Annotated in this window: 110 protein-coding genes, 2 other RNA genes, 8 pseudogenes and 2 riboswitches (2 of these 122 only partly in view); of the genes and pseudogenes, 51 read left to right on the forward strand and 69 right to left on the reverse strand. The window is 62.7% G+C overall.

Annotated elements, in window-relative coordinates:
- The 4 genes and pseudogenes from BDD18_RS01065 to BDD18_RS01080 form a co-directional block, all read right to left on the reverse strand.
- On the reverse strand, positions 1-559 hold the 5' portion of the coding sequence (locus tag BDD18_RS01065) for a lysozyme inhibitor LprI family protein (protein WP_170207361.1). Its footprint begins 206 nt before the window's first position; only the first 559 of its 765 coding nucleotides appear in the window; its start codon is at positions 557-559; the stop codon falls past the left edge of the window.
- 25 nt (positions 560-584) lie between these two features.
- Complete coding sequence (locus BDD18_RS01070) at positions 585-1,775, reverse strand: aminotransferase-like domain-containing protein (RefSeq protein WP_142080907.1); 1,191 nt, start codon at positions 1,773-1,775, stop codon at positions 585-587.
- 218 nt (positions 1,776-1,993) lie between these two features.
- Positions 1,994-2,383 (reverse strand): annotated as a pseudogene (locus BDD18_RS01075) (Bug family tripartite tricarboxylate transporter substrate binding protein); the annotation flags it as partial.
- 106 nt (positions 2,384-2,489) lie between these two features.
- Positions 2,490-3,167, reverse strand: a pseudogene (locus BDD18_RS01080) (amidase family protein); the annotation flags it as partial.
- Here BDD18_RS01080 and BDD18_RS01085 point away from each other — a divergent pair.
- Together BDD18_RS01085 and nth are read left to right on the forward strand one after the other, a co-directional pair.
- Positions 3,156-3,470 (forward strand): annotated as a pseudogene (locus BDD18_RS01085) (LysR substrate-binding domain-containing protein); the annotation flags it as partial. The pseudogenes BDD18_RS01080 and BDD18_RS01085 overlap by 12 nt on opposite strands.
- A gap of 144 nt (positions 3,471-3,614) precedes the next feature.
- Complete coding sequence (gene nth / locus BDD18_RS01090) at positions 3,615-4,253, forward strand: endonuclease III (RefSeq protein WP_044396274.1); 639 nt, start codon at positions 3,615-3,617, stop codon at positions 4,251-4,253.
- 18 nt (positions 4,254-4,271) lie between these two features.
- Here nth and cynR read toward each other — a convergent pair whose 3' ends face one another.
- Entirely contained in the window at positions 4,272-5,138 is an 867-nt protein-coding gene (gene cynR / locus BDD18_RS01095; RefSeq protein WP_142080911.1) for a transcriptional regulator CynR, read from the reverse strand.
- A 301-nt stretch (positions 5,139-5,439) separates the two neighbouring features.
- Between cynR and BDD18_RS01100 the strand changes: the two genes are divergently transcribed.
- The 4 genes from BDD18_RS01100 to BDD18_RS01115 all read left to right on the forward strand — a co-directional run bounded on the left by BDD18_RS01100 (position 5,440) and on the right by BDD18_RS01115 (position 9,236).
- Positions 5,440-6,663, forward strand: coding sequence for a muconate cycloisomerase family protein (locus BDD18_RS01100; RefSeq protein WP_142080914.1), 1,224 nt, complete (start codon positions 5,440-5,442; stop codon positions 6,661-6,663).
- A gap of 44 nt (positions 6,664-6,707) precedes the next feature.
- Entirely contained in the window at positions 6,708-6,983 is a 276-nt protein-coding gene (gene catC / locus BDD18_RS01105; RefSeq protein ID WP_044396268.1) for a muconolactone Delta-isomerase, read from the forward strand.
- Positions 6,984-7,130: 147 nt separating this feature from the next.
- Entirely contained in the window at positions 7,131-8,120 is a 990-nt protein-coding gene (locus BDD18_RS01110; RefSeq protein WP_420837295.1) for a tripartite tricarboxylate transporter substrate binding protein, read from the forward strand.
- Between the two features lie 129 nt (positions 8,121-8,249).
- Complete coding sequence (locus tag BDD18_RS01115; RefSeq protein WP_142080916.1) at positions 8,250-9,236, forward strand: Bug family tripartite tricarboxylate transporter substrate binding protein; 987 nt, start codon at positions 8,250-8,252, stop codon at positions 9,234-9,236.
- 137 nt (positions 9,237-9,373) lie between these two features.
- Here BDD18_RS01115 and BDD18_RS01120 read toward each other — a convergent pair.
- Positions 9,374-9,578, reverse strand: a pseudogene (locus BDD18_RS01120) (IS1595-like element ISAte2 family transposase); the annotation flags it as partial.
- Between BDD18_RS01120 and BDD18_RS01125 the strand changes: the two are divergent.
- A complete protein-coding gene (locus tag BDD18_RS01125) occupies positions 9,567-10,073 on the forward strand; it encodes a cupin domain-containing protein (protein ID WP_142080918.1) in 507 nt (168 codons plus the stop codon). The pseudogene BDD18_RS01120 and the gene BDD18_RS01125 sit on opposite strands and share 12 nt — an antisense overlap.
- A 455-nt stretch (positions 10,074-10,528) precedes the next feature.
- Here BDD18_RS01125 and cobT read toward each other — a convergent pair whose 3' ends face one another.
- From cobT to BDD18_RS01185, 12 genes are all read right to left on the reverse strand, one after another.
- Entirely contained in the window at positions 10,529-11,593 is a 1,065-nt protein-coding gene (cobT, locus tag BDD18_RS01130; protein ID WP_142080920.1) for a nicotinate-nucleotide--dimethylbenzimidazole phosphoribosyltransferase, read from the reverse strand.
- Between the two features lie 94 nt (positions 11,594-11,687).
- Positions 11,688-12,449, reverse strand: coding sequence for a 5,6-dimethylbenzimidazole synthase (bluB, locus tag BDD18_RS01135; protein WP_142080921.1), 762 nt, complete (start codon positions 12,447-12,449; stop codon positions 11,688-11,690).
- 46 nt (positions 12,450-12,495) lie between these two features.
- Positions 12,496-12,686: riboswitch (cobalamin riboswitch) on the reverse strand.
- A gap of 22 nt (positions 12,687-12,708) precedes the next feature.
- Positions 12,709-14,328, reverse strand: a complete 1,620-nt coding sequence (locus BDD18_RS01140) for a cobyric acid synthase (protein WP_142082463.1) — start codon at positions 14,326-14,328, stop codon at positions 12,709-12,711.
- An 83-nt stretch (positions 14,329-14,411) separates the two neighbouring features.
- A complete protein-coding gene (locus BDD18_RS01145) occupies positions 14,412-15,491 on the reverse strand; it encodes an aminotransferase class I/II-fold pyridoxal phosphate-dependent enzyme (protein WP_142080924.1) in 1,080 nt (359 codons plus the stop codon).
- Positions 15,492-15,494: 3 nt separating this feature from the next.
- Positions 15,495-16,499: an adenosylcobinamide-phosphate synthase CbiB gene (gene cbiB / locus BDD18_RS01150; protein ID WP_142080926.1), complete on the reverse strand. Its 1,005-nt coding sequence runs from the start codon at positions 16,497-16,499 to the stop codon at positions 15,495-15,497.
- Complete coding sequence (locus tag BDD18_RS01155) at positions 16,489-17,673, reverse strand: MFS transporter (protein WP_142080928.1); 1,185 nt, start codon at positions 17,671-17,673, stop codon at positions 16,489-16,491. Before BDD18_RS01155 ends, cbiB begins: the two co-directional genes overlap by 11 nt.
- The gene (locus BDD18_RS01160; RefSeq protein WP_142080929.1) at positions 17,670-19,520 is read right to left on the reverse strand and encodes a DNA recombination protein RmuC; all 1,851 of its coding nucleotides are present in this window, start codon (positions 19,518-19,520) and stop codon (positions 17,670-17,672) included. Before BDD18_RS01160 ends, BDD18_RS01155 begins: the two co-directional genes overlap by 4 nt.
- A 76-nt stretch (positions 19,521-19,596) precedes the next feature.
- On the reverse strand, positions 19,597-20,586 hold the full coding sequence (locus BDD18_RS01165) for a 2-hydroxyacid dehydrogenase (protein WP_142080931.1): 990 nt from the start codon (positions 20,584-20,586) through the stop codon (positions 19,597-19,599).
- Positions 20,587-20,590: 4 nt separating this feature from the next.
- Positions 20,591-22,009, reverse strand: a complete 1,419-nt coding sequence (locus tag BDD18_RS01170) for a sodium:proton antiporter (protein WP_211360633.1) — start codon at positions 22,007-22,009, stop codon at positions 20,591-20,593.
- 79 nt (positions 22,010-22,088) lie between these two features.
- Positions 22,089-23,309, reverse strand: a complete 1,221-nt coding sequence (gene pncB / locus BDD18_RS01175; protein ID WP_142080932.1) for a nicotinate phosphoribosyltransferase — start codon at positions 23,307-23,309, stop codon at positions 22,089-22,091.
- A gap of 215 nt (positions 23,310-23,524) precedes the next feature.
- A complete protein-coding gene (locus BDD18_RS01180) occupies positions 23,525-24,010 on the reverse strand; it encodes an acyl-CoA thioesterase (protein ID WP_066695747.1) in 486 nt (161 codons plus the stop codon).
- The gene (locus BDD18_RS01185; protein WP_142080934.1) at positions 24,007-24,945 is read right to left on the reverse strand and encodes a histone deacetylase family protein; all 939 of its coding nucleotides are present in this window, start codon (positions 24,943-24,945) and stop codon (positions 24,007-24,009) included. The genes BDD18_RS01180 and BDD18_RS01185 overlap by 4 nt, the downstream gene beginning before the upstream one ends.
- A 203-nt stretch (positions 24,946-25,148) precedes the next feature.
- On the opposite strand from BDD18_RS01185, the gene BDD18_RS01190 reads away from it, so the two are divergent.
- Positions 25,149-25,697 carry a phasin family protein gene (locus BDD18_RS01190; RefSeq protein WP_066695745.1) on the forward strand — a complete coding sequence of 183 codons (549 nt, stop codon included), beginning with the start codon at positions 25,149-25,151 and terminating at the stop codon, positions 25,695-25,697.
- A 616-nt stretch (positions 25,698-26,313) separates the two neighbouring features.
- Here BDD18_RS01190 and BDD18_RS01195 read toward each other — a convergent pair.
- The 7 genes from BDD18_RS01195 to BDD18_RS01225 all read right to left on the reverse strand — a co-directional run bounded on the left by BDD18_RS01195 (position 26,314) and on the right by BDD18_RS01225 (position 36,030).
- Positions 26,314-29,607, reverse strand: a complete 3,294-nt coding sequence (locus tag BDD18_RS01195; protein WP_142080936.1) for a type I restriction endonuclease subunit R — start codon at positions 29,605-29,607, stop codon at positions 26,314-26,316.
- An 18-nt stretch (positions 29,608-29,625) separates the two neighbouring features.
- A complete protein-coding gene (locus tag BDD18_RS01200) occupies positions 29,626-30,537 on the reverse strand; it encodes an Abi family protein (RefSeq protein WP_142080938.1) in 912 nt (303 codons plus the stop codon).
- A gap of 202 nt (positions 30,538-30,739) precedes the next feature.
- Positions 30,740-31,237 carry a DUF4411 family protein gene (locus tag BDD18_RS01205; RefSeq protein WP_142080940.1) on the reverse strand — a complete coding sequence of 166 codons (498 nt, stop codon included), beginning with the start codon at positions 31,235-31,237 and terminating at the stop codon, positions 30,740-30,742.
- Positions 31,234-32,385 carry an ImmA/IrrE family metallo-endopeptidase gene (locus tag BDD18_RS01210; RefSeq protein WP_142080942.1) on the reverse strand — a complete coding sequence of 384 codons (1,152 nt, stop codon included), beginning with the start codon at positions 32,383-32,385 and terminating at the stop codon, positions 31,234-31,236. The genes BDD18_RS01205 and BDD18_RS01210 overlap by 4 nt, the downstream gene beginning before the upstream one ends.
- Positions 32,382-33,638 (reverse strand): restriction endonuclease subunit S, encoded by a 1,257-nt coding sequence (locus BDD18_RS01215; RefSeq protein WP_142080945.1) that lies wholly within the window; start codon positions 33,636-33,638, stop codon positions 32,382-32,384. The genes BDD18_RS01210 and BDD18_RS01215 overlap by 4 nt, the downstream gene beginning before the upstream one ends.
- Positions 33,635-35,812: an N-6 DNA methylase gene (locus BDD18_RS01220; RefSeq protein WP_142080947.1), complete on the reverse strand. Its 2,178-nt coding sequence runs from the start codon at positions 35,810-35,812 to the stop codon at positions 33,635-33,637. The genes BDD18_RS01215 and BDD18_RS01220 overlap by 4 nt, the downstream gene beginning before the upstream one ends.
- Positions 35,809-36,030: a helix-turn-helix domain-containing protein gene (locus BDD18_RS01225; RefSeq protein ID WP_142080949.1), complete on the reverse strand. Its 222-nt coding sequence runs from the start codon at positions 36,028-36,030 to the stop codon at positions 35,809-35,811. The genes BDD18_RS01220 and BDD18_RS01225 overlap by 4 nt, the downstream gene beginning before the upstream one ends.
- Before the next feature lie 222 nt (positions 36,031-36,252).
- Here BDD18_RS01225 and BDD18_RS01230 point away from each other — a divergent pair, with 222 nt between their 5' ends.
- Together BDD18_RS01230 and BDD18_RS01235 are read left to right on the forward strand one after the other, a co-directional pair.
- The gene (locus BDD18_RS01230; RefSeq protein WP_142080951.1) at positions 36,253-36,456 is read left to right on the forward strand and encodes a hypothetical protein; all 204 of its coding nucleotides are present in this window, start codon (positions 36,253-36,255) and stop codon (positions 36,454-36,456) included.
- Between the two features lie 8 nt (positions 36,457-36,464).
- On the forward strand, positions 36,465-36,953 hold the full coding sequence (locus BDD18_RS01235; protein ID WP_142080953.1) for a DUF3489 domain-containing protein: 489 nt from the start codon (positions 36,465-36,467) through the stop codon (positions 36,951-36,953).
- A gap of 623 nt (positions 36,954-37,576) precedes the next feature.
- Here BDD18_RS01235 and BDD18_RS01240 read toward each other — a convergent pair.
- A complete protein-coding gene (locus BDD18_RS01240) occupies positions 37,577-37,906 on the reverse strand; it encodes a type II toxin-antitoxin system RelE/ParE family toxin (protein ID WP_066695733.1) in 330 nt (109 codons plus the stop codon).
- The gene (locus BDD18_RS01245; RefSeq protein WP_066695732.1) at positions 37,903-38,154 is read right to left on the reverse strand and encodes a type II toxin-antitoxin system ParD family antitoxin; all 252 of its coding nucleotides are present in this window, start codon (positions 38,152-38,154) and stop codon (positions 37,903-37,905) included. The genes BDD18_RS01240 and BDD18_RS01245 overlap by 4 nt, the downstream gene beginning before the upstream one ends.
- 69 nt (positions 38,155-38,223) lie before the next feature.
- Between BDD18_RS01245 and BDD18_RS01250 the strand changes: the two genes are divergently transcribed.
- From BDD18_RS01250 to BDD18_RS01290, 11 genes are all read left to right on the forward strand, one after another.
- Entirely contained in the window at positions 38,224-38,835 is a 612-nt protein-coding gene (locus BDD18_RS01250; protein ID WP_066782981.1) for a hypothetical protein, read from the forward strand.
- A 104-nt stretch (positions 38,836-38,939) separates the two neighbouring features.
- On the forward strand, positions 38,940-39,071 hold the full coding sequence (locus BDD18_RS22695; protein WP_276490453.1) for a hypothetical protein: 132 nt from the start codon (positions 38,940-38,942) through the stop codon (positions 39,069-39,071).
- 146 nt (positions 39,072-39,217) lie between these two features.
- The gene (locus tag BDD18_RS22350) at positions 39,218-39,640 is read left to right on the forward strand and encodes a hypothetical protein (protein WP_244938955.1); all 423 of its coding nucleotides are present in this window, start codon (positions 39,218-39,220) and stop codon (positions 39,638-39,640) included.
- Entirely contained in the window at positions 39,598-41,043 is a 1,446-nt protein-coding gene (locus tag BDD18_RS01255; protein ID WP_244938956.1) for a hypothetical protein, read from the forward strand. Before BDD18_RS22350 ends, BDD18_RS01255 begins: the two co-directional genes overlap by 43 nt.
- Complete coding sequence (locus tag BDD18_RS01260; RefSeq protein WP_142080955.1) at positions 41,036-41,311, forward strand: hypothetical protein; 276 nt, start codon at positions 41,036-41,038, stop codon at positions 41,309-41,311. Before BDD18_RS01255 ends, BDD18_RS01260 begins: the two co-directional genes overlap by 8 nt.
- A gap of 21 nt (positions 41,312-41,332) precedes the next feature.
- Positions 41,333-42,178 carry a hypothetical protein gene (locus BDD18_RS01265; RefSeq protein WP_066690604.1) on the forward strand — a complete coding sequence of 282 codons (846 nt, stop codon included), beginning with the start codon at positions 41,333-41,335 and terminating at the stop codon, positions 42,176-42,178.
- Between the two features lie 169 nt (positions 42,179-42,347).
- Positions 42,348-42,776 (forward strand): hypothetical protein, encoded by a 429-nt coding sequence (locus BDD18_RS01270; RefSeq protein ID WP_066690602.1) that lies wholly within the window; start codon positions 42,348-42,350, stop codon positions 42,774-42,776.
- A 61-nt stretch (positions 42,777-42,837) separates the two neighbouring features.
- Positions 42,838-43,086: a hypothetical protein gene (locus BDD18_RS01275; protein ID WP_142080957.1), complete on the forward strand. Its 249-nt coding sequence runs from the start codon at positions 42,838-42,840 to the stop codon at positions 43,084-43,086.
- A gap of 2 nt (positions 43,087-43,088) precedes the next feature.
- Positions 43,089-43,550, forward strand: coding sequence for a DUF2924 domain-containing protein (locus tag BDD18_RS01280; protein ID WP_066690598.1), 462 nt, complete (start codon positions 43,089-43,091; stop codon positions 43,548-43,550).
- Positions 43,547-44,896 (forward strand): recombinase family protein, encoded by a 1,350-nt coding sequence (locus BDD18_RS01285; RefSeq protein WP_066690595.1) that lies wholly within the window; start codon positions 43,547-43,549, stop codon positions 44,894-44,896. Before BDD18_RS01280 ends, BDD18_RS01285 begins: the two co-directional genes overlap by 4 nt.
- The gene (locus tag BDD18_RS01290) at positions 44,893-45,345 is read left to right on the forward strand and encodes a hypothetical protein (RefSeq protein ID WP_066690592.1); all 453 of its coding nucleotides are present in this window, start codon (positions 44,893-44,895) and stop codon (positions 45,343-45,345) included. Before BDD18_RS01285 ends, BDD18_RS01290 begins: the two co-directional genes overlap by 4 nt.
- A 26-nt stretch (positions 45,346-45,371) precedes the next feature.
- Here BDD18_RS01290 and BDD18_RS01295 read toward each other — a convergent pair whose 3' ends face one another.
- Positions 45,372-45,737 carry a hypothetical protein gene (locus BDD18_RS01295; RefSeq protein WP_066690589.1) on the reverse strand — a complete coding sequence of 122 codons (366 nt, stop codon included), beginning with the start codon at positions 45,735-45,737 and terminating at the stop codon, positions 45,372-45,374.
- Between the two features lie 492 nt (positions 45,738-46,229).
- On the opposite strand from BDD18_RS01295, the gene BDD18_RS01300 reads away from it, so the two are divergent.
- The 3 genes from BDD18_RS01300 to BDD18_RS22240 all read left to right on the forward strand — a co-directional run bounded on the left by BDD18_RS01300 (position 46,230) and on the right by BDD18_RS22240 (position 47,556).
- On the forward strand, positions 46,230-46,532 hold the full coding sequence (locus BDD18_RS01300; RefSeq protein ID WP_066690586.1) for a type II toxin-antitoxin system HigB family toxin: 303 nt from the start codon (positions 46,230-46,232) through the stop codon (positions 46,530-46,532).
- Positions 46,533-46,550: 18 nt separating this feature from the next.
- The gene (locus BDD18_RS01305; RefSeq protein WP_066690583.1) at positions 46,551-46,922 is read left to right on the forward strand and encodes a helix-turn-helix domain-containing protein; all 372 of its coding nucleotides are present in this window, start codon (positions 46,551-46,553) and stop codon (positions 46,920-46,922) included.
- Positions 46,923-46,992: 70 nt separating this feature from the next.
- Positions 46,993-47,556 (forward strand): MerR family transcriptional regulator, encoded by a 564-nt coding sequence (locus tag BDD18_RS22240; RefSeq protein ID WP_211360634.1) that lies wholly within the window; start codon positions 46,993-46,995, stop codon positions 47,554-47,556.
- Positions 47,557-47,707: 151 nt separating this feature from the next.
- Here the strand turns inward: BDD18_RS22240 and BDD18_RS01315 are convergent, their stop codons facing one another.
- Positions 47,708-48,823, reverse strand: a complete 1,116-nt coding sequence (locus tag BDD18_RS01315) for a Fic family protein (RefSeq protein WP_066690574.1) — start codon at positions 48,821-48,823, stop codon at positions 47,708-47,710.
- Positions 48,824-49,400: 577 nt separating this feature from the next.
- Between BDD18_RS01315 and BDD18_RS01320 the strand changes: the two are divergent.
- The 3 genes and pseudogenes from BDD18_RS01320 to BDD18_RS01330 form a co-directional block, all read left to right on the forward strand.
- Positions 49,401-49,838: pseudogene (locus BDD18_RS01320) on the forward strand (recombinase family protein); the annotation flags it as partial.
- Positions 49,838-50,209 (forward strand): hypothetical protein, encoded by a 372-nt coding sequence (locus BDD18_RS01325; protein ID WP_045785217.1) that lies wholly within the window; start codon positions 49,838-49,840, stop codon positions 50,207-50,209. The pseudogene BDD18_RS01320 and the gene BDD18_RS01325, both read left to right, overlap by 1 nt.
- Complete coding sequence (locus tag BDD18_RS01330; protein WP_045785218.1) at positions 50,206-50,682, forward strand: hypothetical protein; 477 nt, start codon at positions 50,206-50,208, stop codon at positions 50,680-50,682. The genes BDD18_RS01325 and BDD18_RS01330 overlap by 4 nt, the downstream gene beginning before the upstream one ends.
- On the opposite strand, the gene BDD18_RS22355 is transcribed toward BDD18_RS01330, so the two are convergent.
- From BDD18_RS22355 to merT, 3 genes are read right to left on the reverse strand one after another with little or no spacing between them, the layout of a single operon-like run.
- Positions 50,683-50,904, reverse strand: coding sequence for a GDCCVxC domain-containing (seleno)protein (locus BDD18_RS22355; protein ID WP_045785219.1), 222 nt, complete (start codon positions 50,902-50,904; stop codon positions 50,683-50,685). It abuts the gene before it with no gap.
- Complete coding sequence (gene merP / locus BDD18_RS01340) at positions 50,901-51,185, reverse strand: mercury resistance system periplasmic binding protein MerP (RefSeq protein WP_045785220.1); 285 nt, start codon at positions 51,183-51,185, stop codon at positions 50,901-50,903. The genes BDD18_RS22355 and merP overlap by 4 nt, the downstream gene beginning before the upstream one ends.
- A gap of 12 nt (positions 51,186-51,197) precedes the next feature.
- The gene (gene merT / locus BDD18_RS01345) at positions 51,198-51,569 is read right to left on the reverse strand and encodes a mercuric ion transporter MerT (protein ID WP_045785221.1); all 372 of its coding nucleotides are present in this window, start codon (positions 51,567-51,569) and stop codon (positions 51,198-51,200) included.
- A 42-nt stretch (positions 51,570-51,611) separates the two neighbouring features.
- Here merT and merR point away from each other — a divergent pair, with 42 nt between their 5' ends.
- Positions 51,612-52,019 (forward strand): Hg(II)-responsive transcriptional regulator, encoded by a 408-nt coding sequence (gene merR, locus BDD18_RS01350; RefSeq protein WP_045785222.1) that lies wholly within the window; start codon positions 51,612-51,614, stop codon positions 52,017-52,019.
- A gap of 750 nt (positions 52,020-52,769) precedes the next feature.
- On the opposite strand, the gene BDD18_RS01355 is transcribed toward merR, so the two are convergent.
- The 14 genes from BDD18_RS01355 to ompA all read right to left on the reverse strand — a co-directional run bounded on the left by BDD18_RS01355 (position 52,770) and on the right by ompA (position 65,236).
- Positions 52,770-54,101 carry an IS1380 family transposase gene (locus BDD18_RS01355; protein WP_103737289.1) on the reverse strand — a complete coding sequence of 444 codons (1,332 nt, stop codon included), beginning with the start codon at positions 54,099-54,101 and terminating at the stop codon, positions 52,770-52,772.
- Between the two features lie 299 nt (positions 54,102-54,400).
- Positions 54,401-55,732, reverse strand: coding sequence for an IS1380 family transposase (locus tag BDD18_RS01360; protein WP_103737289.1), 1,332 nt, complete (start codon positions 55,730-55,732; stop codon positions 54,401-54,403).
- 217 nt (positions 55,733-55,949) lie between these two features.
- Positions 55,950-56,588, reverse strand: coding sequence for a hypothetical protein (locus tag BDD18_RS01370; RefSeq protein WP_142080961.1), 639 nt, complete (start codon positions 56,586-56,588; stop codon positions 55,950-55,952).
- A gap of 3 nt (positions 56,589-56,591) precedes the next feature.
- The gene (locus tag BDD18_RS01375; RefSeq protein ID WP_142080963.1) at positions 56,592-57,170 is read right to left on the reverse strand and encodes a hypothetical protein; all 579 of its coding nucleotides are present in this window, start codon (positions 57,168-57,170) and stop codon (positions 56,592-56,594) included.
- Positions 57,171-57,304: 134 nt separating this feature from the next.
- Positions 57,305-59,770, reverse strand: a complete 2,466-nt coding sequence (locus tag BDD18_RS01380; protein ID WP_244938957.1) for a DUF3987 domain-containing protein — start codon at positions 59,768-59,770, stop codon at positions 57,305-57,307.
- Positions 59,767-60,018 carry a hypothetical protein gene (locus BDD18_RS22360; RefSeq protein ID WP_244938958.1) on the reverse strand — a complete coding sequence of 84 codons (252 nt, stop codon included), beginning with the start codon at positions 60,016-60,018 and terminating at the stop codon, positions 59,767-59,769. Before BDD18_RS22360 ends, BDD18_RS01380 begins: the two co-directional genes overlap by 4 nt.
- A complete protein-coding gene (locus BDD18_RS01385) occupies positions 60,015-60,302 on the reverse strand; it encodes a hypothetical protein (protein ID WP_142080966.1) in 288 nt (95 codons plus the stop codon). The genes BDD18_RS22360 and BDD18_RS01385 overlap by 4 nt, the downstream gene beginning before the upstream one ends.
- Positions 60,303-60,312: 10 nt before the next feature.
- The gene (locus tag BDD18_RS01390) at positions 60,313-60,561 is read right to left on the reverse strand and encodes a helix-turn-helix transcriptional regulator (RefSeq protein WP_142080968.1); all 249 of its coding nucleotides are present in this window, start codon (positions 60,559-60,561) and stop codon (positions 60,313-60,315) included.
- A 137-nt stretch (positions 60,562-60,698) separates the two neighbouring features.
- Entirely contained in the window at positions 60,699-61,154 is a 456-nt protein-coding gene (locus BDD18_RS01395) for a hypothetical protein (RefSeq protein ID WP_142080970.1), read from the reverse strand.
- Positions 61,155-61,255: 101 nt separating this feature from the next.
- Positions 61,256-62,494 carry a tyrosine-type recombinase/integrase gene (locus BDD18_RS01400; RefSeq protein WP_142080972.1) on the reverse strand — a complete coding sequence of 413 codons (1,239 nt, stop codon included), beginning with the start codon at positions 62,492-62,494 and terminating at the stop codon, positions 61,256-61,258.
- 208 nt (positions 62,495-62,702) lie between these two features.
- Positions 62,703-63,089, reverse strand: a transfer-messenger RNA (tmRNA) gene (ssrA, locus tag BDD18_RS01405).
- A gap of 12 nt (positions 63,090-63,101) precedes the next feature.
- Positions 63,102-63,767, reverse strand: coding sequence for a phosphoglycolate phosphatase (gene gph / locus BDD18_RS01410; protein ID WP_066690569.1), 666 nt, complete (start codon positions 63,765-63,767; stop codon positions 63,102-63,104).
- A 10-nt stretch (positions 63,768-63,777) separates the two neighbouring features.
- Positions 63,778-64,488 (reverse strand): bifunctional 2-polyprenyl-6-hydroxyphenol methylase/3-demethylubiquinol 3-O-methyltransferase UbiG, encoded by a 711-nt coding sequence (ubiG, locus tag BDD18_RS01415; protein ID WP_142080973.1) that lies wholly within the window; start codon positions 64,486-64,488, stop codon positions 63,778-63,780.
- A gap of 103 nt (positions 64,489-64,591) precedes the next feature.
- A complete protein-coding gene (gene ompA / locus BDD18_RS01420; RefSeq protein WP_142080975.1) occupies positions 64,592-65,236 on the reverse strand; it encodes an outer membrane protein OmpA in 645 nt (214 codons plus the stop codon).
- A 223-nt stretch (positions 65,237-65,459) separates the two neighbouring features.
- Between ompA and gyrA the strand changes: the two genes are divergently transcribed.
- The 18 genes and pseudogenes from gyrA (at position 65,460) to BDD18_RS01510 (ending at position 86,013) form a co-directional block, all read left to right on the forward strand.
- On the forward strand, positions 65,460-68,126 hold the full coding sequence (gene gyrA, locus BDD18_RS01425) for a DNA gyrase subunit A (protein ID WP_142080977.1): 2,667 nt from the start codon (positions 65,460-65,462) through the stop codon (positions 68,124-68,126).
- Positions 68,127-68,347: 221 nt separating this feature from the next.
- Positions 68,348-69,457: a 3-phosphoserine/phosphohydroxythreonine transaminase gene (gene serC, locus BDD18_RS01430; protein WP_142080979.1), complete on the forward strand. Its 1,110-nt coding sequence runs from the start codon at positions 68,348-68,350 to the stop codon at positions 69,455-69,457.
- A 24-nt stretch (positions 69,458-69,481) separates the two neighbouring features.
- Positions 69,482-70,579 carry a prephenate dehydratase gene (gene pheA, locus BDD18_RS01435; RefSeq protein ID WP_066783848.1) on the forward strand — a complete coding sequence of 366 codons (1,098 nt, stop codon included), beginning with the start codon at positions 69,482-69,484 and terminating at the stop codon, positions 70,577-70,579.
- A gap of 13 nt (positions 70,580-70,592) precedes the next feature.
- Entirely contained in the window at positions 70,593-71,477 is an 885-nt protein-coding gene (locus BDD18_RS01440; RefSeq protein ID WP_066783850.1) for a prephenate dehydrogenase, read from the forward strand.
- Positions 71,478-73,508, forward strand: coding sequence for a bifunctional 3-phosphoshikimate 1-carboxyvinyltransferase/cytidylate kinase (locus BDD18_RS01445; protein ID WP_142080981.1), 2,031 nt, complete (start codon positions 71,478-71,480; stop codon positions 73,506-73,508).
- A gap of 172 nt (positions 73,509-73,680) precedes the next feature.
- A complete protein-coding gene (gene rpsA, locus BDD18_RS01450) occupies positions 73,681-75,366 on the forward strand; it encodes a 30S ribosomal protein S1 (protein ID WP_142080983.1) in 1,686 nt (561 codons plus the stop codon).
- 140 nt (positions 75,367-75,506) lie between these two features.
- A complete protein-coding gene (locus BDD18_RS01455; protein ID WP_453935099.1) occupies positions 75,507-75,812 on the forward strand; it encodes an integration host factor subunit beta in 306 nt (101 codons plus the stop codon).
- 290 nt (positions 75,813-76,102) lie between these two features.
- On the forward strand, positions 76,103-76,423 hold the full coding sequence (locus tag BDD18_RS01460; RefSeq protein WP_066696217.1) for a LapA family protein: 321 nt from the start codon (positions 76,103-76,105) through the stop codon (positions 76,421-76,423).
- Positions 76,413-77,570 carry a lipopolysaccharide assembly protein LapB gene (gene lapB, locus BDD18_RS01465; protein WP_142080985.1) on the forward strand — a complete coding sequence of 386 codons (1,158 nt, stop codon included), beginning with the start codon at positions 76,413-76,415 and terminating at the stop codon, positions 77,568-77,570. Before BDD18_RS01460 ends, lapB begins: the two co-directional genes overlap by 11 nt.
- Before the next feature lie 52 nt (positions 77,571-77,622).
- Positions 77,623-78,030 carry a ComEA family DNA-binding protein gene (locus BDD18_RS01470; protein WP_142080987.1) on the forward strand — a complete coding sequence of 136 codons (408 nt, stop codon included), beginning with the start codon at positions 77,623-77,625 and terminating at the stop codon, positions 78,028-78,030.
- A 190-nt stretch (positions 78,031-78,220) separates the two neighbouring features.
- Complete coding sequence (locus tag BDD18_RS01475) at positions 78,221-81,241, forward strand: monovalent cation/H+ antiporter subunit A (RefSeq protein ID WP_142080989.1); 3,021 nt, start codon at positions 78,221-78,223, stop codon at positions 81,239-81,241.
- A pseudogene (locus BDD18_RS01480) lies at positions 81,241-81,588 on the forward strand (Na+/H+ antiporter subunit C); the annotation flags it as partial. The gene BDD18_RS01475 and the pseudogene BDD18_RS01480, both read left to right, overlap by 1 nt.
- A 131-nt stretch (positions 81,589-81,719) precedes the next feature.
- Positions 81,720-83,438, forward strand: a complete 1,719-nt coding sequence (locus tag BDD18_RS01485; protein WP_244938959.1) for a monovalent cation/H+ antiporter subunit D — start codon at positions 81,720-81,722, stop codon at positions 83,436-83,438.
- A 5-nt stretch (positions 83,439-83,443) separates the two neighbouring features.
- Positions 83,444-83,935, forward strand: a complete 492-nt coding sequence (locus BDD18_RS01490) for a Na+/H+ antiporter subunit E (RefSeq protein ID WP_044398692.1) — start codon at positions 83,444-83,446, stop codon at positions 83,933-83,935.
- Positions 83,932-84,210, forward strand: a complete 279-nt coding sequence (locus BDD18_RS01495) for a K+/H+ antiporter subunit F (protein WP_044398599.1) — start codon at positions 83,932-83,934, stop codon at positions 84,208-84,210. The genes BDD18_RS01490 and BDD18_RS01495 overlap by 4 nt, the downstream gene beginning before the upstream one ends.
- Positions 84,207-84,587, forward strand: a complete 381-nt coding sequence (mnhG, locus tag BDD18_RS01500; protein WP_142080991.1) for a monovalent cation/H(+) antiporter subunit G — start codon at positions 84,207-84,209, stop codon at positions 84,585-84,587. The genes BDD18_RS01495 and mnhG overlap by 4 nt, the downstream gene beginning before the upstream one ends.
- Positions 84,588-84,672: 85 nt before the next feature.
- Positions 84,673-85,056 (forward strand): fluoride efflux transporter CrcB, encoded by a 384-nt coding sequence (crcB, locus tag BDD18_RS01505; protein WP_142080994.1) that lies wholly within the window; start codon positions 84,673-84,675, stop codon positions 85,054-85,056.
- A gap of 93 nt (positions 85,057-85,149) precedes the next feature.
- A complete protein-coding gene (locus BDD18_RS01510) occupies positions 85,150-86,013 on the forward strand; it encodes an LOG family protein (protein ID WP_142080996.1) in 864 nt (287 codons plus the stop codon).
- 71 nt (positions 86,014-86,084) lie between these two features.
- Here the strand turns inward: BDD18_RS01510 and cobO are convergent, their stop codons facing one another.
- The 10 genes and pseudogenes from cobO to BDD18_RS01560 form a co-directional block, all read right to left on the reverse strand.
- Positions 86,085-86,654: a cob(I)yrinic acid a,c-diamide adenosyltransferase gene (gene cobO / locus BDD18_RS01515; protein WP_142080998.1), complete on the reverse strand. Its 570-nt coding sequence runs from the start codon at positions 86,652-86,654 to the stop codon at positions 86,085-86,087.
- Entirely contained in the window at positions 86,644-87,438 is a 795-nt protein-coding gene (locus BDD18_RS01520) for an ABC transporter ATP-binding protein (RefSeq protein WP_142082470.1), read from the reverse strand. The genes cobO and BDD18_RS01520 overlap by 11 nt, the downstream gene beginning before the upstream one ends.
- A gap of 44 nt (positions 87,439-87,482) precedes the next feature.
- Positions 87,483-88,541, reverse strand: coding sequence for a FecCD family ABC transporter permease (locus BDD18_RS01525; protein ID WP_420837296.1), 1,059 nt, complete (start codon positions 88,539-88,541; stop codon positions 87,483-87,485).
- Positions 88,538-89,497, reverse strand: a complete 960-nt coding sequence (locus BDD18_RS01530) for an ABC transporter substrate-binding protein (protein WP_142081000.1) — start codon at positions 89,495-89,497, stop codon at positions 88,538-88,540. Before BDD18_RS01530 ends, BDD18_RS01525 begins: the two co-directional genes overlap by 4 nt.
- Entirely contained in the window at positions 89,494-90,087 is a 594-nt protein-coding gene (cobU, locus tag BDD18_RS01535; RefSeq protein WP_142081002.1) for a bifunctional adenosylcobinamide kinase/adenosylcobinamide-phosphate guanylyltransferase, read from the reverse strand. Before cobU ends, BDD18_RS01530 begins: the two co-directional genes overlap by 4 nt.
- Positions 90,088-90,095: 8 nt before the next feature.
- The gene (locus BDD18_RS01540) at positions 90,096-91,466 is read right to left on the reverse strand and encodes a cobyrinic acid a,c-diamide synthase CobB (RefSeq protein ID WP_142081004.1); all 1,371 of its coding nucleotides are present in this window, start codon (positions 91,464-91,466) and stop codon (positions 90,096-90,098) included.
- Between the two features lie 23 nt (positions 91,467-91,489).
- Positions 91,490-92,128: pseudogene (locus BDD18_RS01545) on the reverse strand (TonB-dependent receptor domain-containing protein); the annotation flags it as partial.
- Positions 92,079-92,399: pseudogene (locus BDD18_RS22365) on the reverse strand (ABC transporter substrate-binding protein); the annotation flags it as partial. The pseudogenes BDD18_RS01545 and BDD18_RS22365, both read right to left, overlap by 50 nt.
- Entirely contained in the window at positions 92,399-93,016 is a 618-nt protein-coding gene (locus BDD18_RS01555) for a bifunctional adenosylcobinamide kinase/adenosylcobinamide-phosphate guanylyltransferase (RefSeq protein WP_066782404.1), read from the reverse strand. The pseudogene BDD18_RS22365 and the gene BDD18_RS01555, both read right to left, overlap by 1 nt.
- A gap of 2 nt (positions 93,017-93,018) precedes the next feature.
- A complete protein-coding gene (locus BDD18_RS01560; protein ID WP_066782410.1) occupies positions 93,019-94,965 on the reverse strand; it encodes a TonB-dependent receptor in 1,947 nt (648 codons plus the stop codon).
- A gap of 81 nt (positions 94,966-95,046) precedes the next feature.
- Positions 95,047-95,285, reverse strand: a riboswitch (cobalamin riboswitch).
- A 48-nt stretch (positions 95,286-95,333) separates the two neighbouring features.
- On the opposite strand from BDD18_RS01560, the gene BDD18_RS01565 reads away from it, so the two are divergent.
- From BDD18_RS01565 to BDD18_RS01575, 4 genes are all read left to right on the forward strand, one after another.
- Entirely contained in the window at positions 95,334-95,567 is a 234-nt protein-coding gene (locus BDD18_RS01565; RefSeq protein ID WP_066782403.1) for a hypothetical protein, read from the forward strand.
- Positions 95,564-95,911: a cell division protein ZapA gene (locus tag BDD18_RS01570; protein ID WP_142081006.1), complete on the forward strand. Its 348-nt coding sequence runs from the start codon at positions 95,564-95,566 to the stop codon at positions 95,909-95,911. The genes BDD18_RS01565 and BDD18_RS01570 overlap by 4 nt, the downstream gene beginning before the upstream one ends.
- Positions 95,912-96,081: 170 nt before the next feature.
- Positions 96,082-96,261: non-coding RNA, 6S RNA (gene ssrS, locus BDD18_RS23035), on the forward strand.
- A gap of 77 nt (positions 96,262-96,338) precedes the next feature.
- Positions 96,339-97,154, forward strand: coding sequence for a sulfite exporter TauE/SafE family protein (locus BDD18_RS01575; RefSeq protein WP_142081008.1), 816 nt, complete (start codon positions 96,339-96,341; stop codon positions 97,152-97,154).
- Between the two features lie 85 nt (positions 97,155-97,239).
- On the opposite strand, the gene BDD18_RS01580 is transcribed toward BDD18_RS01575, so the two are convergent.
- From BDD18_RS01580 to hemN, 4 genes are all read right to left on the reverse strand, one after another.
- Positions 97,240-99,630 (reverse strand): sensor domain-containing protein, encoded by a 2,391-nt coding sequence (locus BDD18_RS01580; RefSeq protein ID WP_142082475.1) that lies wholly within the window; start codon positions 99,628-99,630, stop codon positions 97,240-97,242.
- A gap of 32 nt (positions 99,631-99,662) precedes the next feature.
- Positions 99,663-100,940 (reverse strand): cyclic di-GMP phosphodiesterase, encoded by a 1,278-nt coding sequence (locus BDD18_RS01585; protein WP_420837304.1) that lies wholly within the window; start codon positions 100,938-100,940, stop codon positions 99,663-99,665.
- Positions 100,941-101,300: 360 nt separating this feature from the next.
- A complete protein-coding gene (locus BDD18_RS01590) occupies positions 101,301-102,038 on the reverse strand; it encodes a sulfite exporter TauE/SafE family protein (protein WP_142081012.1) in 738 nt (245 codons plus the stop codon).
- Between the two features lie 17 nt (positions 102,039-102,055).
- On the reverse strand, positions 102,056-103,438 hold the full coding sequence (gene hemN, locus BDD18_RS01595; protein WP_142081014.1) for an oxygen-independent coproporphyrinogen III oxidase: 1,383 nt from the start codon (positions 103,436-103,438) through the stop codon (positions 102,056-102,058).
- A 188-nt stretch (positions 103,439-103,626) separates the two neighbouring features.
- Here hemN and fnr point away from each other — a divergent pair, with 188 nt between their 5' ends.
- Positions 103,627-104,349 (forward strand): fumarate/nitrate reduction transcriptional regulator Fnr, encoded by a 723-nt coding sequence (gene fnr, locus BDD18_RS01600; RefSeq protein ID WP_066693621.1) that lies wholly within the window; start codon positions 103,627-103,629, stop codon positions 104,347-104,349.
- A 90-nt stretch (positions 104,350-104,439) separates the two neighbouring features.
- Here the strand turns inward: fnr and BDD18_RS01605 are convergent, their stop codons facing one another.
- The 9 genes from BDD18_RS01605 to BDD18_RS01645 all read right to left on the reverse strand — a co-directional run.
- Positions 104,440-104,733, reverse strand: a complete 294-nt coding sequence (locus BDD18_RS01605; RefSeq protein WP_066782455.1) for a hypothetical protein — start codon at positions 104,731-104,733, stop codon at positions 104,440-104,442.
- A gap of 67 nt (positions 104,734-104,800) precedes the next feature.
- A complete protein-coding gene (locus BDD18_RS01610; protein WP_044398696.1) occupies positions 104,801-105,076 on the reverse strand; it encodes a FixH family protein in 276 nt (91 codons plus the stop codon).
- Between the two features lie 45 nt (positions 105,077-105,121).
- Entirely contained in the window at positions 105,122-106,579 is a 1,458-nt protein-coding gene (ccoG, locus tag BDD18_RS01615; protein ID WP_142081016.1) for a cytochrome c oxidase accessory protein CcoG, read from the reverse strand.
- Between the two features lie 77 nt (positions 106,580-106,656).
- Entirely contained in the window at positions 106,657-107,565 is a 909-nt protein-coding gene (gene ccoP, locus BDD18_RS01620; protein ID WP_044398636.1) for a cytochrome-c oxidase, cbb3-type subunit III, read from the reverse strand.
- A gap of 24 nt (positions 107,566-107,589) precedes the next feature.
- Positions 107,590-107,727 (reverse strand): cbb3-type cytochrome oxidase subunit 3, encoded by a 138-nt coding sequence (locus BDD18_RS01625; protein WP_044398638.1) that lies wholly within the window; start codon positions 107,725-107,727, stop codon positions 107,590-107,592.
- A gap of 14 nt (positions 107,728-107,741) precedes the next feature.
- Positions 107,742-108,374, reverse strand: coding sequence for a cytochrome-c oxidase, cbb3-type subunit II (gene ccoO, locus BDD18_RS01630; protein WP_066693629.1), 633 nt, complete (start codon positions 108,372-108,374; stop codon positions 107,742-107,744).
- An 18-nt stretch (positions 108,375-108,392) separates the two neighbouring features.
- Positions 108,393-109,832: a cytochrome-c oxidase, cbb3-type subunit I gene (gene ccoN, locus BDD18_RS01635; RefSeq protein WP_066782460.1), complete on the reverse strand. Its 1,440-nt coding sequence runs from the start codon at positions 109,830-109,832 to the stop codon at positions 108,393-108,395.
- Positions 109,833-109,896: 64 nt separating this feature from the next.
- Positions 109,897-110,034 (reverse strand): cbb3-type cytochrome oxidase assembly protein CcoS, encoded by a 138-nt coding sequence (gene ccoS / locus BDD18_RS01640; protein ID WP_044398643.1) that lies wholly within the window; start codon positions 110,032-110,034, stop codon positions 109,897-109,899.
- On the reverse strand, positions 110,034-111,084 hold the 3' portion of the coding sequence (locus tag BDD18_RS01645; protein ID WP_244938960.1) for a heavy metal translocating P-type ATPase. Its footprint extends 1,463 nt past the window's final position; the window shows 1,051 of its 2,514 coding nt (coding positions 1,464-2,514); its start codon lies beyond the right edge, outside the window; it ends in the stop codon at positions 110,034-110,036. Before BDD18_RS01645 ends, ccoS begins: the two co-directional genes overlap by 1 nt.

A 111,084-nucleotide genomic window follows, 5' to 3' on the forward strand; every position in this document is an offset into this window, starting at 1 on the left:
AGCCTTCGCGACGGTCAGGCGGCCAGCACATCATGCGCACGCCGGGGCCTCCAGATGTCCAAGGGCGCGCATCGGCGTGATGGACATACAGCTCGACCTGGAACGCCGCAGGCTGTGCACGCCGCAGCGCAATGTTCAACACCCCTACCGTGTCATTGATGTGCGGCAGCGTGCGTGTAAACACCGGGGCGATGCCCTTCGCATCCAGCACCCGCACACGCCGGTTGGAAGCCTGCAAATCTTCTGTGCGTTGCTGGTACGCAGCCGCCACACACGCCACGTCTTCACAGCGGTTGCGCTGGCGCAGCCACCGCAGTTGCGCCGCACGCAGGGCCGCGATTGCGGCATCGCCGTCGGGCTTGGCCTGCGCGGTGCGGTAGGCATGGGTCAGGCGCTCATCGGCCTGCATGAGTTCGGGGCTGGCGCAGATCCAGTGCTCTACCGTCTTCTCCGCCGCACCGCAGTCAAAGCCTGGGGTGGGCGCCGAGGGCTCCAGCCCCTGCGCACTGGCCCATGCACAAAAGCCCAGCAGAACGAGGCTGGACAGCCAGGCCTTCACAGCGCTTGCCCCTGAACGCGGCGAATCAGATCGCCTGGCCCAGGCGTGCCACGCCTTCGCGGATCTTGTCCACATCGGCCGTGGCAAACGACAGGCGGAAGGTGGCGTGGTCGGGGTTGGCGCAGAAGAACGGCGTACCGGGCACAAAGGCCACGCCCTTTTCAATGGCGCGCTTGGCCAGCACGTTGCCGTCGGCCACCTTGCCACCCGCGCCCGTGAGGAGCGCCCACACAAACAGCCCGCCCTGGGGCTGCACAAATTCGATGGCGTCGCCCAGTTCCTTGCGCAGCGCATCGCCCATGGCCTGGGCCCGCTCGGCATACACCTTGCGCACATGGGCCAGCGTGCCAGGCATGCGGCCGGCCTTGAGGTACTGCGCGGCCGTGGCCTGGGCAAAGGTGCTGGTGTGCGCATCGCTGAACTGCTTGCACATGGTGGCCTTGCCCAGCAGCTCGGCCGGGGCAATCATCCAGCCCACACGCAGGCCGGGCGAGAGCACCTTGCTCAAGGACCCGCAGTGCACCAGCAGATCGCGGCTGCCGGGCACGGTGGCTGACAGGTTCAGCAGGCTGGGGGGAGGTGCATCGCCAAAGTACAGGTCGCCGTAGGGGTCGTCCTCCACGATCAGGGTGTTGTGCTTCACGGCCATCTCCAGCACGGCCTTGCGGCGCTCCAGGCTCAGCATGGCACCACTGGGGTTGCCGAAGGTGGGAATCAGGTAGACGAACTTGGGCTTGTGCTCGGCAATCAGCTTTTCCAGCTCGTCGGTTTTCACGCCGTTGCCGTCAATGGGTGCGCTGATGAGTTCGGCGCCATAAAGGCGAAAGCACTGGATGGTGGCCAGGAAGGTCGGGCCTTCCACGATCACCTTGTCGCCTGGGTTGATGAGCGTCTTGCCCAGCAGGTCCAGCGCCTGCTGGCTGCCGGTGGTGACGATGAGGTTGTCGGCCGCGACATCCGTGGCGCCCTTGGCTGTCATGAAGGTGGCGAGTTGTTCGCGCAGCGGGTTATAGCCTTCGGTGGCGCCGTATTGCAGCGCAGCGCCGGGTTCTTCCGCCAAGGCGGCATTGCTGGCAGCGCGGATGCCTTCCACGTCAAACATCGCGCTGTCTGGGAAGCCGCCCGCAAAGCTGATGATGCCGGGCTTGCCCAGCAGCTTGAAGAGTTCGCGGATGGCAGAGGTTTCGACGTTGTTGAGGCGATCAGCAAATTGCATGGGACGGCATTCCTGTGGGCAATGAATCCGCCATTGTCGCCAATTGCGGCGCAGTTTTCTTGCGGGCGCGGGCTATTTACCGCCCCCGGAAACGCTCCCTTCGCGCCGCCCCCGCCTCAATCCACCCGGATGTCCGCACGCGCAGCCACGGCGCGCATGAGCGGCAGCTCACGCTCTACCCGGCTGCGCAAGGCTTCGCCGTTGCCCCAGGCGGGCGTCAGCCCCATGTCTGCCACCAGGCCCAGCGGTGTGAAGCTGTTGACCGGGTCGTAGGGCAGGTTGTTGCGAATGGCCGGGTTCAGCGTGAGCGTGGTGCTGGCCCCGGCCAGCAGTGTGTAGCCATCCGGCGCCGCCTTGGCCACCTGCCCGGCTGCCAGCACGGTGCCTGCGCCAGGCCGGTTTTCCACCACCACGGGCTGGCCCAGCTTTTCGCTCAAGCCCGAGGCGAGCAAGCGGCCCAGGATGTCGGTGGCGCCGCCTGCGGCATAGGGAATGACGAACTTGATCGGGCGCTCAGGGTACCCCTGCGCCAGCGCCAGCCCGTGCAAGCCCAGCGCCAGGGCACCAGCGCCCAGGCAGGAAAGAAAGCGAAAACGTGTCATGGCCATGGCGCAAACTCCTCAAAGCAGGAAAAGAAACACGAAACAACAGCGGCTGTGCATCACTCAGTCACGCTCATCAACGGCGCTCTGCAGCCAACAGGGGGCTGCGCACCATGGCCGACAGGGCCAGCCCGCACTCGATCTTCCATAGCGCTTCGGGTTTGAGCAAGGCGCGGCGGGCGGGGCTGCGGTACAGCGCCGCGTTGGCGCCCGCCACCATGAAGCTGCGCAGGTCAATCCAGGCGCGCCACACCTGTTCAAAGTCAAACGCGGGGGTCACCTCCTCCACCGCGCAGCCAATGGTTTTGAAATGGCCCAGCGCCGCGCGGCAGGTGTCCAGCAACCCTGGCTCCGTCGGCAGGTGACCGCCCAGATCACCCAACCAGCCAATGCGTGTGCCGCGAAAGTCCCGCTCCAGCGCCCAGCTCCAGTCTTGGGGCCCCTCGCTGCGGCGGGTCAGCGGCAGGCGAGCATCAAACCCCGCCTGCACCGACAGCAGCATCGCCAGATCAGGAATGTTGCGCGCCATGGGGCCCGCCACGCTGAACTGCTGGAAGAACACCTCGTCGGTGGGCCCATGCGGCACGCAGCCCATGGAGGTGCGCAGGCCATACACGTTGTTGAACGCCGAGGGGGTGCGCAGCGACCCCATCATGTCCGAGCCGTCGGCCACCGGCAGCATGCGCAAAGCCACGACCACCCCTGCGCCACCGCTGCTGCCGCCAGCCGAGCGCTGTGGGTCAAAGGCGTTGCGCGTGGTGCCGTACACGGGGTTGAAGGTGTGGCCGCCAGACCTGCCGGGGAGCTGCTGGCCACCCACGCGCTGCGCAATGCACTGGAGGCCGACCGTGTGGTGGCCGACATCGAAGCGCTAAAGGGCCTGCGGCGCGGGTTGATCCGGGTGTGCTGCTCGGCAGGCTTTGCGATTGAGTTTCTGCCCAAGGCCATGGCCCAGTTCCGCGAGCAGCACCCCGGCATGCAGTTCCACCTGCGCGTGGCAGCCCCCGCCGCTGTGACGCAGGCGGTGCTCAACACCGAAGCCGGCATTGGACTCACCTACAGCCGCACGGCCGAACGTGACATTGAGCTGCAGACCCTGGCCGGTCGCACCCTGCCCGAAGGCGTGCGCGCCTTCATTGCCCACCTGCGCCAGCAACTGCCCCCCACCTGACCGACAATGCGGCGCTATGGATCCACCGGCCTGCCGCCAGGCAGAGCCCCACACCGTGCTGACCCGATGAAAACCGCCCACATCGAACCCTTTTTTGCCACCCTGCGGGCCGCCAACCCGCTGCCCAATACCGAGCTGGAATACACCACCGTGTTCGAGTTGCTGGCCGCCGTGCTGCTGTCAGCCCAGGCCACCGATGTGGGGGTGAACAAGGCCACGCGCAAACTGTTCCCGGTGGCGGGCACGCCGCAGGCCATTCTGGATTTGGGGCTGGAAGGGCTGGAGGGCTACATCAAGACGATTGGTCTCTACAAAAGCAAGGCCCGTCACCTGATGGAGACTTGTCGCATTCTGGTGGAGCGGCACGGCGGCGTGGTGCCCCGCACGCGTGAAGAACTGGAACAACTGCCCGGCGTGGGCCGCAAAACCGCCAACGTGGTGCTGAACGTGGCCTTCGGCCAGCCCACCATGGCGGTGGACACGCACATCTTTCGCGTGAGCAACCGCACAGGCCTGGCGCCGGGCAAAAACCCGCTGGCTGTGGAGCTGCAGCTGATGAAGCGCGTGCCCAAGGAATACGCCGTGGATTCGCACCACTGGCTCATCCTGCACGGCCGCTATGTGTGCCAGGCACGCAAGCCTCGCTGCTGGGAATGCGCGGTGAGCAGCTATTGCGACTACCAGCCCAAGACCACAGCCGCCTGACCAGACATCACGCGCGCCTTACTGTTTGAGCAAGGCCGCAAACTCCAGCGCTGCGCGGCTGCGCGAAGCGCCCTTGCGCCACAGAATGCCCGCGTGCCGCACCATGGTGGGTGAGCGCAGTTCAATGGTGTGCAGATCACTCGCCTGCCGGGCCGCACGCTCGGGCGCAATGCAGGCCAGGTCACCCCAGCGGCACACATCCAGCAGCCCTTCTACCGATTCCATTTCCACCCGCACCTGGGGCAACACCCCGGCGGCGCGCAGGCTGTCATCCACCAGCCGCCGGGTAGCGAAGGCACGCGGCAACATGGCCAGCGGCACCTGGGCGAGGTCTTTCACCGCCAGGCTCTTGCGCCGCGCCAGGGGGTGGGCGGGGTTCACCACCAGCTGCATGCGCTCTTCAAACAAGGGCTCGGTGTCGATGTCCTCGCGTTCGGTGGGGTAGAAGGCAATGCCCACATCCAGCAAGCCCTCCACCAGTTGTTCTTCGATGGGCCCAGCGCGCAGGTCCCGCACCACCACGCTTACCCCCGGATAGGCCCGGCTGAAGGCCGCCACCGCCGCAGGCACCAGTGTGTGCAAGAAGGTGGGGATGACCCCCACGGTCAGCGAGCCGGATCGCAGCGCCCCCAGATCGGCCAGCGCCATACGGCCTGCCTCAATCTCATGCAGCGCCCGCGCCGCATACACCCGAAACGCCAGCCCGGCCTGCGAAAGCCGCAGCCGCCGTCCCACGCGGTCAAACAGATCCACGCCCAGCTCCTGCTCCAGTTGCCGCAGTCCGTGCGACAAGGTGGACTGCGTGACGAACAGGTTGTGGGCCGACTGGGTCAGGTGCTCGGTGCGAGCGATGTCGAGAAAGTAGCGAAGCTGGCGGATTTCCATGGCAAGTGGGCGTGAAGGGCAAGGCAGACCGGCAGAGCAAGGCTTCAGGGGCGGCCATGTGGCCTACACACGGGCGCCTCGAATCATCGATGTTATCGAACGAACAGTTCCAAAGGAATCATTGGATTAGTTTCATTGCAAAAACTATCCTCGCGCGAACAAGCTGTCAAAGCACGTTGAAAAACGCAGCGCGACAGCCCCACCCATACCCCGCACTGGCTGCGAGCAACGCTTCATCCAGCAGAAGTCAGCCCCAGCCCTTGCCCCGCCCCTGGGCGGCCCGTTGAGAACCTATACACGCATGACTCTTTTGTCCTCCGCTCCAGATACACCCGCACACGATCTGACGGGCTTTGCCATTGAACGCATCGAAGCGCGCATTCTGGACATTCCCACCATTCGCCCGCACAAGCTGTCGTTCGGCTCCATCAGCCGGCAAAGCCCCGTCATCGTTCAGCTCTGGCTGAAGAACGGTGCCTGCGGTTTTGGCGAGGCGGCCACGATCGGCGGCCCTTCGTGGAACGAAGAATCGCCTGAGAGCATCCTCCACGCCATTACGCAGTACCTGGCACCCGCACTGCTCGGCGAGTTTGGCGGCGGCTTTGAAAGTGCCCTGGCACGCATGGACCGTGCCTGCAAGGGCAACGCCTTCGCCAAAAGCGCGGTGGAAATGGCGCTGGTGGACGCCCTAGCCCGCACCCTGAACATGCCTGCCTGGCAACTGCTGGGCGGCAAAGTGCACCAGAGCCTGCCCCTGGCCTGGACGCTGGCCAGTGGCGACGTGGCGCGCGACCTGCAAGAGGCGCACCTGCGGCTGGAGCAAAAACGCCACCACATCTTCAAGATGAAAATTGGCGCCCGCGCACCCGAGGACGACGTGGCGCACGTAGCACAAATCGCCCGCGGCCTGCAAGGCAAGGCCACGCTCACGGTGGATGTGAACCAGGCGTGGGACGGCAACACCGCCCGCCGCTATCTGCCCCCACTGGTGGAAGCCGGCGTGACGCTGATCGAACAGCCCGTGGCGCGCTGGAATGTGGAGGCGCTGCGCAGCCTCACCGCCACGCTGGACGGCGCACTCATCATGGCCGACGAAACCGTGTGCACGCCGCAAGACGCGTTCATGCTGGCCAGCCTCAAGGCCAGCCATGTCTTCTCGCTCAAGGTGGCCAAGCATGGCGGCCTGGTGCGCACCCGCAAGATTGCTGCGGTGGCTGAAGCGGCCGACATCGGCTGGTATGGCGGCACCATGCTGGAGACATCGCTCGGCAGCGCCGCATCGGCCCATGTGTTCTCTACCCTGGGCGCACAACACCACGGCTGCGAGCTGTTTGGCCCGCAACTGCTGGTGGACGACATCGTGGAGCAGCAAATGCCCATCACCAACTTTGCACTGCAACTGCCCGACGGCCCGGGCTTTGGTGTCGAGGTGTCGCTTGCGCAGCTCAACCGCTTTGACCGCGCACGCCAGGGCCAGGCGCCAGTGCATGTCGATATGGCACCCACCACCCCAACCGTTGCCTGATGGGCAACGCGCCCCATTTTTCTGACCCCTTCAAGGAGCAAACCATGCTGTTTCTGGTTCGTATGGATGTGAACATCCCCCGAGACCTTCCCGAAGCCCAGGCCAACGAGATCAAGGCCCGCGAAAAGGCCTATTCGCAAGACCTGCAGCGCGATGGCCGCTGGAAGAGCATCTGGCGCGTGGTGGGCGAATACGCCAACTACAGCATCTTCGACGTGTCTTCCAACGACGAGCTGCACCAGCTGCTGCAGGGCCTGCCCCTGTTCCCGTTCATGAAGATCCACGTGACCCCCCTGGCCACGCACCCCTCGGCCATCTGATACGGCTTTGCCTTCAAACGCATAACGTCGTTGGTTCGCCCTGCCGTGCTACAGCACTGTCTGCGGCTTCCCGCCTGGTTATCCGATTGAATGCAAAACCGCATGAGCCCTGCCACACCCGCCACAACACCAACACGAGACAAAACCATGATGACGAAACGACAGACGCTGGCGCTGCTGGCCTGCGCCCTGGCCTCGGCCACCCTGCCTGCAGCCCGCGCCCAGGCACCTGCTGCCTCCTGGCCCAGCAAGCCCATCCGCTGGGTGGTGCCCTTCCCTCCGGGCGGCGCCATGGACGCCATTGCGCGCACGCTGGGCGAGAAGGCTGGCAAGACGCTGGGCCAGCCCTTCGTCATCGAGAACAAGCCCGGCGCGGGCGGCAACATTGGTGCCGACTTCGTGGCCAAGCAGCCGGGCGATGGCTACACGCTGATGATCACCTCCATCGGCATGGCCACCAACAAGCCGTTGTACGGCAAGCTGAGTTACGACCCCATCAAGGACTTTGCCCCGGTGAGCCTGCTGGCCGTGGTGCCCAACGTGCTGGTGACCAACGCCACCCAGCCCGATGTGAAGACCGCCAAGGATGTGATTGCCGCCGCGCGCAAGGCGCCCGGTAAGCTCACCTACGCCTCGGCTGGCAACGGCACCTCCATCCACCTGGCGGGCGAAGTGTTCACCTCGCTGGCGCAGGTGGATATGCTGCATGTGCCCTACAAGGGAAGCGGCCCGGCCGTGTCCGACCTGCTGGGCGGTCAGGTCAACTACATGTTCGACAGCATCACCTCGGCCCGTCCGCACATCGAATCGGGCAAGCTGCGCGCTTTGGGCGTGACGACTGCCAAGCGCTCCAAGACCTTGCCCAACGTGCCCACGCTGGCCGAAGCGGGTCTGCCCGGCTACGAGGTCTCGCCCTGGTTTGCCGTATTCATGCCCGCCGCCACGCCCAAGGACATCGTGGCCAAGGTCAACTCCGCCTTGCTCGAAGCCATGAAAGACCCCGACGTGGTCAAGCGCTTTGAAACCATCGGCGCCGAACCCGTGGGCTCCACGCCCGAAGAAATGGCACAGCACCTGGCGCGCGAAAGCGAACGCTGGACCAAGCTGATCCAGGAACGCGGCATCAAGCTCGACTGATTCGCCCTCCCCGCTGCTGGCAGGGCCGCCTGCGCCACGCCCCCCACAGCGGGGTGCTGGTGCGATGCGCCTGCGTGCCTGTGCACCAGCCGCAGCCTTCGACTTCCTTTTCTGCTCTCTCCTCTCACCATGAAAAAACGCACCCTTGCCCACCTGGCCCTGTCGCTGGCCGCCACCCTCGCGCTGCCCTTGGCTCACGCACAAGCCCCTGCCTTCCCCTCAAAGCCTGTGAGCATCGTTGTGCCTTACGCCCCTGGCGGCCCGGTGGACAACCTCGCTCGCGTGCTGGCCACCCGCCTGGGCAAGGAATGGGGCCAGTCCGTGCTGGTGGTCAACAAAACCGGCGCCAACGAAATCATCGGCGCGGAATTTGTGGCCAAGAGCCCCGCTGACGGCTACACACTGTTCGCCGCCACCGAGGCCGCGCTCACCATGAACCCGCACCTGTACAAGAAGCTGCCGTACAACCCCGAGAAGGACTTCACCCCCATCTCGCGCCTCATCAGCGTGCCCATGGTGTTCTTCGTGCCCAAGGCCTCCAAGGCCAACACCTTGAAGGAGTTCATCGAGCTGGCCAAAAACGCCAAGGGCACGCCACTGACTTATGGCTCCTCCGGCGCGGGCGGCATCGTCCACCTGCCCTTGGCGATGTTCGCCAAGCAAGAAGGCCTGGAAATGGTGCACGTGCCCTACAAGGGCGCCGCACCGCTGATTCCGGAAGTCATCTCCGGCCAGATCGACTCTGCCGTGCTGGGCGTGTCGGTGATCGAGCAGCACGTGAAGTCAGGCAAGCTCAAGGCCCTGGCCGTTTCATCAGAAGCACGCAGCCTGGCGCTGCCTGACGTACCTACGTTCAAGGAAGCTGGCGTGAAGGACATTGACGCCGTGTTCAACATCGGCCTCGTCGCCCCTGCTGGTACGCCCGCCGCCATCGTGGAAAAAATCGCCGCTGACGTGCGCCGCATCCTGATGGACCCCGAGTTCCGCAAGACCAACGTGGACGCCTACTCCTACGTGGCCGTGGCTTCCACCCCCGCCGAATACAAGGCCTTCCTGGCCCGCGACCTCAAGGTGCAGGGCGAACGCGTGAAGACCTCTGGCGCAACGCTGGACTGACCGATCGGCACCGCTGCCCCTGCGGCAGCAGCCCCGCAAGCCGCCTCACCAAGGCGGTTTTTTTTTGCCTTAAATGCTACTAATTTCATAGCGGCCTGCGCTTTAACGACGAGAGCTAGAAGGCTAAAGAGGCTCTTCTAGCGAATGCTACTGACACTTTGATTTCCCATGGCCGCCTCCAGCACCAGTGCGGGCTGCAGCCCCCCTGGGGTCTGATCGGTCCAACAACCTGAACCAACCCAGAGACGAATCAAGGTATTTCGTCGCAACACCCTTGAATCGTTGCATCCACCCTCGCAGCCGGCTGACATAGGCATTAACCTTCTGCCCATGCACAGCACCACCGCAAAGACGCTCATCGAACAACTGGCACTGGCCCGCCATCCCGAAGGAGGCTGGTTCAAGGAAACCTACCGCGCCAGCGACAAGCTTGCCGCACAAGCCCTGCCCGCGCGGTTTGGCGGAGACCGGTCTGCTTCCACCGCCATCTACTTCTTGCTGGAGGCGGGCGACATCTCGGCGCTGCACCGCATTCAGTCTGACGAGGTGTGGCACTTTTATGCAGGCTCCACACTGCGCGTGCACGGCATCTTTCCAGATGGCACGTACCAGGAGTGGAAACTCGGCGCCAACCTGGCTGCGGGCGAACACTTCCAGGCCGTGGTGCCTGCGGGCTGCTGGTTTGGCGCAGAGTTGGCCGAAGGCGACTTTGCCCTGGTGGGCTGCACGGTGGCACCCGGTTTTGACTTTGCTGACTTTGAATTGGCGCAAGCGAAGCAGCTTCTTGCCTGCTACCCACAACACGCTGAACTGATCCATCGGCTGACCAGAGCGTGACAACGCTGCTTGGTGCTGGTGCTGGGTAGCAGCGCCTGCCAGGGGAACCCGGCCACTGAAGCCCTCTGCGCCTGAGCGACTGCAGAGCAGCAGACGCCGCAGGGCATCAAAACCGACTGGCCGCCGTCAGGATGACTGTAGCAGCAGCCACCGCAATGGCCTGCAAGCCCACAACCCAGAACCAGATCGGCATGATGCTTCCTCCTGTTGAAAACCGTGAGGATAGGTATCAATCCTCAAGGCATCAGCGGGACGAGTTCCTACGCTGGTGTCAGTCCTGTCTGACAGCGGCGGGCTGCCCCATCACGCGATGGGAGTGGCCCCTGAGCGGGGCTGCTCAAAACTCAAACCAAATAGCTCTGCAGCGCTTATCTGATAAGCGCTAGCAGCTATCACTTTAATAGCATTCAGCACACTTTGCGGCTGCTCAGTAGTGGCAACGCAAAGGCAGATTCTTATGCTGCCGCAGTCTGCTCCGACACCCCTGCCGCTTCGAAGCTCGCCATCTCGCGCAGGATGGCGCAGGCCGAGGGCAGCAGGGGCCAGGCCAGCGCCGCGCCGGAGCCTTCGCCCAGGCGCAAGCCCAGGTCGAGCAACGGCTCGGCCTGCATCTGCGCCAGCATGAGTTGGTGGCCGCGTTCGCCCGAGCGGTGGGCAAACACACAGCGTTGCAGCACATGGGGCTGCAGGCGGCTGGCAACCAGCACGGCGGCGCTGGTGATGAAGCCGTCCACCAGGATCACACGGCGCTCAGCTGCGGCCTGCAGCACGGCACCCACCATGGTGGCGACTTCGTAGCCGCCGAGCGCTGCCAGCGCGTCGAGCGGCGTGGTGGCGGCGGCATTCACGTCCAGCGCCTGTTGCAGCACGGCGCGTTTGCGTTCAATGCCTGCGGCGTCCAGCCCGGTGCCCGCGCCGGTGCATTCGGCCAGTGAGAGGCCGCACAGGCGCGCCAGCAGCAGCGAGGCCACCGAGGTGTTGCCAATGCCCATTTCACCCAGCAGCAGCGCATTGCCCGGCAGGTCGCGCACCAGTTCCATTCCGTTGGTCAGCGCCTGCACGCATTGGTCGGTGCTCATGGCTGGGCCTTGGCTTGCGTCATTCGTGCCGGGGGCCACCTTGCGCAGCAGCAGGCTCGGCTGGCCGGGGGCGGCTTCGCGCGGAGCAATGTCGCGCGCCACGCCGCAGTCCACCACCGTGAGGGCCAGGCCATGCTGGCGCGCCAGCACGCTGACGGCGGCGCCACCGGCGAGGAAGTTCTCCACCATCTGCCAGGTCACGTCGCTCGGAAAGGCCGAGACGCCGCGCGCGGCCAGGCCGTGGTCGCCTGCGAAAACGACCATTTGCGGCTGCTCCAGCCGGGGGGATGCGGTGCCCTGGATCTGGCCCAGGCGCAGCGCAAGCTGCTCCAGGCGGCCCAGCGAACCGAGGGGTTTGGTCTTGTGGTCCAGCTTGTGTTGCAGGGCCTGGGTGAGTTGCGGGTCGGCGATGTCGGCAATCAGGGGCAGGTGGGCATTCATGGCTTTTCAACTTTCAACAGGGAAGCGCGGCCCGCACTCGCAGGCCCGCGCAAATCAACGGCGTTGCGCGTCAAGCAAGGGCGCGGCGGCAAGGTCAGGCGATGGTTTCCCGCCCGCGCTGGGCGGCGGCCTGGTCACGCTGCAAGTGCGCAATGAGCGGCTGTTGGTCGTCGCGCTGGCCCCATTGGTCGAAGTACACCAGGTCTTCGATGGGCAGGCGCGGCAGCCAGCCAGCGGTTTCCAGCTCGGGCTTGGCGTGGAAGTGGCTCACGTAGCCCACGCACAGGTAGGCAATGGGGGTGATGCCCTTGGGAATACCCAGCGCCTCTTGCAGGTCGGCCTGGTGGAAGATGCTGACCCAGCCCACACCCAACCCTTCGGCGCGCGCGGCCAGCCACAGGTTCTGCACGGCGCAGACACTGCTGTACAGGTCCATGGTCTTCATGTGGGTGCGGCCCACCACCACGGGGCCGGTGCGCTCACGGTCGCAGGTGATGCAGATGCCGACGGGCGACTCGATGATGCCTTCGAGCTTGAGCTTTTGGTACGTGGAACGTTTGTCGCCCTCGAACATGCCGGCGGCCTCGGCGTGGGCCTTGGCAAAGGCACCCTGCACGCGGCGCTTGGTGTCTGGCGAACGCACCACGAGAAAGTTCCAGGGCTGCATGAAGCCCACCGAGGGCGCGTGGTGCGCGGCGGTGAGGATGCGGCTGAGCACCTCGTCAGGCACCGGCGTGGGCAAAAACTGCCCGCGCACGTCGCGGCGTGAAAAGATGGCGTGGTAGATGGCGTCGCGCGCTTGTTGCGTGAAGGCGTGCGCGCTGGGCGTGGCTTGCGCCACTGCGCTGGTATTCATGGCAGTCCCCTGTGCGTGAATAGTGGCAGCGCTGCCCGGCCTTGCAGCGCCAAAAATGGCTCAGGCCGGTCTTCTGGCTTGGAGTCATCTGGCCCCCGCACCTTCCCGGCCTTGGCGACCAGTGGCATTCAGCGGGCGGCATCGTCCTTACAGCGTTGGGCACGCGGCGGAGTTGCACCGCCTTCCCGATTCTCCCTTTGCGTCATCGCATTGGGCACCTGAGGGCGGGGATGATAGCAGCCGGTGAACCGCGTATTTCTTACGCGATCAGCGCGTCCAGCACGCCCGGGTCGAAGTGCCGGGCCACCCCATCGGCCAGGCCGTCGAACACGGTATCGAGCGTGGGGGCCTGGGCGCCAAACAGGGCGTGCAGCACGGCGGCGTCCTCGAACAAACCGTGCAGGTACACGCCCAGCACATTGCCCGCCGGGTTCTGCCAGGCAATACCGGGCATGACCTCGCGCGCCACATCACCCTTGGCGGCCATGGCGGGGTGCTGGGCGGTCTGGCCGTGGTGGATTTCGTAGCCGCAGGCAGCCACGCCCGAGAGCGGCGCCCAGGCACCCGTGAGCTGCCCGAAGGCTGCGCTGGTGCGCTGCACGGTCTTGGCAGGCTCGAACACGGTGACCAGGGGCAGCAGGCCCAGGCCGGGAGCGTTGCCGTCGATGCCCTCGGGGTCGATCAGCGCCTCGCCCAGCATCTGCAGGCCGCCGCACACACCCAGCACGGTGCCGCCCTGCCCCGCGTGCGCAGCGATGGACTGGTCCAGCCCCTGCGCGCGCAGCCAGGCCAGGTCGGCGGCGGTGGCTTTGGAGCCGGGCAGCACGATCCAGTCCGTTGGCCGCAGGCCTGCCACATCGGCCGGGCTGCGCACCCATTGCAGGCGCAGGCCGGGCACGTTTTTGAGCGGCTGGAATTCATCGAGGTTGCTGATGCGCGGGTAGGCCACCACGGCCACGGTGGTGTGCACGGCGCCGGGCGTGGTGTGCGGTCGATTGAGCGGCGACGGGCCGCCCCTAGCCGCGAGAGCCCCCTCGGGGGGCAGCGAGGACACGCCAGTGCCGAGCGTGGGGGTCATATCAAACACACCGTCTTCCTCGGGCAGGCCGTGGTGCCACTGCATGGGAATGGTGGCCACGGTGGGCACGCCGGTGCGCTCCTGCAGGTGCTGCGGCGCGGGCGCGAGCAGGCTGGCATCGCCCCGGAACTTGTTGAGCACGAAGCCGTGGATCAGCGCCCGCTCGTCCTCGGGCAGTAGCGCCCAGGTGCCATACAGGTGGGCAAAAGCGCCGCCCCGGTCGATGTCGGTGACCAACAGGCAGCGCGCACCGGCGTGGCGCGCCACGCGCATGTTCACGATGTCGCTGGCGTGCAGGTTGGTCTCGGCGGGCGAACCCGCGCCCTCGATCACTACCACGTCGTTCTCGGCGCGCAGCGCATCAAGCGCGGCGGCAATCTGCGGCCACACCAGTTGGCTGCGGCCGCGCCAGGGCAGCGCGGTGAGCTCGGCGCTCACCTGACCCATCAGCACCACCTGGCTGCGCGTGTCGGCCTCGGGCTTGAGGAGGAGCGGGTTCATGCGCACTTCAGGCACGGCGCGCGCAGCCAAGGCCTGGAAATACTGCGCCGAGCCGATCTCGCCCCAGGCGCCTTCGATGCCTGCCACCCCGCCGCCGGGCCGCCCCAAGGCGGGGTGCGCCCCCTCGGGGGGCAGCGCAGCAGACGCAGTGGCAAGCGTGGGGGCAGCTACCACGCGGGCGTTGTTGCTCATGTTCTGCGCCTTGAACGGCGCCACCTTCAGGCCCAGGTTGCTGTAGTAGCGGCACAGCGCGGTGGTAAGCCAGCTTTTGCCGGCGCCGCTGGTGGTGCCCAGCACCATCACGCAGCGGGCCAGCGGATGGGCGGGCGGAGCAGTCACGGGAGTGTTCATCGGTGCATTCATGTTCGTTCCAAAGGTGCGGCCTACGGGCCTCCAACGTGCATCGCCTGCCACGCAGTCCGCAAGGCATCCTGCGACGCGGGCGGCAGTACACCCAGGCGCACGGCACCAGGCAAGCCAAACGAGGTGCAGTCGCGCAGCTTGATGCCATGTTGGCGCAGCGCGGCCAGCAGGCTGGCTGTTTGCGCGCTGGAGTCACCCGCGCACTGTGCTGTGGGCAAGGTGGCGACAAAGTAGTTGGCCAGGCTGCCGGGCACCACGGACCAGCCCAGTTGGGTACACAGGGCCATTTGCCGGTCTTTCCAGCTGCGCAGGGTAGGCAAGCAGTCTGCCACCCATTGCTGCACGGCCGGTGTGGCCCAGACCTCTAACAAGGCCACGCCATGTGCGCCCACGGGCCAGGATGCCGCCAGGCCTTGCAGCGCCAGCACTGTGCCCTCTGCGCCTGCAGGGGCCACGGCGTAGGCAGCACGCACGCCCGTCAAGCCCAGGGATTTGTTGGGCGACCACAGTTGCCACGCGGATGCAGGTAGCGCCGGATCTGTGCTGTTGACCGCGAGCCGCAGCGGGCGGTAGGCACAGTCCAGCACCCGCACGCTGCCGGGCGGCGTGGGGCCGTGCCATGCAGACAGCACACCGTCCACCGTGCCCAGCGGGCTGGCGGGCTCGCAGGCCCAGTGCAAGGTGGCGGGTGCGGCAGCGTCCGTACCCTCCATGCCCACCAGAGCCTTGGCACTGCGTCGCAACACCGCCAGCCCATGGGCCTGGGCCGCCTGGGCGTAGTCACCGTAGCTGTGGGGCGGCAGCTGCACCTGGGTGCAGCCGTGCAGCCGTGCCCAGGTGGTGATACGGTGGATGAACTCAGACGCGCTACCCGCCACCACGATGCGATCGGGCGTCACACCATGCAGCGCGGCCAGCGCGGCGCGCAGGGCGGTGTAGGCGGGGTCGGGGTAGCGCGTGGCATCGGCCTGCTGCAGTGCATCCAGCACGGCAGGGCATGGGCCGCACGCATTGCTGTTGGTGGAAAAATCATGCACCGGCACGCCCAGCGCGTCCGGGCCACCATGCACGCCCAGCGGGATGGATGGAAGGGTCAGCATGCCTCAACCTCCGGCCATCGCTATTAAAACAAGAGCTGCCAGCGCTGATGGAATAAGCGTCAGAACCACTTTTTCCCCATAAGCTGCAGCGCGCTGCGTGTGCAGCGGGCCCGGCGCATGCCCGCCCGGGTGCAAGGTGTACACCCCCGGCTTGGCCAGCCGCACACCCAGCGCCAGGGCCATGGCGGCCATGGGCCAGCCGCTGTTGGGCGATGGGGTTTTGCGCGCCTCTTTGGCCAGCGCCCGGGCGGGCAAGCCGCCATGCAGTGCGGCCAGCAGCAGCGCGGTGATGCGCGCGGGCAGCCACGAGAGCACATCGTCAGCCCGTGCGGCCCACTTGCCTGCCCATTGCCAGTAGCGCGCGCCCCGACTGCCGGGGTAGCCCCACATGGCATCGGCCGTGTTGGCAAAACGGTAGATGGCCGCACCGGGCAGGCCCAGCAGCACGAACCAGAACACGGGCGCCACCACCGAATCGTTGAGGTTTTCGGCCAGCGATTCGATGGCCGATTCACGCACCTCGGCAGGGGTGAGCTGGCTCACGTCGCGGCTGACCAGGCGGGCCAGTTGTTCGCGCCCCTCGGGCAGCGAGCGGGCCAGCGCCCGTTCCACCGCCAAGACTTCATCGCGCAGCATGCGCCACGCCAGCAGGGGCTTGAGCAGCACTGCCAGCAAGGGAGCCGCCAGCCACCAGGGCGCTTGCTGCAACTGGCTTTGCAGCCACCAGGCCAACGCGCCTGTGGCACCGGCCCCGGTGCACCACGCCAGCGCGCCCAGCCAGAAAGAACGGCGTTTTTGTGCGTGGCGCGGGGGGTCCGCCGTGGTCAGCGGCGCAATGTGCGGCCCGGCCCAGCCCAGGTAGCGCCCCATCCACACCACAGGGTGCAGGCGCACCGGTGGCTCGCCCAGGTACCAATCCACCAGCAAGGCCAAGCCCAGCGCCAGCGCGCACACCAGCGCCCACGCCAGGCCCGGCGTGCCCCCAGCGCTGAGCCAACTACCTGCCATGCGCCCTGCCCTCCTCCACATTCATGCGCCATGCGGTGCGTGCACATGCCCCCACAGTGGCACCCACCACCCAGAACACGCCCGCCACCCCAATGACGGCACCTGCCGTGCCGAACAGCATGGGCATGACCACGCTGGACGCGTTGATGGCCATGAGCCGCAGGCCCAGGGCTTCGCCATGGCGATGCTCGGGCGTGATCTGGTGTAGCAGGCTCATGACCATGGGCTGCACCGAGCCCAGCGCAAAGCCCAGCAGCACCGAGCACAAGCCCATCGCCAGGGCCGATGGCAAGACCGGGTACACCCCGAATAACACGGCCGTGACCACCATGGCGCCCGCCACCACGGCGTGTTCACGCACATGCTTGGCCACCAGCGGCAGCAGCAGCCGCACCACGGCCGCGGCCACAGCGAACGCACCCAGGATGGAACCGATGACCGAGGCCGACAGCCCCCGTTCGTGCCCGATGAGCGGCACCACAAAGGTGTGCACATCCCAGCAGGAAGAGAGCACCCAGTTCACGATGATGAGGCGGCGAAACGCAGGCTCGTTGAGCAGATCCCACGAGCGCTGGGGCGGGCCGCCGGCAGCGGCGATCACGGGCGGCAATTCTTCGGTGTGGCGCACCCAGAACCAGGTGGCTAAAGGCAGCACGGCCAGTAAGGCAAACGCGGCGCGGTACCCCTCGGTACTGCCCGCAGTGCTGCCCGCGTGGTCAATCATCAGCCCCGCAAAAAACGGCCCGATGAAGTTGGACACCGCCGGGCCAATGGCCAGCCAGCTGAACACCTGGCGCAACTGGGCGGTGTCGTGCGCAGCGCGGCCCACGTGGCGCTGCAGCGCAATGATGGCCAGGCCTGTGGCACCGCCCGTCATCAGAGCCGACAGGCACATCACCGAAAACACCGGAAAAATCAGCGAAAGCCCTGCCCCCGCACACGCCATGACCACCGCAATGCCCACGGAGCGCTTGAGGCCGTGCCGATCCGCGTAGCGCCCCGCAGGCAGCGCCAGAAACACCTGCGTGAGCGCAAACAGCGCCAGCAGCACCCCCACGGCAGCGGCGCTGTAGCCCTCGCGCAGGGCCAGCAGCGGCGTGGCCATGCGCATGCCCGTCATGCAGGCGTGCAGAAAAATCTGCCCGGCAATCAGGCGGGCCAGCGCCATGTTCACGGGGCGTCGTCCTCCAGGCCCAGCAGCGATGCCGTGGCGCCAGGTACTGCGGAAGACGTTGCGGCGTCGGGCGCGGGCAACTCCTGCACATCGCGCAGCTTGCGCTGGATGGCGCGGGTGCGCACGCCCACCTCGTCAAACTTTTTGGCGGCGGCGTCGATGGATTTTTTGGTGGCCTCCACCACATCGCCAAACTTGGCGAACTCGGTCTTGACCACGCCCAGCAGGCTCCACACCTCGGACGAACGCTTTTCAATCGCCAGGGTCTTGAAGCCCATTTGCAAACTATTGAGCATGGCAGCCAGATTGGCCGGGCCAGTGATCATCACGCGGCACTCGTTCTGCACGGCTTCGACCAGGCCGGGGCGGCGCATGACTTCGGCAAACAGGCCTTCGGTGGGCAGGTAGAGCACCGCAAAGTCGGTGGTGTGCGGTGGCGACACGTACTTGGCGAAGATCTTCTTCGCTTCGAGCTTGATGGAGCTTTCAAACGCATTGCCTGCCGACTGGATGGCGGCTTTGTCTGCCACGTCTTGCGCATCGAGCAGGCGCTGGTATTGCTCCACGGGATATTTGGAGTCGATGGGCAGCCACACGGGCTCTTCTTCGCGCTTGCCTGGCAGGCGGATGGCGAATTCCACCAGCTCATCGCTGCCCGGCACGGTCTTGACGTTGCGTGCGTACTGGTCGGGCGTGAGCACGTTGTCGATGATGGCACCCAACTGCATTTCGCCCCAGGTGCCGCGCGTTTTCACATTGGTCATCACGCGCTTCAAGTCGCCCACGCTGCCCGCCAGGGTCTGCATTTCGCCCAGGCCCTTGTGCACTTGTTCGAGCCGGTCGCTGACGAGTTTGAAAGATTCGCCCAGGCGCTGCTCGAGCGTGGCGTGGAGCTTTTCGTCCACCGTGCGGCGCATTTCTTCGAGCTTGGTGGCGTTGTCGGCCTGGATGGCGGCGAGGCGTTCGTTGAGCGCGGTGCGCAGTTGCTCGGCGTTTTGCTGGCTGCCCTGCACCATGCCCACCAGTTGCTGCGACACGGCATCCTGCAGCACCGAGAACTGGTTCTTGATCTGAAAGCCGTTGGCTTCGAGCTGGTCCTTGAGCGCGGTGGACATGGCACCCAACTGCGTCTGGATGTCGCCCTTGAGCGAATCGAGCGTGAGCCGCGTGGCGGCCTGCAGGGCCTCAAAGCGCTCTTGAATGCGCTTTTCAAACAGCGCGGTGCTCTCGGCCATGGCTTCGCGGGACTTGACGCTTTCGGCCGCCAGCGCCGCCGTGGTAGTGGTCAGCTCGGTGCGGAAGCCGGTGAGCGTGTCCGACAGCTCCTTGCGCGCAGCCGCCGCATCGGCCTGCCCTTGCGCCAGGTGGGCCAGTAGCGCCTTGCTGCTTTCTTCCAGGCGGCTGGCCACAGCCAGTTGCAGGGCGTCAAAGCGCTGGGCCAGGGCGGCGTCTTGCGCGGCCTGGCGCTGGGTCAAGGCACTGTCAAACGCCGTGAAGCGCTGCTCCAGACGGCCCTCAAACCCGGTGAAGGCGGCAAGCAACTCAGAGCGGCCATTGCGCGATTCGGCCACGGCCTGCGCCAGGCGCTCGTCCACCGCGCCGCGCAGCCCTTCCAGCGTGGTCTGCGTGGTTTGCGTGAAGCCGCGCAGCTGCTGGCCCATGCCGTCCATCGCGCCATCGTTCTTGGCCACGGCAAGCTGGGTGGCTTGCGCCGTTTGCTCCAGCGCCTGCAGGCGGGCCAGCCATTCGGGCGGCAGATCGACCCGGGGGCGACGCAGCAGGATCAGCACCAGCAAAACCAGCACCAGGGCCACAGCGGCCAGCAAAACGAGGGTATCGGTAGTCAAGGCAGATTTACTATGTTTTTAATAGCTGCCAGCGCTTGATACATAAGCGCTGGAGGCCAATTTCACTCAAAACAGCTCAGACACGCAGGCCGGGCACGGGCTGGTTGACGGGGGTGAGCGGGCCGCGCCCATCAAAGAACGCGATCAGGTTGTCTGCCGCCAGATTGGCCATGGCGCGGCGCGTGGGCACCGTGGCGCTGGCAATGTGCGGGGTAAGCACCACGTTGGGCACGGTGAGCAGATCGGGGTGAACGCTGGGCTCGCCTTCAAACACATCCAGGCCGGCTGCGGCAATGCGCTGCTCACGCAACGCCACGGCTAGCGCCGCATCGTCCACGATGCCGCCGCGCGCAATGTTGATGAGGGTGGCCGTGGGCTTCATCAGCGCCAGCTCGGCAGCGCCAATGGTGTGGTGCGATGCCGCGCTGTAGGGCACCACCAGCATGACGTGATCTGCCGTGCGCAACAGTTCTTCCTTGCCCACGTAGGTGGCCTTGCATTCGGCCTCCAGAGCGGGCGCGAGGCGTGAGCGGTTGTGATAGATCACCCTCATGCCAAAACCGTGCGCGCCGCGCTTGGCAATGCCCTGCCCGATGCGGCCCATGCCGATGATGCCCAGCGTGCTGCCGTGGATGTCGCTGCCCGCAAACATGTCGTAGCTCCACTTGGTCCATTGGCCAGCGCGCAGGAAATGCTCGCTCTCGGTCAAGCGGCGGGCCGTGGCCATGAGCAATGCAAAGCCGAAGTCGGCCGTGGTCTCGGTCAGCACATCGGGCGTATTGGTGCCCTGCACGCCAGCGGCGGTCATGGCGTCCACATCAAAGTTGTTGTAGCCCACGGCCATGTTGGCGCAGATTTTGAGGCGCGGCGCAGCAGCCAGCAGCGCGGCATCCACGCGCTGGCTGCCAGTGGTCAGCACGCCGTCTTTGTCAGCCAGGCGCTCGGCTAGCTCTTGCTGCGTCCAGATCACGTCGTCGGGATTGGCTTCCACGTCGAAGTGCTCGCGCAGACGGTCCACGATGTCAGGGAAGATCGCACGGGCGACCAGGATGCGGGGTTTGCTCATGGTGTTACTTGAACCAGATGAACGTCATCACGATGAACAGCGGCACCAAAATGCCGCCCGACCACAGCATGTAGCCGAAGAAGCTCGGCATCTTCACACCCCGGTCTTCGGCAATGGCCTTGACCATGAGGTTGGGTGCATTGCCGATGTAGGTGTTGGCGCCCATGAACACGGCCCCGGCGGAGATGGCGGCCAGCGTGGGGGCCAGGGTGGTCATCAGCGCGGCAGGGTCGCCGCCGGCGGTGTTGAAGAACACGAGGTAGGTGGGCGCGTTGTCGAGGAACGAGCTGAGTGCGCCTGTGGCCCAGAAGTACATGGCCGGGTCGGGCGAACCATCGGGCCGCGTGACGGCCGCCACGATGGCACCGAAGGGGCCGTTGACGCCGGCCTTGAGCATGGCGATGACGGGGATGATGGTGAGGAAGATGCCAGCAAACAGCTTGGCCACTTCCTGCATGGGCCCCCAGCCGAACTGGTTGTCTTCATGCACCTGCTTGGGCGTGAGCCACAGCGACGCAAAAGTCACCAAGACCAAGCCCACATCGCGCACGATGCCGGGCAGGCCCACTTCGGTGCCCGCAATGTTGAACACCACGGGTGATTTCCAGAAGCCGCTGAGCAGCACCAGCCCCACCACCGCGCCCAGCAGCGCAAAGTTGACCTTGCCGTCAAAGCCAATCGAGCGGCTGTCGGGCGTGGGGTCGGTGTTGAGCACCTCTTCGCGGCGGTGGTAATACCAGCTGTCCAGCACAAAGAAGATGACCAGCAGCGCGCCGATGAGGAACAGGCTTTCAGGGAAGATGTGGCGCACCGTCCAGAAAAAGTCCACGCCCTTCAGGAAGCCTAGGAACAGCGGCGGGTCGCCCAGCGGTGTGAGCGAGCCTCCGGCGTTGGAGACGATGAAGATGAAGAACACCACCACATGGGCCACATGCTTGCGGTTGTCGTTGGCGCGGATCAGCGGGCGAATGAGCAGCATGGACGCGCCCGTGGTGCCCATGAAGCTGGCCAGCACCGCACCAATCGCCAGGATGGCCGTGTTGAGCCCCGGGCTGCCGTGCAGGTTGCCCCGAATGAAGATGCCGCCCGCCACAGTGAACAGCGCCGTCAGCAGGATCACGAACGGGATGTATTCGGCCAACAGCGCATGCACCAGGCTCACGCCCGCCACCGCGGGCCCGAAGGTGATGGCAAAGGGCAGCAAAAACGCCAGGCCCCAGGCCGCAGCCACCTTGCCAAAGTGGTGGTGCCAGAAGATGGGGGCCAAGAGCGGCATGAGCGCAATCGACAGCAGGATGCCCGCGAACGGCACACCCCACAGCACCGAGAGCGTGCTGCCATCCATGTCGGCAGCCATGCACAGGCCAGGCAACAGGGCCCCGGCGGCGGCCACCCAAGGCGCAGCGCGGCGAGAAATTTTCATAGTGTTGTCTCCATCAATGCGTTATGTCATCGGGCAGGCCCCGGCGCGTTGCGCTGCGGGGCAAAAAATCACTGGGGTTTCACTGGGGTGCAGGGATATCGAACACCTGGCGCAGGTAGGCCAGGTATTTTTCGTCGTCGCACATGCCCTTGCCGGGGGTGTCTGACAGCTTGGCCACCGGCTGGCCGTTGCAGCGGGTCATCTTGATGACGACCTGCAACGGCTCGTGCGCGGGCGGGTCGCCCAGGTCGTTGGTGAGGTTGGTGCCAATGCCAAAGGCCAGTTGGCAGCGCCCACGGAACTGGTTGTACAGCTCGATGATGCGCGGAATGGTGAGCCCGTCGCTGAAGATCAGGGTCTTGGTGAGCGGGTCCACGCGGTTGGTGCGGTAATGCTCCAGCAAGCGCTCGCCCCAGGCAAAGGGGTCGCCGCTGTCGTGGCGTGCGCCATCGAACAGCTTGCAGAAATACAGGTCGAAGTCGCGCAGGAAGGCGCTCATGCCGTACACGTCCGACAGCGCAATGCCCAGGTCACCCCTGTATTCCTTGGCCCACATTTCAAAACCGAACACCTGGCTGTCGCGCAAGCGCGGGCCCAGGGCCTGGCAAGCCTGCAGATATTCATGGGCCATCGTGCCCAGGGGCGTCACACCCAGCTTCATGGCGTACAGCACATTGCTGGTGCCCGCAAACTGCCCCGGCCCTTGCGGCGAGCCGGGGCGGCGGTCGCCCGTACCCAGGCGGGCCACCAGCACGCGCAGCACTTCTTCATGCCAGGCACGGGAAAAGCGGCGGCGGGTGCCGTAGTCGGCAATTTTCAGATCGCCCAGGCCATCGGCCTGCAGGGCGGCAATCTTGGCGTCCAGCCGACGGCGGCCTTCGGGGAAGTCGGGCACCTTTTGCGTGTTGCGGAAGTACACCTCGTTGATGATCGCCAGCACCGGAATCTCGAACAAGATGGTGTGCAGCCAGGGCCCACGGATAACGATCTCGATCTCGCCCGAGGGCTGGGGGGTGATGGTGATGTACTTTTCGTTGAGCCGGAACAGCCCCAGAAAATCCACAAAATCGCTCTTGATGAACCGCAGCGAGCGCAGGTAAGCCAGTTCGGCATCTTGAAACTGCAGGCTGCACAGCGAGCGTATCTCGTCCCGGATCTCGCCCACAAACGGCGCCAGTTGCACGCCAGGGTTGCGGCACTTGAAGCGGTATTCGACCTGGGCACTCGGAAACTGGTGCAGCACCACTTGCATCATGGTGAACTTGTACAGGTCGGTATCGAGCAGGCTGGTGATGATCATGGACGGTGCGGAGCCCTTGCAAAAGCCCCGAAGTACGGCACGGCACGTGCGCTCAGGAACGAAGCGCCAAAGTGTAGCCCTTGCAGAACAACCGACATGGCTGCAGGCCAGCATTTGCCTGACGACTTTCACCGCCGCGCCGCCAGCGAGAACCTCAAGCAAAAACTGCCTCTAGCGCTTATCTGGCAAGCGCTGGCAGCTATGCTTTTTGATGTTTATTGGGCGGGAACCAGCAGTTTTTCCAGCACCGCCCGCAGGGGCGCGGGCACCGGGACCGGGCGGCGGGTGTCACGGTCAACGTACACGTGCACAAAATGGCCGGCCGCCGCAGTCATCGCCTCGCCTTGCGCAAACAGCCCTACTTCGTAACGCACGCTGGAGCCACCGAGCTTCGCTACCCGAATGCCAGCCTCCACCGTCTGCGGAAAGGCCAGCGGTGCAAAGTAGTTGCACTGGGTTTCGATCACCAGCCCAATCGTGCCGCCCGCGTGGATGTCGAGCACACCCTGCTCAATTAAATGGGCGTTCACGGCGGTGTCGAACCAGCTGTAGTACACGACGTTGTTTACATGGCCGTACACATCGTTGTCGGCCCAGCGGGTGCTGATGGAGCGGAAGGCCCGGTAGGCGCTGCGCGGCTGTGGTGCGGGGCGGGCTGGCGCCTGGCTGGGCGCGGCAGAGGAAGGGGTTGGCGTGCTCATGGCGCTGCATTCTGCCAGCGGCTGTGGTATTGCAGTGCCACGCGCCAGGTGTTCAGTTGGGCTTGCACGGTCGTGGCGATGTCATGCCCATATCCTCCGGCCATGGAAAACGCCAGCGGCACCCGCCGCTGCCACGCCCAGTCGAACACCCTGCGGTCCCGTGCTTCCAGCCCGTCGTAGCTCAAGGCCAGGCGCCCCAGCCGGTCGCCTTCGTGCGGGTCGGCGCCCGCCAGGTACAGCACCAGGCCGGGCTCGAAGCGCTGCTCCAGAGTCTGCAGTGCATGTTCCAGCGCATCCAGGTATTGCGCGTCGCCACATCCATCCGGCAGCGGCACATCCAGGTCGCTGTCTTCCTTGCGGAACGGAAAGTTGCGCTCGCCGTGCAATGACAGGGTGAACACACTGGCATCGCCTTGAAAGATGTGCGCAGTGCCATTGCCCTGGTGCACGTCCAGATCAATCACGGCCACCTGCAAGGGCTGCGCGCGACCTGGGTGGGCCTGGGCCCATTCCGCCTGCATGCAACGCGCCGCCACTGCCACATCGTTGAACACGCAAAAGCCACTGCCTTTGCCGGCATAGGCATGGTGTGTTCCCCCCGCCAGGTTGCCTGCCAGGCCGTGGCGCAGGGCCGAGCGGGCCGCAGCCAGCGTAGCCCCCACCGAGCGGCGCGCGCGCTCGGCCATGGCCTCACTCCAGGGGAAACCGATTTCCCGCTGCGCAGCGGGCTCCAGCGTGCCCTGGGCAATGGCGGCGATGTATTCAGGCGAATGCACGCGCGCCAAATCCTCGTCTTCTGCCGTGGGCGCTATATGCAGACGGGTTTCAGGCAACTCCTCGGCAATGCGGTCGCGCAACAGGCGGTACTTCGCCATGGGAAAGCGATGCCCCTCGGGCAACGGCAGCACAAATTCATCGGCGTAATAGGCATCCATGATGTGATTGTGGCAACTCGGGCATTTCCTGGAGGGTTGCCTCTAATTTGCTGCATTGCAACAAAAAACACTTGCAATCACACCATAGCTGCCTAAAATTCAACCCATGCTGCACTGCAACATGATTCATCCGAATCACAACGTCAGCGCAGATGTCTGTAAGTACCCGGTCTTTCGAGACCCACCTTTTTAGGAGATATCACATGACGCTGACCGCAGAACAAATCCTGGCATCCCACAAAGCCAACATCGAAACCCTGTTCGGCCTGACCACCAAGGCATTCGAAGGCGTGGAAAAGCTGGTCGAATTGAACGTGACCGCTTCACGTGCAGCCCTGACTGAAGCCGCCAGCCACACACAAGCCGTGCTGGGCGTGAAGGACGCGCAAGAGCTGCTGGCCCTGCAAGCCAGCCTGTTCCAGCCCCTGGCGGAAAAGACTGCCGCTTACAGCCGCCACCTGTACGACATCGCCTCGGGCACCGGCGCTGAATTCGGCAAGGCTTTCGAAGCCAAGACCGCTGACGCACAAAAGGCCTTCACCAACTTGGTGGACAGCGCTGCAAAGAACGCTCCTGCCGGCTCCGAAACCGCTGTCGCCATGATGAAGAGCGCCGTCTCTGCTGCCAACAACGCTTTTGAATCGGTCCAGAAGGCCGTCAAGCAAGCCAGCGACATGGCCGAAGCCAACTTCAACGCCGTGACCAACACCGCCGTGAACGCAGCCAAGACAGCTGCACCACGCAAGCGCTAAGCACGCCCAGAAATCGGCAGACCTCCGCCGGTTTCACTCCAGTTGTCTCCTTGGATCCTCTCGAAACACGGGTTTCACGGATCCACTTCAAGCCCGGCTCTGCCGGGCTTTTTTTGTTTCAGGGACGGGGCGATCTTCTCCGGCCCTCAACATCCATCCTGGACAGTGTTATGGCTGCGAGGCAAGTGGCCTTGTATGCAGACACGATTAGAGCGCGTGTTGCCGCATCCAGATGACCCGTGTGAATTCGATGTGAAATCAGTGTGAATATCAGGACACCACACGACACCGAGACACAAAGAAAAACCGCCACAGACTGGGGTTTCCAGTGTGTGGCGGTGTCTTGTGTGGTGGCGGACAGTTGACCATGTGCCGACTGGCCTCCCGAGCTCATGAGCACTGGCGCGGGTTGCTGCGGGTTCGCGCGCAGTTATCCGAAATTTCAGGACAACTGACTTCTATCGCCCATCGTTGATGTTGATGTCACCACTCGTTCAACAGCGATCCTGACTGTTTGAGTACCAAGCTTGCAGGCAGTTATTCGAAAATTTCGAACAACTGTCCAGCATTCGCCTTTTTGAGCATAGAGGTTGATGTACCACGTAGCCGTTTTCCCTCAGTGGTAAACCGGCGTCCCCCCGCCCAGGCCGGCGCTGTAGATGTGTGCGAACACGGCGCCCGCCTTGATGTTGATTTCGTCAGGGTCATAGGCGCTGGCTGGCAGGTGGGCATACAAGTGCTTGATGATCTCTGCCTTCATTTGCGCCTGCACGGTCGCCATACTGCGCAAGCGCTCCAGCGCGAAACGTTGATCGGCCAATTTGCCCAGTAAGTCCTTGGCGACTTTCTTGATCGCTTCACGATCACCCTTGGTGAGTGAATCCTTCTGAAGCAAGTCGAACACGGCCAGTTCAGTTTCGCTATCGAGCCCTTCGCGCAGGTAGCGTTTTTCCTCTTCGCTGCAATCGTCATTGAAGGCAAACAGGTCGTCCATCACCTTCTGTATTTCTGCCGCATCCTTGTCTTTGTTGTATTCCTGAACGATTTCCTGATAACGCTCATAGAGGTCCACACGAGTGGGGTTGCGCGCCACCATCGCAGCCAGGCGTTCCTCGATCTTCTCCATCAAGTTCATCGCCACGACATTCTTGAAGGGCGACTTCTCGAATTCGGCACGCAGGCGAGAAAAATCGATGTTGGAAAGGTCATACCGGGCTGTAGGTTCGCGCACTGATGGAGCGTCAGTTGCTACTGCCACATCTACCACGTCGTACAAATCTTGTAGCAAGCTACTGACATCCGGTGATACACGCGCATCCTGCATCTTGTTGTAGATGGCAGTGACAGCACTCTCCACCGCATCGAAATCAAACAGACCCGGATGCGGGAACAGGCCGCGATGGCGCGCTTGCACATCCTCAACAATCACCTGATAGGTCTTGCGGCGCTCGTCACTTTCGCAGAGAAGGTTGACTGCCACCAAGATCTGCTTTTGTTTATCGAAGCCTTTGGCATTGACCAATTCGTCAACATCAAAACCCAGATCCATCAGGAACTCCGTCGCAGCCTTGAGGCTATCGGCATATTCCGCCAGAGCCTCCGCATCGTCCCGCACCGTATCCTGTTCGGCCTCTCCCTTGCCCGTGCCAGCACGATCACCCTGGGCAAAAGTCGCCAGTGCCCGTCGCAGGCTTTTGATCATGCCGTTGTAATCGATGATCAGTCCATGCTTCTTGCCACCGCCAACCCGATTAACGCGGGCGATGGCCTGCATCAGGGTATGGCCCTGCATCGGCTTGTCCAGATACAGAGTGGCCAGGCATTTGACGTCGAAGCCGGTCAACCACATCGCGCAAACAATCGCGATGCGGAACGGGTTGTCTGCCTTCTTGAACTCCTTTTCCAGGTCGCGTTTGACCATCTTTTCGCGGTGCGGCGTGATATCCAGCGGCTCATCACGGAAATTCTTCCACTTGGCAAACTCCGCGATCTCGCCTTGCTCCTGTGAGACCACCACACAGCACTCGGTGGCTTTCATCCACTCCACGTGCTCCCGTCGCTGCTTGAGGAGTCCGGTAGGTGCTTTGCCCTTTGCTGCGAACAAGGCTTCTTCGGCCGCCACCGCCGTTTCCAACTGGGCGGCTTTCTCCTGCCACTTGGCCACGATCAGATCGTGCATCTTCACGCAGGTGATCTTGTCCAGGCACACCATCAAGGCCTTGCCACCCCCGTTTTCGACCACGCGCCAGCGCTGGTGAAAGTGGTCAACAAAGTCTTGCGCCACCTTGTCCAGTCGCGTGGGTGATGTCAGGATGGGGTAATCACGTGCCAATTCCCGGTAGAGCTTTTCCTCTTTTTCGTCAGTCCACGGATCATCCAGCGTGGCCGCCTGCTTTGCCGCTTCGATGTGCTGCGCGATGCGTTCACTCACCTTGGGATCGATGATCTTCAGCTTTTCGCCAGCGTTCTCATAGAACAAGGGCAGCGTCGCACCATCGGCCACCGCACGCTGGAAATCGTAGATCGAGACATAGTCACCGAATACCTCCCGGGTCAGTTGCTTCTCGCCGGCGTCGATCAACGGGGTGCCCGTGAAGCCCAGGAACTTGGCGTTTGGCAGTCCTTTGCGCATATTCAGCGCCAGCCGTCCATACTGCGTCCGGTGTGCCTCGTCGCTGATGACGATAATGTCATCACGGTCGGAATAAGCCTCCGTGACGCGCTCCCGATATTTTTGGATCAGGCCGAACACATAGCGGCGGTTCTGGTCGCGCAACATCGACCTCAACGCAGCACCATTCTTGGCTTGATCGGTTTTGCTATTGGCACGCCCGCAGTTGGTGTAGGTCGATGCAATCTGATCATCCAGCTCGGTACGGTCGGTGATGACCACGAACGACCACGATGCCGACAGTTTGCGATGGATTTTTTCGGTCAAAAACACCATCGAATACGACTTGCCCGAACCCTGGGTATGCCAGAACACGCCCAACTGCCCGGCGGCGACCTCTGCCTGAATCTTGGGGTCGGTGGAGGTCAGCCGGTCGATCACGCGATTCACCCCGAGGTACTGGTGGTTGCGTGCCACGATCTTGTGCGTGCTGCCCTCAGAGGCATCAAACAGGATGAAGTTCTCAACGATATCCAGCAGGCGTTGCTGCTGCAGCATGCCCTGCAAGAGAAACGGCAGCAGGGGCTGGTCCTTGCCGGGTTCCGGATCGTCCTCGTCGAGTCGCTTCCAGCGATAGAAATGCTCCTTGCTGGAGGTCAACGAGCCGTACTGCGCGTCGTGGCCGTTGGAAATGATGACCAGCGCGTTCCAGTGAAACAGATGCGGGATGGTGTCCAGGTAATCGGCGTAGTTTTTCTTGTACGCGCTGTCGATGTGCACCTCGAACCGCTTGAGCTCGATGAACACAAGGGGCAAGCCGTTGACGAAGCCGATCACATCCGGGCGACGCAGCCACAATTTGCCACGTACCCACAACTCACGCACCGCCAGGTAGCGATTGTTCTTGGGCTCATCAAAATCGATCAAGCGCAAGCGTTTGTCGACCAGCCGACCCGCAGCGTCGCGGTATTTCACCGGCACGCCATCGCGCAACAGCTTGTACTTTTCCTCGTTTTGCGCGATCAACGATTTGGTGATGTCATCCTGAACCACCAGCGCCAAGGCATCCTGATAGGCCGCATCGGGCAAGCCCGGGTTCAAGCGCTTGAGTGCTGCCAGTACATCCCGGGTGAGCACAACTTCCGCATCCGATGCACGGCCCAGCAGACTATCTGGCCCCCATCCACCTTTGGCACCTTCATCCTGCGCAAACACGCTCTCCCAGCCGAGCTGTTGTTCCAGCAGTTCCGCCGTGGGTGCCTGAATCAACAGGTCTTCGGAATAATCCTTCTTGGCCATCGGCCCCCCTGTTTCTTGTTATGGCGTGCCTGGCTTTGGGTCCTGCCAGATGGGCAGGTTTTGCCGGTTGGCGGGAAAGTCCATGGCCGCTACGGACACACCGTGCCGGGCGATCAGACCTTTCAGACGACTACGCCAATGATGCTGTGGCGCGATCACATCCATGCAATGCAGCAGGATGACCAGTGCGTTGTAAAGCTTGCGCGAACCACCATGGAACTGCGCCGCCAAACCGGCCGGCTTGTTGCGCGGCAGCAGCGGTGTGATGGTGAACTCGCGGTTCCACAAACGGCTGTGATGCGCGCAGGTATTGCGCACCAGTGAGAGGTGCCGCAGCCAGGATTCGAGCACCTTCTCGTCCACGCCATAGGCAGCAGCGATGGCGCGGCGCGTGGGCATCGGCTTGAGATTGTTGTACCAGCGCGAGAGCAATCCCAGCGACATCACCTCACACACGGCCCACACCGGCGGCAGGCTTTCCGAGTAGGTGTTCTGCAAATGCTTGATGAAAGCCTCGTCAGAGCGGCCCACTTCATCGCTCAGCTTGTCGAGGTTGGTTTGCCAGAGATGCGGCTTGAAGGCCAGCGTGACATCCAGGTGGGCATGTGGGCCATGCTGGTGTGCCAATTGATAAGCCCACTGGCTACGCACCGACACCTCCACGCGCTCGATGGCGTCCAGCACCAACAGGCGCAGCTCCCGGTCGAACACGTAGAGGTCCAGCACCTGCGCAAAGTGGGTGCCGGGCTTGAAAGTGTGCGTGGCGTGGTCGGCTTCGAAGGGCAGCCAGTAGGCCCCAAGCCGGTAGTAGTTGAGGTGCTGCAGGTAGAACTCGGCGGCGGCCGGGTCCTCGATGACCATGCCACGCTGCTGAAGCAGCGCCACTTGTTGGGCGTGGGTGGTGGCAGGCTTGGCGAAGGGGCGCTTCATCGTGCGCTCCCCAACCCGCAGTGGGTTGCTGATTTCGGGCGCACAAAAAAGTAACCCGCCGGTTTGAGGATACGCTCGCGCGCATAGCCTTGGCGGGTTTTGTTAGGGCGCAGTATACGCGCAATGCGCGCGTTTTGGCAACCCAACCGGCTGGCAGTGGGTAGAAGGTCGGGGGCAAACGGGGCGGTATGCAGGGCTTCGATCACGGCTGTCCGCCTCCCAGAACGAACTTGGCTTTTTCCACACGCAGCATCTCGTAGGGCGTCATGAAGCGCAGCCCCAGTCCGATGCACACATTGGGAATCTTGATGCGCTTGACCGAATTCGCGGCCACCTCGTGGGTCACCACGATATGCCCGCCTGCAAGGGCATGTGCCACCAGGTAGAAATCGGCCACCTGCAAAAAGGTGTTGATGGCCGCAGGTTCGTACTGCTGGCCAGTCACCCAGGTGCTCACCTTGCCGAACTGGGCGGCCACAGCGGCATCCGTTTTGCGGAACAGGCCATTGCCGTGGTCGTGCATCCACTGGGTCAGCTCGTCCGCGCCGGCGGCGATCTCATCGGCCACCTTGTCGATGCTGAACACCCGCCCGTCGGCGTGGCCGTCGATCAACCACTGCCAGAACGCCGGGCAGAAATCCAGACCGTAGTGCAGGTTCTTTGCCTGGATGAAGACGTTGGCGTCCAGCAAATAGCTCATGCCATCACCCCCAGCTCGCGCGCCGCTTCATAGAAGGTGGCGGTTTTGCGCACGCCCAGCATGCGGAAAGCATCCTGGAACAGGGTCTGCCCCTCCAGTGTGCTGGTCACAATCGCGCGGGCAAAACGCTTGCTGGTGCGTGCGCTCAAGGTGCGGTAGAAGTCGCCACCGCCGGTACCGTGCCGCTCCAGTGCACGCAAGCGGGCATGTTCATCGCGGTAGTGCTGCCACAGCCGGGCCTGATCCAGAAATCCGGCATCGAACAAGCGCCGCAGGGCCACCAAGGTGCTGACCTTGAATTCCCGTGCCAGCCGCTGGATTTCATCCGGCACAGGCGTGCCGGGTTGGTAGGCCACACGCAGCGCCTCCAGCGGCATCAGCAGTTCGGCAGCCACCTGGTTGCACCAGCGCTCAATGCCCTGCTCGGGCACCTGGCCTGCCTCGGTGTCCGATACGCCGGTCGCGCCCAGCCACAGGTGGGCCAGCTCGTGTGCCAGGGTGAACATCTGCGCGGCCTTGCTGTCCGCACCGTTCAGGAATACTAACGGGGCCAGATCATCGGCCAGCGCAAAGCCGCGAAACTCCCCCACATCCAGCTTGCGGTGGCTGTTGCTGCCCACGATGCCACTGGCCATCACCATCACCCCGGCCTCTTCGGCCTTGGCGATCAACTGCCGCAGCGCGTCCGTCCAGGTGGGCAATTGGCGTCGTTCTTGGGTGGAAAGCTTGAGCTCCACACGCATGCGCTCGGCCACGGCCTGCGGCGCTTCGTTCACCTGCGCGCTGCCAACAAAGGCCAGACGGGCAAGGCCGTGCACACGGGCATAGTCGCGGTACCAATCTTGCCGCTGCTGGCACAGATACAGCGTGTCCAGCAAGGCGCTGCTCGGCTCGCGCAGTTCCTCGTCGCGCAGGGTGCGGAAATCCGGCACCGGCAAAGCCAGCGCGGGCGGCTCGGGCAGAAAGAAATAGCCGATGGCGGTGTGGGTCAGCCGCGCGAAGTCTTCCAACTGCTTGAGCGTGGGCTGGGCCTCGCCGGTTAACCACAGGGGCCACTTGCGAAAGCGCGCCGACAAATCTTCGTCGTGCAGACGTGCCCGCTGCACGGCCCAGCGCAGCACCGGGATGGAAGCCGCGACTGTGGTCACGCTGCGACCTCAGCAGGCAAGGCGATACCGGAGACATCAAGCTGACCGGACATCAGTTTGGGGAGCAGACGGTCGCGTGCTTTGGTCAATTCTTGATTCTGTTTCTTGATCAATCGAACCTGCTGAATCAAGGGGTACGTTTTATCCTCATAAAATTTCAAGAGAGCATCGGTTGGCCATAGCACTGGCAGTGCCCGGAAAGTCTTTTTCGAGAGCTCTTTGAAGGTCGCTCCCGTTGCCAATCCGATCATTTCTTCGACTCGGTCCAGCAAATTGAACAGCAGGAACATCCGAGCACTATCTTGCTTGGGCAATACAGAAATAAACCCTTGGTTCGTGCAGGCGGGCTTGTCCATCAGCGCGAAGAAACCAATCGATGCGCGACTGGTCATCAGGATCGTTTCAGGTGGCACCAGTTTGGCCGACGAGTTGGCAAGACCGGCTTCGGTGATTTTCTTTTCCGAGTCGAGCATCACGAGGCAATCGTTCCGGGTCACGTCGGTAGGCGTCACCCATGTCACATCACCACCCCAATACTCAGGGCGCGCCGTGGATGGTGTTCCACCGCCCACTGCGTCACAGACATCACCCAAAGTCAGCGATAACCACCCCGCCGGCACCCCATCCTTCACCGGCACCGATTCATGGCCGGGAAAGCGCAGGTGCACGAACCACTCGCGGTAGAGGCGGCGGGCGGCGTCTTCGAGCAAGGCGATGCGGCGCTGGTTGGTGGCGATCAGGTCGTCGTACAGGGCAACAACTTGGCGAATCGCGATCTGCTCGTCAAGTGGTGGCACATGCACCTTAATCAATTTCAAGTCGCTGCCACGAATCCCTTTTACGGCAGCACCTCCAACGATTGCTCGAATTCTCGATCGCCCGATTGGGGAACGAAAGTAGTTAAAGAAAAACTCGGGGTCGGCAATCGCTCTATCGAGACGAACTCGAATGATGGACGATTCAAAGGTCAGTGGCCCGGCTGGCTTGTAAACGATGGAGCACTTGCCCGCACCTTCTTCAACAAGTGAACGGCGGCCGAATAGCAAATCGCCATCGATGAGGCCACTTTTGTCCATTTCTGCATCGGACATCCGAATCAGAGACATTGGCTGATTGCCTATCCGGTTAAACGCAAACAGCTCCCCCATGTTGACGATGGGCACCCCCGAACCGTGGTGATCCTTGCTCTTGTAAACACCATTACGACTTGGTGCTGCGAAGAGGGATTCAAAGTCAACTTCGGGCCAGCTCATCCCAACAACTCCTCAAAGTTGCCGGCAATTCGCCCTGCCAGTTCCACCGCCTTGTCGTTCAGTTCCGCCAGTTCGGCATGGATGCCGCGCAGGGTTTCCGCAAAGTCTTCTTCATCGTGCTCTGCGGCGGCTGCCACGCCCACATAACGCCCCGGCGTGAGCGAGTAATCGTTGGCGGCGATGTCCTCCACGCTGACGGCCTTGCACAGGCCGGCCACATCTTCAAACAAAGCCTGTGGAAAGCGGCTGTGCAGCCAGTGCACCTGATGGATGAAGTAGGCGGCCTGCTTGAGGGCGTCGAGCACCGCGTCGCGCACGGTGGGGGCTTCGTTCTTTTTGCTGTCGGCGGCCAGCAGGGCGCGCTTGGCGTCGCGGGCGGCTTTGCCGTCGAAGGCTTTGCTCTGACGGGCGCGCAGCTGTTTTTCTGCCGTGTCTAAGAGCTTTAACCATTGCTTGTGGCGGGCTTCGAGCAGCTTGGCCGTCGCTTTGAGTTGCGGGGCCAGGGCATCGAGCGTGGCTTGCAGTGCCACTTGTGCGGCGTGGTCGCTCAAGTCTGCCTGCGCAATGGCGGCGCGGCTCTGGGTGCAGGCGGTGAGCAGCGCGGCAATGCTGTCCGCCACGTGCGTGTCGGCCTGGGCTGCGGCCAGCTCGGCTTTGAAAGCATCAAGCTGGGCCTGAGAAATCTGCGCGTCCTCGGCTTGGTCGGCGTTCAATTCAGCAAGCGTGGCCTGGCTGGCAAAGGCTTGCAGCGGCACAGCCAAGGCCTGCACGGCGGCGGTGTCGGCCTCGATGCGTTCGGGAATGGCGGCCAGCCAGTCATCCACTTGCCGCTGGTAGCGGGCCACCAAGGCGACGAATTTCTCGCGCTCGCCCCGGTACAGCCAAACGATGGCGTTGAGGTTGGCGAGTTGCTCATCGGTGAATACATGGGAGCGCGCCGAGACCACGTGGTAGACGTTGCGCGCGTCGATCATCAGCACCTGGTCTTGCAGATCCTGCGGCTTGCCTTTGTCGAAGAACCACAGGGTGCAGGGCAGGCTGCGGGTGTAGAAGAACTTGTTGCCAATGGCCATCATCACATCGACGTGGCCGGTTTTGACCAGTTGCTCGCGGATGTCGCGGTCTTTGTTGCCGGCGTCCGAGGCACTGGAGGCCATGACGAAACCGGCGCGGCCAGTTTCGTTCAGGTAGGCGTAGAAGTACTGAATCCACAGGCTGTTGGCGTTGCTGATGGCACCTGTTTTGGCATTGGTGCCGGGCAGGCCAAAGGGCAAGCGCCCGGCCTCATCCACCTGGGCTTCCACCTTTTTGGTATCCACCCCGTCCACGTTGAAGGGTGGGTTGGCCATGACGAAATCGCACTGGCCGATCAGGTGTTCAGCCTGGTCGTAGAAGGTGTTGCCCTGGCGGATGTTGGAGGCATCCAGCCCGTGCACCACCAGGTTCATGCGTGCCAGTTTGGTGTTGGTGTCGCTTTTTTCCTGACCGTGAAAGGTGACGGAATCGTTGACCACGGCATGACGCACATCTTCGATGAAATGGCCGGTCTGCACGAACATGCCCGCCGAGCCGCAGGCCGGATCGAGCACGAGGCCGTGATCGGGCTCGATGACGTTGACGATCATGCGCACCAGCGACGGTGGCGTGAAAAATTCGCCGCCTTCCTGCGCGCCGCTCATGGCGAACTTGTTGAGGAAGTATTCGTAAATGCGCCCGAAAACATCGCCGGTGGCGGCCTTGATGGCGGGGCGGTCGAAAATCTTGACCAGTTCGGCCAGCAGATCAGGCTCGAAGGCGGCATAGCCACGCGGCAAGGCACCGGACAACACCGGGTACTCGGCCTCGACCGCGTCCATGGCGGCGTCGATGATTTCGCCCACCTTGGCCCCTTGCGGCAGGCTGACGATGCGGTCAAAACGCGCCACCTCGGGCAGATAGATGGCGGCTTTGCCTTGAAAGCCGAGTTTGATCAGTGCTTCGCGCTGGGCGGCGGGTACTTGCGGCGGGATGTCGGATTCGATTGCGGGCAGGTAGGCCTTGAATCGGTTATCGGCGTGGCGCAGGAAGATCAGGCCCAGCACCGGCATCGAGTATTCGGCGGCGGTGAGCTTGGAGTTGGCGCGCAGCTGGTCAGCGGCTTCCCACAGTTCGTTTTCGAGTTGCTGCACGTTCATGCGTTGTTCTCATTGTTCTGTTCAGCGGATGCGCTGCTGTCTTCATCCGCGCCCCCGGCACGCACCCATTCATCCACCTCGGAGAGCTGGAATTTCCACAGCCGCCCGATCTTGTGCGCGGGCAGTCCTTTGCGTTCACGCCAGCGGTAGACGGTGTCTTTCACCACGCCCAAATGCCGGGCGACATCGATGGCAGTGACCCACGGTTCGGCGTTCATGGCATTGGCGCTCACAGAGGCATCAAAGTCGTTTTAAGTCGTCATCAGTCTACCAGACGGCCGCGGTGGCGGCCACCTTGAAATGGCTGTGATTGACGGTGTGGCGATTGGGGTAATGGCTGGCACCGTTACCCCATTTTTGATGGTTATTACCCCTATCGCTTGGCTTCTTGATCGTTCAGCGCGTGAATGGTGGCGTCATCAATCAACCCGGAGCCCACCATGAACACCCAGACCACCGCCATCGACGCCTACCTCGCCCGCGCCGCAGACATCCACATCAAGTTCGCCCGGCTGCAGCAATTGGCCGACGATCACTTCGGCCACGACCCGGAGGCCATCCACTGGGGCCACGTCGGTGACCTTGGCCGGGTGGATCAGGCGCTGGATGACCTGCTGGCGATCTTTGACGGCCAGGCCAAGTGACGGAGGCCATGATGGAGACCCTGCTCAAACTCTCCCCAGCGCAAAGCCTGCTACTGCGTACTGCGGCCCGCCGTGCCGATGGGCGTGTGATTCCGCCTCACACCCTGCGCGGCGGCGCTCGGGCCAAGGTGCTGACTGCACTGCTGCAGCGCGGGTGGATCGAGCCAGCCGGCGGCGGCCACGTGCTGACCGACGCGGGCTACGCGGCCATCGGCCAGCAACGCCCCATGCCGCCGGATGATGTCCAGCCGATGGACACCACCGACGACCTCCAACTTCTGGATGGCATCCCGGTGCGCCCCGGCTCCAAGCTCGCCGCGCTGGTGGTGGCGCTGCGCCGCCCGCAGGGGTCGACCAGCCTGCAACTGATGCTGGCCACGGGCTGGCAGCCCCACACCGTGCGTGGAGCCATTTCCGGAATGCTGCGCAAGAAACTTGGCCTGAACGTGGTGCTGGCGCACAACAAATCCGGCGAGCGGGTGTATCGCGTGGTCTGATCGGCGGCCAAGGGTGTCCAGTTTCTGGAGGTCCTTGCCGATACCAAGGTCTGACGCAGTTCCACGTAACTCTCTACACGCGTGCGCGTGTGCGCGCCTCACGGAAAGTTATGACAACCTGTGTCCGATGCGTCAGACGTTGCGCAAAGGCTCGTGGGCCGATTTCTGCAATCCAGCCAACGAATCGACTGCAAACCCGCGCCAGCATTGAGTTTTCTATCCTGGCCGTTTTTCGTTTCGCCTGGGTGCAAACCTGCGAGCCGGGTACGCACGAAGGTTCGCACCTTCCGCGTTGCCGCCATCCCGCACAGGCGCGCGCTGACCGGGCTTTCGGCCCGCTTGCCCACACTGCCAGGTGCGAACCGCAAACCCTGCAAACCTTGTTTCCTGGCCAGACGGTGGCGAGATGCTGCGCTTGCGCCCTCCGTATTGGAATATCGCCAGTAAGGACCCCTTTTACCTGGGGCATATGTGCATGCGCCGACCATAACAATGGCGGTGACCATCACTACCGTCACAACCATCACGGTCGATGGCCCGCTGTGACAGTGGTGATGGTTGTGATGGTCGTCGCTTATTGTTTACACAGGCGAAAGCGCAGATATCTCCCGGCGGTCCGACCATCACACTGCGTCGGGCTCCTGCATCCACGCCGGGATGTCGCGCTGGCCGTGAAGTACGCGCCAGACGTCGATGTGATCGGGACGCTCGACGTAGAAGATGATGTACGGGTAGCGCGTCAGCGGCCAGGCGCGCAGGCCGGGCAAGTTGAGTTCGTGTGCGTAGCGGGGAGAACCCGTTGCCGGATGGCGGGCAATGTGGCCGTAGGCCTTCTCCAGCGCATCGATGAAGCCAAGCGCCACGGCCTCATTTGCTTCAGTCAGATAGTAGGTAACGGCCTCGTCAACATCCCGGTTGGCCTGCTCACGCGGGATGACTGGCTTGGCCTTCACGCCTTGGCAGCGGGCTTGCCGGCCTTGCGCACCCGATCCCGCAGGTCTTCGAAGTAGCTGGCATCGGCATGGGCCGCCGGGGCCGAGGCTGCTCCGGCCAGCAGCAGGTTGCGCAGTTGCAGGCGGTCTTGATCCTTGCGGATCAACTCGCGCACGTACTCGCTGCTCGTGCCGTAGCCGCGCTGGCTGACCTGTTCATCCACGAAGGACTTCAGGGTGTCGGGGAGAGAGATGTTCATCGTGCTCATGGCGCAAGCGTAGGTTCTTTGGCAAAATTTGGCAAGACGAAAATTCCACCATACCGAAAAAAGGCATCCATGCCCAACCCAAACAACTGCCTGCGCTACTGGGACCTGGCCGACCACATCCGCATTGATGACGCGATTGCCCTGTGGTGCGGCGTGGAGCCTGCCGAGCTCGCCAGTCTGAATTTCGAGACCCAGTGCATGAGCGCCAAGCGGGCCGCGCTGGTCACAGCCCTGCGCACGGAGCACCTCGAATATGAAGACCTGGGTATCCTCACCGCGCGTGGCCAAGTGTTCAAGGGCGCTCCCATCGACGAGTTGCTAGAGAAGGATCGTCTGGTGATCGACAAGGCCAGCCTGCGCCGGTGGTTCGAGCAACTGCCGTTCGAGGATCGCCCAGCCTTCCTGTTTGACGAGGCCCGCCAAGCCGTTCTGCCTGATGGCAGCGAGGCAGCCGAGATGAACAGCCTGAAGGCCATCGCGCTCATGGCGCATCTTTTGGCCAAGTCCGCCAGCAAATACCAAGTGGGCAACCGCCCAAACGCCTCTGCCATCAGCGAGGCCGTCATCCAGGCGGCCGAAGAGCTGATGCCCAGTGACACGCGCGGCCTGCTGTCCTTCAACAAGAAGCTGGGCGAGGCGCTCAAGCTGTTCGGGCCGGAGATCAATCGGCACCGGACCTGACGATGGATTTTTGAAGTTCAGAAAACCTTTCTGAACTTCCTGTTCGCCAAGTTCGAGGCGAACCACGATGGCGGCATTCCAAATGAACCCGAAGGAATGCCGCCATGCCCAAACGGGCCCGAACATCACACATTGCCAGCACCGCTGATCTGCGTGCTGAATTCTGGCAAGCGCCCGTCGAGGCCTTGCTCGACCGTAAAACAGCCGCCGCTGGCATGGGCTACACCGTCGGCTAGCTGGAGTGGTCTGCCACCCACGGCGGCGGCCCCATCCTCACCAAGATCGGACGTACCGTCCGCTATCGCAAGGCCGATGTGCTGGCTTGGCTGGAGGCCAACAGCCGCCGCATTGAGCGCACCTCCGAACTGGCGGAACGGGGGTGATGGTGAGCGCGTCCATCCCTTCGCCGGACGGAGCAGTAGAGAACGACCATCACCACCATCACGACCATCACACGGTCGAGGTGGATGCTGCGGCAACTCTGGCACCGACACCTGACACCGATCCCGTTGGTGTGATCGAGGCGGCGCTGGTCCGTCTGGTCGATGACGTGGGCGTGTTGGCCAAGGAAGACGTGGTGCGCGCCTTCGCGATCCTCAAGGCCACGGACCTGCCCAGCTACTTGCGTTTGCGCCACGCCGCCAAGAAGACCAACCGCGATTGCTCGGTGACGGTGCTCGACAAACTGGTGCGTGACGAACTGCCGGGCAGCGACGACGATGCCAGCGCGCTCGATGAACTGGTCACCCTGGCCCGGGCGCAATGCCAGTTGCACCCGACGCGGATCGCAATGCGGTCGCCGTGATCCCGATGCCCAGTCGGCGCGAAGTGTGGCGGGTGTATTCCTCCGGCTTCGAAGACTGGCTGCGCGCCGCCTACTGGCGCGCCAAGGAAATGGGCGTGCCGGAAACCACAATGAAATCGGCCCTGGCCACGCTCGCCGCTGCAGGCGTCAACGATGGCGACGAGATTGAAGTCCACGTCCGCGCCGCCCGCTGCGACGACGGCTACCTGATCGATCTGGCCGATGAGCAGTGGCAGGCCATCCACGTCACACCCCAGGGCTGGCGGGTGGTGAACGAGTCGCCGGTGTATTTCACCCGCACGCCTTCGATGCGCCCGCTGCCTATGCCGGTGCCGACAAGGATGACCCATGGCGATGTCGGGCTGCTCTGGCAGCACACCAACGTCCCGACGCACAGCCGCGTGATGGTGCTGGCGTGGCTGCTGGACTGCTTCCGTCCGGACACCCCTTTCCCGGCGCTGGAGCTGGTGGGCGAGCAAGGCTCGGCCCAGTCGACCACGCAGTCCGTGCTGCGCAGCCTGGTCGATCCCAACAAGGTGATGCTGCGGGGGCGGCCCAAGACGGTGGAGGACGTGTTCGTCGCCGCAGCCAACAACTGGCTGGTCAGCTACGAGAACCTGTCCGGCCTCACGCCCGAGCAACAGGATGCCTTTTGCACCCTGGCCACCGGCGGCGGCTTTGCCTCGCGCCAGCTCTACACCAACGGCGAAGAGCATGTCATGGAGACTAAACGACCGGTGGTGCTCAACGGCATCGCCGTGGTCGCCACGCGCCCCGACTTGATCGACCGGGTCATTCACGTCGATCTGCCGACCATCCCCGCAGATGCCCGGCGTGACGATGCAGATACCCACGCGGGCTGGGAACGTGATCAACCCAAGGTCTTCGCGGGTCTGCTGGATCTGTTCTCGGCGGCGCTGGCCATCCTTCCGACGGTCAAGCTGACCCAGAAACAGCGCATGGCCGATTACGAGCGCCTGGGCGAGGCAGTAGCCCGCGCCCTGGGCTTTGCCCCGGGTGAATTCCAGCAGCAGTACGCCGAGCTCGTGCGCGCGGGCATCGACCGGGCCTTGGAAAGCAACGCCGTCGCGCAAGCCCTGGACAAGTACCTCGCCGAGCGCGTGCTGCCCATCAACTGGCAAGGCACCGCAGGCCAGCTCTACGACCTGCTGAACACCCACAGCATCCCCGACCGCAGCAGTTGGCCGCGCTCACCTAAGGGCCTGTCGGATCAGTTGCGCCGCATCGCCCCGGCCTACCGCGCCAAGGGCATCGACATCACCCACCTCGGCCACAGCCGGGAGGGGGCGCGCTGGCGCATTGCCCAGACCCGTTCCCAAACCAATCCTGCCACGCCACCCGGCATCGAGGGTGGCACTCGATATGGAGCTCACCGTGAGTAATCCCAACTTGCATCCCATCTGGGCCAAGGTTCTCAGCATCACGCCGCAGACCACCAGCCCATCCACCTCTGCCGAAACGCAGCTGTCCCCGCTGGCTGCCGCGATTGCGGCGATGACCGGGCAAACCAACTCCCACCAGGGTTGGCAGGCCACTGGTCATCCGCATCGCCCCGGCGGGCCGGTCGGCATCAAGAAACAGGTCGGCCCAGGCCTTTGGGTCAGCACCGTTGCGCGGCCCGGCGACACCCATTACCCCGTCCATCCCTGATCAAACCCGGAGACCACCACCATGAAACTGAACCCGTTCAGCAAGAAGTCCAACCCCTACCTCGACAAGATCAAGTCTGAGCACGACGCGCTCAACTTGGAACTCGCGCCCCTCAAGGCCGAATTGGCGGAGGCGGAAGCCGAGCACGCCGCGGCACGCGAGAAGCAAAACCGGCTGCGTGATGCCGCTGGCTCTCTGTCGATGAACACGCCACCGGCCGCCAAAGCCCACTGGCCCATCCTGTGCGAGGCCAATCAGCGGATGGAAAGGCTCAAGTCGAAGGTGTCCAACCTGGAGAGCCAACTGCGTCCGCTGCAGCAGGTCCTGGCCACCCCCGAGCGCTTCGCAGTGGCACGCAAACAACTTGACGATCTGATGGCACAACGCAAGGCGCTCACCGCTGAAGCGCAGACGGTTGATGGCCAACTGGGCAAGATCGCCAAGCGGCTGGAGGACCTCGACGCGCGCATTGCTGTCGAAACGAAGTCGGCATCTCGGGCGCTGCTGGATACCGAAGCGGAATTCGTGGTGCCTGAAACCTTGACCAAGCTGGAGGTGGAGCTGCGCATTACCCGGGCATCGCAGGCCGAGCTTGAGCGCCAGCGTGATGCGATTCAAGTTCAACTGGCTGGCCTGCCCGATGCCGTGCGCAAGGCGCGGGACCACTTCATCCACTGCCGTGCGGCAATGGCCGAAATCGAGCTGCACGAACAGCTGATGCCGGTGATGAACGCATTGGCTCGCGCCTCGGCAGCCCGGCGCCAGATCAACTACCACCACGACGAAAGTCGCTTCCCGGTTGAGATTCCTCGAGCGTTGATCGAAGCCGCTGGCGATGCACTGGCGGCAGAAATGCCAGCGGCTTGATCGTCACGCCACCTGCCCACAGGCGAATTGGGTCCTTCCTCGCCATCAAGCAATACGGGGGGCGCGAGCGCGCTGCCTCGCCAGTGACAGGCCCCGAAACGGGGTTACCAGTTACCACCTCGGTTACCACCCGGCGATGCGCCGGGTTACCAGCCTTCAAGGAAATGAAATGACCACCACGATCAACAACAACGACACCATCCCCGGCCAGCCACTGGCCCACTACGACCCGGAGGTCGCGCAGCGCGTGCAGTGCTGGCTCGCCAGCGGGCAGCTGTTAGCCTGGATTCCGATCCTCGGCCAAGAAAACTTCCCCGGCACACCGCCAGAGATTCTGCAGTTTGCCGACCGACATCAGGAGTCGATGCGCTGGCCGATCCACGCGCCGGAGGACCTGCTGCATCTGCCCGAGGGCATCACCGGCTGGTTGCTGCCCGCCGACTCTGAAGACACCGACGTGGCCTGCGGGGTCTGGAACGGCGAGGTCTACATCCTGGGTGTCAAGGACAAACGCACCGGGCGTGCGAAGACCCTGCTGGGCGGGCGTTTCGATGTAGCGACAGGTCAGGTCGATGACGTTGAACAGAGCGCGGTTTGACTTGGCTTCTGGTCGCCACAGCGCGTTCATGGAGGTCCGCAAACCCCTCTCGGAGAAAGCAATGAGCACCCACCAAACCCTGCGCGTACAGGTTACCGACACCAACCAGCGCCCGCGCGGCGTGATGACCATCGAGGCCGATTTCGATCACCTCGGGCCCTACCGCGTACAGCACGATGGCCAAGCCTACTGGTTCACCGGCAAATCCGGCACCCACCGCGCCAGTGGCGTGGCAACCCGCGAAATGGCAACCGCTGACGATGCCCGCCTATGGATCACGCTCGGTGGCACCGCAATCTGGGAGGACTGAGGATGGCCGCCGAACAGCAACACACCATCGCTGCGCAGCTGGCCTCGCTGCCCTCCCTGCCCATGGCCGAGCTCTGGGCGCTGTGGGACCAGCACTTCCCTCGGCGGCCCAGCCATCGCAACCGCAACTACGTCGAATCCCGATTGGCGTACCGTATTCAGGAACTGTCCTACGGCGCATTGCCCACCAACGTGCGCAAGATGCTGGTCGAGGCTGGCGCCAAGCATTCCAAGATCAAGTCAGCCGCCGGGCGCAGCGCGCAGACCCTGCTGATGCCCGGCACCACGCTGATTCGGGAATGGAACGAGCGCGAGTACCGCGTGACGGTCACGCCAGATGGTCTGTATGCCCTGGATGGCCAGGTGTTCAAGAGCCTGTCGGCGGCGGCCCGCCACATCACCGGCACGCACTGGAACGGGCCGAAGTTCTTTGGTCTGCGGGGCGCCAAGGGGGAAGCTCAATGAACGCGCCGTTGCTCGTGCCACCGAAACGCTGCGCGGTGTACTGCCGCGTCTCCAGCGACGAAAGGCTGGACCAGTCCTTCAATTCCATCGATGCCCAGAAGGAAGCCGGGCACGCATTCATCAAGAGCCAGAGCCACGAGGGCTGGATCGCCGTGGCCGATGATTACGAAGATGGCGGTTTCTCCGGCGGGAACATGGATCGGCCTGCCTTGAAGCGCTTGATGGCCGACATCCAGATGGGCAAGGTCGACATCGTGGTGGTTTACAAGATCGACCGGCTGTCACGCTCGCTGGCCGATTTTGCGCGTATGGTCGATGTGTTCGACCGCCATCGAGTCAGCTTCAGCGCCGTCACGCAGCAGATCAACTCGGCCACCTCGATGGGGCGGCTGATGCTCAACGTGCTGCTGTCGTTTGCCCAGTTCGAACGCGAGGTGACGGGGGAACGCATCCGCGACAAGATCGCGGCCAGCAAGGCCAAGGGGATGTGGATGGGCGGGCCGCTGCCACTGGGGTACGACGTGCGCGACCGATTGCTGGTTATCAATGAAACCGAGGCTGCGCTGGTGCGCCACATCTTCGACGACTTCGTGACGATGCGCTCGGCCACACTGATGGTGAAGGCCTACGACGCGGAAGGCGTGGTCACCAAGGGTGGCAAGTCTTTCACGAAGCAGACCATCTACAAGATGCTGCACAACCGGATGTACCTGGGAGACATCGTGCACAAGGGGCAGGCTTTTCCGGGTCAGCATCAGGCCATCATCACCCAGACGCAGTGGGATGCTGTGCACACCCTGATCGCCACCGATGGCATCGAGCGGCGGCGCGAGACCAACGACCGCCAGCGTGACCCGGTATTGCTGCGCGGCTTGCTGTTCACGCCCGACGGCGAACGGTTGGTGCCCAGCTACACGGTCAAGAAGGGCAAGACATATCGGTACTACACACCCGTCAAACACCGGCGCTTCGGCGCGTGGGCCAGCAGCCACGGACCTCTGCCAGCGGCGCCCATTGAGGAATTGGTAACCCAGCAAATCGTAGCAGCGCTGTCAGCCCCGCACGTCGTGCAGTCGGTGTGGGATCGGATGCAGCAGATTCGGCCTGATCTGACCGAACCCCAAGTGGTGCTGCCGATGCGCAATCTGGCTGCGATGTGGCAGCAGCTTTTCCCCGCCGAACAATGCCGACTGGCGCAGTTGCTGATCGAGCGTGCGGTAATTGCCGATGGCGGGCTGGAAATCATCTGGCGCGATCAGGGCTGGCAGGAACTGGCCGGCGAGTTGGTGCCCGGCACCATAGGCGCAGAATTGCAAGAATGGGAGCAGATGGAGGAGTTGGCATGAAACTCAAGGTCAGTGCCACCGGCACGCCAGTCGCTCGCGAACGCCGGGATGGCGGACGGGTCAAGCTCTCAACATTCATCCCGCTGAAGATCCGGAAACGCGGTGCCAGCAAGGTGGTGGTGCGGCCCGATGGGCAAGTCGAGACACCGGGGAAAGTGGCGACCCAGATCGACCAGCCCTTGCTGGTGGCACTGACGCGGGCCTTCTACTGGCAGCAACTGTTGGACGAAGGCGTGGTCGGCAGCGGCAGCGAAATCGCCCAACGCGAAAGCCTGCACCACTCGACGGTGAACGAACTGCTGCGTCTGACCTTGCTGGAGCCCGCCATCATCCAGAGCATCCTGGCCGGGCAGCAGCCCAAATGCATGAGCCTGCTGTGGTTCCAGCGGAATCCGCTGCCAACCGACTGGGTGGCGCAGCGGGAGGCGGTGGCCGCCTTCGATTCGTAACCAGGACCGCCGTTCGTCAGCCCGCTTCAATCGCTGGATGCGGGCAGCCACTTGATACCTGCCACCCCCAGGTTTTTCTGGCTGATGTGGTCACTGAGGATGGGCAGGAGGGTCTGCACATTGATCTCAAAGCTGTGCCGCCACATGGCCTGCAGCTTTTTCAACGCGTTTTCATTCCGGTAGATGCTGCCATCCCAGTCGATGACCATCATCGCCACGTCACCGTCGTCGGCCAGCATACACAGCAGGGCGTCATCGGCGTCCTTGTCCAGCGAGGCTTTGAGTTCGTCCTCGTACTCGGCCAGAACTTCCACATACAGATCGATGCTCAGTGGGCTCTGCCCAGACAACGCAGACTGCAGATCGGCGGCGATTTTCGTCTTGTTGGTCATCGTCGACATTTTCGCTTCAAGGGTCCGATTCACTCGCTGACCACCGGCTGGGGGTGCTGCGGGAGATGCTCTGACTGTGTTCGATGCCTGACCGGTGGTCATGGTTGACGGTGAACCGCCACGCGTAAGTTGTTGATTTTGCAAGACCACCATCTGCGCCTACCCGCAGGCCAAACGGAGAACAGAGACAGCTCTGGCCGAGAAAGTGGCCGATTTCGGGCGTTTCGGCCGGTGGTCACCCGCAGCACAGGTGGCCGGAACCCCGCGTGGCGCGGGGATTTCGGGCAAGAAAAAGGGCCCGGAGAGTATCCGAGCCCTTCAATTTGGTGGCGGAATACGGAACCGAACCCGCGCCCGCATATGAGGTTCTTTAGAAAAGCACTGATCTTGAGGGTGCTCGCCTCTATCAAATGGCCGTTTTGCATCGTGGGAACCCCCTGTTGGGCCAGCCTGCCGTTGCAATAGTCCCAAAATGGGACTAAACTCCGACCAATGCGAGTGATTGCTGTGTCCACCCTTCGAGCCTTCTGGGAGCGCCATCCCGACGCCGAGCAGCCGCTGAAGGCTTGGTATGAGGAAGCAACGAATGCGACCTGGACTCAGCCCGCAGACATCAAGGCGCTGTACCGCAGCGCCAGCGTGCTGAAGAACCGTCGCGTGGTCTTCAACATCAAAGGCAATGATTACCGGCTGATCGTGGCCGTTGCGTACAAGTTGCAGATCGTCTACGTGAAGTTCGTCGGCACCCACAAGGAGTACGACGCAGTGGACGCAGAAACCGTTGGAATGGCCTGACCGGCCACGGAGGAAAACATGGACATCCGCCCTATCCACACCGAAACAGACTACAAGGCCACGCTTAAAGAGATTTCGGCCTTGATGGAGTCCGACCCTGATCTGGGCACGCCGGAGGGGGATCGCCTGGATATCCTCGCCACGCTGGTGCAAGCCTACGAGGCCAAGCACGTGCCCATCACTGCGCCTGATCCAGTAGAAGCCATCAAATTCCGGATGGATCAAAGCGGTCTGTCCGTTAAAGATCTCGAGCCGATGATTGGCAAAAGCAACCGCGTCTACGAAGTCCTGAGCCGCAAGCGCCCGTTGACGCTGGCCATGATCCGCAGGCTGCACAAGAGCCTGGGCATCCCGGCCGACGTGCTGATTGCGGAGACGGCCGCAGGGTAATCATCGAACACTGAGCTTGGCTTCTACAAGGAACAGCGTTGTCATGGGGGCATCAGTCTTGGAGAAGAAGATGCATTACCCCGTGATGACCGAAAGGCAGCTTGCCGCCCGCTGGAAGATCAGCCTGAAAACCTTGCGACGCTGGCGTTCTGACAACGAAGGGCCCACCTGGCACAAATTGTTCCAGTATGTCCGTTACCACGAAGCCGACATCCTCGGCTTCGAGCGACAGAGCGCGCAGCACTGGTCAGCGATTCTTGGTGACGGTGAACGCGTGCCCAAAGTCGTGACTCGGCCGCAGGAACAGCCTGAAACGGAAGAAGATGCCGGGGCGTTCTACGTCACGGCCCAGGATGTGATTGAGGCGACCGGACTGCCCAAACACTGGTTCACAACCCCGGAATACCGTGCCAGGAAGCAGGTTCCACATCTGGCCTTGGTTGGCAGCATCCGCTTCTCGCTGCAAGCCCTCTGGGAATGGGAGCAAAACCACAGCACTGTCGGTCGGCCGCCGGAGCCCAAAGCACCCCGACAACCAGATACGGAGCCAGAGCCTGCACCGCCATCGCGCGTGCCACTATGGCATGAACTCGCCCGGGAACTGGACAGAGAACAGTTCGATTCCACTTCGTAGTCCGAACAAATGTCCCCGGTTTTGGCCCAAAGTCCACCGTTTCGGCCATTTGTCCCTTGACGGTGGAACACGGAACCGAACCCGCGTCCGCAATCCGAGCCAGATGGTAACGCCTTGGCCTTGAGGGCGTGGATTCAACGATTTGGCCAAATCACCCCGCCAACTCGTAACCCGTACTGCGGCCCCCACCCGGTGTTTTCTGTAGCACCCCAAGATCCAACAGCTGCGTGATGTCGCGCAGCGCAGTATCGGGCGAGCACTTGGCGATCGCCGCCCATTTGCTGCTGGTCAACTTGCCGTCGAAACCGTCGAGCAGACGGTTGAGCAATTTCACCTGGCGTTCATTCAGCGGCTGACCCGCCCAGCGTTGCCAGAAACGCGCCTTGACCAACACCGCGTCCAGGGTGGTCTGAGAACTGGCTACCGCGCGGCCCAGGGTGCCCAGGAACCAAGACAGCCAGCCTGTCACGTCGAGCGAGCCTTTCTGGGTTCGCTCGAGCACTTCGTAGTAGTCCTTGCGCTCCCGCTGGATTTGGGCCGACAGGCTGTAAAAGCGCTGCGGGCTGCCATCAGCTCGGGCCAGGAACAGGTCGCCCACGGCGCGGGCGATGCGTCCGTTGCCATCGTCAAACGGATGGAGAGTCACGAACCAGAGATGCGCCAACCCCGCTTTGATCAGCATAGGCTCCCCCGTCTCGGCATTGGCCCAGGCCAGAAAGCGGTCGATCTCGGCGGCCAGCGCCTGCGCAGGCGGGGCCTGAAAGTGCACCTTGCGCCGCCCCATATGCCCTGACACCACTTGCATGGGCCCCTCGGCATCGGTTCGCCACTGTCCCACCTCAATCCGGGTCATACCGGAGTAGCCGGTGGGAAACAAAGCGGCGTGCCAGCCAAACAAGCGCTCGGCCGTCAGAGGGTCGGTGGCACGGGTGGTCGCATCCAGCACCATCTCCACCACCCCCTCCACATGCCGGTCCACAGGCGCCACTGCGCCGATATCCACGCCCATGCGGCGGGCGATGGAAGATCGCACCGATTGCACGTTGAGGACTTCGCCTTCGATCTCGCTGGTCTTGACCACGTCTTCGGTCAACGCCGCCAGACTGGCCTGGTCCCGCAACGCCATCCCCACATCCGCCAATCGCCCGAGCAACAATCCCTGAGAACGGCTGACGTCTGTCAATGGACCGGCGAGCGCCGCCAGGTCGTAGCGCCACTGCGGCCAAACGTCTGCCTGCCAGATGTAGAGTTTTTCTCCGTCATTCATGCGGAGATTACACGCCCAATTCGCCGCATAGGCAATACATTCTGCACATTAAATGCGGCGAATAAACACCCATTCGCCGCACGCCTGGGTGCACCGAATCGCTTATTCATCAGGTCCAGTCGCCTGAGAGGTGTTGGCCACTGGGTTCCATACGAATTTTCGTATGGAGAAATTTGATGCCCACCAAGATCTGCGCCTGGTGCGGCCAACCGTTCACAACACATGTCCATCAAACGCTGCAAATGGCTGGCGTGTTCGGACGGAACAGTCAACGTGAGCATTCCACCAGCGACAGCCTCCCTCCCACACCCAAGGAGGTGCACGTGCTGAGTCAGTTGGCGTTGATTGCTAAAACCGCCCGACGTCAGAAAACTGAAATGTGCACACGGAAGGGGCATGCATACCGAGGTCAGTCGGAGCATGCCGCCCCCCCCTGTACGCGATGAACTCGTCGCCCCCAGTACAACCCGAGTCTCGAAAACGGTCCCACCTGTCGCTGGGCAAGACAACCAGACCACACCACAAAGCCACTGCGGCGCAATTACAGGCCCTCGACCTCTGGGGCAACCTACTGCGTCACACCTACTCGCGCAAGAACGGGCGCAAGTACCACTACTACGTGTCCAAGTCGGAAAGCCGGTTCGGAGCACCCGGCAAGAGCTACGAGCGCTTACCTGCGCCGGAGATTGAGGCTGCAGTGGTGGCTCAGATCCGCACGGTGCTGACCAGCCCGGAATCCATCGCATCGGTGGTACGCCACATCCAGCGCAACGGCGGTCAGATCGACGAGGCCACCACGGTGATGGCGATGGGACGGCTCAACGACGTGTGGGATCAGTTGTTCCCGGTCGAGCGTCACCGCATCGCCAACCTGATGATCGAGCGCATCGACCTCGTCCACGTTGGCGAGGTGCAGGGCATCAAGGTGAAGTGGCGGGAACTGGGCTGGGACGCCCTGATCGGTGAGTTCGCCCCGAGGGGCATCGGCGCGGAGCTGGTGGAGGTTGAGGCCTGATGGACGACACACTGGAAACCTTCGTGCCCCTGACGTTTCGCCGCCGGGGCGCGCGGCGGGTGGCCGCCGACGACCGCCACGTTCACGATGTGACGCTGCTGGAGGGGGTGGCACGCGGTTTCTACTGGCAGCACCTCGTGGACACCGGCGTGATGAAGAGTGGGTCAGACATTGCCCGGGCCGAAGGACTGCACCCCTCGGTGCCCAACGAGCTGATGCGCCTGACCCTGCTCGCGCCCGACATCCTCGAACTGCTGATGGCCGGGCGGCAGCCCCGCCGGATGAACCTGATCTGGTTCCAGCGCAACCCGCTGCCGGTGGATTGGGAGGCGCAACGCCAGATCGTGAAGCGCTTTGAGGAGGACGCATGAGCAAGAAGCACCGGGGCCGGTTCAAGGGTGATCCGGTCACCTATCAACTGCCGAACCCGGCAGGCGGCGTGCAACTGGAAACCTTCGTGCCCTGGACGCTGGTGAAGCGGGGGCTGAAGAAGCAGGTCATCACGCCCTTGGACGCGCCGCAGGAATTCCTGGACGAGGCCCGCCGCGAGCGATTGATGAAGGCGGCCGCGCAGGACACGCCTTTGATGCGCGCGCTCGGCCTCGCGCACCACTGGCAAAGGCTGATGGACGAAGGACGCTTCGCATCGATCACTGAGATCGCCGAAGCTGAAGGTCTCGATCTGGGTCGTGCCAGCCGGATCGCCCGATTGGCGCAGTTGGCACCCAGCATCGTTGAAGCCTGCGCAATCGGCGCGGCTGCGGGCGTGACACTGGAAAGCGTCAGCCGTCGTGCCATTCCCCAACGGTGGGACGAGCAGCGTGAACGACTGCGCCTAGCGTGATCAGCTGCCGCAGCAACGGTCCTTGCCACGCTCCTGTATCGGCGGACAAGGCACTGTGCCGTAGGAGCAATACACGCAGCAGTCACCCGGCTTGGGCTTGAGCACGGAGTGACACTGCTCGCACTCGTAGAACCACTGGCAGGCGTCCGTGGGCATCGTCTCGGCCTTGGCGTGGCCGCACTCGGGACAGGTCAGCGTCGATTCCAGGATCACCACCGTCACTTGGCGGCTCCCACCACGGTCGAGGGATAACCCGCGTCCTTGGTGGCGCGTGTGAGGGCCTCGACATTCGCCTTCGCATCATCGAATGTCACCCTGGCCTCGCGTCGATCCAGGTTCACGTCGATCTTGCTGACGCCGGAGACCTTCGTCAGCGCTTTCTTGACCGTGATCGGGCAGGTGGCGCAGTTCATGCCCGGCACGGACAGCGTGACGCTCTGGGTGGCAGCCCAGAGGGGCGAGGTCATCGCTGCCAACGCGGCCAGGGCGACGAGTTTTTTCATGGCAGTTTCCTTTCAGTAGAACCAGGGCGCGATCAGCGGGAATGCGAGTGCAGCGATAACCAGCGCCACCACGATCCAGAACAAGGCCTTGTAGCTGCGGTTGACCTGCGGCAGCGCGCAGACCTGCCCAGGCTCACAGGCTGCAACGGGGCGCCAGATGCGCCTGTACGCGAAAAACAGTGCCACGAGCGCCGCACCGATGAAGTAGGGTTGATACGGTTCGAGCAGAGTCAGGTTACTGATCCACGCGCCGGAGACACCCAGCGTGATCAGCACCAATGGGCCGAGACAGCAGGTGGACGCGAGGATGGCCGCCAGACCGCCGGTCAACAGCGCACCACGCCCACCGCTGGGTCGAGGTTCGGTTGGGGAATCTGCATTCATGGCGTAAGCTTACTTCCGTACTTAAGTACGGAGTCAAGCGCCATGAACGAACTACCCGAAACCCTGACCATCGGTGTGCTGGCCGAGGCCGCCGGGGTCAACGTCGAAACGATCCGCTTCTACCAGCGCAAGGGTTTGATGCAGGAGCCCGACCGCCCGCTGGGCGGCATCCGCCGCTATGGCGAGACGGATCGGGGGCGCGTGCGCTTCATCAAGTCCGCTCAGCGCCTAGGCTTCAGCCTCGACGAGATCGGGGATTTGCTCAAGCTCGAGGATGGGTCGCATTGCACCGAGGCTCGCGAGCAGGCAGAGCACAAACTAGCAGACGTGCGCGCCCGGCTTGCCGATCTGCAAAGGATTGAGGGTGCGCTGCAGGGGCTTGTCGAGCGCTGCTGCGCGACGAGCGGGCAGGTGCAGTGTCCGCTGATCGCGGCGTTGCAGGCGGCGTGAACATCCAGGCCGGTTGCTCTGCGTTCTCGGTCGCCGTCTCCTGAGCAGACGAAAACCGCAACCGCCTGCTCTCAAACCCGCGAAAACAGTGGACTTGGGCACTTGGACGGTCAAGAGGCCAACAGAGAACGGAGAGAGAAAACCGGCGATGTCGAGGCCGAAAGTCGGCGGCCCGGCAAGGGCGCGCTCAAGAGGCAGGTGTCCGGAACCGCGCCAACAATGGCGTTTCGGGCAGAAAAAAGCCCAACCGATAAGGGTTGGGCTTTGAGTAAATGGGCTGGCGTCTACTGAATGAACGCCGTAAGTGATTGATTTTCAATGACTTTGCCAATGCAGTTTTGAAATTTGTTCCCCGATTTGTTCCCCGGTGCCGGTCGTGATACCCCGATTTCTGGGGCCAACCTGTGCCATCAAAACCTGCTCATCCTTCGTTGCATATTTTCTACTCTCTGTTGCATTTTCCCGACTCTGTGCCCCCCAGCCCCGCGCCATGTTTTTGATCCTCGCGCGCGCGTGCGTACTGTTCGGAAAACTCCCCCGCCCGCGATTAGCCCGGATATTTCACGCATGTAGGCAACGGCCTGCGCAGCGGGGCATCGCGGCGCGGATTTGAGCGAGCAAGGCCACGATGTTGGCCGCAGCCATGGGTGTGATGGTTGGCATGCGCAATGCGGTCGCACTGACCCCCACCCCGGCTTGGGTTGCGGGCCGTTTTTGTTTCATCGCGCCGGCCAGGCGCTGCTGGTGTGTTCAGGGTGAGCGCAGCTGGCTCATGGCGTGCGCGAAGGTCTGCGCACTGGGCCAGTTGGAGGCCAGGTACAGGCGGATGCGCCGCGTGTTGCGCGTCACCACTGCCGCCACCTTGAGCAGCTTCATGCGCAGCGTGTCGATCTGCGCCGTGGCCAGCTCTGTGCCCTGCAACGCCAACGCGCGCAGCCTCTCTACCAGCACGTAGCCCAGCGCGGCCAGCAGCATGCGCAGTTGGTTGGAGCGCAGCACATGGCAGCTCGTGCGCGTGGCGAACAGCCCTACCTGCGCTTCCTTGATCCGGTTCTCCGCCTCGCCGCGCTGGCAGTACACGCCGTCGTACAGCGCCTGGGGATCACCGGCAAGGTTTGTCACGATGAAGCGCGGGTTGCAGCCTTGCGCGCCCCATTCAAGCCGCGTGATCACGCGCCGCTCGTGCGGCCAGCTCTGTGCGGCGTAGTCGAATTCATCGACCATGCGCTGTTTGGCCCCGCTGCGCTCGTATTCGTCTTTCATTGAGAGTTCGGCAAACGCCACGCGCGCCTGCAGCCGTGCATTGCGCGCCAGACCCACGATGTAGTGCACGCCGGCGCGCTCGCACCAGTTCAGGATGCGTTGGCGGCAGAACCCGGAGTCGGCCCGAAACACGATGCGCACCTGCGGCCAACTCTGGCGCAGTCGGCGCACCAGCAGCTTGAGGATAGCCCCAGCGTGCTGCGCCGCATCGATGTTGCTGGGCCGCAAGTAGGCGCACAGCAGTTGCTGGCCGCAGAACACGTACAGGGGCAGGTAGCAGTAGCTGTCGTAGTAACCATGGAAGAAGCGTGCCTCCTGCTGGCCGTGCAACGGGTTGTCGGTGGCATCAAAGTCCAGCACCAACTCTTCGGGCGCGCTCTCGAAGCTGGCGATGAACTGATTGACCAACACCTCGTGCAGCCGCCACGCCGTGGCACGGTCGGCCCATTTCTCCAGTCGGCAAAGCGTAGGCGCGCTGGCAATCTCGTGGTCCACGCCAACAGCCGTCTGCACAGCCACGTCACAGCGCAGAGCACCGTGGTCGTTGAGGTCTTCCCAGCCCAGCGCCAGGCCGTACACCCGCTGGCGCAACATGTCGCGCACGTCGTGCGTGATCAGTAGCGGATTGCGCGGATCGGCGATGCAGCGCGCCGCCGCATCCATCAAGCCCAGCTTGCGATCGACCTGGCCAAGCAGCATCACGCCACCATCGCTGGTCATGCTGCCGCCGTCAAAACACCCCTGCACCACGCGCCGGCCCAACCGGCCAAAGTCCATGCTCCCAACGTCAATTTCTTCGGTACAGTTTGGCTTCGGCATTGCCCGCTCGTTGATCAAGATTCGACACCTGGATTTTCGGGCACACAAGGGCAATGCCGTCCTCGTTTGTGGCTCTACTACGGTGAAATATCCGGGTTAGCCCGGATATTTCACGCATGTAGGCAACGGCCTGCGCAGCGGGGCATCGCGGCGCGGATTTGAGCGAGCAAGGCCACGATGTTGGCCGCAGCCATGGGTGTGATGGTTGGCATGCGCAATGCGGTCGCACTGACCCCCACCCCGGCTTGGGTTGCGGGCCGTTTTTGTTTCATCGCGCCGGCCAGGCGCTGCTGGTGTGTTCAGGGTGAGCGCAGCTGGCTCATGGCGTGCGCGAAGGTCTGCGCACTGGGCCAGTTGGAGGCCAGGTACAGGCGGATGCGCCGCGTGTTGCGCGTCACCACTGCCGCCACCTTGAGCAGCTTCATGCGCAGCGTGTCGATCTGCGCCGTGGCCAGCTCTGTGCCCTGCAACGCCAACGCGCGCAGCCTCTCTACCAGCACGTAGCCCAGCGCGGCCAGCAGCATGCGCAGTTGGTTGGAGCGCAGCACATGGCAGCTCGTGCGCGTGGCGAACAGCCCTACCTGCGCTTCCTTGATCCGGTTCTCCGCCTCGCCGCGCTGGCAGTACACGCCGTCGTACAGCGCCTGGGGATCACCGGCAAGGTTTGTCACGATGAAGCGCGGGTTGCAGCCTTGCGCGCCCCATTCAAGCCGCGTGATCACGCGCCGCTCGTGCGGCCAGCTCTGTGCGGCGTAGTCGAATTCATCGACCATGCGCTGTTTGGCCCCGCTGCGCTCGTATTCGTCTTTCATTGAGAGTTCGGCAAACGCCACGCGCGCCTGCAGCCGTGCATTGCGCGCCAGACCCACGATGTAGTGCACGCCGGCGCGCTCGCACCAGTTCAGGATGCGTTGGCGGCAGAACCCGGAGTCGGCCCGAAACACGATGCGCACCTGCGGCCAACTCTGGCGCAGTCGGCGCACCAGCAGCTTGAGGATAGCCCCAGCGTGCTGCGCCGCATCGATGTTGCTGGGCCGCAAGTAGGCGCACAGCAGTTGCTGGCCGCAGAACACGTACAGGGGCAGGTAGCAGTAGCTGTCGTAGTAACCATGGAAGAAGCGTGCCTCCTGCTGGCCGTGCAACGGGTTGTCGGTGGCATCAAAGTCCAGCACCAACTCTTCGGGCGCGCTCTCGAAGCTGGCGATGAACTGATTGACCAACACCTCGTGCAGCCGCCACGCCGTGGCACGGTCGGCCCATTTCTCCAGTCGGCAAAGCGTAGGCGCGCTGGCAATCTCGTGGTCCACGCCAACAGCCGTCTGCACAGCCACGTCACAGCGCAGAGCACCGTGGTCGTTGAGGTCTTCCCAGCCCAGCGCCAGGCCGTACACCCGCTGGCGCAACATGTCGCGCACGTCGTGCGTGATCAGTAGCGGATTGCGCGGATCGGCGATGCAGCGCGCCGCCGCATCCATCAAGCCCAGCTTGCGATCGACCTGGCCAAGCAGCATCACGCCACCATCGCTGGTCATGCTGCCGCCGTCAAAACACCCCTGCACCACGCGCCGGCCCAACCGGCCAAAGTCCATGCTCCCAACGTCAATTTCTTCGGTACAGTTTGGCTTCGGCATTGCCCGCTCGTTGATCAAGATTCGACACCTGGATTTTCGGGCACACAAGGGCAATGCCGTCCTCGTTTGTGGCTCTACTACGGTGAAATATCCGGGTTAGCCCCGCGCCAGCTTGTTAATCCGTCGCATCTCTGCCAGCTCGGCATTCAGCGCCTGGGTCAGCTCCCGCAGTTGCGCCCGGTGCCCGCCCTGCCAGGCGTTGCGTGATGACGCGGCCTTACCCTCGGGTGTTCGTGGGCCGGTGCTTTGCTTCCACGGTTGCCATTGCCGGATCAGCTCGGCCTGCCGTTGCCGTCGCTCCAATGTCCAGGGTGTTGCCATGCTGGTGCTCCAATAGTTCGTTTGGTGGACTTTGATTTTTCCCCGCGCTCGTGGGAGTGCCGTTGTTGACCTGCTGGGGGCCATGGGCAATGTTGGCTTGCCGGATGTAGGGCATGGGGTTCTTCATCAGTGCCAGGGTCTCCGCCGTTGCGCGTGCCTGGGACTGCGCCTTCAGGGCCAGCCGCATCAGCACCTCAATGCCCTTGAAAGATTCCTGCCGCCCTGAGCGTTGCGCCAGGTTGTTGAACAGCGCGTCCAGGGTCAGAAACTGGTTCGTCAGTACGCGCTCAAACCGGCCCATGTCTCCGGCCACGGTCTCGTCCCCGGCCTTGCGCATGGCGGCCAATAGCTCCGTCACTCCCAGCGCTTCGCCTGCGTCTGTGTAGGTGTGCATCGTTGCCGCAGTGAATGCGCCAGCGGTTGCCATCGCGGCCAGCTTTTCGGAACGGTTGTCATCCGGCTGCACTTCAACCCGCAATGCATTGGGATCAGGCGGGGTCTTGTCCTTGCCCTTGGTGTTTTTGGTGGTTGCCATGGTTTATTCCTTCAAGTCTGAATTCATGTTGCTGTACGCCGCCCAAAGCTCAAAGCCCGTAGCGCAGCGCTGCCCGTAGCCCCGGCCTGCACACTGGCAGACACTGCATTGCTGGTGGTGCGCCAGATAGGCGCGATCCAGTTCCCGCCAGGATGGGCCGGATGGCGTGCGGGGTGGTTCGGTCGCTGGCGCTGCTGTCGGTGGTGCCGCGTCAACCATCACCCCCATGGGCAAGCGTGCATCGTCATACCCATGGCAGCGCTGCAATATCAGCACCAGGCCACGGGCCAGGTCAGCATGCACGCCAGCCGCCCGTGCATTGCCGCAGCGGTAGGGGCCAGCACCGTGCAGGTGTCGGCACTCCAGGCACAGCCGCCGGTCGTCGTCGTCACGATCCCGGTTCACCAGACTGTCGGCCAGGCGCTCGGCATCTTGGGGCGCTGCACCACGCTGGCAGAACAGGGCCTGCCGCGCCATGAAGGTGTCGAGTTCCTGCCCGTTCATGGCGCTGCTGTGCGGCCAGGCCCAGCGGTCGGGGTCGGTGGTGGGTGCGTTCGCAGCCGGGGTTTCGGGGTTCGCCACAGCCCCGTCGAATTTCTGAAACTCCCCGGCGGGTAGGCTACGAAAACTACAAAAACCCTCCCTTGGGGTTTCCGTAGTTTTTGTAGTGTGGGTGCTGGGGGCTTTTAGATTTTTCAGCCGTGCAAGCCAGGTGCTCATGCTTGCCCCCCTGCCAGCAGCGCCGGATGGATCATGTAGCGGTCGCTGGGCCTGCCCCTGCCCATGGTGTCGCCCGATGGAACGGTCTCCCGTGCCAGCCAGCCGTAATCGGCCAGCAGTTCCGCCGCCTTGCGCACGCTGTCCACTGAATTCAATCCGGCCCAGCTTTTGACGGCTACCAGCCGGGGTGTGAACGACTCCCACAGCACCCCGTCGCCGTCGCACAGCTTGCCGCCCTTGATCTTCACCAGCAGCGCATGCGCCCCCGTGGTCTCCGGGATCAGTGCCGCCGCATACAGCCGCTCGGCATGGGTGCGCAGGTACTCGGCCCACGCCAGTGCCCGGATCAACTCGCCCTCATGGATCACGCCGTTGGTGTCGGGTGTGTCCACCAATGCAAAGATCAGCGCCAACGCCGGAATCAGCTTGCGCCACTTGGCAAGGTGCGACACCAGCGCCGGATGCAAATCATCCCCCCGGATGCCGGTCTCGAACGGGATCAGCCATTCATAAAAAATGGCCTGCGCCTCGGGACTGAATCGCCATTCCTGGGGATCATCGTCGGTGGCTGGCAGCAGTCCATTCAGGCGCTCGAACACGGCCCATGCCGCTTGCTTCGCCGGTGTGTCGGGCCACCGATCTACCAGCTTGAATTCCTGCTGAATGTCGGGCCATACCGCCAGGCCAAAGCGCTGCAACAGGCCATCGTCGCCCGCGCCGCCGTTCACGGCTTCGCGCACATAGCTCTGCACCTTGCCCGGTTGAATGCCGCCCAGCATCGCCATGCAGACACGGGGCACATAGCTGTGCCCGCGCCCGATCCGATCCACCGCATGGCCTTGATTGCCGTCGTAGCCTGTCAGGTAGAAACCGCGTGCGCCTTCCTGCCCCTGCCGATCCATGCTGCACAGCAGGCCGTGGACTTCATCGCGGTATACCAGCAGGCCCCATGGGTTTTCTACCAACAGGTCGGCCAGTGCCTCCACCGTGCTGTCGTTGACCACGTAGCGCCGCATCGTCGGCTCGGTGGGCTGTTCGGTGGGGGCCAGCAGCGCCCGTGCCTTATCGGGGTCTTTTGCCGCAACAGCCGCTGCTTGCTTCTCGTTCGCCTTGCCTGCCAGTTCGGCCACCTTGGTGTCGAGTTCCCATGCTTCATGCGCGGCCTGCCATTGCTCGCGCTCGGTCGATTCCAGCCGGTGCAGCGGCTTCAGGACTTCACCCAGCGCCGGGGACTTCATCACGCCTGGGCGGCCCACGATCAGCCCCCACAGGTTGGGCACTACGCGCCAATCATCGTGCTGCTTGGGCGCCACCACGGCACGCGCACCGATCAGGCCAGACAGCGCCGTGATGACACCTACAGCCGGAAAATCCGGCGGGCACTGCATGCGCTCGGCAATGTCCACGATCCAGCCGCGCAGCGCGTGGGGCAACAGCTCGGCATCAAACGGGGCCACGGGTGGCAGGGCGTCGGGCAGGGGCGTGGGGTCAGGCCATGCGCCGCCGTCGCCCGCACCCTCCAATGGCGGGAATGCAGGCTCTTGCGCCACGGGCGCAGCCGCTTCAATACATGCCTTCACAGCGTCCAATCCGGCCTGCTGGTGCAAGTCGTTGAAGTCGGTTTCCTTGTCGTTACGCTCGCCGGAAAAGTGAGGTTTTGTGAGGTAGCCACCTACGGCCTTTGCCGCCTCGGTGGCCTTGGTGATACCCGGATTGCCGTCGGTAAACGCATCATCGTCCGCTGCCAGGATCAAGCGCAGCCTGGGGTACTTGCTGTGCAGTGCCTGGGCCACTTCCCGTAGATTGCCAGCGTTGAAAGCCACGGCAACGGCATCGCCGGTAGCCTCATGGATAGATGCGCCCGTAGCGAAACCCTCGCATACGATCAGCACGCCCTTGGGCTTGCCAATCGAGTAATACAGGCCGGTGCGCCGTCCTCCAAGCAATCCCTTCTTGTCCTTGAAGTTCGCTGGGTTGATGCGCTCGATGTTCCACAGCTTGCCGTTTGTGTCGCGCATGGGGACGATCAGAAAACCATCCGACTCAACCCTTGTTCCGTGGGCATGCACGCCCTTTTTTGCCAGATACGGATGATCTGCTGGGGCAGGTTCAGCAGCTTCCCAGCGCTGCGCCGCCGCCGTCGCTGCATCGTGCTGGCGCTGGGCCTTGTCGGCTTCGCGCTGCTGGGCAATGGCCTGCATGCGCTGCTGGTGGGCGCTGCGCTCGGCCTGGGTCATTGCCTGGGTGTCCTTGCTGCACCAGGTCTGAGATAGACCGCTGCGCCAGCAGCCAAAAGCGCCCGCCGGAACGTCGCCATCGTCGTGCAAGACATACCAGCCCGATTGATCCATGCGCTTGCCGTTGGTGCTGAATCGGTACAGCGTGCCGTCGCCGTGGATCACCTCGGGCACGGGCAGGCCAGCACCTGCAATGGCTTGTTGGAATTGTTCGGATGCGATCACAGCCGCCCCCCAATCTGCGCCAGGAACAGCGCGGCATCGTGCAGGCTGGGCAGGTAGCGCACCAGCCCCCAGCGCTCGGCCCAATAGGTGGTTGCGCCGTCCTTGGACGTGACGCTGTGCAGGTGGTGGCCTTGCTGGGCAAAGGCACTGCGCAGGGCGTGAAAATCCTTGCCGGTAGCGATAGACTGCGCGGTGTTCGGCGCGCTCGATTCTGCTTTGGTGGGGTCGGGCGTTTTCTTTGGTGTCATTGCACGCCCTCCCACTGCTTTGCCAGCGCCAGCAGTTTTTGCTGTGAACGTCGCTCGCGGCTTTTGGCATTGCGCAGGTGCTGGTATTCGCCAGCCGTTGCGGCCATCATGGCTTTCCAGTTGGCATCGCCCCGCGCAAGGTCGGTGTGCTGGTGACCGGTGGAATTGCGCCAGGCGATGTACCCGCCGCGCAGCAGCTCTTTGCAGTGCTGGGTGTGGGCCACGGCCTGGGCGTAGTGAATGGCGGCTTGCGCCAGTGCGAGAAGGGTTTGGGGCGTGGTCATGGTCGCCCCTTCAAACCGTCGCCAGTTGATCTACCCGCTTGGCATGCAGGCGGTTCACCAGTTCGCGGATTTCATCGTCGGACTGGCCTGCAATGCGGGCACGGGTGATGGCCTTCACCTCGTAGTCAGGCCATGCCTTTGCACGCTGCCCAATGGCTACTGGCCGTGTGAAAAGCCCCGCCCGGATTGCGTTGTAGATGCTGGTGTTGCTGCGGTCGCCTGTTTCAGCCTTGCAGGCGTCGATTCTCCAAAGTGCCATTGCTGCCCATCCTTTCACGGCATTGGTTGCCGGTGTTGCGATGGATGGCAGTTTGTTTTTTGGGGCTTGCTATTTGAAGCCTGTCAGCCGGTACAGTGCAGGGTCTGCCGGTAGAACCTACAGCCTGCCCGCAGGGCCTACGGTGTGCCGGTAGAGTGTAGTTTTTCCCACTCGTTCACCCACTTCAGGGCAGTAGTAAAAACCACGGGCGCAACCTTCCCGGCAATTGCAGTTGCTGCCGCAGACTTGCCCCTGGGCTTGGGCGGATTGGCATCCAGCCATGCGAAAACATCTTGCTTGATGGCGCGGTTCTCAGTGTGACGGCCAGCAGCGCCAACACGCCCCGCATCCTTTGCTTGGCTTCTTTTCGCCAGTGCAACAAGCTCTGCAATCACATATGAGGACGGTTGGAATGTCTGGATTTCTTCGTAAAAATCAGAAGGGTCACTCCCTTGGCAAAGCTCCAAAAGGTATAACGCCTGCTGCTTGTGGAATGACACAGCAACGCCCGCAAGCGCTTTTGTTCGCTCCCGAAATTCTGGGTCATTCTTGAAGCGCCAAACCGAAACCGCTATGTCCATCGGCTCTTCCATCGCGTCCCCTTTCTCGCTCACCTGAAAAGAAAGGCCAGCGCCGCCGGTTCAGGGTGTCCCGGTTGTCCCCCGTCGGGTAAGGCGTGGCGTCAAACTGTTGTCTATGCCCGCTTGAGTTGCACCACGTCAGCACCAGCGGCCAGCTTGTCCAGGTAGTCCGCCCAGCGCTGCATCATCGTCTGGCGCTGCTTCAGGTAGGTGGTGCGGTTGTAGGCGCGTCCGTTGGCATCGCGCACGGCATGGGCCAATTGCGCCTCGATCACCAGCGGGTCGCATTCCAGCCGTTCGGCCAGCATGGTGCGTGCCGTCGCCCTGAACCCGTGCCAGGTCTGAATGTCGGGTGTGTAGCCCATGGATATCAGCGCCGTGCGCACTGAGTTTTCAGATATAGGCTTGCTGCGCTGGCGCTCGCCGGGGAACACCAGCCCGGTTGATTCGGTGTAGGGCTTCAAGACTTCCAGAATCTGCACGGCCTGGGTGGGCAGGGGGACAAGGTGAGGCTGTCCGTTTTCCTTGCCGTCCTTGGTGCGCTTCATGCGCGCAGCGGGGATCGTCCACAGCGCTGCCTCCAGGTCGATTTCTGCCCAGCTCGCGCCGCGCAGTTCGCCGGGGCGCTGGAACAGTAGGGGGGCCAGCCGCAGCGCTGCCCGCACTACAGGGCCGCCCTTGTAGCCCTTGATGGCGCGCAGCAACTCGCCCAGCCGCTCGGGGTCGGTGATAGCAGCGAAGTGAGTTCCCCGGTAGGGGGCCAGTGCGCCTTTCAGGTCGCCGGTAATGTCCCGGTTCACTCTGCCCGTGGCTACCCCGTAGCGCCACACTTGCCGCGCCAGCATCAGGCCACGGTCGGCAGTCTCTACAGCGCCGCGTTCCTCGATCTTGCGCAGCGTTGCCAGCAGCTCCACGGGTTCGATATCGGCCAGCCGCCGATCCCCCAGCCACGGGAACAGGTCACGCTCAAACTGGCGCTTTGCCCGCACTGCATGGGCTTCGCTCCATTGGGGTTCCTGCTTTTCGTACCACTCCAGGGCCACCACTTTGAAGCTGTCGCCTGCCGGGTTCATTGCTTTGAGCTTTTCCACCTTGCGCGCTTGAATGGGGTCTTGTCCCTCGGCTTTTTGCAACTTGGCAGCATCCCGCGCCCGCCGCGCCGCAGTCAGCCCTACAGCCGGGTAGCTGCCCAGCGCCAGCCGTGTTTCCTTGCCTTCCCGGTAAATTTTCTGGAACCAGCGCTTGGAACCCGCCGGACTGATTTCCAGGTACAGCCCCGCGCCGTCGGTCAGGCGCTCCCTTTTCTTGTCGGGTGGGCAGGTGGCATTTCGGCACTGGGCGTCGGTCAGCATGGGGCGTTTCCTGGGGGTGTTCCCCGCTCTTGGCAGGGCAGTTGTTCCCCGCCTACCGGGGTAAAACAGGTTTTGTTCCCCGATATGTTCCCCGCTCACGGTTTGGCTGTCAATGGTTGCCCCTGTCTATCCCTGCTGTGTAAGCTCTTGATTTACCAATGAAAAAGGCCGCCAGGTGGTGTTCCTTGGCGGCCTTTGTTTTGGTGGATGGTGGAGCTGGCGGGAATTGAACCCGCGTCCGTCAGCCTTCATCGAGCAGATCTACATGTTTAGCGGTCTGTTTTAAATCTCGCCATGAATATCGCGCAGTCGCACGCTACACCCACAGCCAGCACCCTATTTTCTTACCTCGACCCAAGGTACCCGGATCAAGGCCAGCCCATGTAATTATCCTTGCAGCCGGGAGGCACTGATTGCTCAGAACCCCCTTGCCCAGCCCATCGGCCAACTGTTGCAAGGCTCACTGGCAATTAAGCAGCGAGTGCGAAACGTTCGTCGTTTGCAGTTAGTTTTTTAAATCGAGATTTACGAGCGTGACTCAAGCTCGACATGCACCACACCGATTCCGAACCCACGTCGAAACCAGGACAGCCCCATGCGTCCTATTTTAGGCCACAGCGATCCATTGCAAGAGCTCGACTGGAGAATTAATTGAAGCATGCGCATTCCAGCTGGAAACATCGGAATGCGCACCCAAGTAGCCGTATGTTGCGCTCACAGTAGACATGCCCGCAGCATGCCCTGCCACGATGTCTCTCTCATCATCACCGACGTAGACACAGCGGATAGGCTCCACTCCCAGGCGCCTAGCCGCTTCCAGTAGCGGAGCCGGATGCGGTTTGGCGTGGGGTGTCGTGTCACCACTGATCACCACACCAGCGGATGCAAACAGCGCAGTGGCCCGCACCAGCGGATCAGTAAAGCGGGCAGATTTGTTGGTAACGATGCCCCAAGGCAAACCTCGGGCCTGAAGAGATTGCAACAAATGCTCCACACCGTCGAATACCGAGGTCAACTCGGTCAACCGGTTCTCATAATTGACGAAGAACTCTTCACGCATGGCGGGAAAGTCGGGGTGCTCGGGCGTCATATCAAACGCCTTGTACAACATGCCCCGCGCCCCAGCGCCAGCCATGGGCCGGTAGTGATCCAAGGAATAAGACGTCAAGCCTCGATCCGTTCGCATCTTGTCAGCCGCAGCCCCAAGATCGGGCGCGCTGTCCACCAAGGTTCCATCCAAGTCAAACAGGACGGCCGCAACGTTTTTGAACATAGCGTGGATTTCAGGAAAACTTGCGTGCTGCCAGCATATAGTTGATGCTGGTGTCTGTAGTCAGGGCATACCGCTTCGTGATCGGGTTGTATTCCATCCCTTTTATGCCAACCAGGTCCAACCCAGCCTCACGGCAGCTAGCGGCCAACTCACTGGGTCGAATCATCTTGGCATATTCGTGGGTGCCGCGGGGCAGCATGTTGAGAACATATTCCGCCCCCACGATAGCAAGCATGAAAGCCTTGGCACTGCGGTGCAAAGTCGAGAAAAACACCCATCCGTCGGGTTTCACCAATTCAGCGCAAGCCCGCACCACAGAGCCGGGATCTGGAACATGCTCCAGCATTTCCATGCAAGTCACCACATCAAAGCTGGCGGGCTGCTCTTGCGCGAGCGCCTCGACACTGATTTCCCGGTATTGAATATTCGGAGTGCCTGTTTCCAAGGCATGTAACTGCGCAACCCTAAGTGACTTGGATGCCAGGTCAATCCCGGTGACATTTGCTCCTTTGCGCGCCATGGAGTCTGCCAATATCCCGCCCCCACAGCCAACGTCCAGAACTCGTTTCTGGTTCAGGTCAGCAAGGGCGTGAATCCAGTCCAAGCGAAGAGGATTGATTTGGTGCAGAGGCTTGAATTCGCTCTCTGGGTCCCACCAGTGGTGGGCCAAGTCTGAGAACTTGGCCAATTCTGCAGGGTCTGCGTTGAGTGCTTCAGTCATATCGCCATTTTCCCCCAAGGACCTATGCCCTATCGAGGATGTACAAATCATCTGGACATAAAAAAAGCCCCGTCACCGGGGCTTTTTTTGGAGTAATCAGAGATTACTTGGTAGCACGGGTGCCGACCACTTCGATTTCCACGCGACGGTTCTTGGCGCGGCCTTCGGCAGTCTTGTTGTCAGCCACAGGTTGCTTTTCGCCCTTGCCTTCGGTGTACACGCGGTTCTTTTCGATGCCCTTGGACACCAAGTAAGCCTTCACAGCTTCGGAACGACGCACAGACAGCTTTTGGTTGTAAGCATCGGAACCCACGGAGTCAGTGTGACCCACAGCGATGATCACTTCCAGGTTGATACCCTTGACCTTGGAGACCAGATCGTCCAACTTGGCCTTGCCTTCTGCCTTCAGGACAGACTTGTCGAAGTCGAAGAATGCGTCAGCAGCGTAGGTAACCTTTTGAGCGGCAACAGCGGGAGCTGCTACGGCAGGAGCTGCTGCGGCGGGAGCTGCAGGAGCTGCCGCGGGTGCGGCGGCAGGAGCTGCTGCCTTGGCAGCGATAGCGCCGTCGCAGCCAGGAGCTGCAGTAGCAGGCGTCCAGTTGGCATCGCGCCAGCACAGTTCGTTGGTGCCGTTCTTCCAGACCAGATCGCCGGAACCGTTCTTCCAGTTGTCTACAGTTTGTGCGCCAGCGGCGGTTGCGAGCGCTGCAGAGGCAAACAACATCGCCACTTTGTTCAGTTTCTTCATGGTTCTCCTCTTGGGGAAAAAGCCGCAGCCGCGCTGCGAATCAGGACGCTTAGGGTGACCACCACCAAAAACGTTGAAACGATTGTGCCATACGTAACAGGCGAAAAGCGGCTCTACTTCATAAGGCACCGTAGGACAAAACCGCAATAGCCCTCATATGTTGCTCGGGCGCTACAAGCATCTAAGCCTAAAATGGCTCTCCTTTGCTGCCTCCGCCGTCCAAATGACCCAGTTTGCCAAAGAAACCCTGCCGATCAGTCTTGAAGAAGAAATGCGGCGCAGTTACCTCGATTACGCGATGAGCGTGATCGTAGGCCGGGCCTTGCCTGACGCACGAGACGGCTTGAAGCCGGTGCACCGGCGCGTGCTTTACGCAATGCACGAACTCAACAACGATTGGAATCGACCCTATAAAAAGTCGGCCCGTATCGTTGGCGACGTGATTGGTAAGTACCACCCCCACGGAGACTCGGCGGTGTACGACACCATCGTGCGGATGGCGCAAGACTTCTCATTGCGTCACATGCTGGTGGACGGTCAGGGCAACTTCGGCTCGGTGGACGGCGACAACGCCGCTGCCATGCGGTACACCGAAATCCGCCTGGCAAAAATTGCTCACGAAATGCTGGGCGACATCGACAAGGAAACGGTCGATTTCGGCCCCAACTACGACGGCAGCGAAAAAGAGCCGCTGGTATTGCCCAGCAAGCTGCCCAACCTGCTGGTCAATGGCTCCGCAGGCATTGCGGTGGGCATGGCCACCAATATTCCACCGCACAACCTGAACGAAGTGGTGGATGCCTGCCTGCACATGCTGCGCAACCCGGATGCTTCCATTGATGAGCTGATGGAGATCATTCCCGCGCCTGACTTCCCCACGGCCGGGATCATCTACGGCATCAATGGTGTGAAGGATGGCTATCGCACCGGCCGCGGCAAGGTGGTGATGCGCGCCAAGTGCCACTTCGAGGACATCGACCGCGGCCAGCGCCAGGCGATCATCGTGGACGAGCTGCCCTACCAGGTCAACAAGAAGACCCTGCAGGAGCGCATGGCCGAGCTGGTGCACGAGAAGAAAATCGAAGGCATCAGCCACATCCAGGACGAGTCGGACAAATCCGGCATGCGCCTGGTGATCGAACTCAAGCGCGGCGAAGTGCCCGAGGTGGTGCTGAACAACCTGTACAAGCAGACGCAGCTGCAGGACACATTCGGCATGAACATGGTGGCGCTGATTGACGGCCAACCCCGCCTGTGCAACCTCAAGGACCTGATCAGCGTCTTCCTGCAGCACCGCCGCGAAGTGGTGACACGCCGCACGGTGTTCGAGCTGCGCAAAGCCCGTGATCGCGGGCACGTACTCGAAGGCTTGGCCGTGGCATTGGCCAACATTGACGATTTCATTGCCATCATCCGCAACGCCCCAACCCCCCCAGTGGCCAAGGCTGAGCTGATGACCCGCTCTTGGGACAGCAAACTGGTGCGCGAGATGCTGACCCGCACGCGCGCCGATGGCGGCGTGATCAACGCCGACGACTACCGCCCTGAAGGCCTGGAAAAAGAATTCGGCATGGGCCAGGACGGCCTGTACCGACTGTCTGAAACGCAGGCCCAGGAAATCCTGCAGATGCGCCTGCAGCGCCTCACGGGCCTGGAGCAAGACAAGATCGTGGCCGAGTACAAGGAAGTCATGGCGGTCATCGAAGACCTGCTGGACATCCTGGCCAAGCCCGAGCGTGTCTCGACCATCATTGGCGAAGAGCTCACTTCCATCAAGCAGGAGTTCGGCCAGCACAAGCTGGGCGCACGCCGCTCGATCGTTGAATACAGTGCACAGGACCTCTCCACCGAAGACCTGATCACCCCCACCGACATGGTGGTGACGCTCAGCCACACCGGCTACATCAAGAGCCAGCCGCTGTCCGAATACCGCGCCCAAAAGCGTGGCGGCCGCGGCAAGCAGGCTACGGCTACGAAAGAAGACGACTGGATCGACCAGCTCTTCATCGCCAACACGCACGACTACATCCTGTGCTTTTCCAATCGCGGCCGCCTGTACTGGCTCAAGGTGTGGGAAGTGCCAGCGGGCTCGCGCGGATCGCGTGGCCGCCCCATCGTCAACATGTTCCCCCTGCAGGACGGCGAGAAGATCAACGTGGTGCTGCCGCTCACCGGCGACATGCGCAGCTTCCCAGCCGACCGCTTCGTGTTCATGGCGACAAGCATGGGCACAGTCAAGAAAACGGCGCTGGACGAGTTCAGCAACCCGCGCAAGGGCGGCATCATTGCCGTGAACCTGGATGACGGCGACTACCTGATCGGCGCGGCCCTCACCGATGGCAAACATGACGTGATGCTGTTCAGCGACGGCGGCAAGGCCGTGCGCTTTGACGAAAACGATGTGCGTCCGCTGGGCCGTGCGGCGCGCGGTGTGCGCGGCATGATGCTGGAAGAAGGCCAGAGCGTGATCGCCATGCTGGTGGCCGAAGACGAAAGCCAAAGCGTGCTCACCGCCACCGAAAACGGCTATGGCAAACGCACCAGCATCGTCGAATACACGCGCCACGGCCGTGGCACCAAGGGCATGATCGCCATCCAGCAAAGCGAGCGCAATGGCAAGGTCGTTGCCGCCACGCTGGTGCATGCTGAAGACGAGATCATGCTGATCACCGACAAGGGCGTGCTGGTGCGCACCCGTGTGAGCGAGATCCGCGAACTGGGCCGCGCCACGCAGGGCGTGACGCTGATTGCACTGGACGAAGGCTCCAAGCTCAGCGGCCTGCAGCGCATTGTGGAAAACGATGCCAACGCTCCGGATTCAGCCACAGAGGCTGGTGATGAATCTGAAGGCGGTAACGCCAGCGAAGGCCGCACAACGCCTGAGGCTTGACCGCCAAGCCGCAGCCACGGCTTTGAGCCTTGGCTGCACTTGCTATCAAAATCAGAGCTTCTGCCGCTTACTCAGCAAGCGCTGGAAGCTCTTTTTAGGCTCTTCTAGCGAATGCTAGTGATGCACTCGATAAATGTCGTACGTCGAAATCGTCGTTTACAGACGTGCGGCGATTTCCATCACTACTATTCGCTAGAAGAGCCTCTTTTTATCATTAACCGATGAACCGCCCCTACAACTTCTCCGCCGGCCCGGCCGCCATCCCTGCCGAAGTCCTTGAACAAGCCGCTGCTGAAATGCTCGACTGGCACGGCAGCGGTATGGGCGTGATGGAGATGAGCCACCGGGGCAAGGAATTCATCTCGATTTACGAGCAGGCAGAAGCCGACCTGCGCGAGCTGCTGGCGGTGCCGGCCAATTTCAAGATCCTGTTCATGCAAGGTGGTGGCTTGGCGGAAAACGCCATCGTTCCGCTGAATCTTTCGCGCGCAGCGACGGTGGACTTTGTGGTGACGGGCGGCTGGAGCCAAAAGTCTCAAAAAGAAGCGCTCAAGTACGCATCGGAATCGCGCATTGCGGCCTCGGGACAAGAGTCAGGGTTCACCACCCTGCCCGCGCCATCAACGTGGCAACTGAGCAAGGGCGCCAGCTATGTGCACCTGTGCAGCAATGAAACCATCCACGGGGTGGAGTTTCATGAACTGCCGGACCTCCAGAGCCTGGGTAGCGATGCACCGTTGGTCATCGACTTCTCCTCCCACGTGGCCTCGCGCGGTGTGGACTGGTCGCGCGTGGGTGTCGCGTTCGGCGGCGCCCAAAAGAACCTCGGCCCCGCCGGCCTGACGCTGGTCGTAGTGCGCGAAGACCTGCTCGGGCACGCCCTGCCGATCTGCCCCAGCGCGTTCGATTACAAGATCGTTGCGGACAACCAGTCGATGTACAACACACCGCCCACCTGGGGCATCTACATGGCCGGCCTCACCTTCCAGTGGCTCAAGCGCCAGCGCGAAGGTGGTTTGACGGGCATTGCCGCCATCGAGCAGCGCAACCTTGCCAAGGCCGAGTTGCTGTACAGCGCCATCGACAACTCCCAGTTTTACGTGAACAAAGTGGCAGTGAACTGCCGCTCGCGCATGAACATCCCGTTCTTCCTGCGCGATGAAAGCCGCAACGAGGCATTCCTGACCGGTGCCCGCGAACGCGGTCTGCTGCAACTCAAGGGCCACAAGTCCGTGGGCGGTATGCGTGCCAGCCTCTACAACGCCATGCCCTTGGAGGGCGTTCAGGCGCTGGTGACCTACATGCGAGAATTTGAACAAAAGCACGCCTGAGCGGCAGCCACCCACGCCCCACCCATGAATACTCCGCAAGCATCCCCTGATCTCGCCAGCCTGCGCGTGCAGATCGACACCATCGACCAGCAACTGCTCTCGCTGCTGAACCAGCGGGCGCTGGTGGCCGAGCAGGTGGGCGAGGTCAAGAAACGCGAAGGCACGCCGTTCTTCCGGCCTGATCGCGTTGCCCAGGTCATTGAAAAGATCACCACGGCCAATCCCGGCCCGCTCAAGGGCCCGCATGTGGCAGCCATCTGGCGCGAAATCATGTCGGCTTGCCTGGCGCTTGAATCGCCGCAGCGTGTAGCCGTACTGGGCCCGGAAGGCACTTTCTGCGAGCAGGCAGCGATCGAGTTCTTTGGCGGCGCGGCCGACCTGATGTACTGCGCCAACTTCGACGAAGTCTTTCACGCCACCGCCGCGGGTAGCGCCCAGTACGGCGTGGTGGGTGTTGAAAACTCCACCGAAGGCGTGGTCACCCGCTCACTGGATTTGTTCCTGCACACCCCCACCCATGTGGTGGGCGAGGTGAGCTTGCTGGTGCGCCACAACCTGCTGCGCACTACCAATTCTCTGGACAACATCGAAGCGGTGTTGGCGCACCCCCAGGCCTTGGCCCAATGCCAGGCATGGCTCTCCAAGCACTTGCCGCATGCAGAGCGCCGCCCCGTCTCCAGCAATGCAGAAGGCGCACGCCTGGCCACCACCAATCCGGCCTGGGCCGCGTTGTCCAGCGAACGGGCGGCCAGTCAGTTTGGCCTGCACATCGTGTCGCACGCCATCCAGGACGATGCGTACAACCGCACACGGTTTGCCATCATTTGCCTGCCGCACACGCTGCAGACCCCACCACCTTCCGGCAAAGATTGCACCAGCCTGATTGTTTCCGTGCCCAACCGGCCCGGAGCTGTGCATGACCTGCTGGTGCCGCTGAAGAACCACGGGGTATCCATGACTCGGTTTGAGTCGCGCCCCGCGCGCACCGGTCAATGGGAATACTATTTCTACATCGACCTGGACGGGCATCCCGCACAGCCCCATGTAGGCCGGGCGCTGGAAGAACTGCGCAGCCTGTGCGCCTTCTACAAAGTGCTGGGTACCTACCCGGTCACTGCGTGAGGAGAGTCGATCCATGTTTGAACAACTGGGATTGATCGGCTGCGGCCTCATGGGCGGCTCCTTTGCGCTGGCACTGAAAAAGGCCGGGCTGGTGAAGCGCGTCGTGGGGTACAGCAAGTCGCCCTCCACCACCGACCGGGCTCGCCAGCTCGGCGTCATCGATGTAGAGGCTCCCTCCGCCCTGCTCGCCGTGGCAGGCGCTGACATCGTGCTGGTGGCTGTGCCTGTGGCCGCGACCGAAGCCACGCTCAAGGCCATCAAGCACTTGGTCACCCCCCAGATGCTGATCATGGACGTGGGCTCCACCAAGGCCGACGTGGTGCAGGCTGCACGGCGTGCGCTGCGTGATCAGGTGGGTTCCTTCGTGCCAGCACACCCCATCACCGGCCGCGAAGTGGCAGGGGTGGAACATGCAGACGCTGAGCTGTATTACGGCCGTCAGGTCATTCTGACCCCGACGGAACGCACACTCACCGCGCAGTTGCTGCAAGCGCAAGAAGTGTGGCAAGCCATTGGCTGCCGCGTGAGCAGCATGTCCCCTGAATCGCATGACAGCGCGTTTGCCGCCGTCAGCCACCTGCCCCATCTGCTGGCATTCGCGATGATGAACACCCTCACCGGCCAACCCGAGGGGGACGATTACCTGTCATTGGCCGGCCCTGGTTTCCGGGACTTCACCCGCATCGCGGCTGGCGAGCCGAAGATGTGGCGCGACATCATGCTGGCCAACCGTGATGAGCTGCTGGCGCAATCCAAGCTCTTTCAGCAAGCGCTGGCACAGCTGGAACAAGCCATCGCCAGTGGCAACGCCCAGGCACTCGAAGACATGCTGACGCTGGCCAGCGAAACCCGCGCCCACTGGCGCATGGGTGCACAACGCACATCCAAGCAACCATAAATGTTCACTACCGCTTTCCTTGATCTCCCCGCGCTGGATGCGGCTGCGGGTGAAGTGCTGCTGCCTGGCTCCAAAAGCATCTCCAACCGGGTTCTCCTGCTCTCCGCTTTGAGCCTGGGCACGACCACGGTGTACGACTTGCTGGCATCAGACGACACGCGCGTCATGCTGGACGGCTTGCGCCAGATTGGTTGCGAAGTCGAAGAATCAGGTAGCACGGTGCGCATTACCGGCCTGGGTGGACGCAAACCCGTGTCGCCCTGCAGCCTGTTCATGGGCAATGCAGGCACGGCCATGCGCCCACTGACCGCTGCGCTGGCGCTGCTGGGTGGCGAGTTTGAACTCTCGGGCGTGCCGCGCATGCACGAACGCCCCATTGGCGACCTGGTGGATGCCCTGCGGCAACTGGGCTGCCACATCGACTACCTGGGCAATCCCGGCTACCCTCCGCTGCGCATCGCGCACAGCAACGGAGTTCCTGCACTGGCACTGAACCATCCCATCCAGGTGCGTGGGGATGTGTCCAGCCAGTTCCTCACAGCGCTGCTCATGGCGCTGCCCTTGGTCGCCACCCAGACCGCTGTACACATTGAAGTGGTGGGCGAGCTGATCTCCAAGCCCTACATCGCCATCACCCTGCAGTTGCTGGCGCGGTTCGGCATTCAGGTCCACCACGACAACTGGCAGCGGTTCACCATCCCTGCAGGCAGCCAGTACCAGTCGCCCGGCAGCATCTACGTGGAGGCGGATGCATCTTCTGCTAGCTATTTCATAGCGCTTGGCGCAATAGCATCAAGCGCTGAAGCCTCAAACTCCATCAAGATTCAAGGCGTGGGGCTGGACTCGATCCAGGGCGACATCCGCTTTGTGGAAGCAGCCCAGGCCATGGGCGCCAAAGTCACCGGCGGCCCCAACTGGCTGGAGGTGCAGCGGGGTGCATGGCCCCTCAAGGCCATTGATCTGGACTGCAACCACATCCCTGACGCAGCCATGACCCTGGCCGTGATGGCGCTCTACGCCACGGGCACCACCACCCTGCGCAACATTGCCAGCTGGCGCGTCAAGGAAACCGACCGCATTGCGGCCATGGCCAATGAGCTCCGCAAATTGGGGGCCACCGTGCAGGAAGGCGCCGATTACATCCAGATCACGCCACCTGCCAGCATCGAGCACTGGAAAGCCGCAAGCATCCACACCTATGACGACCACCGGGTGGCAATGTGCTTCTCACTGGCGACCTTCAACCCCGCTCAGCTGCCGGTGCGCATTGAAGACCCTAAATGCGTGGCCAAGACTTTCCCGGACTACTTCGAGGCCTTCCTCGGAACCGCCGTCCTGCCCGCTCAGCGCATTCCAGTGATCTGTATTGACGGCCCTACCGCTTCCGGCAAGGGCACCGTCGCGGCAGAAGTTGCAAAGCGCCTCGGGTACCACTTTCTCGATTCTGGGGCCATGTACCGCATCACGGCCTACGCAGCACTCCAGGCGGGCTTGGTGATTGATCCAGCCCATGAAACAGCCATCGCCCAATTGGCCAAGAGCTTGCCAGTGCGCTTTGACGGTGGCCGTGTTTATCTGGGCAATGAAGACGTGACCGATGCTATCCGCACCGAAGAGGCGGGCATGAACGCATCACGCGTGTCTGCCCTGCCCTCCGTTCGCACGGCGCTGGTAGACCTGCAACACGGCTTCCAGCGCCTGCCCGGTCTGGTGGCAGACGGGCGCGACATGGGCACCGTGATCTTCCCAGACGCCCCTTTGAAGGTGTTTTTGACTGCCAGTGCAGCCTGCCGGGCCGAGCGGCGGTATAAACAGTTGATTTCAAAGGGTTTTCAAGCTAACATCGATGACCTTCGTGCCGATTTGGAAGCGCGCGACGCACGGGACAGTTCCCGCAGCGTGGCTCCTCTCAAGCCAGCGCAAGATGCTTTGGTCCTGGACAACTCCACTTTGACGATTGAACAAGCCGTCAATCAGGTGATGAACTGGTGGCTGGAGCGTCAACCTTTCGCAACCCCTGCGCAAGGCTGACAAGGCGGGTCGTAAGGCCCTGCCAAGCCCATTCCGCCCCTACCGCGCGTCAGCGCACAGGCGGTTTGGTTTTTTAACTTAACCCGCGGTCACACCGCAAAAAACCACCGCAAGCAGCTATAAAAACGGTAGCAATGGTGCTACCGGAATCCTGTTTGTGGCAAGGAAACACATGTCCGAATCTTTTGCCGCCCTTTTTGAAGAATCCTTGCAGCGTACGGAAATGCGCCCAGGCGAAGTCATCACCGCTGAAGTCGTGCGCGTTGAGCACAACTTCGTGGTCGTGAACGCCGGCCTCAAGTCCGAAGCCTACGTGCCGCTGGAAGAGTTCAAGAACGACAAGGGCGAAGTTGAAGTCCAAGTCGGTGACTTCGTTTCGGTGGCCATCGGCTCCATCGAAAACGGTTACGGCGACACCATCCTGTCGCGTGACACCGCCAAGCGTCTGGCTTCCTGGATGAGCCTGGAAAAGGCCCTGGAATCCGGCGAATTCGTCACTGGCACGACCAGCGGCAAGGTCAAGGGCGGTCTGACCGTTCTGGTCAACGGCATCCGCGCATTCCTGCCCGGTTCGCTGATCGATACACGTCCGATCAAGGATCTGACGCCGTACGAAAACAAGACCATGGAATTCAAGGTCATCAAGCTGGACCGCAAGCGCAACAACGTGGTGCTGAGCCGCCGCGCTGTGGTGGAAGCTTCCATGGGCGAAGAACGCGCCAAGCTGATGGAAACCCTGAAGGAAGGCTCCATCGTTCAAGGCGTGGTCAAGAACATCACCGAATACGGTGCATTCGTGGACCTGGGCGGCATCGACGGCCTGCTGCACATCACCGACATGGCATGGCGCCGCGTGCGTCACCCGTCCGAAGTGGTGACCGCTGGTCAGGAAATCACTGCCAAGATCCTGAAGTTCGACACCGAAAAGAACCGCGTGTCCCTGGGCCTGAAGCAAATGGGCGACGACCCATGGATGGGCGTGAACCGCCGCTACCCCCAAGGCACCCGCCTGTTCGGCAAGATCACGAACATTGCCGACTACGGCGCGTTCGTCGAACTCGAACCCGGCATCGAAGGCCTGGTGCACGTGTCTGAAATGGACTGGACCAACAAGAACATCGCTCCCGCCAAGCTGGTTTCGCTGGGCGACGAAGTCGAAGTCATGGTTCTGGAAATCGACGAAGACAAGCGCCGTATCAGCCTGGGCATGAAGCAGTGCAAGGCCAACCCATGGCAAGAGTTTGCTCAGGAAACCAAGCGCGGTGACCGCGTGAAGGGCCCGATCAAGTCCATCACCGACTTCGGCGTGTTCGTGGGTCTGGCTGCCGGCATCGACGGTCTGGTGCACCTGTCCGACCTGTCCTGGAACGAGCCCGGCGAAGCCGCTGTTCGCAACTACAAGAAGGGCCAGGAAGTCGAGGCGATCGTGCTGGCCGTGGACGTGGACCGCGAGCGTATCTCCCTGGGCATCAAGCAGCTCGACGGCGACCCGTTCACCACCTTCGTGACGGTGAACGACAAGGGCCAGACGGTGACCGGCAAGGTCAAGACCGTGGACGCCCGTGGCGCTGAAATCGACCTGGGCGACGACATCGTCGGCTACCTGCGCGCTTCGGAAATCTCCCGCGACCGCGTGGAAGATGCCCGCAATGTGCTGAAGGAAGGCGACGAAGTGACAGCCGTGGTGGTGAACGTGGATCGCAAGACCCGCAACATCCAGCTGTCGATCAAGGCCAAGGACCAAGCTGACCAGCAAGAAGCCATGGCCAGCCTGAGCCAGCAATCGAGCCGCGAAAGCGCCGGCACGACCAGCCTGGGCGCCCTGCTGCGCGCGAAGCTGGACAATTCGGAAAAGTAAAGCCGCTTCTGGCCGGGTAACCGGCCAGCTGGCAACATCGGGCGCACAAGTGCCCGCCGCTCGGGAAACCTCAAATTTCCCGGCGTGGTGGGTTTCTTATGCGCCCGTTCTCATTGGATAACGCGATGCCCCAAGACTCCATGACCCGCTCTGACCTCGTCGAAGAACTGGCCGCCCGCTTTGGCCAACTCACGCACAAGGACGCTGAATTCGCCGTCAAGACCATCCTGGACGCCGTGGGCGAAGCCTTGGTCAAAGGCCATCGGATCGAGATTCGGGGCTTTGGCAGTTTTTCCGTCAATCACCGCCCTCCTCGCATGGGCCGCAATCCACGCAGCGGCGAAGCCGTGGCGATCCCTGAAAAGCGCGTCCCGCACTTCAAGCCAGGCAAAGCCCTGCGCGAAGCGGTAGACCAGCGCACCCAGCCCCTCGACGTGCAACCTTGAGCAGCCCCAAGAACCTGTTCAAAGATCAGCGCTGCGAAAACCACACGCGGTACGGGCAGTCCGGCAAAGCGCGGCAGATCTGGCACTCAGGCCCCATGCCACTACACGGCACGGCACGCAAGCAGCATCAAAATTCATAGCACCTCGCGCTTTATTCACGGGCGCTGCAGGCAATTTCTATTAAATTTTGAGCATTCATACTTCTCCACAGCGCTCGAAAATAACGCTGAGGCGATCCAGACAGTCAGCCCAGGCGCTGCACGTAGAATCTCCGCACCACCGGGGACACCATGAAATACCTGCTGTGGCTGCTGAAAGCGGCCATTTTCTTTACCCTGTTTGCGTTTGCGCTGAACAACCAGCAAGACGCCACCGTTCACTTCTTCTTTGGCACGCAATGGCGGGCGCCACTGGTGTTGGTGGTGCTGACCGCTTTTGCGGCAGGACTGGTCACCGGGGTGCTGGGCATGGTGCCGCGCTGGTGGCGGCATCGCAACATCGCGCTGAAGGCGCAGCAAACGGCGGCAACCACGCCCCCTGCGCAGACCACAGCGTCTGCTCCAGCAGTTCCCCCTGCACCTAACGACTACCCGCCTGTTCATGGAATTTGATGCAACCTGGATGCTGCTGGGGCTGCCCCTGGCCTTTGTGCTGGGCTGGCTGGCCTCGCGGTTTGATCTGCGCCAGCTGCGTGCAGAAAACCGCAGAGCCCCCAAGGCCTACTTCAAGGGCCTGAACTTTCTGCTGAACGAGCAGCAGGACCAGGCCATCGATGCCTTCATCGAGGCCGTGCAGAACGACCCCGACACCTCGGAACTTCACTTTGCGCTGGGCAACCTGTTTCGCCGCCGTGGCGAGTACGACCGGGCGGTGCGGGTGCACGAGCACCTGCTCTCGCGTGGCGACCTGACACCGGCCGACAGGGAACGAGCCCAGCATGCCCTGGCCCTTGATTTTCTGAAGGCCGGCTTGCTCGACCGCGCCGAGGACGCCCTCAACCGCCTGGAGGGGACGCCCTTCGAGGCCCAGGCACGGCTTGCCTTGCTGGCCATTTACGAACGTTCACGCGACTGGTCGCACGCAGCCAGCATTGCTCAAAAAATGCATGCGGCAGACCAGGGTGACTTCAGCACCCGACAAGCCCATTACCTCTGCGAGCAAGCCCTGGCGCTGAGCGTGCAAGGTGATCGCGCAGGCGCGAAGGCGCTGCTTGAACAAGCCATTGCGGCTGCGCCCGACGCTGCCCGGGCCCGCATTGAGTTGGCACGGCTACAGCAATTGATGGGCCAGCCCGATGCCGTGCTGGCCACCCTGCAGACGCTGGGCGAACGGGCCCCCGCCGCCCTGCCCTTGGCCGCCCCGCTGCTGGTAGAGGCCGGCAACGCCACTGGCCGCCAAGCCGAAGTGCATGCACGGCTGGTAGCACACTACGAGCAATCGCCCAGCCTGGATGTTCTGGAAAGCATCGTGGCCATGGAAGCCGCCAATGACGCCACCCAAGCCACCGCGCGGGTGAGGTATGTGCAGCACCTGGACAAGGAGCGCTCGCTGGTCGCGGCGGCCAAATGGCTGTCGGCAGAGAAGCTGGAACATGAAGAATTCCACCCACAGATCCAGCGCGCTCTGGAACACGCGGTGAAGCCCCTGACTCGCTACCGCTGCGCCGCCTGTGGTTTTGAAGCCCGCCAGCATTTCTGGCAATGCCCCGGTTGCCAGACTTGGGACAGCTACCCCGCACGCCGGGTGGAAGAACTCTGAGCCCGGCGTACCAGCACGCTCCTTGTCAGTTTTCGTTTTCAGGCCGATCACCATGCTCAAAAAACTCTTCTTTTGCGTTGCTTTCTTTTTTGCTGCCGCGGCCTTTGCTGCCGTGGATGTGAACCAGGCCACCGAGGCAGACCTGGACGGCGTCAATGGCATTGGCCCGGGCTTGTCCCAGCGGATCCTGGCCGAACGCGAGAAGGGCGAGTTCAAAGACTGGGCTGACTTGATTGAGCGCGTCAAAGGTATTGGCGACAAGACTGCAACCAAGTTCTCGGCAGGCGGGCTGACCGTGCAAGGCAAACGCTTCAACGCGGCAGCCTGGGCCAGGGCACAAGCCAAAGCCAAGAACAAAGAAGGCACGGCACCACGGCAGACACCAACCAAAAGTGCTTCGCCCGCAAGTCAGGCCGCCGAGCCTGCAAGCCAGCAACCTGCTGCGCAGCCCAAGCCCTGAACTCAGGGCGTAGCAGCCCTTACTGAGTCAAAAGAAACCCTCGATCCTTTCCGCGGGGGTTACGAGAGGGTGCGTGCGACGCGGTGCACGCAGCTTCGCAGTGCCCTGTCTGCTCGGGCGGAGCAATAGCCCAAGCCCATACCGCCCTATTTTTTCAGTGCGAATGCCTACCTTCTAGAATGGGCCGCACATGTCTTTGACCACCCTCGTACTCCTCCCATTCATTGGCAGCCTGCTGGCGGCCGTCCTGCCGACCAACGCGCGGAACACCGAGTCCACCTTGGCGGGTCTCGTCGCGGTGTTTTGCGCCATCCAGGCGGCTCTGTACTTTCCAGACATTGCCAATGGCGGCGTGCTGATTCAGCACATTGAATGGATTCCCCAGCTGGGGTTGAACCTGACGCTGCGACTGGACGGGTTTGCCTGGATGTTCTGCTTGCTGGTTCTGGGGGTGGGCAGCCTGGTGGTGCTCTATGCGCGCTACTACATGTCGGCGGCCGACCCGGTGCCGCGCTTCTTCTCGTTCTTCCTTGCCTTCATGGGCTCCATGGTGGGCGTGGTGCTGTCGGGCAACCTGATCCAGATCGCACTGTTCTGGGAACTGACCAGCCTGTTCTCGTTTCTGCTGATCGGGTATTGGCACCACCGCAAAGACGCCAGGCGAGGCGCCCGCATGGCGCTCACGGTCACCGGCACGGGCGGGCTGTGCATGCTGGCGGGGATGCTGGTGCTCGGCCATATCGTGGGCAGCTATGACCTGGACACAGTGCTGGCCTCGGCCGCCAAAATCCAGGCGCATCCGCTGTACCTCACGGCGCTGGTGTTGATCCTGATGGGCGCACTCACCAAGAGCGCGCAGTTCCCCTTTCACTTCTGGCTGCCGCGTGCGATGGCTGCGCCCACCCCCGTGTCGGCGTACCTGCACTCGGCCACCATGGTCAAGGCGGGGGTTTTTTTGCTGGCACGGCTGTGGCCGGTGCTCAGCGGCACCGAGCCCTGGTTCTGGCTGGTGGGCGGTGCGGGCTTGTGCACCTTGCTGATTGGCGGCTATGCGGCCATGTTCCAGAACGACCTCAAAGGGCTGCTCGCCTATTCGACCATCTCCCACCTGGGCCTCATCACCCTGCTGCTGGGCCTGAACAGCCCGTTGGCCGCCGTGGCCGCCGTGTTCCACATCATGAACCACGCCACCTTCAAGGCGTCGCTGTTCATGGCCGTGGGCATCATTGACCATGAAACCGGTACGCGCGATATCCGTCGCCTGTCGGGCCTGCGCAGCATGATGCCCATCACCGCCACGCTGGCCATGGTGGCCAGTGCCGCCATGGCGGGGGTGCCGCTGCTCAACGGCTTTTTGTCCAAAGAGATGTTCTTTGCCGAAGCCGTGCTGGTAGACGCCACCCCCTGGTTGCAGTGGTTGCTGCCCGTGGCCGCCACGGTGGCGGGCATGTTCAGCGTGGCCTATTCACTGCGTTTCACGGTAGACGTGTTTTGGGGCCCACGCGCCACCGATCTTCCCCTCACGCCCCACGAGCCCCCGCACTGGATGCGCGTGCCCGTGGAACTGCTGGTACTGGTGTGCGTGATTGTGGGCACGCTGCCCGCATGGTCGGTCGGCGCCTTCCTGGCAGCGGCAGCACGGCCCGTGGTGGGCGGCGACTTGCCTGAATACAGCCTGGCCATCTGGCATGGGGTGAACATGCCGCTGGTGATGAGCCTGGTGGCACTGGCAGGCGGAATCGTGCTGTATGCCCTGCTGCGTTGGCAACGCGCCAAAGGCACGCTGGACGCCCCACCGCTGATGCACCGGATTGACGGCGAACGCCTGTTTGCGGGGGGCCTCGCACGCCTGAGCCTGGGCGGGCGCAATGGCCGCCGCGCCCTGTCCACCAAGCGGCTTCAGTGGCAGATGCTGTGGCTGGTTGCAGCCGCCGTGGTGGCCAGCAGCTGGCCGCTTTGGTTGCGCGGCCTGCACATTGGCAACCGCGCTGGCCTGCCACTGTCGCCCGTCTTTGCGGTGCTTTGGGTGATTGGCGGCACCTGCGCTTTGGCGGCCGCATGGCAGGCCAAATACCACCGCCTGGCGGCCCTGACGCTGGCCGGGGCTGCGGGGCTTTGCGTGTGCATCACGTTCCTGTGGTTCTCTGCGCCCGACCTGGCCCTCACACAGATCGTGGTGGAGGTGGTCACCACCATCCTGATCCTGCTGGGACTGCGCTGGTTACCGAAGCGTGACGAAAATCTGCGCCCCTCCTCACAGGCGCAGGAGCGACGCACCCTGCTGCGCCGCTGGCGTGACATGGCCCTGGCCATAGCGGCCGGCGGGGGCATGACGGTGCTGGCGCTGGCCATGATGAGCCGCCCCTTCCCTGAAAGCACTTCCACCTTCTTCCTGGAGCGGGCACTGAGCGAGGGCGGGGGCACCAACGTGGTCAACGTGATGCTGGTGGACTTCCGGGGCTTCGACACCTTCGGAGAAATTGTCGTGCTGGGCATCGTGGCCCTCACGGTGTACGCCCTGCTGCGGCGCTTCCGGCCCGCGCGCGAAGTCATGGACTTGCCCCCGCAACAGCGCGCCCTGCCGCCGGATGTGGCCACCGACCTGGCCAACCCGCGCCAGACCGCCGACACCGCCGTGGGCTATCTGACCGTACCCGCTGTGCTGGTGCGGCTGCTGCTGCCCTTTGCCACCTTGGTGGCGGTTTACCTGTTCATGCGCGGACACAATGAGCCCGGCGGCGGCTTTGTGGCCGGGCTCGTGTTTTCGGTGGCGCTGCTGCTGCAATACATCGTCTCGGGCACCACCTGGGTGGAGGCCCATCTGGCGCTCTATCCCCGCCGCTGGGTCGGCGCGGGCATGCTCGTGGCACTGGCCACAGGGCTGGGCTCCTGGTGGTTTGGTTATCCGTTCCTGACCAGCCACACCGCCCACTTCCACTGGCCGTGGGTGGGCGAGGTGCTCATCGCCAGCGCCTTGTTCTTTGACATCGGCGTGTTCACACTGGTGGTGGGTTCCACCCTGCTCATCCTCACGGCCATTGCCCACCAATCGGTGCGCAGCCACCGATTCCACGCGCGCGTGCAGGCAGACGAAGCCGAGGCCGCCGAAGCTGCATCCACAAGTACAACAACAGTTCCACCGATGGATTCACCGGTTGCGCCCACAGCGGCCCGCGCACCCTTCACAAACCATCCCCAAGGAGGCCAATGATGGAAATGGTTTTGGCCCTGGCCATCGGGGTACTCACTGGTTCGGGTGTCTGGCTGCTGCTGCGCCCGCGCACCTTCCAGGTCATCATGGGCCTGGCGCTGCTGTCCTACGCGGTCAATTTGTTCATCTTCAGCATGGGGCGGCTGGGTCTGGCCATTGGCAAGGAACCTGTGCTGCAGCCCGGCCTGCCGCAAGACCTGGCGCACTATGCCGACCCCATGCCCCAGGCGCTGGCCCTCACGGCCATCGTCATCGGCTTCGCCATGACGGCCCTTTTCCTGGTGGTCTTGCTGGCCTCGCGCGGCCTGGCGGGCACCGACCATGTGGACGGCACACACGCCGAAGATGCCGGTGACTGGCATGACTCCTACCAGGACTCTTACCACGACGCCCTTCCCCGCTCCACCCCAGCGGGGCAAGGGCAAGGCACGCCGCAGCCCTCTCCATCCGGGCTAGCCAGCCCCGGAGGGCGCCAGCCATGAACGCCATCCTCTCTTTCGTGGCCTCGCACTGGATGCCGCACCTCATCTTGGTTCCCATCGTGCTGCCACTGCTGACGGCGGGGCTGATGCTGTTGCTGCGCGAAGAGCAGCAGCGCAGCAAGGTGGCCCTCAACCTGGGCTCCACCGCGCTGGGGCTGCTGGTCGCCGTGCTGTTGTTGCTGCAAGTCAAGCAACCGGGCATGCCGGGCAGCCTGGGCATCTACCTGCCGGGCAACTGGCCGGCGCCCTTTGGCATTGTGCTGGCGCTGGACAGGCTCTCGGCCATGATGCTGGTGCTGTGCTACAGCGTGGCACTGGCCGCAGCCGCCTACGCCAGCGCACGCTGGCACCGGGCCGGTGTGCATTTTCATCCCCTGTTCCAGCTACAGCTGATGGGGCTGGCCGGGGCGTTTCTCACGGCAGATCTGTTCAACCTGTTCGTGTTTTTCGAGATCATGCTGGCCGCTTCGTACGGCCTGCTGCTGCACGGTTCGGGCCGCCCGCGCGTGTCTGCGGGCCTGCACTACATCGCCATCAACCTCGCGGCGTCTTCGCTGTTCCTGATCGGCGCGTCCATGCTGTACGGCATCACCGGCACGCTCAACATGGCAGACCTTGCCCGCAGCATCGCCGGCGTGGCCAGCACCGACCGGGGGCTGCTGCACGCTGCCTGCGCCATTCTGGGCGTGGCCTTTCTCATCAAGGCAGCCCTGTGGCCGCTCAACTTCTGGCTGGTGCCCGCCTACAGCGCTGCCACCGCCCCGGTGGGCGCACTGTTTGCGCTGATGACCAAGGTGGGTGTGTACGTCATCCTGCGCCTGTGGACCTTGCTGTTCAGCCCCGATGCCGGCCCCTCGGCCCAGTTCGGCAGTGCCTGGCTGGTGGGCGGCGGCATGGTGACCATGGCATTTGGCGCGGTGGGCATGCTGGGCTCGCAGCGGCTGGGGCACCTGGCGGGCTTTGCCGCCATCAGCTCATCGGGCACGCTGCTGGCCGCCGTGGGCATGGGCCACAACCAGCTCACCGGGGGCCTGCTGTACTACCTGCTGAGCTCTACCGTGGCCGTGAGTGCGCTGTTCCTGCTCACCGACCTGATTGAGCGCTGGCGCAACGACGGCTTCAGCGTGGCCCCCTATGAACGCAAGGACGACGCCCCCTTCCTCTCGGCCGACCTGGTGCACAGCGCCTCTGCGCCGCTGGATGACGATGAACAGGAAGTGATCGGCGAGGTCATTCCCGCTGCCGCCGCGTTTCTGGGTCTGGCCTTCATCACCTGCACGCTGGTGGTCGCGGGGCTGCCGCCGCTGTCGGGCTTCATCGGCAAATTTGCGCTCATCCACGCCCTGCTCAACCCGCTGGGCCTGGGCGCCGCGGGTGCCCCGCTGGCCATGAGCAGCTGGGTCATGGTGGGGTTGATGCTGGTGTCGGGCCTGTTCGCCCTGGTGGCGCTCACACGGGTGGGTGTCTTGCATTTCTGGTCGGCCCACGACCGCGCTGCACCCAAGCTGCTGGTAATGGAAGGCCTGCCAGTGGCCCTACTGGTGCTGATGTGCGCAGCCCTGGCCTGGAAGGCCGGGCCCGTGCTGCGCTACACCGAGGCCACCGCCAACGCGCTGCATGCACCGGCGGGTTACATCCGTGCCGTCATGTCTGCCCAGCCCGTTCCCAACCCCACAGCCGCACCCGCAGGGTCGCAGCAAGAAAGCAGGCCATGAAACGCATCGTCCACGCCCTCTTGCCCACGCCCGTGCTGTCGATAGCGCTGCTGGTGCTGTGGCTGCTGCTCAACCGTTCGATGAGTGCAGGGCACATCCTGCTTGGTACGCTGCTGGCCCTGGCCATTCCCCGCCTCACGGCCGGTTTGCGCCCGCTGCCAGTGCACATCCACAGCCCTTGGGCTGCGTTCAAGCTGGCCTGCACGGTGGTGGTTGATACCACCCAGTCCAACATGGCCGTGGTGCGGCTGCTGCTGCGGCCCAGCTCCCGAAAGCACCCGGCGGGTTTCGTGCGCATTCCCCTGGAGATGCGCGACCCCAACGCCCTGGCAACGCTGGCCATGATTGTCTGCATCACCCCCGGAACGGCCTGGGCAGAGCTGGCGCTGGACCGCAGCGCCCTGCTGCTGCATGTGCTGGAGGTGGACGACCCCGAGGCCGTCATCGCCCATGTCAAACAGCGCTACGAACGCCCCCTCATGGAGATTTTTGAATGACCCCCGTGCTGCAATGGGCCCTGCCGCTGGCCCTCATCATGCTGGCGCTGGCCATGGGTTGCGCGCTGCTGCGCATGCTCAAAGGCCCCTCGGCCCAAGACCGCGTGCTGGCGCTGGACTGCATGGCGCTCAACGGCATGTTGCTCATGCTGGTGCTGGGCCTGCACTACAGCAGCAAGAACTACTTTGAAGCCGCCCTGCTGCTGGCGCTGCTGAGTTTTGTGAGCACCATGGCCATGGCCAAATTTCTGCTGCGTGGCGAGGTGATCGAATGAGCCCCGCTGCCGTGACTGCCCTGCCCCTGTGGGCCGAATGGCTGGTGGCGGCGCTGGTGCTGCTGGGCGCCGGGTTGGCGCTGCTGGGCACCATCGGCCTGCTGCGCCTGCCCACCTTCTTCGAGCGGGTGCACGCACCGGCCATCATCTCGACGCTGGCCTGCTGGTGCATTGTGTGGGGTTCGGTGCTGTACTTTTCGATGGAAAGCGGCGAGCTGGCGCTGCACGCCCTGCTGATTGCCGCCTTCGTGTCCATCACCGTGCCGGTGAGCACGATTTTTCTGATGCGTGCGGCGCTGTTTCGCGCGCGGCAGGCCAATGACAACGTGCCCCCCAACCTCAGCGCGCCGGCTGGCAGCCCGCGCAAAAGCTCCTGATTTGATAGCGCCTTGCGCTTGATAGACGAGCTTGCAGCCCGAAATTGTGCTGAATCCACCCCCGCTTGAGCACTAGAATCGCGCCATGATCTCTCCCCTTGCCATTTGCATCGGTGCCAGCCTGGGTGCGCTGGCCCGCTGGCGCCTGGGGTTGTGGCTCAGCCCCGGCGGGTTGATCCCCTGGGGCACGCTGGCAGCCAACCTCATCGGGGGTTACCTCATTGGCGTGTGTGTGGCCGTGTTCCAGGCCCTGCCGCAGCTGGACCCGGCCTGGCGCCTGGCGCTGGTCACCGGCTTTCTGGGCGCACTCACCACCTTCTCCAGCTTTTCTGCCGAAGTGGTGGGAATGCTGCAGCAGCAGCGCTACCTGCTGGCCGTGGGAACCACCGCCGTTCACTTGCTGGGCTCACTGCTGCTCACCATCGTCGGGCTGCACAACGCTACATTCTTGATAGCTGATCGCGCTTGATACATCTGCCTTAACGCCACTTTTCACTATCAAAGCAGGCCGCGCGCCAAAGCACTCGCCATTCCTTTTGTGACCCTATCCGACGCCAAAACCATGGAAGCCAACACCCAACTCAACGAACGCCGCCTGGCCGATGCCTGGGCAGAGTTGCACGCACACACCATCAACGGAAACCCGCTGCAAGCCGACGCCTATCGCATGGCTTTTGCCGACCCTGAATTTCTCTTCCGCCGCGAAACGCGCGGCATCCGTTTCCAGCTCGAAATGCTCAAGCCCGACCTGGGGCAGGCCGAAGCAGGCATTGAAAGCACCGTGGTGGTGTTCGGCAGCGCCCGGTTCGTAGACCCGGAGACAGCCCAGCAGCGCTTGGCCGAAGCCGAGGCCAGCGGCGACGCAGCCCGCATCGCACTGGCCAAGCGCGACGTGCGCAACGCCCGCCATTACGACCTGGCCCGCCAGTTCTCACGCCTGGTGGCGCAATACAGCAATGGCAAGCCTGAAGCCGAACGCCTGTACATCTGCACCGGCGGCGGCCCCGGCATCATGGAAGCGGCCAACCGTGGCGCACACGACGTGGGCGCCATGAACGTGGGCCTGAACATCGCCCTGCCCCATGAGCAAAACGGCAACCCGTACATCACGCCGTCGCTAAGCTTCAAGTTCCACTACTTCGCGCTGCGCAAGATGCACTTCATGATGCGCGCCAAGGCACTGGTGGCCTTCCCCGGCGGTTTTGGCACGCTAGACGAACTGTTTGAAGTGCTCACGCTGGTACAAACCGGCAAGGCCAAGCCCGTGCCCATCGTGCTGTTTGGCACCACCTTCTGGAAGAAGCTCATCAACTTCGAGGCCTTGGTCGAAGAAGGCACGATCTCGCCCCAAGACCTGGGCCTCTTCCTCTATACCGACGACCCGCAAGAAGCCTGGGATTTCATCAAGGGGTTCTACGGGCTGTAAAAGCCTGTTGACGGTCACTGGCACGCCCCGGCACCGCACCAGGCTGCCGGGTGCGAAGCCGAAACCTCAGCTCAGTCCTCAATGCCGCGCTGTGCAGGCACGCCTGCCTTGAAGGCGTGCTTGATGAGCTTCATCTCGGTCACCGTGTCGGCCAGCTCGTTGATCTCTTCGGGGCAGCGGCGGCCGGTGAGCACCACGTGCACGTCCTTGGGCCGGTCGCGCAGGGTTTGCAGCACGCCTTCCAGCGGCAGCCAGCCGTAAATCAGCGGGTAGGTGATCTCATCGAGCACCACCATGAAATGCTCGCCCCCCATGATGGTGGCGCGGGCCTTTTCCCAGCCATCGCGGGCCAGTTGGGCGGAATGCTCCAAGTCCTGGCTCTTCCAGCTGAAGCCGTCGCCCAGCCCTTCGATGGGGATGCCGATCTGCTCGAACATGCGGTGCTCGCCGAACCGGGCGGTGGGCACTTTCATGAACTGGTAGATCTTGACGGCCTTGCCCCGGCCATGGGCGCGCAGGGCCAGGCCAAACGCTGCGGTGCTTTTGCCCTTGCCATCGCCGGTGTTGACGATGATGAGGCCACGGCGTTCGCCCTCGGGTTTTTCGTAGCGCTTTTCGGTGGGGGCGGCTTCAATTTGCATGGGATGGGTTCTCGTTCAAATCAGGGAAAGGCGGCGCAGCCGTGGGATGCAGTCGCGGCAGCGCCATCCACTGCCCGGCCACGCTGTGGATGGCAATGCGGTGGTCAAACACGCGCTCTACCGCACGGTGTGTGTCGGGGTCTGCCGCGGCGCCGTGGTGCACGATGCGCCCGCGCGCCAGCACGGCCACATGATCGGCCTGCAGCGCCATCGACACCTCGTGCAGCACGCTGACCACCGTCTTGCCTTCGGCCACCAGGGCGCGCACCAGCAGCAGCCAGTCGGCCTGGTGGGGGGGGTCGAGGTTGGCCAGGGGTTCGTCCATCAGCAGCACCTGCGCCTGCACGGCCAGGGCGCGGGCCAGCAACACGCGCTGACGCTCGCCGCCCGAGAGGCCGCCCAACGTGCGCTGGCGCCAGTCCCACGCGTGGGTGGCGCGCAGGGCTTGCTCTACTGCGGCGTGGTCGGCGGCACTGGGCGGGGCCAGCCAGGGCTGGTGCGGCAGACGGCCCAGCATGGCTACGTCATACACGGTGAGATCATCGGCCGCCGCTTCGTTCTGCCCCAGCCATGCCAGCGCCCGCGCCTTGTCGCGCCGGGGCCAGTCGACCAGCTCGCGGCCCAGAAGGTGCACCGTGCCGGTGTGTGGCATCAGCCCCGCCAGTGCGCGCAGCAGGGTGGATTTGCCGGCGCCGTTGGGGCCGACGATGCTCGTCCAGCACCCCGCCAGCACGGGCAGGTGAATGTCTTGCAGTACAGGGCACGGACCGACGCTAGCGCCCATCTGGTGAGCGTGGATAGCTATCAATTGAGGAGCATGCAACGTGGTCACAGCACGCCCCCTTGGCCGGTGCGCCGGTGCATCAGCCACAGCAGGTAGCCGCCGCCCAGCACGGCGGTGAGCACGCCCACCGGCAGCTCTTGCGGGGCGATGACCCAGCGGGCCATCACATCGGCGCCCATCAGCAACACGCCGCCCATCAGGCTGGCCAGCAACACCAGCCAGGCGTGGGTGACTTTGGCCATGGAGCGCACCAGGTGCGGCGCGGCCAGGCCCACAAAGGCGATGAGCCCGGTTTGCGCCACGGCCGTGCCAGTGGCCAGGGCCAGCACCACCACCAGCGCCAGACGCATGGGGGCCAGCGGCAGGCCCAGGCTGGCGGCCGTGGCCTCTCCCAGGCTCAGGCCATCCAGCGCACGGCTGAACACCCAGGCCGCCAAAGCGCACACGCACCAGGCCGCAGCCATCAGCACGCATGAGGCCCAGCCGATGAAGCCCGCACTGCCCAGATTGAAGCCCTGCATGGACGGGATGATGTCCGGCGCGGCCAAAGTAATGAGGTCTTTGACGGCGCCCAGCACCACGCCCACGATCACCCCGGCCAGCAGCAGCCGCAGGGTGTGCTGCACGCCGCGCGCCAGTTGCAGCGTGAGCAGCACGGCCAGCACAGCGCCTGCAAAGGCAGCCCCCGTGAGCCCCAGCTTCACCAGCCATACGGTGGCCGGGGCCACGCCAAACAACGCCAGGGCCAATGCCACACCCAGCGATGCGCCCGAGGCACTGCCCAGCAAAAACGGATCGGCCAGCGGGTTGCGAAACAAGCCCTGCGCCACGGCGCCCGCCAGGCCCAGCAGTGCCCCCGCCAGCCAGGCGCCCAGGCTGCGCGGCAGGCGAATGTCCCACACGATGCGGGCGGCCAAGGGGTCGTCGGCCAGGCGAAGCACGCTGTCAAAACCCGTGCTGCCCACGCTAGCGCCCAGCCCCGCCAGCAGCACGGAGAGCACGATCAAGCCCAGCAACAGCAAGGCTGCGCGCTGGCGCGCCGTGGCAATGCCGGCGTGGGCTGTGGCGCGGCGCGCGGCTGAGGGCATGGCAGATTCGCTCATGGCCGGGCCGCCAAGGGCTTGGGTTGGCGGGCCATCTTGTCGTTGATGCACTGGGCCATCAGCCGGGCGGCCTCGGCCATGCGGGGGCCGGGGCGCACCACGGTGTCCGAATCGTCCGGCCCAAACACGCACACGCGCTGCTCACGCACAGCCTTGATGGTGTCCCACCCGGGGTACGGCACCATGCTTTGCATGCTGCGGTTGCCCATCATGATGAGGTCGGGGTTGGCGCGCACCACAAACTCAGGGTTCAGGCGCGGAAACGGCCCGAGCGATGCGGGCACGATGTTCTTCACGCCCAGGCGCGTGAGCGTCTCGCCAATGAACGACGACTCGCCCGCGCCGTAGGGGCCCCGGCTTACTTCAAAGTACACGCGGGTGTTTCGCGCCTCGGGCGCCAGGCTCTGGGCGGCGGCAGACACAGCGGCATCAATCACGCGCCACACCTTGCGCGCGGCATCGTCGGGCTGGCCGAGCAAGCGGGCCATGGTGGCCAGCACACGCTGCACGTCGGCATGGGTCTTGGGCTCCAGCGTGACGACTTTCACACCCAGCGCCTCCAGCCGCTCGCCTGCGCGGGATGAGACGGACATCACCACCACGTCGGGCCGCAGGGCCACGATGGCCTCGATGTTGGGGTCCAGCCCACCGCCCACCTTGGGCAGCTTTTGCACGCTGGCGGGGTAATTGGAATAACGGTCCACACCCACCAGGCGGTGACACTGGTCCAGCGCACAGACGGTTTCGGTCAGCGATGGCAGCAGGCTGACGATGCGCTGCGGCACCTGGGGCAAAGCCACCGTGCGGCCCCGGTCGTCTGTGACGCGCACGCCCGTGGTAGCGGGCGATGCATTCGCCGCAGCGCCCTGCGCGCGCGCCAGTGACACCATCAGCACCAGCAACAACAGCACGATGGCCAGCACCATCAGAATGCGGCGCACGGGGGTGGGTTTCATCGCAAGGGTTCTTTCAAGGTCAGCGGCAAGCCAGCCGCCATCAACGTGACGCGCTCACACGCCTGCGCCACTTGCTGGTTGAGCACGCCCAGCGCATCGACAAAGGCACGCACTTCGCGGCCCATGGGGATGACGCCCAGGCCAATCTCGTTGCCCACCAGCACCACAGGGCCTGGGGCTTGCTCAATCGCTATTAAAAAGTGAGCTGCTTGCGCTTTCCAGTCAAGCGCCAGAGCCTGTTTTTGCTTCAAATCCAGAGCCTCATCGCCTGCAGGCATGAGCCAGTGGGTCAGCCACAGCGTGAGGCAGTCCACCACCACCAGCGTGCGCGCCGTGCTGTGCTGCGCCAGTGCGGTGGCCAAGTCGCGGGGTTCTTCCAGCGTTTGCAGGCCGGGCACGCGCTCGGCCCGGTCGCGCTGGTGGCGGGCAATGCGCTCGCGCATCTCGCCGTCCCACGGCTGGGCGGTGGCGATGAGCAGGGCGTGGTGCGCGGGCGATTGGGCCAGCCAGTCACGCGCCAGCAGCTCGGCACGGCGGGACTTGCCGCTTTTCTGGCCGCCGAGGATCAGCTCAGAGCGGCTGACTTGCATGGCGTGGCTCACGCAGCCACCCCGCCCAGCAGCCGCGCCACCGCCACCGGATTGGAAGGGAACCAGGCGTGGAAATAGCTGGCGTGGATGCTGCCCAGGCGGTACAGCGCCTCGCCCGCATCGGCCGCCACAGGCTCATCGGGCCGCGAGGTGCGCGACACCACGGGCGCATCGCTTTGCGCGGTGGAGTAGTGGAAGGTGTGCCCACGCAGCGTGTGCCCATCCACCACCAGTTGCTGCGGGCCCAGCGCGGCCAGGCGCTTGTGCACCGTGACATGGCCGGGCAGTAGGCCCCACACGGGGTGCTGGGTGCCGTCGGTCAACGTGATGGATTCGAACAGCGCCATCATGCCGCCGCACTCGGCCCACAGGGGTTTGCGCTGCAGCACATGGGCCATCAGGCTGGCCTTCATGCCGGTGTTGGCTGCGATGCGATCGGTGTGCAGCTCGGGGTAGCCGCCGGGCAGCCACACGGCGTCGCATTCGGGCAAGGCGGCGTCATCCAAGGGCGAGAAGAACACCACGCGCGCGCCCAGTTGCTCCAGCGTTTGCAGATTCGCCGCGTAGGTAAAGCAAAACGCGGCGTCACGCCCCACGGCCACGGTGCGGCCCGCAAGCAAGGCGGGCACGGGCGTGGTGTTGTCAGGCGCCGAAAAGTCCACCGCCCAGCGCTGCAGGTCTTGAGCGGTCATCTGGCCCAGCGGGGTGGCGGCCAAGGCATCGGCCGCAGCGTCCAGGCGCTGGGCGCTGTCGGCCAGCTCGTGTGCCGCCACCAGGCCCAGGTGGCGCTCGGGCAGCAAGGCGGCGCCCTGTTTGCTGGCGGCGGGGGCATCGCCATGGCTCACGCGCATCAGCGCGCCCATCCAGTCGGCGCTGTCGCGCAGGCCATCGCGCAGCATTTGCGCATGCCGCTCGCTGCCCACGCGGTTGGCCAGCACACCCGCCCAGGGCATGCCGGGGCGGTAGTGCTGCAGGCCAAAGGCCAGCGCGCCAAAAGTGCCCGCCATGGCCGATGCATCGACCACCGCCAGCACCGGCACGCCAAAGTGCTGTGCCAGGTCTGCTGCGCTGGGGGTGCCGTCGAACAGGCCCATCACGCCTTCGATGAGGATGAGGTCGTTGCTTTGCGCCGCCGCATGCAAGCGCTGGCGGCAGTCGGCCTCGCCGTTCATCCACAGGTCCAGCTGGTGCACCGGCTGGCCGCTGGCGAGCTGGTGCCAGTGCGGGTCCAGAAAGTCTGGCCCGCACTTGAACACCTGCACGCGAAGACCCCGGCGCGCATGCAGCCGCGCCAGCGCCGCCGTCACCGTGGTCTTGCCCTGCCCCGAGGCCGGGGCGGCAATCAGCAAAGCGGGGCAGCGGGCGGCGGGCTGTGTCATGGCATTCCAGGGCGATGGTGTGGTCACTGGGGAGCCCACTTCAGGCCCACAAACAGCGTGCGGCCGGGCGTGGCATAGGTGCGGGCCAACTGGTAGTCCTTGTCGGCCAGATTGTCCACGCGGGCCAGCAGGGTGTAGTCGCGCGCAATGCGGGTGCTGGCGTACAGGTTGACCAGGGTGTAGCCGCCCAGCACGTAGGTGTTGCCAACGGTGTCATAGTCATAGCGGCGGCCCGAGGCCTGCACTTCTGCCCCCAGCGTCCACCCAGCCACCACGGTATCGGCCCCGAAGGTGCCGTGGTGCTTGGCGCGGCGGGCCAGTTGCTTGCCAGTGTCCAGATCACGCGGGCGCTGCAGGTCGAGCGAGCCGCGCAATTGCACGGGGCCCAGGCGGTGCGATGCGGCCAGCGTCACGCCCTTGTATTCGGCACGGGTGTTGGCGTAGCAGCCCTGAGTTTGCAGCGGCGAGCATGCCGATGCGTCCACAAAGCTGATCAGGTTGGTGACGCGGTTGCGATAGGCCACGGCCGAGAAGCTGCTGTCCCCCTGCGCGTAACGCAAGCCCAGTTCCGCATTGCGCGCAGACTCTGGCCGCAGCGAGGCAACGCCGTACTGGCTGAAACGCTGGTACAGCGTGGGCGCACGGAAGGCCGTGCCCACCGCCCACCTTGGGCAGCTTTTGCACGCTGGCGGGGTAATTGGAATAACGGTCCACACCCACCAGGCGGTGACACTGGTCCAGCGCACAGACGGTTTCGGTCAGCGACGGCAGCAGGCTGACGATGCGCTGTGGCGGACGGGGCAGATTGACAACGCGGCCCCGGTCGTCGGTGATCTGCACCGCTTGTGCTTGCGCCAGCCCGGCCATGAGCAGGCCCAGCGCGACAAGAATGGCGATCACCCACAGGATGTGGCGAACGGGGGTGGGTTTCATCAGGCAGAGTCTTTCAAAGTGAGGGGCAGGCCCGCCGCCATCAGCGTGACGCGCGGGCACACCTGGGCCACTTGCTGGTTCAGCATGCCGAGGGCATCCACAAAGGCGCGCACCTCGCGCCCCAGCGGGATGACGCCCAGGCCAATTTCGTTGCCCACCAGAACCACAGGCCCGGGGGATTGCCGAAGCGCTTCCAAAAACATAGCTGCTTGCGCTTGCCAGTCAAGCGCCAGGGCCTGTTTTTGTTCAAATTCCATGGTTTCTACACCCAGCGGCATCGCCCAGTGCGTGAGCCACAGCGTGAGGCAGTCCACCACCACCAGGGTCTGCGGCGTGCTGTGCCGCTTGATGGCAGCGGCCACGTCGTGCGGCTCCTCCACCGTTTGCAGGCCCGGCACGCGCTCGGCGCGGTCGCGCTGGTGGCGCGCGATGCGCTCGCGCATTTCATCATCCCAGGCCTGGCCCGTGGCGATGAGCACGGCGCGGTGGTCCGGCGATTGCGCGAGCCAGTCGCGCGCCAGCAGCTCGGCGCGACGCGATTTGCCGCTTTTCTGGCCGCCGAGGATGAACTCGCTACGGGCGACGCCCGGGTCCGCTCTGGCGCTGCCCGTGTTCATCGTCAGAACGTGTAGCGCAGCGCCGCCGTGACCGCGCGACCGGCTTCAGGGTAAATGGACGTGGTGATCCCGCCCACGCAACCAAAAGCCTGGGTGTAGAACTTACGGTCAGACAGGTTGCTCACCCCCAGCGAGAGTTCGGTGTTGCGCCATTGGTAGGCATAGCGCACATCCGCCGTCGTGTAGCCAGGCATACGACACTGGTTGGCAAAATCCGGCCGCTGCGAAGACACCAGGTTGATACCGCCCGTCAGGCGCTGCGATGGCGAAACCTGCCAACCAGCGCGCAGCGAAAGCGTGCGATTGGGTGACAACGGCACCTGGCGACCGGCGTACGGCCCCGAGCGGAAGGTGGAACGGCGCAGCGCGGCGTTGGCAGTCAGGTCCACCGTGCGGCTCACGGCATGGCTGGCGTTGATCTCGATGCCCTGGCGGCGGGTCGGGTCGAAGTTGATGTTGGAGCCAAAGGGGCCGAAGGGGCCAATGCCATTGGGGTCGAAGCCGATTTCGTTGTCGATCGCACTGCGGTACAGGCGGGCATCGACCTTGGTGCCCACAGCCACCCAACGCACGCCCAGCTCGGTGTCGCGCGAGGTCTGTGGCCGCAGCGCCACTGCGGGGTTGGTGAAACCAAACTCGTCCACATTGGCCAGGCGAAAACTGCGGCCCAGCCGGGCATATACCGTCCAGGCAGCGCCCAGCGGCTGGCTCACGCCCAGCTCCCAGGCGTTCTGGCGGTCGTCCACGCCGTTCGTCGTATTGGCCGAGGTCTTTTCGATGCGCTCGGTGCGCAGGCCCGCACTCAAACGGGTGCGGCTGCCCGGCAGCGTCAGGTCGTCCTTCAGATAGAAGGCGCGCGAAGTCGCCTTGGACACCGAGCCGATAGCACCCTGCACGTCGCGCGTCCAGCGGCCATGGTCGGTGCCGACAACGAACACGTTGTCGAAGCCCGCCAGACGGGTGGCATGGCGAGCGCGCAGCGCGGCGTTGTCGGCCTCGATGTCGTAGTCATAAGGGCCGAAGGCGCTGATGGAACGCAACTGCTTCTCGCGGTGGCCGACATCGGCCGCCAGCTGCCAATCGCCCAGAGTGGCGGCGGCAAACACGGTGGTGCGCTGGTTGTCGATGTTGGCGTGGTCGCCCGGCGTGGTGGTCTGGCGCGGGTTGGCTGCATACTCGGCCGCGGTCAGCGAGCCCGGCAGGCCCGTATCGAGCCTGTCTTCAGCGTAGCGCACGCCCGCGCGCAACCAATCGTTGGCCCACTGGCCAGTAACAGACACCCCATCCAGGTCCGACTGGAAGTTATCGCGGTGGTTGTCGGCCTTGCGCTTGACACCGGACATGTCCACCGAAAACCCGCCGCCCGCCACCGTGGCATTAGCGCGGCCTTCACGCAGACCATTGCTGCCCGCACCCGCATAGACCGAGGCGCTGTTTTTGCGCTCCTTGCCTGCACCGGCCTTGGTGGTGATGATGATGGCGCCCGCCGTGGCGCCCTCGCCGTAGAGCACCGCGCCGCTGCCGCGCAGCACTTCGATGCGCTCCACACTCTCGATCGGGATGCCGGCCAGGCGCGTACCGCCCAGGTCGGCTTCATTGATCTTGATGCCATCGACAATCACTGCCTGGTTGCTATCGGCCGTGGCGCCGAATCCGCGCAAGTCCAGCGCATAGTCGCCGCCTCCATACAAATCCTGGCGCCCTACCACGCCCAACAAACGCATCAGGGCCTCGTTCACGGTGCTCACGCCGGCGGCGCGGATCTCTGGGGCCGTGATCACACTCACACCCAGCGGCAGGCTGGCAGCCTGTTCGGGAAAGCGTGTCGCGGTGATCACCGTTTCCGGCAGCATGCCGGCATTCATCTGGGCCAGGGCGGCCAGCGGAAATGCGCCAGCAACGGCGAGGGGCAGCGCAGCCAGGCGCGCGTACGAGATATGTTTATTCATGAAAATCGAAAAGCAAGCAAACAACCCGAGCCGGCTTCCCCGCCAGCATGTGGGAGACAAGGCTTCGCTGCCTCAAAGGGCGCGCGAAACCACCGTGTTGGCCGGTATCCGGGCTGGCGGAACGCCCTCCAATGCCTTCCCAGGCGCTTGTTCAAGGCGCCCAGTGGCTTGTGAATGGAGAGGGAATCGGATGATTCGTCCGCTGACCGTTGCGGGGGCAGCGCAGGCTGGGCGCACCCATGTTGGGTGAAACCTCCCTGCTTCCCGTTGAACTGCAGTCTGTGAACCAGCCTGCGAGCACCAACCGTCGGATTTTAAAACCTTGCGGCACCCCGTCCCAAAAAGACAACCCTACAATTGCGATCTCTATGGCTGAACCCTCCACCACCGACCAGATCGCCGAGCGTGTCGAGCGCCTGCTCTTGCGCCACGCCGAGTTGCAACGCACCAATGCCTTGTTGGCAGATCAGGTCAGCGCCCTGACGCAGGAACGCGACTCCCTGAAATCGCGCCTGAACGCGGCTCGCGCCCGGATTGACGCACTGCTCGAGCGGCTGCCTGCCAACGCCCCTGTCACCCCTGTCCACAAGGACGCCGAATGAAGCAAATCGAGGTCCAAATCCTGCAGCAAAGCTACCTGCTGGCCTGCCCAGACGGACAGGAATCACGTTTGCTGGACGCCGTGGAACGGGTGGACACGGCCATGACCCGAATCCGCGATGCAGGCAAGGTGCGTGCACGCGAGCGCATTGCTGTATTGGCGGCGTTGAACCTGGCTTTTGAAGTGGCCGACCGTGATGCCGCCGCAGCCCAGGCAGCCGCGCAACCTGCGCCCGCCGGTGCACCCATTTCTGCAGTCGCTCCAACTGAAGAAGATACATTGCGCCTGCAGAGCTTGCTAAGTCGGCTGGACCAAGCCCTCGGGCAGGACGGACAGTTGTTGTAACTCCCTTCCAGCTGGGTGAGGCCATCGCTACGCGGTGCCCCCCCGCGCCACCCTCACAGGGGTCATGCCCCATGGGCTTGAAGATGGGCACGCACCAGCGACCTGATCCGAACGCCCGCCACGGTACTGGCCTATCCGCCTGCAGGGCGATAGCCAAGCGCCTACAATGCAAGGGTCTGCGGTGCTGCCGGGCTTTATATTTCCTTGAACCAATGCTCACTGAGCACGGGCTTGGTACATCGCCTGATGAGCGTGATCGTCTCGCGTTAGATGAACCCAACGTTAGGCTGCCCTCGCCCACCTGAACCCCCGGTTCAGGATGCCGGTTCGGTGGCATTCGCAGACACCTTCTTCCTGGCTGGTGGTCCCACTCATCATCCCGGGTGCGGCCTCTACGCCCCTTCAATGCCCCTCCTGTGATTCTTCGATGCTGGATCCCCTATTGATTGTTGAGCTGGGTTTATTGGGTTTGTGCACCGGCTTCCTGGCGGGGCTCTTGGGCATTGGTGGCGGCATGCTGCTGGTGCCTTTTCTGACCTACCTGCTGGGCGCAAGGCAGGTGGCACCAGACCTGGCCGTCAAGATGGCCATCGCCACATCGATGGCCACCATCGTGTTCACCTCGGTATCCAGCGTGCGTGCACACCACAAGCGTGGAGCCGTGCGTTGGGACATCGTCACCAAGCTCGCTCCAGGCATTGTGCTGGGTGGCTTTGTGGCCAGCCTCGGTGTGTTCGCACTGCTCAAAGGCAGCTTCCTCGCCGTTTTCTTTGGCCTGTTTGTGAGTTTCTCAGCCGTGCAGATGTTTCTGGACAAGAAGCCTGCCCCCACACGCCAGATGCCTGGAACCACAGGCCAACTGGGCGCTGGTGGCTTCATCGGCTTTCTGTCTGGGCTGGTCGGTGCAGGAGGTGGCTTTGTCAGCGTGCCCTTCATGACATGGTGCAACGTACCCATCCACAATGCGGTTGCCACCAGTGCTGCCCTTGGTTTTCCCATCGCGCTGGCCAACGTGCTGGGCTATGTGATCAGCGGCCAGTCGGTTACCTCGTTGCCTGCAGGTTCTTTGGGCTACGTGTGGCTACCTGCTCTGGGCGTCATTGCCACCTGCAGCGTGCTCACTGCCCCTCTGGGAGCCAAGGCAGCGCATAACCTTCCGGTCAAAAAGCTCAAACGGGTGTTTGCCAGCCTGCTCTTCGGCTTGGCCGCCTACATGTTCTGGAAGGGCGCCTTCGCGTCCTGATGCGCCAGCGACCGCGCGGGCTCTGACTACATTGGTGGGCTCGCTGCGATGCGCAGCAATCCCGGGCGCAGCGCCGGGGAACTGATCAACCCTGAATCCGCTGCTGCACCAGCTCAGGGTTGAGCAGCAGTTCACCCAAGTCCTCGGGCGTAAGGCCCGGGGCACATAAAAAACCTTGGAATTGGTCGCAGCCCATTTGCTGCAGCAGCTCTTTTTGGGCCAACGTTTCCACCCCCTCGGCCACCACTTCTATGCGCAGTGCATGCCCCATGCTGATGACGGCACCCACGATGGCACGGTCGCCCTCATCTTCAGGCAAGCCACGCACGAAGGACTGATCCACCTTGAGCTTCTGGATAGGTAACTTCTTGAGGTAGCCCAGATTGGAGTACCCCGTCCCGAAGTCATCAATGGCCAGGCGCACACCCAGGTCGCCCAGAAGTCTCAAACGCTGCTCTGTTTCATGCGCATCTTGGAGCAGGATGCTTTCCGTCAACTCCAATTCCAGCCAGTGAGCTGGGAGCTGGTACGTGGCCAGCAACGCAGTCAGCCGATCGATAAAGTCAGGCTGCCTGAACTCTAGTGCCGATACGTTGACCGACACCACCATGGGGTGCCCCAACTCCACCCATCCGGCGCACTGACGGATGGCCTGCTCCATGACCCAGGCGCCCAAAGCAACGATGTAGCCACACTCTTCCGCCAAAGGAATGAACACTGCAGGAGACACCGCACCAAGATCCGGATCCCGCCACCGAAGCAAGGCTTCGGCACCCGTGATGCGACCTGTCTCCAGATTGACCTGAGGCTGGTAATGCACAGCCATGCGATCCAATCCCAATGCCTGCCGCATGGAATGCTCCAGCTTCATGCGAGATAGCAAGTTGGCATTCATTTGGGGTTGGTAAAAGCCATAGCTCCCGCGCCCCCTGTCCTTGATGCGGTACATGGCCGTATCTGCCTGCTTGATCAGATCGTCCAGTGACAAGCCATCATGCGGGTACAACGCAATACCGATGCTGCACTGAATGGAGAAACCCATGTCATCCAGCGTGAACGGCCGCAGCATCTCATCCAGAATGCGCCGCGAAACGCCCTCAGCCACCTTGGCATTTCCTCCATGCAGGTAGATCACAAACTCATCTCCACCCAGCCGACAGAGCATGTCGGTCTGGCGCAGGCAGGTTTGCAGTCGCTCCGCCACCAGCTGAAGAACCCGGTCACCAAAGGGATGCCCCAACGAATCGTTGATGATCTTGAAACGATCGAGATCCAAAAACAACACGGCGAAGCCATCAGACTGCTCCTGCGCATCCGCAATCGCGGTTTCCACACGCTGTGACAGCAACAATCGGTTGGGCAATCCCGTGAGGACATCGGTGTAAGCGAGCTCCTTGATCCGCTTTTGAGCGTTATGCTGGGCAGTCAGATCGCGCATGAAGCCAATGCTCTGCATGACCTTCCCGCCATCGTCGTACACGACGACCCAGGAAAGCTGCACCGCACAAGGCGGCAAGCCGACCCGCGGCAGCCAAAGCTCCCCCTCCCAGAAACCCGATGTCTTCCATCCCGCTTTCACGTCAGTCATCCAGCGGTCTGGACTTTCTAGCTCAAAGAGCGAGACTGCGGGCTGGCCCACGTGCAACTCTGTTGCCGAGCCAATCAGCTTCAGGCAACCAGGATTCATGCGCAGGATACGGTGCTGGCTGTCTGCGATGAAAATGGCGTCGAGACTGGATTCGAACACCCGGGCAGCCAGACGCAAATGGGCCTGCGTTTCCGCCTGACGCGTGACGTCACGGAATGAATACACCCTGCCCACCGGCAGACCACGACTGAACTGCGGTACCGAGCGGCGCTCCAGCACGGTGCCTTCGGTCAGTTCAAGGATGTCCGAGCTCTCCTGCATCGGATCGGCAGCAATCTCCCGCAACCGCTCGGAATACAGTTCTGCCTCACGCACCTGTTTTGCCATGTGCGCAAAAACAGCCGGATCATCACGTCGCGTGAGCAGCTCCGCAGGGATGCGCCAGATGTTGACCAACCGCTGGTTGAAAGCTCGAATGCTGCCATCCATGGCGCACACCAGCATGCCATCTGCTGCGGAGTCCAGGGTTGCCCTTAATTCCGATAGCAAAGTCTCCAGCTCTCGCTCGGTAGAACGTTGAGCCGTCAGATCAATCATGGTCAGGAGGAGAGCCCCTCCCCCATTTGGGAGGGTCACTCCGCGTACGCTTCGCTCCACAGGCACAAGGGCACCGCTGGCATGCAACACGCTGGTCTCTGAATGAATGCCTTCTGCCAGGGCCTGCACCGGCTGAGACCAAAACACAAAGTCTTGTGGAGTGGCTGCCAAGCCTTGAACGGGCGTGTTTACCAATTCGTGGACGGGCTTACCCACCAGCTCGGCCACAGCGTGGTTGGCGGCAAGAATGAGCAGGGAGGCTTCATCTACCAGGCAAACCGCTTCCAGCATCGCGTCCAGCCAGGACTGCGGCAAGGAATAAGTCACGACGCCTGGGCCTCTGAGTCAGGAGCGTCGGAGTTCACGGCACGCTCAAAGAAATAGCAGATGCGCTTGCGTGGAGACAGATAGTCCAGCGCATCACGGGGCAACTGCGATGGCTTCAAGCTACGACGAATACCCAGCTCAGGGACGGACTCCAGGTCCAAGATCGGGGCCTCGTCTTTGGGAACGCGCGAGTCATGCACGATCACCCGAGGGCGCAGGGGGCGCGAGGAATTGACCGAGGCCACGATGGCATAACGGTCATTCACCAATTGCACGATGGAGCCGGGGGGATAGACCCCCATCATGCGGATGAAAGCGCCGAGCACTACAGAATCGAAACGTGCCTTGTGCTGCGCAAAGATGATCGACAGGGTTTCGTGGGGGGTCAACCCTCCCCCCCCCACCGGACTGCACATGCGGTCGTAGTGGTTGACCAGAGCCACCACCTGGCTGGAACGCCCCAACTCCGAAGCACGCCTTTGCAGCGGGAACCCAGAGCCATCCACCATTTCGTGGTGCTGGGCAATCGTCGCGAGGACTGCCTTGCCCCATCCCATGCGGGTGGCAAGAGCGACCGATGCAGCAACATGGCTTTCATACTTCACACGCTCTGCTGGCGTCATGGCGGGTGAGGCAAAAGCGACGCGCAACGGCATGCCGACCTTGCCGATGTCATGCAACAGCGCTGCGACTCCCAAATCATGAAGCTCGGCGCTCTTCATCCCGAGTGCCTTGCCCAGCAGCAGACTGAGAACCATCACATTGACGGGGTGCAAGGCCCCGGGTTCTCCTACCCCCTCGGAAAGAAGGCGAATGGCCGAGTCCCCATTTTCCAGAAGGTCTGTAACGCACTCGGCAACCAAAGACTGCCCTTCTGCCTGAGCCTGCTGGGGCTGCTGGACCACCAGCTTTTCCATCGACATGTATTGCTTGGTAGCCTGCCTAAACCGCCGGTCACAAGCGAGGAGCGACGCGTTCTGAGCTGCAAGCAACATTCTGCGGCGCAACGCTGCCGACTCGCCTGGCGAGGAGTAAGTGGGCTGTTCAGCAGGCGCGCCGCTGGAGTCCGCCGAGCCATCAGTTGCATTGCCGGATGAATTTACAGGGGTGGCCAGTAACCCATCACGAAATTCTGGATCGCTCTTTTTGGGAAGAACTTTGACGCTTGTGAGCCCCAATTCGCGCAAAGTGGCAATCTGCTCTGCCGAACCAATCCGAAAGCTGCTCACCGGAAAGGGATGGTGCATCCAGCCCAGATCCAACTGGATATACATGCCAATACGCAATTGGCTTATATCGATGAGAACGAACGTATTCACAACAGCCCGGGAATAGGAAGCAAAAGGTAACAATAGAACCACAATTGTTGGGGCCCATTATCACCACTTCTGATGCTTCCTTGAGGAACGTGGTGTCTCGCCTCGGATGCAAATGTCTTTTGCATGCTCAGTGCAGACAGCCTCTTAACAAGGGAGAGATTGGTTCACGTTAGCTGCGATGTAATCGCTCCTGACGTATGCAGAGCGCGGGCTCACCACACAAAGGAATGCGGAGCGGCTCGAACGTCAATGCGCACGGTCGCCCTTCGACACGCTCGGTTCTGAAAGCGCTGCGGCCTCAGGCCTATGAACACCTCAACGGCACCAGAGCGAGGGCTTGTATACCAAATCCATCCACAACGCCCACACGGCGACACCGCAGAGAAGAGCGCCACTGATGCGCGTGCCCCAGTCACCCCGCAGTGAACCCAAACGCTGCCGTACCCACCGCCAGGCTAAGGGGCCACCCACGAGCCAAAGACCGCTGCCCACAGCAAACAGCGCCATGGTCCAAGCACCCTGCAAAGGCCCGCCGCTGAGTGCTGCCACCAGCAAGGCCGAATAGAGCAAACCGCACGGCATGAATGCCCACAATGCGCCCGCACTGGCCACACCTGTTGACGAACCAAGCAGCGGCTGGACACGCCCCCAGACTGAACGGCCCGCCTGTTCAATCCAGGCTGGCTGTCGCGACTGGATCAGCATCATCAAACCCCAGGCCAGAATGGCGACGTGCGTCAGGGTCCACAAAGGCCTAAGTGCCATGGTTTGCTGTGTAAGCCAAGCCAAACTGTCCATGGCCCAGGCCGCCATGGCACCCAGCGCCGCATACCCAACGATGCGCCCGGCATGAAAAACCCCTGTGCGCAACCACGGCTGGACGGAACGAGGCTTTTTATTTGTCCATTGAATAGGCTGCTCAAGCGCAGTCAAGCCTTCCGGCTTGCGCCCTACCCCCACCACCGCAGCGCACGGAGCAGAGCACATGGCCAAGCAGTGGCTACCACCCACCAAACCCATGACCAGGGCGGTCCATGCAACAGTAGCCGACATGCTGTTCGTAGCCCTGCTCAGATGATGCGGGAGAAGCGGGCGCGGGTGCGATCGGCCTGCAGGTAACGATCAAAGACCATCGCAATACCGCGCACAAAGAACCAGCCCATGGGCGTCACTCGAACGCCTTCACTGCCCAACTCCACCAGACCTTGGGTTTCCATGTCCTTCAAACGGTCCAGTTCAGCAGCAAAGTACTTTTTGAAGTCGATCAGCCATGCCTGCTCCATCGGCTCAATCAGCAGTTCACCTTGGCACATCAACGCCATGATGGCAGCGCGTCTCACCAAGTCATCCCGGTTCAATGCCAGCCCCCGAACGACTGGCAGGCGACCCTGGTCAAGGAAATCGTAATACTCATCCAGGGTCTTGGCGTTTTGGCTGTAGGTCGCCCCAATGCGTCCAATCGCTGACACGCCCAGCCCAATCAAATCGCAATCGGGTTGGGTGCTGTATCCCTGGAAATTGCGGTGCAGGCGCCCCTGCCGTTTTGCAATGGCCAACGCATCAGTAGGCAAAGCGAAATGATCCATGCCGACGTATACATAGCCAGCGTCAATAAATGCATCCAGCGAACGCGAAAGCATGGCGACTTTGGCACCTGCTGTGGGCAACTCCGCTGAAATGATGCGACGCTGGGGCTTGAAGCGCTCAGGCAGATGTGCATATGCGTACAACGCAATGCGATCGGGTCGAAGCTGGGCAATCTGTGACAACGTCCGATCAAATGACTCAGGGGTTTGGCGTGGCAAGCCGTAAATCAAGTCCACATTGATGGAGTCAAACCCGATGGTGCGTGCAGATTCGACCAAAGCAAAAACTTGCTCTGCGGGCTGAACACGGTGTACTGCCTTTTGGACTTCAGAGTCGAAGTCTTGGACGCCAAAACTCAACCGGTTGAAACCCAACTCTGCCAACAATGCCAGACGCTCCGCGTTGACCGTGCGGGGATCCACTTCGATGGAATATTCCCCACCGGGAGCCAGAGTGAAGCTGCGCTTGAGCATGGACATCAACTCACACAGCCCATCATCAGACAGGAACGTGGGGGTCCCGCCACCCAGATGCAACTGGCTAACCACCTGCCCCACACCACATTGGGCTGTATGCAAGTCGATTTCGCGGCTCAGGTACCGCAAATAGACATCAGCACGATCATGGTGTTTGGTAATGATCTTGTTGCAAGCGCAGTAGTAGCATAGCGACTCGCAAAATGGGATGTGTACATACAGCGACAACGGCATGGCTTTGGAGCCTGTCCCCAAATGCCTTTGGGCCAACGCCAAGGCATAGTCCTCCTGACCAAAAGCCTCCACAAAACGGTCTGCCGTTGGATAAGAGGTGTATCGGGGACCCGGCACATCAAACCGGGTAAGGAGTTCTGGGGTAACAGCGGTCATGAGATATCCTTGCGTACTCGGTTACTGTGCCGCACCTTACCCTCTTCGTCCTTGACCTGAATCAAGTGAACCCACTGCTGGTGGAGCGACAATTTGATGCATATCATCCGCTTCTAAGCACTGTGCGAGGCACTTCGGCCTCTCTCGTCGAGCACGATATGCTCGAACAACCAACTGGTTTCTGCGCCATGAATCCGCTCACCATCAAAGTCGCCTGCTCCAACTGCAATCTCCGTGAGCTTTGCATGCCTGTGGGGCTCAACGAAGAGCAGCTGCAACGCATCGACGAAGTGGTAGCCGTGCGGCGCAAGATCAAGCGCGGCGGAACGCTTTTCCGCAACGGAGAAGCTTTCACCTCGCTGTATGCCATTCGCACGGGCTTCTTCAAGACCTGCGTGGCGACAGAAGATGGTCGCGACCAAGTCACAGGATTCCAGATGGCCGGTGAAATCATTGGTCTGGATGGCATTGTGAATGACCATCACACCTGCGATGCCGTCGCTCTGGAAGACGCGGAAGTTTGCGTCATGCCCTTTGATCGCATAGAGGAATTCTCGCGAGAAGTCACTGCGCTACAGCACCATGTGCACAAAATCATGAGCCGTGAAATCGTGCGTGAGCATGGCGTGATGCTGCTGCTCGGAAGCATGCGAGCAGAAGAGCGTCTGGCAGCGTTTTTGCTCAATTTGGTGCAACGCCTGCACGCGCGAGGTTTCTCTCAATCGGAACTGGTGTTGCGAATGACGCGAGAAGAAATTGGCAGTTATCTCGGCCTCAAGCTTGAAACCGTGAGCCGCACCTTCTCCAAGTTCGTAGAAGAAGGCACCGTGGAAGTGCGGCAAAGACATGTCCGCATTCTAGATACCGATGCCCTACGCCGCATCGTGAACAACCAACAAGCCTGCCACTGAAAAATTTTCGACAGAGGTGCCGGACAACTGACGAGCACTTCGCTGACGCCTCCGACAATGCCGCGCCATACAGCGCGGCATTTTTTTTATTCAAGTGCAGGAGGGATGCTTGCGGCAATCGTCAGGGCGCTCCTCGTCAGGCACCGGGCAGCGATTCAGTTCAAAGGGGGACATCGCAAGCAAGGTGGTGAGCGCACTGGACACCATGGTGAGCGCCCAGAACCCAAAGAACGCCAAGGTGTAGACGCCTGTTCTCGACAAGGTGACAGGCTGCCCGAACCAGTGAAGGTCTTGCGGGTCCACCATCGCAAAGACGAGCATCTCAATCACACCTGCCACCAAAAAGGCTGGCCAGGCAATCCACATCAGGCGCTGTGTCCACATCGTGCTGTTTCCTTGCGGTGTTGTATTGGGTCGTTGCGAAATTCAGTGAACCAGAGTGACTTCACAATCACCTCGGCTGCGCTTCTGGCGGGGTCGCAGCGTGATTGCGCCCTTTCATCGCGGGCGCCAAGCTCTTCTCTGGGTGTTCCAGGGTCTTGTTGATGTCGATACCTCGCTGGTAGTAATCCTCCGCGACCACAGGATCTGGGCGCGACATCGCAAGCCACAAAGTAATGAACCCCGCAACAATGACCACCAAGGGGCCCGCCAATACCAGCCACACATGGCCAAACTTCCACCATGGGGCTGCGGCTGGCGTGGCTGAGGAAGAAACAGTAGACATAGCAAACTCCATTAACTCAGGCTTGTACGTTGAATGAGAACGGTACTACCTGGGAACCAAAAATACGGTTTTTTCTGCCACGTGGGCACCGCCACCCTCGGCACCAATTTCAAAGGTGATGGGATGAGACCCAGGTGAAGCAGACCCATAAGGCACCTGCAATCGCACAGCGACCCAGCGAGACTGAGCGGGATCGACCTCCACCGACACTTCAGACACCACTTCAAGCCCCTCAAGACCCTTGGCATCTATGCGGTAGCGCTGCGGAGTTTCGGTAGCGTTCATGATCTGAATGCGGTAGATGTTTTCCAACTTACCCCCAGCCACGATGCGCGACAAGGCGGCCCGGTCGCGAACCACGTCCACTTTCAGCGGTGTTCTCGTCACCAGGCTCGCCAACATCGCCACACACAAGGCGACAAGCACGGCACTGTAGACCAAGACGCGGGGACGCAGCACACGCCGCAACATCTGCGATTGGGTCCAGCGTTTGACCACACCATTCTGGGTAGTGAAGCGAATCAACCCGCGTGGGTACTTCATCTTGTCCATGACGGTATTGCACGCATCAACGCACAAACCGCAACCGATGCACTCGTACTGCAAACCCTTGCGGATATCGATGCCCACCGGACACACCTGAACACACAACGTGCAATCAATGCAATCGCCCAGGCCTTTCGCCTTGTAATCCACCGTCTTGTTACGTGGGCCACGAGGCTCGCCACGCTCTACGTCATAGCTGACGATCAAGGTGTCTTTGTCGAACATGGCGCTCTGGAAGCGGGCATAAGGGCACATGTACTTGCACACCTGCTCGCGCATGAAGCCAGCGTTCCCATAGGTAGCGAACCCGTAGAAGAGCACCCAGAAAATCTGCCAACCGCCCTGCCATGCCAGCAACTCCGCACCCAACTCGCGGATCGGCACGAAGTAGCCCACAAAAGTAAAGCCTGTCCACAAGGCTACGGTGATCCAGACAATCTGCTTGAAGAATTTTTTGCGGATCTTCTCGAAAGTCCAAGGCCCACCATCCAGGCGCAAACGGGCACTGCGATCACCTTCGATCTTGTGCTCGATCCACATGAAAATTTCGGTGTACACCGTTTGCGGACATGAAAAGCCACACCACAAACGCCCGGCCACGGCGGTGAACAGGAACAGTGAGAGCGCTGAAATGATCAGCAAACCCGTCAGGTAGATGAAGTCCTGCGGGTACAGCACCAAGCCAAAGATATAAAAGCGACGCGCTCCCAAATCGAAGAGCACCATCTGGCGCTGCACCCACTCCAGCCAGGGCAAGCCATAAAACACCAGTTGTGTGAGAAACACCATCGCCCAGCGCCACCGGGCAAATACTCCGCTGATGGATCGCGGGTAGATCTTCTTTTGCGCTTCGTACAGGGAGACGATCTCGACCTGGCTGCTGGGCACTTCCGAACCATCTGCGGCAACAGGAGCGACAGGAATAACCTTGCGAGGAGACTCGCTGGGTGGCTTCATGGTGGCGCTCTCTACTTAATCCAAAACTTCAGAAACAACAAAGGGGCGGCGCCCTCAGGCACCGCCCCGCGTTCACATCACTGCGCCTTGTTGTTTGACAATCCCCAAACATACGAGGCCAGCACCTTGATCTGCGCTTCGGTCAACTTGTCTGCCTGTGCAGGCATCTGATTGACCTTGCCATTGTTGATCATGGCGGTAATCGCGGCTTCACCCCAGCCATGCAGCCAGATGTCGTCAGTCAGGTTGGGCGCACCCAAAGCCTGATTGCCCTTGCCGTCCATGCCGTGGCAGGCGGCGCAAGCACCAAACTTGGACTTGCCCAAAGAAGCACGCAGAGAATCGTGGGGGCTACCCGACAGACTGAGCACATAGTGCGAGAGGTTACGCACATCTTCTGGAGAACCTACGGCAGCAGCCATGGGAGGCATGTTGCCAATGCGGCCCTTTTGCAGGGTTTCCAGAATCTTGTCGTGTGTGCCACCGTACAACCAGTCGCCGTCGGCCAAGTTGGGGAAACCCTTGCTGCCGCGGGCGTCAGAGCCATGGCACTGAGCGCAATTGTTCATGAACAGGCGTTCACCGATGGCCTTGGCTTGCGTGTCCACGGCAATCGCTTCAGGGGTCATGGATGCAAAGCGGGCGTACAGGGGTTCCAACTCCTTGTTGGCCTTGGCCACTTCTGCCTCATATTCGCCCTTCTGGGTCCAGCCAAGCTTGCCGGCTGAACTACCCAAACCTGGGTAGGCAGCCAGGTAGCCCAAGCCAAAGATGATGGTCAGAACGAACATCCACACCCACCAGCGCGGCAGGGGGTTGTTCATTTCCACCAGGTCTTCATCCCAGACGTGGCCTGTAGTGTTGTCGGCCGTTGATACGACCTTCTTGCGGCCTGCCATCCAAAGCAGCACGGCGCAGCCAATGATGCCGACCAAGGTCAGCGCGGTCACAAAGACCGACCAGAAATTGCTGGTGAAGTCACTCATGGGTTTTTCTCATTCTGGTGGAGTTCATTCTTGCTCAAAGGGCAAGCGAGCAGCCTCATCAAATTTGGCACGGTTGCGGCCCATGTAGGCCCACACCCAGATGCCGATGAAGCAGACCATTGAAGCCAGCGTGGCCACAATGCGCATGGTGGTGATGTCCATATGCCAACCCTCCCTTACTTGAGCGCGCGGCCCATGACTTGCAGATAGGCGATCAGTGCATCCAACTCCGTCTTGCCCTTGACCTCATCAGCGGCAGCGGTGATTTGCGCGTCGGTGTATGGAACGCCCACAGTGCGCAGCGCCTTCATGCGAGGAGCCAAATCGGCCGGATTGACCAGGGTCTTCTCAAGCCAGGGGTAGGCAGGCATGTTGGACTCAGGCACCACGTCACGTGGGTTGTTCAAGTGGATGCGATGCCATTCGTCGCTGTACTTGCCGCCCACGCGATGCAGGTCAGGACCTGTGCGCTTGCTGCCCCATTGGAAGGGGTGGTCATACACGAACTCACCCGCCACCGAGTAGTGGCCATAGCGCAGGGTTTCTGCACGGAAGGGACGGATCATCTGCGAGTGGCAGTTGTAGCAACCCTCACGGATGTACACATCACGCCCGATCAGCTGGGTGGCTGTGTAGGGCTCCACGCCCTTCACAGCCTCCGTGGTGGACTTCTGGAAGAACAGGGGCACGATCTCCACCAGGCCGCCAATGGCGATCACCAGCAGGATCAGCACGATCATCAAGAAGTTGTTGGTTTCAATCTTCTCGTGGCTGAAACCGGCAGAAGCTTGCTTGTTGTTTTGAGACATGGGTTAGCTCCTTGAGGCTCAAGCGTGGGCAGTGTTCACGGCGGGGATAGCCACCTTGACCGAACGGCCAGAGATTGCGGTTGCCCACACGTTCCATGCCATCACCAGCATGCCGCCCAGATACAGCAGACCACCGGCCACACGGATCACATAGAAGGGATAAGTAGCCTTCACGCTTTCAACGAAGGTGTAGGTCAGCGTGCCATCAGGGTTCACAGCGCGCCACATCAGGCCTTGCATCACACCGGCAATCCACATTGCAGCGATGTACAGCACGATACCGATGGTGGCCATCCAGAAGTGCAGTTCAATCGCCTTGATGGAGTGCATCTTTTCGCGGCCAAACAGGCGGGGCACCAGGTAGTACAGCGAGCCCATGGAGATCAGACCCACCCAGCCCAGGGCACCAGAGTGCACGTGGCCCACGGTCCAGTCGGTGTAGTGGCTCAGTGCGTTCACGGTCTTGATGGACATCATCGGACCTTCGAACGTGGACATGCCGTAGAACGACAGCGACACGATCAGGAAGCGCAGGATAGGATCGTCGCGCAGCTTGTGCCATGCGCCCGACAGGGTCATGATCCCGTTGATCATGCCGCCCCAGCTGGGAGCCAGCAGGATCAGGGAGAACACCATACCGACGGACTGCGTCCAGTCAGGCAACGCGGTGTAGTGCAGATGGTGAGGACCCGCCCACATGTAAGTGAAGATCAGGGCCCAGAAGTGCACGATCGACAGGCGATACGAGTACACGGGGCGGCCAGCCTGCTTGGGGATGAAGTAATACATCATGCCCAGGAAGCCTGCGGTCAGGAAGAAGCCCACGGCATTGTGGCCATACCACCACTGCACCATGGCATCCTGCACACCCGCATAGGCCGAGTAGCTCTTCATGAAGCCTGCGGGCACTGCAGCACTGTTCACCAGGTGCAGCAATGCCACAGCCAGAATGAAGGCGCCAAAGAACCAGTTGGCCACGTAGATGTGCTTGACCTTGCGCGTACCTACCGTGCCAAAGAACACGATGGCATAGGACACCCAGACCAGCGTGATCAGGATGTCGATAGGCCATTCCAGTTCAGCGTATTCCTTGCCGGAGGTGTAACCCAGCGGCAGGCTGATGGCGGCAGCCAGAATGACTAACTGCCAACCCCAGAACGTGAACGATGCGAGGGCCGGCGCAAACAACCGAACCTGGCAGGTACGCTGCACCACGTAGTAGCTGGTGGCGAACAAAGCGCAGCCACCAAAAGCAAAAATCACCGCATTGGTATGCAGTGGGCGCAAACGGCCATAACTAAGCCATGAAATGCCTAGGTTGAGTTCTGGCCATGCCAACTGGGCGGCAATGATGACGCCCACCAGCATGCCGACCACCCCCCAAACCACGGCCATGATTGAGAACTGACGCACGACCGTGTCGTTGTAATGCGCAGCATTTGTTTTTGGAAAATCCATCGGACACCTCTTTGTATTGCGATACAAGTTTTAACCAGACTGCCATTGCGGTTATTGACGAAAGTCAACCGTCTCGGAGAATGCGCTCCCCCTCTTGTTCCACACTTTCAAACTGTCCGCGGTACACGGCCCACCACAGGCCGGCCAGGATCATCAGCACCAGAACCACAGACAGAGGAATCAATAAATAAAGGATGTCCATCAGGCGGGCTCCGCAGTTTGAAATGACGACACGGCAGCAGATGAACCCCCTGCTGCCTGCGAAATAGAAGGCGACGGATCGCCATGAGCGCCACCCGGCGCCTCTGGCAATCCCTTGGAAAGGCGGGCGGCATTGAGCACCACCAACAGCGAACTGAGCGCCATGCCCAATCCCGCAAGCCAGGCAGGCATCCAGCCCACCACAGCCAAAGGAACACACAGAGCGTTGTACCCAGCGGCCCACCATAGATTTTGCCGCACAATCTGTAAGGTTTTGCGCGCCAGAAGCACTGCCTGGGGCACCTGAGTCAAACTGTCCCGCAGCACCACGAAATCTGCGCGCGAGCGCGCCAAGGGCACGGCCCGGCCAAAAGCGAATGACACATGGGCCCCCGCCATCACGGGGCCATCGTTCAAGCCATCGCCCACCATGGCCACGCGGTGGCCCTGGGCCTGCAGGCTTTGCAGCGCCGCCAGTTTGTCTTGCGGCGTACAAGCCCCGCGGGCCTCGGTGATACCCGCCTGCGCAGCCACACGTTGCACGGCTTCTGGGCGGTCGCCAGACAGCATCTGCACACTCAAACCCGCATCGGCCAGCGCACGCACCACCATGGCAGCCTCTGCGCGCAGGTCTTCAACCAATCCAAACCGGGCCATTTCCAGCGTCTGCGCATGGCCTGGCTGACCACGCTCCTCGGCCAAAACGACCCACAGGGCAGCGCCGTCCGCATCTTCTGCGAATTCGGTAGCACCAGCCTCACGCGCCACCACACCAGCATGAATGGCAGAGCCCAGGCGCACGCGGCGTGGCGGGCATTGCCCCGTGCGGTCTTGCACATCAGCACTCAAACCGAGCCCTGCCTGCTCTTCCAGATGGGAAACCAGCCAACGACCATCGTCCGCGCCAGCAGCTTCCACCAGGGCACGCGATGCCGGATGCAAGGACTGCCGCGCCAACGCGGCAGCCAACGACAAGGCACTTGCCCGATCCAGATCGCCACCCGCCAGCCGCACCGTGTGCAATGCCATCGCATCGCGGGTGAGCGTGCCC

Origin of the sequence: Acidovorax temperans (genome assembly GCF_006716905.1) — a bacterium.
In the GTDB taxonomy this organism is placed as follows: Bacteria; Pseudomonadota; Gammaproteobacteria; order Burkholderiales; family Burkholderiaceae_C; genus Acidovorax; species Acidovorax temperans.

Excerpts from the sequence above, each read along its gene's own strand:
- BDD18_RS01070 (WP_142080907.1), bottom strand. The coding sequence starts at position 1,775 with ATGCAATTTGCTGATCGCCTCAACAACGTCGAAACCTCTGCCATCCGC.
- nth (WP_044396274.1), top strand. The coding sequence starts at position 3,615 with ATGAAAACCGCCCACATCGAACCCTTTTTTGCCACCCTGCGGGCCGCC.
- cynR (WP_142080911.1), bottom strand. The coding sequence starts at position 5,138 with ATGGAAATCCGCCAGCTTCGCTACTTTCTCGACATCGCTCGCACCGAG.
- BDD18_RS01100 (WP_142080914.1), top strand. The coding sequence starts at position 5,440 with ATGACTCTTTTGTCCTCCGCTCCAGATACACCCGCACACGATCTGACG.
- catC (WP_044396268.1), top strand. The coding sequence starts at position 6,708 with ATGCTGTTTCTGGTTCGTATGGATGTGAACATCCCCCGAGACCTTCCC.
- BDD18_RS01110 (WP_420837295.1), top strand. The coding sequence starts at position 7,131 with ATGATGACGAAACGACAGACGCTGGCGCTGCTGGCCTGCGCCCTGGCC.
- BDD18_RS01115 (WP_142080916.1), top strand. The coding sequence starts at position 8,250 with ATGAAAAAACGCACCCTTGCCCACCTGGCCCTGTCGCTGGCCGCCACC.
- BDD18_RS01125 (WP_142080918.1), top strand. The coding sequence starts at position 9,567 with ATGCACAGCACCACCGCAAAGACGCTCATCGAACAACTGGCACTGGCC.
- cobT (WP_142080920.1), bottom strand. The coding sequence starts at position 11,593 with ATGAATGCCCACCTGCCCCTGATTGCCGACATCGCCGACCCGCAACTC.
- bluB (WP_142080921.1), bottom strand. The coding sequence starts at position 12,449 with ATGAATACCAGCGCAGTGGCGCAAGCCACGCCCAGCGCGCACGCCTTC.
- BDD18_RS01140 (WP_142082463.1), bottom strand. The coding sequence starts at position 14,328 with ATGGTGCTGGGCACCACCAGCGGCGCCGGCAAAAGCTGGCTTACCACC.
- BDD18_RS01145 (WP_142080924.1), bottom strand. The coding sequence starts at position 15,491 with ATGCTGACCCTTCCATCCATCCCGCTGGGCGTGCATGGTGGCCCGGAC.
- cbiB (WP_142080926.1), bottom strand. The coding sequence starts at position 16,499 with ATGGCAGGTAGTTGGCTCAGCGCTGGGGGCACGCCGGGCCTGGCGTGG.
- BDD18_RS01165 (WP_142080931.1), bottom strand. The coding sequence starts at position 20,586 with ATGAGCAAACCCCGCATCCTGGTCGCCCGTGCGATCTTCCCTGACATC.
- BDD18_RS01170 (WP_211360633.1), bottom strand. The coding sequence starts at position 22,009 with ATGAAAATTTCTCGCCGCGCTGCGCCTTGGGTGGCCGCCGCCGGGGCC.
- pncB (WP_142080932.1), bottom strand. The coding sequence starts at position 23,309 with ATGATCATCACCAGCCTGCTCGATACCGACCTGTACAAGTTCACCATG.
- BDD18_RS01180 (WP_066695747.1), bottom strand. The coding sequence starts at position 24,010 with ATGAGCACGCCAACCCCTTCCTCTGCCGCGCCCAGCCAGGCGCCAGCC.
- BDD18_RS01185 (WP_142080934.1), bottom strand. The coding sequence starts at position 24,945 with ATGGATGCCTATTACGCCGATGAATTTGTGCTGCCGTTGCCCGAGGGG.
- BDD18_RS01190 (WP_066695745.1), top strand. The coding sequence starts at position 25,149 with ATGACGCTGACCGCAGAACAAATCCTGGCATCCCACAAAGCCAACATC.
- BDD18_RS01195 (WP_142080936.1), bottom strand. The coding sequence starts at position 29,607 with ATGGCCAAGAAGGATTATTCCGAAGACCTGTTGATTCAGGCACCCACG.
- BDD18_RS01200 (WP_142080938.1), bottom strand. The coding sequence starts at position 30,537 with ATGAAGCGCCCCTTCGCCAAGCCTGCCACCACCCACGCCCAACAAGTG.
- BDD18_RS01205 (WP_142080940.1), bottom strand. The coding sequence starts at position 31,237 with ATGAGCTATTTGCTGGACGCCAACGTCTTCATCCAGGCAAAGAACCTG.
- BDD18_RS01215 (WP_142080945.1), bottom strand. The coding sequence starts at position 33,638 with ATGAGCTGGCCCGAAGTTGACTTTGAATCCCTCTTCGCAGCACCAAGT.
- BDD18_RS01220 (WP_142080947.1), bottom strand. The coding sequence starts at position 35,812 with ATGAACGTGCAGCAACTCGAAAACGAACTGTGGGAAGCCGCTGACCAG.
- BDD18_RS01225 (WP_142080949.1), bottom strand. The coding sequence starts at position 36,030 with ATGAACGCCGAACCGTGGGTCACTGCCATCGATGTCGCCCGGCATTTG.
- BDD18_RS01230 (WP_142080951.1), top strand. The coding sequence starts at position 36,253 with ATGAACACCCAGACCACCGCCATCGACGCCTACCTCGCCCGCGCCGCA.
- BDD18_RS01235 (WP_142080953.1), top strand. The coding sequence starts at position 36,465 with ATGATGGAGACCCTGCTCAAACTCTCCCCAGCGCAAAGCCTGCTACTG.
- BDD18_RS01245 (WP_066695732.1), bottom strand. The coding sequence starts at position 38,154 with ATGAGCACGATGAACATCTCTCTCCCCGACACCCTGAAGTCCTTCGTG.
- BDD18_RS01250 (WP_066782981.1), top strand. The coding sequence starts at position 38,224 with ATGCCCAACCCAAACAACTGCCTGCGCTACTGGGACCTGGCCGACCAC.
- BDD18_RS22695 (WP_276490453.1), top strand. The coding sequence starts at position 38,940 with ATGCCCAAACGGGCCCGAACATCACACATTGCCAGCACCGCTGATCTG.
- BDD18_RS22350 (WP_244938955.1), top strand. The coding sequence starts at position 39,218 with ATGGTGAGCGCGTCCATCCCTTCGCCGGACGGAGCAGTAGAGAACGAC.
- BDD18_RS01255 (WP_244938956.1), top strand. The coding sequence starts at position 39,598 with ATGCCAGTTGCACCCGACGCGGATCGCAATGCGGTCGCCGTGATCCCG.
- BDD18_RS01265 (WP_066690604.1), top strand. The coding sequence starts at position 41,333 with ATGAAACTGAACCCGTTCAGCAAGAAGTCCAACCCCTACCTCGACAAG.
- BDD18_RS01270 (WP_066690602.1), top strand. The coding sequence starts at position 42,348 with ATGACCACCACGATCAACAACAACGACACCATCCCCGGCCAGCCACTG.
- BDD18_RS01275 (WP_142080957.1), top strand. The coding sequence starts at position 42,838 with ATGAGCACCCACCAAACCCTGCGCGTACAGGTTACCGACACCAACCAG.
- BDD18_RS01280 (WP_066690598.1), top strand. The coding sequence starts at position 43,089 with ATGGCCGCCGAACAGCAACACACCATCGCTGCGCAGCTGGCCTCGCTG.
- BDD18_RS01285 (WP_066690595.1), top strand. The coding sequence starts at position 43,547 with ATGAACGCGCCGTTGCTCGTGCCACCGAAACGCTGCGCGGTGTACTGC.
- BDD18_RS01290 (WP_066690592.1), top strand. The coding sequence starts at position 44,893 with ATGAAACTCAAGGTCAGTGCCACCGGCACGCCAGTCGCTCGCGAACGC.
- BDD18_RS01295 (WP_066690589.1), bottom strand. The coding sequence starts at position 45,737 with ATGACCAACAAGACGAAAATCGCCGCCGATCTGCAGTCTGCGTTGTCT.
- BDD18_RS01300 (WP_066690586.1), top strand. The coding sequence starts at position 46,230 with ATGCGAGTGATTGCTGTGTCCACCCTTCGAGCCTTCTGGGAGCGCCAT.
- BDD18_RS01305 (WP_066690583.1), top strand. The coding sequence starts at position 46,551 with ATGGACATCCGCCCTATCCACACCGAAACAGACTACAAGGCCACGCTT.
- BDD18_RS22240 (WP_211360634.1), top strand. The coding sequence starts at position 46,993 with ATGCATTACCCCGTGATGACCGAAAGGCAGCTTGCCGCCCGCTGGAAG.
- BDD18_RS01315 (WP_066690574.1), bottom strand. The coding sequence starts at position 48,823 with ATGAATGACGGAGAAAAACTCTACATCTGGCAGGCAGACGTTTGGCCG.
- BDD18_RS01325 (WP_045785217.1), top strand. The coding sequence starts at position 49,838 with ATGGACGACACACTGGAAACCTTCGTGCCCCTGACGTTTCGCCGCCGG.
- BDD18_RS01330 (WP_045785218.1), top strand. The coding sequence starts at position 50,206 with ATGAGCAAGAAGCACCGGGGCCGGTTCAAGGGTGATCCGGTCACCTAT.
- merP (WP_045785220.1), bottom strand. The coding sequence starts at position 51,185 with ATGAAAAAACTCGTCGCCCTGGCCGCGTTGGCAGCGATGACCTCGCCC.
- merT (WP_045785221.1), bottom strand. The coding sequence starts at position 51,569 with ATGAATGCAGATTCCCCAACCGAACCTCGACCCAGCGGTGGGCGTGGT.
- merR (WP_045785222.1), top strand. The coding sequence starts at position 51,612 with ATGAACGAACTACCCGAAACCCTGACCATCGGTGTGCTGGCCGAGGCC.
- BDD18_RS01355 (WP_103737289.1), bottom strand. The coding sequence starts at position 54,101 with ATGCCGAAGCCAAACTGTACCGAAGAAATTGACGTTGGGAGCATGGAC.
- BDD18_RS01360 (WP_103737289.1), bottom strand. The coding sequence starts at position 55,732 with ATGCCGAAGCCAAACTGTACCGAAGAAATTGACGTTGGGAGCATGGAC.
- BDD18_RS01370 (WP_142080961.1), bottom strand. The coding sequence starts at position 56,588 with ATGGCAACCACCAAAAACACCAAGGGCAAGGACAAGACCCCGCCTGAT.
- BDD18_RS22360 (WP_244938958.1), bottom strand. The coding sequence starts at position 60,018 with ATGACACCAAAGAAAACGCCCGACCCCACCAAAGCAGAATCGAGCGCG.
- BDD18_RS01385 (WP_142080966.1), bottom strand. The coding sequence starts at position 60,302 with ATGACCACGCCCCAAACCCTTCTCGCACTGGCGCAAGCCGCCATTCAC.
- BDD18_RS01390 (WP_142080968.1), bottom strand. The coding sequence starts at position 60,561 with ATGGCACTTTGGAGAATCGACGCCTGCAAGGCTGAAACAGGCGACCGC.
- BDD18_RS01395 (WP_142080970.1), bottom strand. The coding sequence starts at position 61,154 with ATGGAAGAGCCGATGGACATAGCGGTTTCGGTTTGGCGCTTCAAGAAT.
- BDD18_RS01400 (WP_142080972.1), bottom strand. The coding sequence starts at position 62,494 with ATGCTGACCGACGCCCAGTGCCGAAATGCCACCTGCCCACCCGACAAG.
- gph (WP_066690569.1), bottom strand. The coding sequence starts at position 63,767 with ATGTTCAAAAACGTTGCGGCCGTCCTGTTTGACTTGGATGGAACCTTG.
- ubiG (WP_142080973.1), bottom strand. The coding sequence starts at position 64,488 with ATGACTGAAGCACTCAACGCAGACCCTGCAGAATTGGCCAAGTTCTCA.
- ompA (WP_142080975.1), bottom strand. The coding sequence starts at position 65,236 with ATGAAGAAACTGAACAAAGTGGCGATGTTGTTTGCCTCTGCAGCGCTC.
- gyrA (WP_142080977.1), top strand. The coding sequence starts at position 65,460 with ATGACCCAGTTTGCCAAAGAAACCCTGCCGATCAGTCTTGAAGAAGAA.
- serC (WP_142080979.1), top strand. The coding sequence starts at position 68,348 with ATGAACCGCCCCTACAACTTCTCCGCCGGCCCGGCCGCCATCCCTGCC.
- pheA (WP_066783848.1), top strand. The coding sequence starts at position 69,482 with ATGAATACTCCGCAAGCATCCCCTGATCTCGCCAGCCTGCGCGTGCAG.
- BDD18_RS01440 (WP_066783850.1), top strand. The coding sequence starts at position 70,593 with ATGTTTGAACAACTGGGATTGATCGGCTGCGGCCTCATGGGCGGCTCC.
- BDD18_RS01445 (WP_142080981.1), top strand. The coding sequence starts at position 71,478 with ATGTTCACTACCGCTTTCCTTGATCTCCCCGCGCTGGATGCGGCTGCG.
- rpsA (WP_142080983.1), top strand. The coding sequence starts at position 73,681 with ATGTCCGAATCTTTTGCCGCCCTTTTTGAAGAATCCTTGCAGCGTACG.
- BDD18_RS01455 (WP_453935099.1), top strand. The coding sequence starts at position 75,507 with ATGACCCGCTCTGACCTCGTCGAAGAACTGGCCGCCCGCTTTGGCCAA.
- BDD18_RS01460 (WP_066696217.1), top strand. The coding sequence starts at position 76,103 with ATGAAATACCTGCTGTGGCTGCTGAAAGCGGCCATTTTCTTTACCCTG.
- lapB (WP_142080985.1), top strand. The coding sequence starts at position 76,413 with ATGGAATTTGATGCAACCTGGATGCTGCTGGGGCTGCCCCTGGCCTTT.
- BDD18_RS01470 (WP_142080987.1), top strand. The coding sequence starts at position 77,623 with ATGCTCAAAAAACTCTTCTTTTGCGTTGCTTTCTTTTTTGCTGCCGCG.
- BDD18_RS01475 (WP_142080989.1), top strand. The coding sequence starts at position 78,221 with ATGTCTTTGACCACCCTCGTACTCCTCCCATTCATTGGCAGCCTGCTG.
- BDD18_RS01485 (WP_244938959.1), top strand. The coding sequence starts at position 81,720 with ATGAACGCCATCCTCTCTTTCGTGGCCTCGCACTGGATGCCGCACCTC.
- BDD18_RS01495 (WP_044398599.1), top strand. The coding sequence starts at position 83,932 with ATGACCCCCGTGCTGCAATGGGCCCTGCCGCTGGCCCTCATCATGCTG.
- mnhG (WP_142080991.1), top strand. The coding sequence starts at position 84,207 with ATGAGCCCCGCTGCCGTGACTGCCCTGCCCCTGTGGGCCGAATGGCTG.
- crcB (WP_142080994.1), top strand. The coding sequence starts at position 84,673 with ATGATCTCTCCCCTTGCCATTTGCATCGGTGCCAGCCTGGGTGCGCTG.
- BDD18_RS01510 (WP_142080996.1), top strand. The coding sequence starts at position 85,150 with ATGGAAGCCAACACCCAACTCAACGAACGCCGCCTGGCCGATGCCTGG.
- cobO (WP_142080998.1), bottom strand. The coding sequence starts at position 86,654 with ATGCAAATTGAAGCCGCCCCCACCGAAAAGCGCTACGAAAAACCCGAG.
- BDD18_RS01520 (WP_142082470.1), bottom strand. The coding sequence starts at position 87,438 with ATGGGCGCTAGCGTCGGTCCGTGCCCTGTACTGCAAGACATTCACCTG.
- BDD18_RS01525 (WP_420837296.1), bottom strand. The coding sequence starts at position 88,541 with ATGAGCGAATCTGCCATGCCCTCAGCCGCGCGCCGCGCCACAGCCCAC.
- BDD18_RS01530 (WP_142081000.1), bottom strand. The coding sequence starts at position 89,497 with ATGAAACCCACCCCCGTGCGCCGCATTCTGATGGTGCTGGCCATCGTG.
- cobU (WP_142081002.1), bottom strand. The coding sequence starts at position 90,087 with ATGCAAGTCAGCCGCTCTGAGCTGATCCTCGGCGGCCAGAAAAGCGGC.
- BDD18_RS01540 (WP_142081004.1), bottom strand. The coding sequence starts at position 91,466 with ATGACACAGCCCGCCGCCCGCTGCCCCGCTTTGCTGATTGCCGCCCCG.
- BDD18_RS01555 (WP_066782404.1), bottom strand. The coding sequence starts at position 93,016 with ATGAACACGGGCAGCGCCAGAGCGGACCCGGGCGTCGCCCGTAGCGAG.
- BDD18_RS01560 (WP_066782410.1), bottom strand. The coding sequence starts at position 94,965 with ATGAATAAACATATCTCGTACGCGCGCCTGGCTGCGCTGCCCCTCGCC.
- BDD18_RS01565 (WP_066782403.1), top strand. The coding sequence starts at position 95,334 with ATGGCTGAACCCTCCACCACCGACCAGATCGCCGAGCGTGTCGAGCGC.
- BDD18_RS01570 (WP_142081006.1), top strand. The coding sequence starts at position 95,564 with ATGAAGCAAATCGAGGTCCAAATCCTGCAGCAAAGCTACCTGCTGGCC.
- BDD18_RS01575 (WP_142081008.1), top strand. The coding sequence starts at position 96,339 with ATGCTGGATCCCCTATTGATTGTTGAGCTGGGTTTATTGGGTTTGTGC.
- BDD18_RS01580 (WP_142082475.1), bottom strand. The coding sequence starts at position 99,630 with ATGCTGGAAGCGGTTTGCCTGGTAGATGAAGCCTCCCTGCTCATTCTT.
- BDD18_RS01585 (WP_420837304.1), bottom strand. The coding sequence starts at position 100,940 with ATGTATATCCAGTTGGATCTGGGCTGGATGCACCATCCCTTTCCGGTG.
- BDD18_RS01590 (WP_142081012.1), bottom strand. The coding sequence starts at position 102,038 with ATGTCGGCTACTGTTGCATGGACCGCCCTGGTCATGGGTTTGGTGGGT.
- hemN (WP_142081014.1), bottom strand. The coding sequence starts at position 103,438 with ATGACCGCTGTTACCCCAGAACTCCTTACCCGGTTTGATGTGCCGGGT.
- fnr (WP_066693621.1), top strand. The coding sequence starts at position 103,627 with ATGAATCCGCTCACCATCAAAGTCGCCTGCTCCAACTGCAATCTCCGT.
- BDD18_RS01605 (WP_066782455.1), bottom strand. The coding sequence starts at position 104,733 with ATGTGGACACAGCGCCTGATGTGGATTGCCTGGCCAGCCTTTTTGGTG.
- BDD18_RS01610 (WP_044398696.1), bottom strand. The coding sequence starts at position 105,076 with ATGTCTACTGTTTCTTCCTCAGCCACGCCAGCCGCAGCCCCATGGTGG.
- ccoG (WP_142081016.1), bottom strand. The coding sequence starts at position 106,579 with ATGAAGCCACCCAGCGAGTCTCCTCGCAAGGTTATTCCTGTCGCTCCT.
- ccoP (WP_044398636.1), bottom strand. The coding sequence starts at position 107,565 with ATGAGTGACTTCACCAGCAATTTCTGGTCGGTCTTTGTGACCGCGCTG.
- BDD18_RS01625 (WP_044398638.1), bottom strand. The coding sequence starts at position 107,727 with ATGGACATCACCACCATGCGCATTGTGGCCACGCTGGCTTCAATGGTC.
- ccoO (WP_066693629.1), bottom strand. The coding sequence starts at position 108,374 with ATGTCTCAAAACAACAAGCAAGCTTCTGCCGGTTTCAGCCACGAGAAG.
- ccoN (WP_066782460.1), bottom strand. The coding sequence starts at position 109,832 with ATGGATTTTCCAAAAACAAATGCTGCGCATTACAACGACACGGTCGTG.
- ccoS (WP_044398643.1), bottom strand. The coding sequence starts at position 110,034 with ATGGACATCCTTTATTTATTGATTCCTCTGTCTGTGGTTCTGGTGCTG.